104 protein-coding genes (1 of these 104 running past the window's edge) are annotated in these 115,343 nt (G+C 44.7%); 46 read left to right on the top strand and 58 right to left on the bottom strand.

Annotated elements, in window-relative coordinates; all coding sequences use genetic code 11:
- Window positions 1-971, bottom strand: partial view of a hybrid-cluster NAD(P)-dependent oxidoreductase gene (locus RH88_RS09615; RefSeq protein WP_005595371.1) — the 5' portion only. 841 nt of this gene lie to the left of the window's left edge; only the first 971 of its 1,812 coding nucleotides appear in the window; the start codon lies at window positions 969-971; the stop codon falls past the left edge of the window.
- 295 nt (window positions 972-1,266) lie between these two features.
- Between RH88_RS09615 and pyrC the strand changes: the two genes are divergently transcribed.
- Window positions 1,267-2,295, top strand: coding sequence for a dihydroorotase (gene pyrC, locus RH88_RS09610; RefSeq protein WP_005595370.1), 1,029 nt, complete (start codon window positions 1,267-1,269; stop codon window positions 2,293-2,295).
- A 133-nt stretch (window positions 2,296-2,428) separates the two neighbouring features.
- On the opposite strand, the gene azu is transcribed toward pyrC, so the two are convergent.
- Window positions 2,429-2,881, bottom strand: coding sequence for an azurin (azu, locus tag RH88_RS09605; protein ID WP_005595368.1), 453 nt, complete (start codon window positions 2,879-2,881; stop codon window positions 2,429-2,431).
- 665 nt (window positions 2,882-3,546) lie between these two features.
- On the opposite strand from azu, the gene codB reads away from it, so the two are divergent.
- From codB to RH88_RS09590, 3 genes are all read left to right on the top strand, one after another.
- Entirely contained in the window at window positions 3,547-4,785 is a 1,239-nt protein-coding gene (gene codB / locus RH88_RS09600; protein WP_005595367.1) for a cytosine permease, read from the top strand.
- Between the two features lie 9 nt (window positions 4,786-4,794).
- A complete protein-coding gene (locus RH88_RS09595) occupies window positions 4,795-6,072 on the top strand; it encodes a cytosine deaminase (RefSeq protein WP_005595365.1) in 1,278 nt (425 codons plus the stop codon).
- Between the two features lie 668 nt (window positions 6,073-6,740).
- On the top strand, window positions 6,741-7,196 hold the full coding sequence (locus RH88_RS09590; RefSeq protein WP_005595363.1) for a dCMP deaminase family protein: 456 nt from the start codon (window positions 6,741-6,743) through the stop codon (window positions 7,194-7,196).
- Here RH88_RS09590 and RH88_RS09585 read toward each other — a convergent pair.
- Window positions 7,177-9,870 (bottom strand): ATP-binding protein, encoded by a 2,694-nt coding sequence (locus tag RH88_RS09585; protein WP_005595362.1) that lies wholly within the window; start codon window positions 9,868-9,870, stop codon window positions 7,177-7,179. The genes RH88_RS09590 and RH88_RS09585 overlap by 20 nt on opposite strands.
- A gap of 664 nt (window positions 9,871-10,534) precedes the next feature.
- Here RH88_RS09585 and RH88_RS09580 point away from each other — a divergent pair.
- From RH88_RS09580 to RH88_RS09565, 4 genes are all read left to right on the top strand, one after another.
- Window positions 10,535-11,965, top strand: coding sequence for a glyceraldehyde-3-phosphate dehydrogenase (locus RH88_RS09580; protein ID WP_005595361.1), 1,431 nt, complete (start codon window positions 10,535-10,537; stop codon window positions 11,963-11,965).
- A 306-nt stretch (window positions 11,966-12,271) separates the two neighbouring features.
- Window positions 12,272-12,496 carry a hypothetical protein gene (locus RH88_RS09575; RefSeq protein WP_223296322.1) on the top strand — a complete coding sequence of 75 codons (225 nt, stop codon included), beginning with the start codon at window positions 12,272-12,274 and terminating at the stop codon, window positions 12,494-12,496.
- A gap of 130 nt (window positions 12,497-12,626) precedes the next feature.
- The gene (locus RH88_RS09570) at window positions 12,627-13,112 is read left to right on the top strand and encodes an acyl-CoA thioesterase (protein WP_005595358.1); all 486 of its coding nucleotides are present in this window, start codon (window positions 12,627-12,629) and stop codon (window positions 13,110-13,112) included.
- Window positions 13,113-13,304: 192 nt separating this feature from the next.
- Window positions 13,305-13,577: a hypothetical protein gene (locus RH88_RS09565; RefSeq protein ID WP_050798500.1), complete on the top strand. Its 273-nt coding sequence runs from the start codon at window positions 13,305-13,307 to the stop codon at window positions 13,575-13,577.
- Between the two features lie 910 nt (window positions 13,578-14,487).
- On the opposite strand, the gene rnb is transcribed toward RH88_RS09565, so the two are convergent.
- Window positions 14,488-16,506, bottom strand: a complete 2,019-nt coding sequence (rnb, locus tag RH88_RS09560; RefSeq protein WP_005595354.1) for an exoribonuclease II — start codon at window positions 16,504-16,506, stop codon at window positions 14,488-14,490.
- A gap of 367 nt (window positions 16,507-16,873) precedes the next feature.
- On the opposite strand from rnb, the gene RH88_RS09550 reads away from it, so the two are divergent.
- Window positions 16,874-18,913 (top strand): DEAD/DEAH box helicase, encoded by a 2,040-nt coding sequence (locus RH88_RS09550; RefSeq protein WP_005595352.1) that lies wholly within the window; start codon window positions 16,874-16,876, stop codon window positions 18,911-18,913.
- A gap of 119 nt (window positions 18,914-19,032) precedes the next feature.
- Here RH88_RS09550 and RH88_RS09545 read toward each other — a convergent pair whose 3' ends face one another.
- The 9 genes from RH88_RS09545 to rbsD all read right to left on the bottom strand — a co-directional run bounded on the left by RH88_RS09545 (window position 19,033) and on the right by rbsD (window position 30,270).
- Window positions 19,033-21,147: a TRAP transporter permease gene (locus RH88_RS09545; protein WP_005595351.1), complete on the bottom strand. Its 2,115-nt coding sequence runs from the start codon at window positions 21,145-21,147 to the stop codon at window positions 19,033-19,035.
- A 112-nt stretch (window positions 21,148-21,259) separates the two neighbouring features.
- Entirely contained in the window at window positions 21,260-22,264 is a 1,005-nt protein-coding gene (locus tag RH88_RS09540; protein ID WP_005595350.1) for a TAXI family TRAP transporter solute-binding subunit, read from the bottom strand.
- A 398-nt stretch (window positions 22,265-22,662) separates the two neighbouring features.
- Complete coding sequence (locus RH88_RS09535; RefSeq protein ID WP_005595349.1) at window positions 22,663-23,811, bottom strand: conjugal transfer protein TraF; 1,149 nt, start codon at window positions 23,809-23,811, stop codon at window positions 22,663-22,665.
- Window positions 23,812-24,318: 507 nt separating this feature from the next.
- Window positions 24,319-25,323 carry a substrate-binding domain-containing protein gene (locus RH88_RS09525; RefSeq protein WP_005595347.1) on the bottom strand — a complete coding sequence of 335 codons (1,005 nt, stop codon included), beginning with the start codon at window positions 25,321-25,323 and terminating at the stop codon, window positions 24,319-24,321.
- A 17-nt stretch (window positions 25,324-25,340) separates the two neighbouring features.
- Window positions 25,341-26,258, bottom strand: a complete 918-nt coding sequence (rbsK, locus tag RH88_RS09520) for a ribokinase (RefSeq protein WP_005595345.1) — start codon at window positions 26,256-26,258, stop codon at window positions 25,341-25,343.
- Between the two features lie 191 nt (window positions 26,259-26,449).
- On the bottom strand, window positions 26,450-27,454 hold the full coding sequence (locus RH88_RS09515; protein ID WP_005595344.1) for an aldose 1-epimerase family protein: 1,005 nt from the start codon (window positions 27,452-27,454) through the stop codon (window positions 26,450-26,452).
- Window positions 27,455-27,504: 50 nt separating this feature from the next.
- On the bottom strand, window positions 27,505-28,827 hold the full coding sequence (fucP, locus tag RH88_RS09510) for an L-fucose:H+ symporter permease (RefSeq protein WP_005595342.1): 1,323 nt from the start codon (window positions 28,825-28,827) through the stop codon (window positions 27,505-27,507).
- A gap of 64 nt (window positions 28,828-28,891) precedes the next feature.
- Window positions 28,892-29,818: a ribokinase gene (rbsK, locus tag RH88_RS09505; RefSeq protein WP_005595340.1), complete on the bottom strand. Its 927-nt coding sequence runs from the start codon at window positions 29,816-29,818 to the stop codon at window positions 28,892-28,894.
- Window positions 29,819-29,850: 32 nt separating this feature from the next.
- Window positions 29,851-30,270, bottom strand: a complete 420-nt coding sequence (rbsD, locus tag RH88_RS09500) for a D-ribose pyranase (RefSeq protein WP_005595339.1) — start codon at window positions 30,268-30,270, stop codon at window positions 29,851-29,853.
- A 434-nt stretch (window positions 30,271-30,704) separates the two neighbouring features.
- Here rbsD and RH88_RS22930 point away from each other — a divergent pair, with 434 nt between their 5' ends.
- Both RH88_RS22930 and RH88_RS09495 read left to right on the top strand, forming a co-directional pair.
- Window positions 30,705-30,860 carry a DUF3012 domain-containing protein gene (locus RH88_RS22930; RefSeq protein WP_005595337.1) on the top strand — a complete coding sequence of 52 codons (156 nt, stop codon included), beginning with the start codon at window positions 30,705-30,707 and terminating at the stop codon, window positions 30,858-30,860.
- Window positions 30,861-31,125: 265 nt separating this feature from the next.
- Entirely contained in the window at window positions 31,126-31,674 is a 549-nt protein-coding gene (locus tag RH88_RS09495; RefSeq protein ID WP_005595335.1) for an MSHA operon transcriptional regulator, read from the top strand.
- Window positions 31,675-31,779: 105 nt separating this feature from the next.
- On the opposite strand, the gene RH88_RS09490 is transcribed toward RH88_RS09495, so the two are convergent.
- Window positions 31,780-32,070, bottom strand: a complete 291-nt coding sequence (locus RH88_RS09490) for a hypothetical protein (RefSeq protein ID WP_038219239.1) — start codon at window positions 32,068-32,070, stop codon at window positions 31,780-31,782.
- 224 nt (window positions 32,071-32,294) lie between these two features.
- On the opposite strand from RH88_RS09490, the gene RH88_RS09485 reads away from it, so the two are divergent.
- The 4 genes from RH88_RS09485 (at window position 32,295) to RH88_RS09470 (ending at window position 34,163) form a co-directional block, all read left to right on the top strand.
- Window positions 32,295-32,831 carry a DUF924 family protein gene (locus RH88_RS09485; RefSeq protein WP_005595332.1) on the top strand — a complete coding sequence of 179 codons (537 nt, stop codon included), beginning with the start codon at window positions 32,295-32,297 and terminating at the stop codon, window positions 32,829-32,831.
- Window positions 32,832-33,428, top strand: coding sequence for a LysE/ArgO family amino acid transporter (locus tag RH88_RS09480; RefSeq protein WP_005595330.1), 597 nt, complete (start codon window positions 32,832-32,834; stop codon window positions 33,426-33,428).
- A gap of 79 nt (window positions 33,429-33,507) precedes the next feature.
- Window positions 33,508-33,918: a VOC family protein gene (locus RH88_RS09475; protein WP_005595328.1), complete on the top strand. Its 411-nt coding sequence runs from the start codon at window positions 33,508-33,510 to the stop codon at window positions 33,916-33,918.
- Window positions 33,915-34,163, top strand: coding sequence for a Rho-binding antiterminator (locus RH88_RS09470; RefSeq protein WP_005595326.1), 249 nt, complete (start codon window positions 33,915-33,917; stop codon window positions 34,161-34,163). Before RH88_RS09475 ends, RH88_RS09470 begins: the two co-directional genes overlap by 4 nt.
- A 72-nt stretch (window positions 34,164-34,235) precedes the next feature.
- Here RH88_RS09470 and RH88_RS09465 read toward each other — a convergent pair whose 3' ends face one another.
- Entirely contained in the window at window positions 34,236-34,802 is a 567-nt protein-coding gene (locus RH88_RS09465; protein WP_005595324.1) for an aldolase/citrate lyase/malate synthase family protein, read from the bottom strand.
- A 160-nt stretch (window positions 34,803-34,962) separates the two neighbouring features.
- On the opposite strand from RH88_RS09465, the gene RH88_RS09460 reads away from it, so the two are divergent.
- Window positions 34,963-36,483 (top strand): DUF3612 domain-containing protein, encoded by a 1,521-nt coding sequence (locus RH88_RS09460; RefSeq protein WP_005595322.1) that lies wholly within the window; start codon window positions 34,963-34,965, stop codon window positions 36,481-36,483.
- Window positions 36,484-36,790: 307 nt separating this feature from the next.
- Here RH88_RS09460 and RH88_RS09455 read toward each other — a convergent pair whose 3' ends face one another.
- Window positions 36,791-38,158 (bottom strand): diguanylate cyclase, encoded by a 1,368-nt coding sequence (locus RH88_RS09455; protein ID WP_005595320.1) that lies wholly within the window; start codon window positions 38,156-38,158, stop codon window positions 36,791-36,793.
- A gap of 221 nt (window positions 38,159-38,379) precedes the next feature.
- Between RH88_RS09455 and RH88_RS09450 the strand changes: the two genes are divergently transcribed.
- The 3 genes from RH88_RS09450 to RH88_RS09440 all read left to right on the top strand — a co-directional run bounded on the left by RH88_RS09450 (window position 38,380) and on the right by RH88_RS09440 (window position 41,559).
- Window positions 38,380-38,961, top strand: a complete 582-nt coding sequence (locus tag RH88_RS09450) for an alpha-ketoglutarate-dependent dioxygenase AlkB family protein (RefSeq protein ID WP_005595319.1) — start codon at window positions 38,380-38,382, stop codon at window positions 38,959-38,961.
- A 119-nt stretch (window positions 38,962-39,080) separates the two neighbouring features.
- Window positions 39,081-40,151, top strand: coding sequence for a DUF3541 domain-containing protein (locus RH88_RS09445; RefSeq protein WP_005595318.1), 1,071 nt, complete (start codon window positions 39,081-39,083; stop codon window positions 40,149-40,151).
- Between the two features lie 250 nt (window positions 40,152-40,401).
- Entirely contained in the window at window positions 40,402-41,559 is a 1,158-nt protein-coding gene (locus RH88_RS09440) for a GGDEF domain-containing protein (RefSeq protein ID WP_005595316.1), read from the top strand.
- Here the strand turns inward: RH88_RS09440 and RH88_RS09435 are convergent.
- From RH88_RS09435 to RH88_RS09420, 4 genes are all read right to left on the bottom strand, one after another.
- On the bottom strand, window positions 41,556-41,858 hold the full coding sequence (locus RH88_RS09435) for a hypothetical protein (protein ID WP_005595315.1): 303 nt from the start codon (window positions 41,856-41,858) through the stop codon (window positions 41,556-41,558). The genes RH88_RS09440 and RH88_RS09435 overlap by 4 nt on opposite strands.
- 291 nt (window positions 41,859-42,149) lie before the next feature.
- Window positions 42,150-42,428 (bottom strand): pyrimidine/purine nucleoside phosphorylase, encoded by a 279-nt coding sequence (ppnP, locus tag RH88_RS09430; RefSeq protein WP_005595314.1) that lies wholly within the window; start codon window positions 42,426-42,428, stop codon window positions 42,150-42,152.
- A gap of 120 nt (window positions 42,429-42,548) precedes the next feature.
- Window positions 42,549-43,667, bottom strand: a complete 1,119-nt coding sequence (gene gcvT / locus RH88_RS09425; RefSeq protein ID WP_005595313.1) for a glycine cleavage system aminomethyltransferase GcvT — start codon at window positions 43,665-43,667, stop codon at window positions 42,549-42,551.
- Window positions 43,668-43,944: 277 nt separating this feature from the next.
- Window positions 43,945-44,568: a helix-turn-helix domain-containing protein gene (locus RH88_RS09420; protein WP_005595312.1), complete on the bottom strand. Its 624-nt coding sequence runs from the start codon at window positions 44,566-44,568 to the stop codon at window positions 43,945-43,947.
- A gap of 623 nt (window positions 44,569-45,191) precedes the next feature.
- Between RH88_RS09420 and gcvH the strand changes: the two genes are divergently transcribed.
- Together gcvH and gcvP are read left to right on the top strand one after the other, a co-directional pair.
- A complete protein-coding gene (gene gcvH, locus RH88_RS09415; RefSeq protein WP_005595311.1) occupies window positions 45,192-45,572 on the top strand; it encodes a glycine cleavage system protein GcvH in 381 nt (126 codons plus the stop codon).
- A gap of 124 nt (window positions 45,573-45,696) precedes the next feature.
- Window positions 45,697-48,564 carry an aminomethyl-transferring glycine dehydrogenase gene (gene gcvP, locus RH88_RS09410; RefSeq protein ID WP_005595310.1) on the top strand — a complete coding sequence of 956 codons (2,868 nt, stop codon included), beginning with the start codon at window positions 45,697-45,699 and terminating at the stop codon, window positions 48,562-48,564.
- Between the two features lie 356 nt (window positions 48,565-48,920).
- Here gcvP and RH88_RS09405 read toward each other — a convergent pair whose 3' ends face one another.
- On the bottom strand, window positions 48,921-49,811 hold the full coding sequence (locus RH88_RS09405; protein WP_005595309.1) for a LysR family transcriptional regulator: 891 nt from the start codon (window positions 49,809-49,811) through the stop codon (window positions 48,921-48,923).
- Window positions 49,812-49,927: 116 nt separating this feature from the next.
- Here RH88_RS09405 and RH88_RS09400 point away from each other — a divergent pair, with 116 nt between their 5' ends.
- Window positions 49,928-51,949 (top strand): alkyl/aryl-sulfatase, encoded by a 2,022-nt coding sequence (locus RH88_RS09400; protein WP_005595308.1) that lies wholly within the window; start codon window positions 49,928-49,930, stop codon window positions 51,947-51,949.
- Window positions 51,950-52,118: 169 nt separating this feature from the next.
- Here the strand turns inward: RH88_RS09400 and RH88_RS09395 are convergent, their stop codons facing one another.
- From RH88_RS09395 to RH88_RS09360, 8 genes are all read right to left on the bottom strand, one after another.
- Window positions 52,119-53,135, bottom strand: a complete 1,017-nt coding sequence (locus RH88_RS09395) for a CNNM domain-containing protein (protein ID WP_005595306.1) — start codon at window positions 53,133-53,135, stop codon at window positions 52,119-52,121.
- Window positions 53,132-54,508, bottom strand: coding sequence for a hemolysin family protein (locus RH88_RS09390; RefSeq protein WP_005595304.1), 1,377 nt, complete (start codon window positions 54,506-54,508; stop codon window positions 53,132-53,134). The genes RH88_RS09395 and RH88_RS09390 overlap by 4 nt, the downstream gene beginning before the upstream one ends.
- A gap of 337 nt (window positions 54,509-54,845) precedes the next feature.
- Window positions 54,846-55,115, bottom strand: coding sequence for a DksA/TraR family C4-type zinc finger protein (locus RH88_RS09385; RefSeq protein ID WP_005595302.1), 270 nt, complete (start codon window positions 55,113-55,115; stop codon window positions 54,846-54,848).
- A gap of 366 nt (window positions 55,116-55,481) precedes the next feature.
- Window positions 55,482-56,624: a mandelate racemase/muconate lactonizing enzyme family protein gene (locus tag RH88_RS09380; protein WP_005595300.1), complete on the bottom strand. Its 1,143-nt coding sequence runs from the start codon at window positions 56,622-56,624 to the stop codon at window positions 55,482-55,484.
- A gap of 114 nt (window positions 56,625-56,738) precedes the next feature.
- Window positions 56,739-57,710 (bottom strand): DMT family transporter, encoded by a 972-nt coding sequence (locus tag RH88_RS09375; protein WP_005595299.1) that lies wholly within the window; start codon window positions 57,708-57,710, stop codon window positions 56,739-56,741.
- 53 nt (window positions 57,711-57,763) lie between these two features.
- Window positions 57,764-58,939, bottom strand: a complete 1,176-nt coding sequence (locus tag RH88_RS09370; protein ID WP_005595297.1) for a UxaA family hydrolase — start codon at window positions 58,937-58,939, stop codon at window positions 57,764-57,766.
- The gene (locus tag RH88_RS09365) at window positions 58,939-59,268 is read right to left on the bottom strand and encodes a UxaA family hydrolase (protein ID WP_005595295.1); all 330 of its coding nucleotides are present in this window, start codon (window positions 59,266-59,268) and stop codon (window positions 58,939-58,941) included. Before RH88_RS09365 ends, RH88_RS09370 begins: the two co-directional genes overlap by 1 nt.
- A 669-nt stretch (window positions 59,269-59,937) precedes the next feature.
- Window positions 59,938-60,585: a glutathione S-transferase family protein gene (locus RH88_RS09360; protein WP_005595293.1), complete on the bottom strand. Its 648-nt coding sequence runs from the start codon at window positions 60,583-60,585 to the stop codon at window positions 59,938-59,940.
- Between the two features lie 114 nt (window positions 60,586-60,699).
- Between RH88_RS09360 and RH88_RS09355 the strand changes: the two genes are divergently transcribed.
- Window positions 60,700-61,521, top strand: a complete 822-nt coding sequence (locus tag RH88_RS09355) for a LysR family transcriptional regulator (protein ID WP_040757912.1) — start codon at window positions 60,700-60,702, stop codon at window positions 61,519-61,521.
- Window positions 61,522-61,646: 125 nt separating this feature from the next.
- On the opposite strand, the gene guaD is transcribed toward RH88_RS09355, so the two are convergent.
- Window positions 61,647-63,026 (bottom strand): guanine deaminase, encoded by a 1,380-nt coding sequence (gene guaD / locus RH88_RS09350; protein ID WP_005595289.1) that lies wholly within the window; start codon window positions 63,024-63,026, stop codon window positions 61,647-61,649.
- A 2-nt stretch (window positions 63,027-63,028) separates the two neighbouring features.
- Window positions 63,029-64,360 (bottom strand): solute carrier family 23 protein, encoded by a 1,332-nt coding sequence (locus RH88_RS09345; protein WP_005595288.1) that lies wholly within the window; start codon window positions 64,358-64,360, stop codon window positions 63,029-63,031.
- Window positions 64,361-64,893: 533 nt separating this feature from the next.
- Between RH88_RS09345 and RH88_RS09340 the strand changes: the two genes are divergently transcribed.
- From RH88_RS09340 to RH88_RS09330, 3 genes are read left to right on the top strand one after another with little or no spacing between them, the layout of a single operon-like run.
- Entirely contained in the window at window positions 64,894-66,150 is a 1,257-nt protein-coding gene (locus RH88_RS09340; protein WP_005595286.1) for a tetratricopeptide repeat protein, read from the top strand.
- Window positions 66,147-67,496 (top strand): toxin-antitoxin system YwqK family antitoxin, encoded by a 1,350-nt coding sequence (locus RH88_RS09335; RefSeq protein WP_005595285.1) that lies wholly within the window; start codon window positions 66,147-66,149, stop codon window positions 67,494-67,496. The genes RH88_RS09340 and RH88_RS09335 overlap by 4 nt, the downstream gene beginning before the upstream one ends.
- Before the next feature lie 2 nt (window positions 67,497-67,498).
- Window positions 67,499-68,494 (top strand): toxin-antitoxin system YwqK family antitoxin, encoded by a 996-nt coding sequence (locus tag RH88_RS09330; protein WP_005595283.1) that lies wholly within the window; start codon window positions 67,499-67,501, stop codon window positions 68,492-68,494.
- A 91-nt stretch (window positions 68,495-68,585) separates the two neighbouring features.
- Here RH88_RS09330 and RH88_RS09325 read toward each other — a convergent pair whose 3' ends face one another.
- The gene (locus tag RH88_RS09325; RefSeq protein WP_005595282.1) at window positions 68,586-69,086 is read right to left on the bottom strand and encodes an HPP family protein; all 501 of its coding nucleotides are present in this window, start codon (window positions 69,084-69,086) and stop codon (window positions 68,586-68,588) included.
- 224 nt (window positions 69,087-69,310) lie between these two features.
- On the opposite strand from RH88_RS09325, the gene RH88_RS09320 reads away from it, so the two are divergent.
- On the top strand, window positions 69,311-69,568 hold the full coding sequence (locus RH88_RS09320) for an HP1242/YdcH family protein (RefSeq protein WP_005595280.1): 258 nt from the start codon (window positions 69,311-69,313) through the stop codon (window positions 69,566-69,568).
- Between the two features lie 160 nt (window positions 69,569-69,728).
- The gene (locus RH88_RS09315) at window positions 69,729-69,980 is read left to right on the top strand and encodes a DUF2999 family protein (RefSeq protein ID WP_005595278.1); all 252 of its coding nucleotides are present in this window, start codon (window positions 69,729-69,731) and stop codon (window positions 69,978-69,980) included.
- Between the two features lie 144 nt (window positions 69,981-70,124).
- Here the strand turns inward: RH88_RS09315 and RH88_RS09310 are convergent, their stop codons facing one another.
- Together RH88_RS09310 and RH88_RS09305 are read right to left on the bottom strand one after the other, a co-directional pair.
- Window positions 70,125-70,655: a hypothetical protein gene (locus RH88_RS09310; RefSeq protein ID WP_005595277.1), complete on the bottom strand. Its 531-nt coding sequence runs from the start codon at window positions 70,653-70,655 to the stop codon at window positions 70,125-70,127.
- Between the two features lie 190 nt (window positions 70,656-70,845).
- On the bottom strand, window positions 70,846-71,283 hold the full coding sequence (locus tag RH88_RS09305) for a hypothetical protein (RefSeq protein ID WP_241212175.1): 438 nt from the start codon (window positions 71,281-71,283) through the stop codon (window positions 70,846-70,848).
- A gap of 226 nt (window positions 71,284-71,509) precedes the next feature.
- Between RH88_RS09305 and RH88_RS09300 the strand changes: the two genes are divergently transcribed.
- Entirely contained in the window at window positions 71,510-72,481 is a 972-nt protein-coding gene (locus RH88_RS09300) for a questin oxidase family protein (RefSeq protein WP_005595275.1), read from the top strand.
- Window positions 72,482-72,532: 51 nt separating this feature from the next.
- Here the strand turns inward: RH88_RS09300 and norR are convergent, their stop codons facing one another.
- Window positions 72,533-74,101, bottom strand: a complete 1,569-nt coding sequence (gene norR, locus RH88_RS09295; protein WP_005595273.1) for a nitric oxide reductase transcriptional regulator NorR — start codon at window positions 74,099-74,101, stop codon at window positions 72,533-72,535.
- 233 nt (window positions 74,102-74,334) lie between these two features.
- Between norR and norV the strand changes: the two genes are divergently transcribed.
- Entirely contained in the window at window positions 74,335-75,873 is a 1,539-nt protein-coding gene (norV, locus tag RH88_RS09290) for an anaerobic nitric oxide reductase flavorubredoxin (protein ID WP_005595272.1), read from the top strand.
- Window positions 75,874-75,887: 14 nt separating this feature from the next.
- A complete protein-coding gene (gene norW / locus RH88_RS09285; RefSeq protein WP_005595271.1) occupies window positions 75,888-77,066 on the top strand; it encodes an NADH:flavorubredoxin reductase NorW in 1,179 nt (392 codons plus the stop codon).
- A 191-nt stretch (window positions 77,067-77,257) separates the two neighbouring features.
- On the opposite strand, the gene RH88_RS09280 is transcribed toward norW, so the two are convergent.
- From RH88_RS09280 to RH88_RS09255, 7 genes are all read right to left on the bottom strand, one after another.
- Window positions 77,258-77,707, bottom strand: coding sequence for a ribosomal maturation YjgA family protein (locus RH88_RS09280; RefSeq protein ID WP_005595267.1), 450 nt, complete (start codon window positions 77,705-77,707; stop codon window positions 77,258-77,260).
- Window positions 77,697-79,106 (bottom strand): cell envelope integrity protein CreD, encoded by a 1,410-nt coding sequence (gene creD / locus RH88_RS09275; protein ID WP_005595266.1) that lies wholly within the window; start codon window positions 79,104-79,106, stop codon window positions 77,697-77,699. Before creD ends, RH88_RS09280 begins: the two co-directional genes overlap by 11 nt.
- A gap of 119 nt (window positions 79,107-79,225) precedes the next feature.
- Window positions 79,226-80,668, bottom strand: coding sequence for a two-component system sensor histidine kinase CreC (creC, locus tag RH88_RS09270; protein ID WP_005595265.1), 1,443 nt, complete (start codon window positions 80,666-80,668; stop codon window positions 79,226-79,228).
- Complete coding sequence (locus RH88_RS09265) at window positions 80,665-81,402, bottom strand: response regulator (protein WP_005595264.1); 738 nt, start codon at window positions 81,400-81,402, stop codon at window positions 80,665-80,667. The genes creC and RH88_RS09265 overlap by 4 nt, the downstream gene beginning before the upstream one ends.
- Before the next feature lie 259 nt (window positions 81,403-81,661).
- A complete protein-coding gene (locus RH88_RS23865; RefSeq protein ID WP_241212174.1) occupies window positions 81,662-82,216 on the bottom strand; it encodes a GGDEF domain-containing protein in 555 nt (184 codons plus the stop codon).
- On the bottom strand, window positions 82,194-82,988 hold the full coding sequence (locus RH88_RS23860) for a CHASE domain-containing protein (protein WP_241212173.1): 795 nt from the start codon (window positions 82,986-82,988) through the stop codon (window positions 82,194-82,196). The genes RH88_RS23865 and RH88_RS23860 overlap by 23 nt, the downstream gene beginning before the upstream one ends.
- A gap of 337 nt (window positions 82,989-83,325) precedes the next feature.
- Complete coding sequence (locus RH88_RS09255) at window positions 83,326-84,231, bottom strand: LysR family transcriptional regulator (RefSeq protein ID WP_005595260.1); 906 nt, start codon at window positions 84,229-84,231, stop codon at window positions 83,326-83,328.
- Window positions 84,232-84,368: 137 nt separating this feature from the next.
- On the opposite strand from RH88_RS09255, the gene RH88_RS09250 reads away from it, so the two are divergent.
- On the top strand, window positions 84,369-86,066 hold the full coding sequence (locus tag RH88_RS09250) for an amidohydrolase (RefSeq protein ID WP_005595259.1): 1,698 nt from the start codon (window positions 84,369-84,371) through the stop codon (window positions 86,064-86,066).
- 92 nt (window positions 86,067-86,158) lie between these two features.
- On the opposite strand, the gene RH88_RS09245 is transcribed toward RH88_RS09250, so the two are convergent.
- From RH88_RS09245 to RH88_RS09230, 4 genes are all read right to left on the bottom strand, one after another.
- The gene (locus tag RH88_RS09245; RefSeq protein WP_005595257.1) at window positions 86,159-86,656 is read right to left on the bottom strand and encodes a hypothetical protein; all 498 of its coding nucleotides are present in this window, start codon (window positions 86,654-86,656) and stop codon (window positions 86,159-86,161) included.
- The gene (locus tag RH88_RS09240; RefSeq protein ID WP_040757909.1) at window positions 86,653-87,156 is read right to left on the bottom strand and encodes a DUF3592 domain-containing protein; all 504 of its coding nucleotides are present in this window, start codon (window positions 87,154-87,156) and stop codon (window positions 86,653-86,655) included. Before RH88_RS09240 ends, RH88_RS09245 begins: the two co-directional genes overlap by 4 nt.
- A 57-nt stretch (window positions 87,157-87,213) precedes the next feature.
- Entirely contained in the window at window positions 87,214-87,693 is a 480-nt protein-coding gene (locus RH88_RS09235; RefSeq protein WP_005595254.1) for a hypothetical protein, read from the bottom strand.
- A gap of 144 nt (window positions 87,694-87,837) precedes the next feature.
- Window positions 87,838-88,842 carry a CorA family divalent cation transporter gene (locus RH88_RS09230; protein ID WP_005595252.1) on the bottom strand — a complete coding sequence of 335 codons (1,005 nt, stop codon included), beginning with the start codon at window positions 88,840-88,842 and terminating at the stop codon, window positions 87,838-87,840.
- Window positions 88,843-89,014: 172 nt separating this feature from the next.
- Between RH88_RS09230 and kch the strand changes: the two genes are divergently transcribed.
- Window positions 89,015-90,223, top strand: coding sequence for a voltage-gated potassium channel protein (gene kch, locus RH88_RS09225; protein ID WP_005595250.1), 1,209 nt, complete (start codon window positions 89,015-89,017; stop codon window positions 90,221-90,223).
- Between the two features lie 165 nt (window positions 90,224-90,388).
- Here kch and RH88_RS09220 read toward each other — a convergent pair whose 3' ends face one another.
- Window positions 90,389-91,120 (bottom strand): nucleoside phosphorylase, encoded by a 732-nt coding sequence (locus RH88_RS09220; RefSeq protein WP_005595249.1) that lies wholly within the window; start codon window positions 91,118-91,120, stop codon window positions 90,389-90,391.
- Window positions 91,121-91,426: 306 nt separating this feature from the next.
- On the opposite strand from RH88_RS09220, the gene RH88_RS09215 reads away from it, so the two are divergent.
- The gene (locus RH88_RS09215) at window positions 91,427-92,107 is read left to right on the top strand and encodes a Crp/Fnr family transcriptional regulator (protein ID WP_005595246.1); all 681 of its coding nucleotides are present in this window, start codon (window positions 91,427-91,429) and stop codon (window positions 92,105-92,107) included.
- An 84-nt stretch (window positions 92,108-92,191) separates the two neighbouring features.
- On the opposite strand, the gene RH88_RS09210 is transcribed toward RH88_RS09215, so the two are convergent.
- The gene (locus RH88_RS09210) at window positions 92,192-93,397 is read right to left on the bottom strand and encodes a NupC/NupG family nucleoside CNT transporter (RefSeq protein ID WP_005595245.1); all 1,206 of its coding nucleotides are present in this window, start codon (window positions 93,395-93,397) and stop codon (window positions 92,192-92,194) included.
- A gap of 6 nt (window positions 93,398-93,403) precedes the next feature.
- A complete protein-coding gene (locus RH88_RS09205) occupies window positions 93,404-93,970 on the bottom strand; it encodes an NAD(P)H-dependent oxidoreductase (RefSeq protein WP_005595244.1) in 567 nt (188 codons plus the stop codon).
- A 422-nt stretch (window positions 93,971-94,392) separates the two neighbouring features.
- Here RH88_RS09205 and RH88_RS09200 point away from each other — a divergent pair, with 422 nt between their 5' ends.
- The gene (locus tag RH88_RS09200) at window positions 94,393-94,935 is read left to right on the top strand and encodes a nuclear transport factor 2 family protein (RefSeq protein ID WP_005595243.1); all 543 of its coding nucleotides are present in this window, start codon (window positions 94,393-94,395) and stop codon (window positions 94,933-94,935) included.
- Window positions 94,936-94,948: 13 nt separating this feature from the next.
- Window positions 94,949-95,482, top strand: coding sequence for a peroxiredoxin-like family protein (locus RH88_RS09195; RefSeq protein ID WP_005595242.1), 534 nt, complete (start codon window positions 94,949-94,951; stop codon window positions 95,480-95,482).
- A gap of 93 nt (window positions 95,483-95,575) precedes the next feature.
- Here the strand turns inward: RH88_RS09195 and RH88_RS09190 are convergent, their stop codons facing one another.
- Window positions 95,576-96,475: a LysR family transcriptional regulator gene (locus tag RH88_RS09190; RefSeq protein WP_005595241.1), complete on the bottom strand. Its 900-nt coding sequence runs from the start codon at window positions 96,473-96,475 to the stop codon at window positions 95,576-95,578.
- A gap of 443 nt (window positions 96,476-96,918) precedes the next feature.
- Window positions 96,919-97,131, bottom strand: coding sequence for a transcription antiterminator/RNA stability regulator CspE (cspE, locus tag RH88_RS09185; protein WP_005595240.1), 213 nt, complete (start codon window positions 97,129-97,131; stop codon window positions 96,919-96,921).
- Window positions 97,132-97,881: 750 nt separating this feature from the next.
- Between cspE and rodA the strand changes: the two genes are divergently transcribed.
- From rodA to RH88_RS09170, 3 genes are all read left to right on the top strand, one after another.
- Window positions 97,882-98,991, top strand: a complete 1,110-nt coding sequence (rodA, locus tag RH88_RS09180; protein WP_005595239.1) for a rod shape-determining protein RodA — start codon at window positions 97,882-97,884, stop codon at window positions 98,989-98,991.
- Window positions 98,992-99,207: 216 nt separating this feature from the next.
- Window positions 99,208-99,738 (top strand): YbhB/YbcL family Raf kinase inhibitor-like protein, encoded by a 531-nt coding sequence (locus RH88_RS09175; protein WP_005595238.1) that lies wholly within the window; start codon window positions 99,208-99,210, stop codon window positions 99,736-99,738.
- 32 nt (window positions 99,739-99,770) lie between these two features.
- The gene (locus RH88_RS09170) at window positions 99,771-100,538 is read left to right on the top strand and encodes a helix-turn-helix transcriptional regulator (protein WP_005595237.1); all 768 of its coding nucleotides are present in this window, start codon (window positions 99,771-99,773) and stop codon (window positions 100,536-100,538) included.
- A 93-nt stretch (window positions 100,539-100,631) separates the two neighbouring features.
- On the opposite strand, the gene RH88_RS09165 is transcribed toward RH88_RS09170, so the two are convergent.
- The 3 genes from RH88_RS09165 to RH88_RS09155 all read right to left on the bottom strand — a co-directional run bounded on the left by RH88_RS09165 (window position 100,632) and on the right by RH88_RS09155 (window position 103,153).
- The gene (locus RH88_RS09165; RefSeq protein ID WP_005595236.1) at window positions 100,632-101,885 is read right to left on the bottom strand and encodes a peptidoglycan DD-metalloendopeptidase family protein; all 1,254 of its coding nucleotides are present in this window, start codon (window positions 101,883-101,885) and stop codon (window positions 100,632-100,634) included.
- Between the two features lie 264 nt (window positions 101,886-102,149).
- Window positions 102,150-102,449 (bottom strand): isoamylase early set domain-containing protein, encoded by a 300-nt coding sequence (locus RH88_RS09160; RefSeq protein WP_005595234.1) that lies wholly within the window; start codon window positions 102,447-102,449, stop codon window positions 102,150-102,152.
- A 74-nt stretch (window positions 102,450-102,523) separates the two neighbouring features.
- Window positions 102,524-103,153 carry a hypothetical protein gene (locus tag RH88_RS09155; RefSeq protein WP_005595232.1) on the bottom strand — a complete coding sequence of 210 codons (630 nt, stop codon included), beginning with the start codon at window positions 103,151-103,153 and terminating at the stop codon, window positions 102,524-102,526.
- 106 nt (window positions 103,154-103,259) lie between these two features.
- Between RH88_RS09155 and RH88_RS09150 the strand changes: the two genes are divergently transcribed.
- From RH88_RS09150 to RH88_RS09140, 3 genes are all read left to right on the top strand, one after another.
- On the top strand, window positions 103,260-103,691 hold the full coding sequence (locus RH88_RS09150; protein WP_005595230.1) for a GFA family protein: 432 nt from the start codon (window positions 103,260-103,262) through the stop codon (window positions 103,689-103,691).
- Between the two features lie 80 nt (window positions 103,692-103,771).
- Complete coding sequence (locus RH88_RS09145) at window positions 103,772-104,434, top strand: YoaK family protein (protein WP_005595228.1); 663 nt, start codon at window positions 103,772-103,774, stop codon at window positions 104,432-104,434.
- Between the two features lie 517 nt (window positions 104,435-104,951).
- The gene (locus RH88_RS09140; RefSeq protein WP_005595227.1) at window positions 104,952-106,322 is read left to right on the top strand and encodes a YjiH family protein; all 1,371 of its coding nucleotides are present in this window, start codon (window positions 104,952-104,954) and stop codon (window positions 106,320-106,322) included.
- Window positions 106,323-106,478: 156 nt separating this feature from the next.
- Here RH88_RS09140 and RH88_RS09135 read toward each other — a convergent pair whose 3' ends face one another.
- Complete coding sequence (locus RH88_RS09135) at window positions 106,479-107,132, bottom strand: GntR family transcriptional regulator (protein ID WP_005595225.1); 654 nt, start codon at window positions 107,130-107,132, stop codon at window positions 106,479-106,481.
- Between the two features lie 145 nt (window positions 107,133-107,277).
- Between RH88_RS09135 and RH88_RS09130 the strand changes: the two genes are divergently transcribed.
- Genes RH88_RS09130 through RH88_RS09120 form a run of 3 tightly spaced genes read left to right on the top strand, consistent with a single transcriptional unit; the run spans window position 107,278 to window position 111,384 of the window.
- Window positions 107,278-108,633 carry an FAD-dependent oxidoreductase gene (locus RH88_RS09130; protein ID WP_005595224.1) on the top strand — a complete coding sequence of 452 codons (1,356 nt, stop codon included), beginning with the start codon at window positions 107,278-107,280 and terminating at the stop codon, window positions 108,631-108,633.
- Window positions 108,634-108,649: 16 nt separating this feature from the next.
- On the top strand, window positions 108,650-110,233 hold the full coding sequence (locus tag RH88_RS09125; protein WP_005595222.1) for a BCCT family transporter: 1,584 nt from the start codon (window positions 108,650-108,652) through the stop codon (window positions 110,231-110,233).
- Window positions 110,234-110,235: 2 nt separating this feature from the next.
- Entirely contained in the window at window positions 110,236-111,384 is a 1,149-nt protein-coding gene (locus RH88_RS09120) for a mandelate racemase/muconate lactonizing enzyme family protein (RefSeq protein ID WP_005595220.1), read from the top strand.
- Window positions 111,385-111,475: 91 nt separating this feature from the next.
- Here RH88_RS09120 and RH88_RS09115 read toward each other — a convergent pair whose 3' ends face one another.
- The 3 genes from RH88_RS09115 to RH88_RS09105 form a co-directional block, all read right to left on the bottom strand.
- Window positions 111,476-112,045 (bottom strand): LemA family protein, encoded by a 570-nt coding sequence (locus RH88_RS09115; RefSeq protein WP_005595219.1) that lies wholly within the window; start codon window positions 112,043-112,045, stop codon window positions 111,476-111,478.
- Window positions 112,045-113,142, bottom strand: coding sequence for a DUF3137 domain-containing protein (locus tag RH88_RS09110; protein WP_005595217.1), 1,098 nt, complete (start codon window positions 113,140-113,142; stop codon window positions 112,045-112,047). Before RH88_RS09110 ends, RH88_RS09115 begins: the two co-directional genes overlap by 1 nt.
- A gap of 295 nt (window positions 113,143-113,437) precedes the next feature.
- Entirely contained in the window at window positions 113,438-114,784 is a 1,347-nt protein-coding gene (locus RH88_RS09105) for a DEAD/DEAH box helicase (RefSeq protein WP_086027402.1), read from the bottom strand.
- Window positions 114,785-115,094: 310 nt separating this feature from the next.
- Between RH88_RS09105 and RH88_RS09100 the strand changes: the two genes are divergently transcribed.
- Window positions 115,095-115,343 (top strand): Lpp/OprI family alanine-zipper lipoprotein, encoded by a 249-nt coding sequence (locus tag RH88_RS09100; protein WP_005595213.1) that lies wholly within the window; start codon window positions 115,095-115,097, stop codon window positions 115,341-115,343.

Raw genomic sequence — 115,343 nt, 5'->3', positions numbered from 1 at the left:
ACCTGTTCACCATCAAGCGTAATTTGAATCGGCAGATGCTGACCTGCTTTGTACTCGATAAGCTGCTCAGATTCAAACCAGAACGTGGTAAAGTTACGCGCGATGTCTTCGCGTTCAACACAAGTTAATTGGTGCAATTGCGGGGAGTTATCGACATAGAACTCTTTCTCTTTGTACTCAAGCACCTCAATAGGGTCCCCAGCACGGATCATGCCTTCATTTTTTGCCACCAAATTTTGTCCAAAAAAGACGCCACCAAACTCATTAGCACGGAAATCGCTCAAGGTTTTTAATGGCTCTTTATTGTCTCTAAGTTGGCCAGTTTGCGTATCAACAGTGGTCAGAATACAGCGTTCGCAAGGTTTGACCGCTTCAAATTCAACCTCGCCAATACGAATCCGTTTCCAGCTATCTTCAACAAAAGGCTCAAGATCAGAGGCAACCAAATTGGTACGAAATTGATCCATAGTGTGCGTATCACTACTGCGTTTATTCAGCTCTGCTAACGACCCTTCACTGATGATCAGCAATGGATAACCATCCGCAAAGCTGACATTGTGGCCCAACTTTTCTCGCACCCGCTGAGATTGCTCGCCAGTAAAAACCAACTCGACACGACAACCGACCACGTCACTAAACCAATCATCCGCTTCATCTGACGTCGTAAATGCGCTAAAGGTATCGCTCCACACTGTCACAGGCGTTGGCTGCATTTTAAATTCACTGTAACGAATGCGAAGTGCCGCACGATTGGGAGCGGTGAACAATAAACCATCTGAACACAATACCGATTTCACTTGCACCATGTGAGGATATTTTCTAGCCGTGACCATCGCACCATCAGCTTTGGCAAGCATGAAACGTCGATCAAACATCAGCCCTTGCTTTTCAACCCATGCCGTTGACATCGAAACACCGGCGACTGACTTAACCGGGTAAACATTAATTTTTGCGAGTGTTGACGCTGACATTGCCCTTCCTTAGTTATCTATTTTCTAGGGATATTTGTTTGCGAGTATAACCAATTTTTAACCTGCCGACTGCTCACCCCGCGAGTGAAACAATAGAACCCGCGGCCGCTATGACTCATTCAATCAATTGCGCAAACGTTTAGCTTATTATTATGCCACGAGCGCAATCGATAAAAAAAGAAGGTGAAATCGTTATCGCTTTCCTCTATCATCCTGTCGCCTAAGCATTCGCGTTTATTCATATAAACAATTGCTTAGGCTCCAATCAGACAACTATTTCATGGTGGGAGCTAACATGACAACTATTACGATTACTCGTCCGGACGACTGGCACGTACACCTTCGCGATGGCGAAGTTCTTAAAGACACGGTACGCGACATCAGCCGTTACAACGGCCGCGCGCTCATCATGCCAAACACCATTCCACCAATTACTGATACCGAAATGGCCGCAGCCTATCGTGAACGTATCATGGCAGAAAAACCAAGTGCTCAATTTTCTCCTCTCATGGCGCTTTATCTAACCGACAATACGACTCCTGATGAAATTCGTAAAGCCAAAGCCTCAGGTCTTGTTGTCGCCGCTAAACTGTACCCTGCCGGCGCAACCACTAACTCAGATTCAGGTGTAACCTCAGCAAAAAACATTTACCCAGTGCTAGAAGCAATGGAAGAGGTTGGCATGTTGTTGTTGGTACATGGTGAAGTGACTGCACACGAAATCGATATTTTTGACCGTGAAAAGCAATTCCTAGAGACAGTTCTCGCACCGATTGTGAACGATTTCCCTAACCTAAAAATCGTTTTAGAGCATATCACCACCGCAGACGCGGCAAATTTTGTTAACACTGCTAACGACAATGTGGCTGCGACAATCACTGCACATCACCTGATGTATAATCGTAATCACATGCTCGTGGGTGGCATTAAACCGCACTTCTACTGCTTGCCAATTCTAAAGCGTAATACGCACCAACAAGCACTGATTGCAGCAGCAACCAGCGGCAGCAAAAAGTTCTTCTTGGGGACAGATTCAGCACCACATGCCAAAGACAAGAAAGAAGCCGCTTGTGGTTGTGCGGGTTCATACACGGCGCACGCAGCGTTAGAGTTATATGCAGAAGTATTTGAACAAGAGGGTAAACTTGAGAACCTTGAAGGGTTTGCAAGTCACAACGGCCCAGACTTTTACGGCCAGCCACGCAATGCTGATACGGTTACGCTAACCAAGCAAGCTTGGACCGTGCCAACAACCATGCCATTTGGTAGTGATATTGTGGTGCCAATCAAAGCGGGTGAAGAGATCACTTGGTCTGTTAAATAATACCCGCAACGTTCGTCTTGCTGGTCACGTCGTTATTCTGATTGGTACAACAGTCTAATGGCGAATTCCAACCAATAAAAACGCCCCGAGATTCGGGGCGTTTTCGTATGAAATAGAACTCTAACACTGAGCGTTATTTGAACTCAAATTTGCCTTTCATGATGGCCCAGTGACCTGGGAACGAGCAGAAGAAAGTGTAATCACCACCCGCCTTAAGCTTCGCAGTATCAAACGTTAGCGTTGTCGAATCTCCACCACCAATCACTTCTGAAAATGCATAGACACGTTCATCACCCGGCTTGACATAGCTGTTGTCGATACCCGCGCTCATGCCTTCTGTACCTACTGCTTGAACGTTAGCAGTATCAGCGATCACAATGTTGTGGCCCATCGACGTCGCAGGTAGGCTACCTGTGTGCTTTAGTGTGATTGAGACCTCTTCACAAGTCGCTGGTACGCTAATCACATCCGTTGAGAATTTCATCATATCGTTTGCTTCGATAGTTACCTCACAGCTTGCGCTTGCTTGAGCTGAGAAAGCCGCTGCGAATAATGTTGTTATAGAAAGCAAGTAACGAAGTTTCATTGTTTATCTCCTTATTGAAAGCTATGCGCATTATACTGAAATAGCTTCATTTTTCTTGTGCAAACCTCTCAATTAACACACTGTTATCAAATATTTCACTCAAACAAGCACAACAGTTCACCTTTTCTGCTGCTTAGCCAGATTGTACGCAAAACCCCACTTTTTCGATCAAAACAATTTTCATATCAAACCGAACGTCGAAAAATTAAATCCGTAAAAAACCATAATAAAACCAATGTTAACCATTAATTTATTAAACCCAAGCAATAAAATTAACTGAAAATACCAAAACAATAAGTAAAACAAAGAAAAATAGAGCAAAATTCAAACAAACACTACAACGCATAAATAGTAAACGTTTGCAATCAAGAGAAATAAATACAATTGGAGTCTTTTTTACACCTGAGCACACCAGCCCACACAAACACTCCAAAATAGATTAACAGCGCAAAATCCATGACTATAAAAACGTTTTCATAAGCAATGAGTTCAATCAAAAAACAAATTCTAATATATTGAATTAACAGAAAATAAAACACAAAACCCACAACAATGAAGCACAAGTGACAATTTAGTCATTGACAGTTTGTTTTCAATCATCATAATACGCGCCGTTTAACCAAAACATGGCATTTAGTTTTCTTGTCTTACTTGTAGAGGTAAAAATGGCTGCAGATAATAATTATAGTCTTGGACCTGTTCCAATTTCGGCCCGTAAAGGCGTAGCGTCGTTAACCATGGTGATGCTAGGGCTCACTTTTTTCTCCGCAAGTATGTGGACTGGCGGTTCACTTGGTATTGGGCTTTCCTTTGATGATTTCTTACTCGCAGTTCTAATTGGCAACCTCATTCTCGGCATCTACACTTCTTTTCTTGGTTACATCGGCGCTTCTACCGGCCTCTCTACTCATCTTCTTGCTCGTTTTTCTTTTGGCTCTAAAGGCTCATGGCTTCCTTCAGCACTGCTTGGCGGTACCCAAGTCGGTTGGTTTGGTGTCGGTGTCGCTATGTTTGCAATTCCAGTACACAAAGCGACAGGTATTGATACCAATGTGCTGATTATCACATCTGGCTTGCTGATGACGGCCACGGTGTACTTTGGCATTGCCGCTTTAATGATTTTGTCTGCCATTGCAGTTCCTGCGATTGCGCTACTCGGTGGCTACTCTGTAATTGAGGCCGTTAACAGTATTGGCGGCGTAGAGCAGCTACAAAAAGTACAGCCAGCTGAACCTCTCGATTTTTCAGTAGCCTTGGCGATGGTGGTTGGCTCATTTGTTAGCGCAGGAACACTGACGGCTGACTTCGTTCGTTTTGGTAAAAAGCCAATGGGCGCGGTGATGGTGACGATGATTGCTTTCTTTGTCGGCAACTCACTGATGTTTGTCTTCGGGGCGGCTGGCGCGGCTGTTACTGGCCAATCCGATATTTCAGAAGTCATGATTGCGCAAGGGTTACTTATTCCCGCAATTATTGTTCTTGGCCTTAATATTTGGACCACCAACGACAACGCGCTGTACGCTTCCGGCTTAGGCTTTTCAAATATCACGGGGCTACCTAGCAAATATATCTCTATGCTCAATGGTGTAATCGGTACACTTTGCGCATTATGGCTGTACAATAACTTCGTTGGTTGGTTGACCTTCTTATCTCTGGCTATTCCACCAATTGGTGGCGTGATCATTGCGGATTTCTTAGCCAACCGTAAGCGTTACCTCAATTTTGACCAAGCTCAGTTCCAAACCATTAACTGGGCAGGTATCGCAGCCGTTGCGATTGGCGTGATTGCTGGCCACTTCTTACCAGGTGTCGTACCCGTAAATGCGGTACTTGGCGGCGCAATCAGCTACTTAGTATTAAATCCTATCGTAAATAAAAAGACTCTGGTTCAACAACCAGCGTAAGGAACCATCATGACAACACTACTGATCAAGAACGCAACACTGCAAGGACAAGAAGGTCTCAAGCAGATTCTGATTAAGGATGGTCAATTCGAGCGTATTGAAGACAATACCGTTGAACTTAATTTCACCGGTAATGTGCTCGATGCGGAAGGTGGCCTAGCGGTCGCACCTTTCTGCGAGCCTCACATTCACTTAGATACGACTCAAACCGCCGGCGAGCCAAGCTGGAACATTTCAGGTACCTTGTTTGAAGGTATCGAACGCTGGGCTGAGCGTAAAGAGCTGCTGTCGATTGAAGATGTAAAGTCACGCGCTAAACAGACACTAAAATGGCAAATTGCGAATGGTGTGCAGCATGTACGAACTCACGTAGACGTCTCAGATCCAACATTAATCGCGCTCAAAGCGATGATTGAAGTGCGTGAAGAGATGAAAGAATGGGTAGATATCCAAATCGTTGCGTTCCCGCAAGAAGGCATTCTATCTTACCCGAACGGTAAAGAACTGCTAGAAGAAGCGGTTCAACTGGGTGCTGACGTCATTGGTGCGATTCCACACTTCGAATTCACGCGTGAATATGGTGTTGAATCACTGCACTACGTATTTGAATTAGCACAAAAATACGATCGTCTTATTGATGTTCACTGTGACGAAATTGACGACGAGCAATCTCGCTTTATCGAAACCTTGGCTGCGCTGGCGCATAAATTCAACATGGGCCACAAGGTCACCGCAAGCCACACAACAGCAATGGGCTCTTACAACGGCGCATACGCGTCACGTTTATTCCGCTTGCTACGCATGTCTGGCATTAACTTTGTTGCGAACCCACTGGTCAACATTCACCTGCAAGGCCGTTTTGATGACTACCCAAAACGTCGTGGTGTGACGCGAGTGAAAGAGATGCTTGCTGCCAATATTAACGTTTGTTTTGGCCATGATGATGTCTTCGACCCATGGTACCCATTAGGCACCGCGAATATGATGCAAGTGCTGCATATGGGTCTGCATGTGTGTCAGGTGATGGGTTACGACCAGATCAATAACGGCTTAGAACTTATCAGTACTAACTCAGCACGTACTTTGAATATCCATGATCAACATGGCATTGAACAAGGTAAGCCGGGCAGCCTACTGATCCTTCCTGCTGAAAACGGTTTTGATGCGGTACGTCGCCAAGTCCCTGTGCGTTACTCGGTTCGCCACGGTAAAGTGATTGCAGAAACACAACCAGCAACGACCCAAATTCACCTAGCTGAAACAGAAGCGGTAACTTTTAAGCGCTAAGCTCTTAATTTAGTTTATATAAAAGAAAACCCCGCTAGGCAAAGCCTAACGGGGTCTATTCTTACTCGCAGCAATCCGGCTACTAATAAGTGCTCCCTGCATCATATCCTTGATAGTACGCTGCATCCTTCAGCACTTCCATAACATCGCTGTCCTAGCGGTGTCCTTCGCAATCCTAGCTAACCATCGTTCCTCGATGGCTAAATCTTCGTCCTGAAGATGACCAAATCCTTGGGTCTTTCCTGTTCCGTGTCCGCATCCTGCTGACACCTTTAATTTAACCATCTAAGCCGAATCTCTCAATAGCATTACCGTATACAAATGTTGATTATTTTCCATAAAAATCAATTAAACTACTATTTATCAACAAGTTAACAAAAACCCTTCGCTATTTACTCAACGACGGAACGATAGTTTCTTACGTCGTTGTGAGAGATCTCTTACGTACTAATGGGCAGTTTTTACCTCATCATTCTTAAACACACGACTCAGCAGGCTATAAACGAAGAAAAATTGAGCAGCGTCAGTGTGGATTGTGGCTACTAACTCATTAAAAAGTGAGATATTATGATCCAACCTAGATCACATTATTGTGTTTTTATGGTCAACGACTTAGCGAATCACATCGCTTATTCGTGGTCACATTCACTCTTTGTAAGGAAGATTTAATGATTTCAAAATGGGCGCAACGCTTTTACCAAATGGCTGAGCTTGTTGGCTCTTGGAGTAAAGATCCATCCACTCAAGTTGGTGCGGTCATTACTAAACAAAATCGCATTGTCTCGGTCGGCTTTAATGGTTACCCACATGGTATTTCCGACAGCGCGGAAACCGATGAACGCGAAATGAAATACTTAAAAACGCTTCATGCCGAAGAGAACGCGATTTTGTTCGCGAAACGAGATTTAGACGGGTGTGAAATCTGGGTGACACACTTTCCGTGCCCAAATTGCGCGGCAAAGATCATTCAAACCGGTATTTCAGCTGTGCACTGCCCAGAGCAAACCGAAGATTTTCTCTCACGCTGGGGCGATAAAATCAAAGTCAGCCAAGAGATGTTTTTACAAGCTGGCGTGAAAGTCAATTGGCTACCACTGGCTGATATCAGCAAACCGGTAGAGTAACCAACTTTAATTGCTCAAAGATTTCAAATAGCTGTTTTGATTTGTAGGGTTTCGCTAAGTAAGCATCCATCCCTGCCTCAAAACAGCTATCAATATCTTCTGGTAACACGCTGGCCGTCAGCGCGATAATTGGAATCGCTTGATGACCATTACGCTGCTCCCATTGACGTATTTCCCGTGTTGCGGTTAAGCCATCCATCACTGGCATCATGCAATCCATCAATATGGCATCAAATGCCCCACCTGATTGAATCACATCAACCGCATCGGCCCCGTTACTCACCACTTGATAATCCAAACCTGCTTTATTGAGAAACAAACTCGCAATTTTCTGATTCATCAAATTATCTTCAACAATCAAAATATTACGGCTTCGTGTCTGCCTCGGTTCATGATGAACGACCGTTTGAGAAGCGTTTGTCATAGCCACTCGTGCGTAGGATCTTTTTTGCAATGCGGTCACCAATCGATTTCCTAACATCGGCAAGGTTAAGCTGGATGAGACGATACCTTCTACTGCCACAGTTCGCCCTTGTGGGCCTGACAATACAACAATCTCAGCATTAGTTTGTAGCTGTCTAAGCTGAGTTAGTTCCGCTAAATATGATGGTTGGGTTCCATTATAACCCGTCGTAGAAGCATGGTGTTTATTAGTAATGCAATACAATATCACATCATACGATTGCACCAGATTACTGGCATGGGCGATATCTTCTACGCTGTAAAAAGTCACCCCGAACTGGTGGAGTTCTTGCTTAATATAATGCTCATACTGGCAATGATTGGTCAGCAGCAAGACCTGCTCATTAATTTGAACGGGAGTGGGTTGCACGGCTGGAACATCAATCGGTATCGAAACAATAAAGCGACTGCCCTTGCCTACAACCGAATCGACATAAATGTCACCCTTCATTAATTCGACTAACTGACGACAAATGGTCAATCCAAGCCCTGTTCCACCGTAAGATCGGGTAATACCACCATCTTCTTGAGTAAACGGCTTAAAAATCTCACTCAACTTATCTTGAGCGATACCGACTCCAGTGTCGACGACAGTACAGATAAGTGTTGTTTGTTCGAGTTTTTCCACCAGTGATATCTGTACTTTTACACTACCTTGGTGGGTGAATTTCACCGCATTGCTCAAAAGATTCAGTATCACTTGCTTCAAACGGAACTCATCAATGCGAATTGTCTTAGGAATGGGCGTTAACCATTCAACAAACAAATCAACGTGCTGTTTTCTCGCCTTACTGAGTAAGATGGCTAAGGTCTCGTAAATCACCTCTTTGATATCAGACTCTACGATTGATAGTGATAACCGCCCTGACTCTATTTTTGACAGATCTAAGATATCGTTGATCAGTACCAGCAATGATTGCGATGAGCCTTCAATATCCGTTAAAATTTCTTCTTGGCTTGGTCTTAGTTGACTATCCGACAGTACTTCGGTCATACCGATGATACCGTTAAGTGGAGTGCGTATTTCATGAGAGATATTGGCTAAGAAAATACTCTTTGCTTTATTAGCGGCTTCCGCACTTTCCTTTGCTTCAACTAATTGCTGTTCATAATCTCTTTGCTCTTGAATAATATGATTGAGACTGTCGGCAAAATCGGTGAATTCATCCTTACCATCAACCGGGATCAAGGCAACGGTACCGTTTCTTTTCATCATCCCCATTGTATCTAGAATTCGAGTTAGCTTTGAGTTGATCCGAAGTAACGTACTCGCCCCCCATGTAAACATCACGATCAACACTAAGCCACTGATAATCGCCAGCAAGATTAATTTTTGTTGACTCGCCTTCCCTTTGAGAACCACCGCTTGTTCAAGCTCAGTGGCTAAAATAGTTAACTGATCGACCACGGCATGATTTCGACTTTCAATTACTTTAACCAGTTCATGCATCTCCAAGGGCGTAGCGCGATTGTGCAACATTTGGCTTCTAAAATAGGCGCTTTGACGAAACTCTCGGCTAGTAAAAAGCACGAATAGTTTCTCTGCTTTAGGATTACGTACATCATTATTGAGGAAGTGTTCAAGATAATATTGCTGGCGTTCGCCTACACGAAAATACTCTTCCGCATAATCGGCGTAATCCCACTCTAGTGTACTAATTTCCCTTGCTAGCCATGCTTCTCTCTCCATCCAAAAATGCAGCCAACTAAGATCACTCAGCACGACTTCCGCTTTTTGAATTGACCTATCTGCATGGTAATTTTCAATCTGTTGCACGGTCAAAAACAAGGTTTCTAAGCTGCTGAACATCAAACGGCCTAATTCTATCGTGCTGGTGTAACTGGCAAATTCCAACTCAGGTAAGACACCTTTTAGCTCCATAATCTGCTCTGTCATTACGCGACGCCGTTCAGGTCGTAACTGGTGCTGAGCAGAAACCAACGCCAACGTTTGATCTAATTGTAATAAGCTTTGATGGATCTCTTGTTTGACCGAGTCATTTTTCAACCGCTTAGATAGAGCAAAGTAGAGCTGATTAGATAAGGCAGAAAGATGGCGTAGATGCTCTGCTTTTACATTGGTCACAGTATAGCTCTCGAGCCTTTCCTGAATGCGGATGACAGAATTTGCACAAAACAGCAAGATAACCAGAGTCGGTAAAAGACACAGCACTAGCAGTCGCGATTTAATCGACACGCGAGCAAAGATCATTGGGGGATTCATTCCTTGAATCAAAAGTGGCTCAAATATAAGCAATCAGTAGCATTCAAACCAACTTATTTACCGTTGCGCATTCCTTTTCTCATTATTGCTACATTGATAGAAATATTGACAATGGGTGTGCGAAGGACATCAGATCATATTGACCATCAGGTTGCACAAATAAACGTTGGCTTGCGCACAATTTTTCAATTTCCCCCATGCCATCTTGTCGCGATATGCATGAAGTCCGCAATTGAAGTCGCTAAAAAGCTCAACTCATCACCATTGTTTACTAAATAGTTGGTTTATCCATACAAGCTCACATCATGACGCAATCACCTCTTCCCGTTACATCACCAAATGCGCAATGAGTATTTTTTGTAGCAAAATAAGCGCCTCACTATCGAATTTGTCAATGATGCATTGTGCTAATGCCTTCAGCGGAAAACGCCTAAGTTAGGCGACATTTCAGCATCAGACAGGGTAATTATTTTTCCTAGCAGAATAACCCATCGTCAGTTACGCTTTTTCCACAAAATAATTACAAAACATTCACTCTACACTTTCTCTTAATCCTCTGCGTGTCTGTTGGGCAAAGGTAAAGTTCTGACGAGTGAATACCCTCGCTTCCACAAGGAAAAGCACTTCCAAAACGAAAAGGTCCTGTACGCTCATGAGCCCAGAGAAACATCTTCTCGAATGGCAAACTAGCCAGTCGATTGCTGAAACCATTTATCCATTACTTGGGCAGCTTTATCGCCAAAAAGGTGTTGAAGTCTTACTGTTTGGCAAAACACTGGTGAACGCCGCAACAATCGACATCATAAAAGCCCATCGCCTCGCTCGTCACTATAGTGGACAGGCGTTATCTCCGAGCCAAACACTGCCTCTGATTCAAGCACTATGTGACATGCCGCTATCACCATGTCGCATCGACGTAGGTCAGCTGGCTGATAAGTTTTGGCAAGATCGTGAAGATGCCCATGGCGTAAAAGATTTTCTGCACTCAGCCTTGGTCACAGCAATGAATGGCGAGGGCGTATCAAAACCTAAAGATGTCGTGTTGTACGGTTTTGGCCGTATTGGTCGCTTGTTAACCAGACTTCTGGTCGAAAAAAGCGGCTCAGGCTACCCACTGCGTTTACGTGCTATTGTGGTCCGTGGCGGTAAACATGGTGACCTACAAAAACGCGCTAGCCTGTTACGACGAGATTCTGTGCATGGTCAATTCAATGGCAGTATTGTTGTGGATGAAGAACGAAAAGCCATCATCGCCAACGGTAACTACATTCAAGTCATTTACGCTAACAGCCCTGAAGATATCGACTACGCCCAATATGATATTCATAACGCGCTAGTGGTTGATAACACGGGAGCTTGGCGCGATAGCGAAGGACTGAGTAAACACCTCGCTTCAAAGGGTGCACAAAAAGTATTACTGACTGCGCCGGGTAAAGGCGACATCAAAAACGTCGTCTTTGGTGTCAATGAACAGGTGATTCAGCCAGAAGATACCATTATTTCTGCCGCAAGCTGCACCACCAACGCGATAACTCCAGTACTTAAAGCACTCAACGACCGCTATGGCATTGAATCGGGTCACATTGAAACCGTACACTCTTTTACCAATGATCAGAACTTGATTGATAACTTCCATAGCGGTGAGCGTCGTGGTCGTAGTGCTTCACTGAACATGGTACTCACCTCAACGGGCGCAGCTAAAGCGGTTGCTAAAGCCTTACCTGAGCTTGCGGGTAAGTTGTCTGGCAACTCTATTCGCGTACCAACACCCAATGTATCAATGGCTGTGGCTAACTTAAACTTAGCGAGCCAAGTTGAGCGTGACGAGCTCAATCAGTATTTACGCGATATGGCACTAAAATCGAACCTCTCAGCACAAATTGATTACACCGATTCCACCGAGGTAGTCTCATCCGATTTGGTCGGTTCCCGCTTTGCTGGTGTGGTCGATGGGGCTGCGACAATCGCGCAAGACAATCGTTGCGTTCTCTATATTTGGTACGACAATGAATTTGGCTACAGCTGCCAAGTCGTCCATTGTATGGAGCAAATGATGGGCGTGCGCTATCAAACGTTTACCTAGAGGTAATCTAACCTCAGCCGCAGGCTTATCACATCACCTATCACCTAAGATAAAAGGCGGCTAAAAAAATTCCCTGTTGGTCGGTAGCGAACTACCTAGCTAACCTGTTGACTGCCGCTTCTGGATGAGGCGGTTTTTTTTACATTCATGTTTGGTTCATCTAAGCCGCATTAATCTGTACACTGTTAACCTAGTGCAAGACACATTTTTAGATTTACTTTCTACACTCAGGTCACTTTAAGCTGCAAGTCACCCACTTGCCCTTGGTTTTTTGAGTCAATGCTGCACTACACAATAGAGGTATTAATGATGTATAGAATGCTCACCACAGCGCTAACACTAGTCATCGGTTTTTTTACTGTTATGTTCGGTTTACTATTGGCGATCCCATTAGCCATTCTGGGCGCAATCACCGGCAAGCGCCTGCGCGATAATTTCAAGGCACAAATGCAAGCACAGCAAGATTCTGCGATGAATCAAAGCATGGACAAAGGCGCGATTGAAGGCGAATTTGAAGAAGTGCGTAAGTAAACCATTGCCACCATCAAGCCACCTATAAAAAACGTGATGATCCAATGCGCTTTGGCCGCACATAGTAATAGATCATTCAGTCGTGAACACGTTATAGTGGTCGTAGTTGCAACCGTCATGGAGTAAGACGATGAGTAAAAGACAACGCAATATAACCCTGCGTTTCTTGGCTGAGCCCAGCGATGTCAATTTTGGCGGTAAAGTGCATGGTGGCGCGGCGATGAAGTGGATCGATTTAGCTGCATATGCGTGTGCTGCAGGCTGGAGTGGTAAATATTGTATTACTGCCTACGCCGGTGGGATACGTTTTGTATCACCAATTCACGTCGGAAATCTGGTCGAAGTGAGTGCTAAGGTAATCTATACCGGCAGCTCATCAATGCATATTGCTATCGATGTTCAAGCCAGCGACCCTAAAGAACTAACCAATCGCTTAACCACCCATTGTATCGTCATCATGGTTGCGGTTGATGAAAATGGCAAACCCTCGCCGGTACCGGAATGGGTTCCGAGCAACGATGAAGACATTGAATTACGAGAATCTGCTATCCGACTGATGAATATGCGCAAACAGATTGGTCAGGAAATGGAAGCGCACGTTAAATATCTCAAATAGTTCATCCGCTCTGGTCGCCTCCTATCTAACGAGTCACGCTCGAGTAATACCAGCGGCCAGGTCCACCACTTGATGATAATGACAGTATGTCAGGCTTGAGTAAAAAGCTGATACTGTCATTTTTCCTTCACTAAAGTCTGCTTAACTCTGTGCTGCATCCAATGAAAGGCAAGGATCTTAGCCATTAAGCACATCTCATTCAACGGTGATAGATTAACATCTGCATTCAACGCACCCACATTAAGTGAAACAACCTTGAGCGATCTTAAATCGGTTGAATACCAATGGGTCCGAACCATGTATGCCGAAGGTTACAACGATCAGCAGATTCACCACTACATCCAAACCTGCTTTGGTGGCGATGAAACATTTGCCACACTGTTTCGTCGCGTCGCACTATCGCAAGAAAGCATTTACGTCTTGCTAAGATACCTAGGATGCGCACCTTCCAATCGCGAGTTATAACACATCACCCCAAGTGATATTTAGAGTAAAAAGATAACTTAAACAAATGATTAATAAGGGATATTAGCTTTTATCGCCAAAGGAAGAATAGAAATAAAGCCCATCATTCGAGCATAATAAATGTATAAAACTTGCTCATTAAGGACTTAAAACCACATCAATCTGCAACAAATCATGCCGCTACAATGTAATTATTAGCACTGCGTCGCATTGAGTATCGAATTCGCTACCGCACATTAGCCGATTACTTAATATGGACGCTGCAAAAAGAAATGCCTGAGCAATGCTCAGGCAGGTTACAAAAACCGTTAGTTTTCATTTAGTAAGGAATCTAAGCTAACAGCCAGCTATGCGTAACACCAATTTTGCACTCGACTTAACTGATCGGCGGCCAAACCAAGAATGTTAAGTGGAGCAACAATGAGGCGACGTGCAGGTCGCCTTTGTCGTTTTTATTTACCTTCCACAGCACCGATTGATGGTGAATCCTCTGACCAACCCATGCTATGTAAGTAGAAAAACATCTACATTTTAAATGTAGTGAATACGACGTGATTCATCAGCCTAAGCTATAGAAAAGTCTAATAATTTAGACTGTGTCGCATTCTTATAAACAGTGTGTACGAATCCTAGTTAGAAATCAACCATGATGTGACTAGAATCTCATATCCGAGAGTAATTCCTGTTCAGTTTGGGTGAATCAATGCGAGACAACACTTTGCTACTTAGGCCAATAATGCCTAACACAGCGATGATTGCCGCTATCAATATTGATGAACGGCATGATAATCAAACGTCCCCCTTCATGTTCATAGCAGATTGCGTCGAACATCGTTTCATACCAAATAAAAAATCCCCTACTTTTTAGCAAAAGTAGGGGATTCAATTTAGAGTCAAACTAGACTAACAATTACTCAGCAGGAGCATCTGTTGCCGTCGTGTCATCTTGCTTCTCAACAACCAACTCCGCAAACACTTGTGTTGGCTTCGCAACGATGTTGCGGTTTTCTTGACTCACGTCTGTCAATACCACTTCAAGTGTGTCGCCAAGACGGAATTCAAGTTGCTTATCGATTGAAATCGTACCTTGCTCGCCGTTGCACTCGATACGTTCTTTATTAGACATAATCAATGAACTTGGAATAAAGGCAGCGGCGCCATTTTCAAGTAAACGAATACGCATACCCGCACGGTTAATATCAAAGATTTCACCAACGAACTTGGTCTCTTTGCTTGGCTCTTCAGCCAACGTGCGTGCATACAGCCAATCACCCACTTTACGTTCAGCCATATTGTGATGCTTACGATGTAGAGCTAGCTCTTCGCCCACTGTTTCATCTGCGGTTTGCACTGGTTCTTTGCCTAGCACATGCGCTTTTAGCATACGGTGGTTAATCATATCGCCGTATTTACGGATTGGTGACGTCCACGTCGCGTAGATATCTAAACCCATCGCATAGTGCGGTAGTGGCTGATTGCCCATCTCACTGTATGCTTGCGCTTTGCGGATACGGTTATCGAGATAACTCGTATCTTGCTGACCTAGCCAACGACGTAGCGCGGCAAAACCTTCTAGAGTTGCAATGGATTCAGCAGTAAACGGTAATTCACCTTCAGGGTTCACTAGCGCAACCACATCGGCAATTTTTTCAGGCTTGAAACCAGCATGTGTATTGAAAACACCGCATTCAAAGTTAGCACGCAATGTTTTACCCGCACAGATGTTGGCGGTGATCATTGACTCTTCAACTAAGCGATTTGCAGTACGACGCATATCCGCATGAATCGCGACGACATCATTATCTTCGCTCAATTCAAAACGGTAATCAGGACGGTCAGGGAAAACCACTGCATTATTTTGACGCCAGTTAGCGCGCGCTTGAGAGAATTCATACAAATCTCGTACGATTTGTGCGATCTCATCATTTGGTTGCCATTCCGGCGACTCGCCGTTTTCCAACCAATCTGAAACATGATCGTAAACTAAACGTGCGTGCGATTTAATGTGTGCAGCAAAGAAGTGGATATCTTCACCAATCACACCATCTTTATCGACTGTCACAGTACAGCAAAGTGCTGGACGAACTTCTCCCTCAATCAAAGAGCAAAGATCATCAGCAAGATCACGAGGTAGCATTGGGATGTTACGACCTGGCAAATAGATAGTGAAACCACGTTCACGAGCCACCTTGTCCATATCACTATCCGGCGTGATGTAGGCAGTAGGATCGGCAATCGCAATCGTTAATTCAAAATCACCATTCGCATTTTTCTTTGCGTATAACGCATCATCCATATCTTTGGTTGATTGGCCATCGATAGTCACGAATGGAACATGGGTCATATCGACGCGCTCTAAATCTGCATCGTCTTTCAATTCCCAATGATCAATACCCGCGGGCTCGCTGTTCGGCAGATCGTTTTCCGCCAGCGTTACCCACCAAGGCGCAATCTTATCGTCAGCATCAGTGATTTTTTTCGAAATCTCAACCAAGAAACCAGCATCGCCTTTAAGCGGGTGTTGCACAAGATGAGCAACTACCCAATCACCTTCAGCAAAATCGGTCGGGTTTAAACCCTTCTTCACTTTTGCTTTTAGTGACTGTTTTTTCAGTTGAGGGTGATCCGGTGTTACGTTCAATTTGCCCTTGAACATCTTAACGCGACCAATAAAGCGAGCGAGGTTGTGTTCCAACAGCTCTTCTGGCTCTGCCGATTCGCGATCGTTATCAGTACGAATGATCGCTTTCACTCGATCGCCATGCAGACACTTCTTCATATAAGGAGGCGGGATAAAGAAGCTGGTTTTGCTATCTACTTCTAAGAAGCCAAAGCCTTTTTCAGTCGCTTTAATAGTGCCTTCTTTTTTCGGTAGCTTTTCTTGGATTTGCTGTTTAAGCTGAGCCAGTAGCGGATTATCTTGGAACATTTTTACTCTTAATCACTTGTAAAATTGCGCACACTATAACATTGCGATTTTACCCAAGCTACTTAAAGCGAGACTTTGTTCACGCCCTCTCCTTGCTAAACTGAGCGAAATAACAGCAAAATAGCCTGCGCGTGGCGACAAATTCTGCAAAATTGTCTTTTTGAAGAAATTTTTGTGATGAATTTCAATTTTTTCTGGCTTTTTTTGTGCTTTTAGGGAATAATCCGCCTCCCTTATGTCCCTAGCGGCTTGATGCGATTTACGACTTATCCGCATCTGAACGGAACTCAGCTCTTTATCTGGATTGGTAATTGAAATTGGTAGAGCTCGTGGGACCTTTTGTTTTTATTTGTTATATGGGATCCCAATGACAGACTCAGTAATTCAATTTAGTGAATTAGCACTAAACGACGCCATCCTTTCAGCTCTTGACAGCATGGGTTTCGTTTCTCCAACACCTATCCAAGCAGAAGCGATTCCTCACCTTCTTGCTGGCAAAGACGCACTAGGTAAAGCTCAAACTGGTACTGGTAAGACAGCGGCATTCTCGCTACCACTACTAAACAAAATCGATCTTGCTCAACGTAAACCACAAGCAGTTGTTCTAGCTCCTACTCGCGAACTAGCGATCCAAGTAGCGGCTGAAATGAAGAACCTTGGTCGTAACATCTCTGGTCTTAAAGTTCTTGAGATCTACGGTGGTACTTCTATCGTTGACCAAATGCGTGCTCTTAAAAACGGCGCACACGTGATCGTTGGTACTCCTGGTCGTGTTCAAGACCTTATTAACCGTGACCGTCTACACCTTGACGAAGTAAACACTTTCATCCTTGATGAAGCTGATGAAATGTTGAACATGGGTTTTGTGGATGACGTAACTGCAATCATGGAGCACGCTCCTGAAACTGCACAACGCGTTCTTTTCTCTGCAACTATGCCTCCAATGCTGAAAAACATTGTTGAGCGCTTCCTACGTGAACCAGTAATGGTTGACGTTGCAGGTAAAAACCACACTGTAGACAAAGTAGAACAACAGTTCTGGGTTGTTAAAGGCGTTGAGAAAGACGAAGCAATGTCTCGTCTTCTAGAAACAGAAGAAACTGACGCGTCAATCGTATTCGTACGTACTCGTCAAGATACCGAGCGTCTAGCTGATTGGCTATCTGCACGTGGCTTCAAAGCTGCTGCACTGCACGGTGACATTCCTCAGTCTCTACGTGAGCGTACTGTTGATCACATCAAAACTGGTGTAATCGACATCCTAGTAGCAACTGACGTTGTTGCACGTGGTCTTGACGTTCCACGTATTACTCACGTATTTAACTACGACATCCCGTTCGATGTTGAATCATACATCCACCGTATCGGTCGTACTGGCCGTGCTGGTCGTAAAGGTAAAGCGATCCTATTGGTTCGTGGCAACCAAATCCGTATGCTTCGCACTATCGAGCGCGTAACTCGCTCACAAATGGAAGAAATCCAACTTCCAATGCGTGATCAAGTCGCTGAAGCTCGCCTAATCAAACTAGGTGCTGAGCTAGAAGCTGAGAAAGAACACAAAGCACTAGAGAAATTCGTTGAGCTAGTTGAGAAACTACAAGAATCTCTAGAGATCGATGCAAATACTCTTGCTGCGATGCTACTTAAGCGTCAACAAGGTAAGCGTCCTCTATTCTACGTTGGCGAAGACCCAATGGTAGAAGCTATTGCTCGTGACAAGCAACGTCGCACTGAACGCCGTGAAGGCGGTCGTGATGGTCGTCGTGAAGGTGGTCGTAGCTTCAACACTCAAGATTGGGATACTTACCAACTTCAAGTGGGTCGTGAGCAAGGCGTACAAGTTAAAGATATCGTTGGCGCTCTAGCAAACGAACTAGGTCTAGTTAAAGGCTCTATCGGTGCTATCAAACTAGATCAAGGCCAAACTTACGTTCAGCTTCCTAAAGCAATGGATTCTGAAACAGCTGGCAAACTAAACAAACTGCGTATCCGTCAGAAAGAAGTTGGCGCAGTAGTTTGTGACTTCAACGATTTCCGTGAGCCTCGTGGTCGTCGTGACGGCAACCGTGATGGCGGCGGTCACCGTGGTAACCGTGAAGGCGGCTTCCGTGGCAACCGTGAAGGTGGTAACGGCGGCGGTCATCGTGGCAACCGTGATGGCGGTGGCTACCGTGGTAACCGTGAAGGCGGTAATCGCGAAGCTGGTAACCGTGAAGGCGGTAATGGCGGCGGCTACCGTGGCAACCGTGAAGGTGGCAACGGCGGCGGTTACCGTGGCAACCGTGAAGGTGGTAATGGTAATGGCGGTAATGGTGAGCGTCGTTTCGATCGTAACCGTGGTGGCGACAACCGTGGCAACCACCGTGGCGAACGTGGCCATGGTCGCCCAGCTCGCAACGAAGACTAATTAGTCATTAGAAAACCGGCGTTTATCGCCGGTTTTTTTTATTTCTATCCCGACAATTCCAATATTGAATGTCTACTTTATTGGGGTCATTCCAAAGGGGTCATTCTATTCTCTATTCTCTAAGCTTCTTTCATCACTGCCGTTTGAATCCGCGCGCTGTAAACAAAAGCCAGAATAAATAACACCGAAGCACTTAACCTAACCGCCATCGCGATATCAGGCCAAATCAAGACTCCCCCTATCACCGTCATACCGATCCGAAGCCACCATATTAAAGGCCCTTCTAAATACCCTTCTATTGCCGCGATCAGTGCATAGGTTCCAAAAATCGCAAACACACCAACTTGCAAAACCTCCATTAGAGACCAACTCACTAAGCCGTTATAGGCAATCAAAAGTGGAACTAAATAAAGACCTTTTGCAATTTTCCATGCCGTTAACCCGGTGCGCATCGGCGGAGTTTTCGCTATCGTTGCCGCAGCGAAAGCGGTTAAACACACTGGTGGCGTGACATTACTGTCTTGTGATAACCAAAAAATGATCAAGTGAGCAGACAATAACGCAAGCGCCACCGTTTCAATACCTAAGCTCTGTTCAAGTAACGTTGCCATAAAATCCGCAGGCACTAAGGTTAATAATTGCTTCGCTTGCTCCGCCGACATTGGCGCATCAAGTAAAGAGAGTTTATCAGGCGCTGCTAACATAAAGATCGCTTTGGCTTGTTCTGGTAGCTCACCCAATATTAGCAGTTCAATCAACTGACGCTCCGCCAGCAATTTATACAATGCCGGAGCAGATAAAGTGCCCAGCACAATATAAGCCGCCGTAACGGGCAGTCCCATGCCCAACACTAACGAGGCCAACGCAATCAAGCCGATCATGAGCAACAAATCCCCTTGCGCCCAACTATCGATCATCAATGAAAATGTGTTGCCGATCCCCGTCGTACTAATCACATTCACCACTAAACCAATACCCACCAGCAATACTGCCGTTGTCGCCATGTTGCGAGCGCCTAATGCAAGCGCCTCAACAATCTCACTCACTCCCATCTTGTAATCTTTCGAAAACCAACTCGCCACAACCACTGATATGATCGACAAACCCGCCGCATAGGTTGGTGTAAACCCATGAATAAGCAGGGAAACCAATACAGCGAGCGGGATAAGGTTATGCCAACCGGAGAGCAAAACTTGTGTCAATGAGTGTTCTGAGGCAGTGATCTTCTGCACCCCGGTTCGTTTGGCTTCAATACGTACAAAAAAAGCAACGGACAAGAAATAGATCAGCGCAGGCATAAATGAAACGGCAATGATATCGACATATGGAATTTGAGTATAAGAGGCCATGATAAACGCGCCCGCGCCCATCACAGGTGGCATTAGCTGCCCTCCCGTGGAAGCAGCGGCCTCGACCCCGGCAGCAAAACGCGCCGGGAAACCCGCTTTACGCATCAAAGGAATACTGATCACACCGGTAGAAACAGTATTCGCGACACTAGAGCCAGAAACTGACCCCATCAAACCACTGCCAATCACAGCGATAAACCCTGGGCCGCCAATTACTTTTCCTGCCGCGGCACGGGCAACATTGATAATGTAATCTCCCATTCCAGAGCGAACGAGAAACGCACCAAAGAGGATAAACATAAACACAAAGCTCCAACTGATGCGTGCAATGGGGCCAAACATCCCTTCGGATGAATAGAAGCTTCGATAGAGTAACGTTTCCAAGCTCAAACCAGGGAAATGGAAGATACCCGTTGCCCATTTCCCCCACCACACCACGTAGCTTAAGCAAACGATAATCAGAATAGGTATAAACCACCCCATGGTGCGGCGAATTAACTCGGTGACGATCACTATCGCGAGTATGGCAAATACCCAATCGGCGGTCACAAACTTGACGCCACGTTGATACAATGCATCTTCCGCCAAAGGTAAATAGATAAGGCACGCAATAGCACCCAGCGCTAAACAAATATCGAGGCCTAAAGCCCAACGACTATTCGTAAGAGAGCGATGAGGTGGATAGAGCAAAGCACAGATAACCGCAAAGCCCGCAAAGTGCGTAACGGAAATCCACAGCTCTGAAAGCGTTGCAAACGTATTGAACCAGATGTGCAAAAGAGAAAGTAATACACACCAGACGGTGATGGTGACACTTAACCATTTGAGGTTGCTACGTGTTGCCAGTTCAAACTGACTCAATGATGCTTGTTGGGTGTCACTCATAACTACTCCATGTCCAATGAGAGACAAACCGCCGCAACTCGTTTAACTGAGTTGAGGCGGGATTGCTAACTTATATTCAAGCTTTCTGATAATGCTGACTTGTCGGTAAAGACTATTTAAGGATCAATGAATCGGGCACTTCAATGCCCATCTCTTGATAGTATCTTGCCGCGCCAGGATGAAGCGGGACAGGTAGCCCAGCAATCGCCTTTTCTAACGCCATGGCTTTAGTCGCTTTATGAATACCTTGTAAAAACGCCAAGTTTTCATAAATCGCTTTAGTTAACTCGTAAACATCCTGCTCAGAGACATCATCTATCACCGCAAGAAAGTTCGGTTGAGCAATTGTGGTAATGGTTTCTTCAACACTTGGATACGTGCCCGCAGGAATTTCATACTTGGTCCACAAATTATAATCGCCGTTGGCTTGCTTAATTTGTTCATCGGTAAACGATAAGATTTGAATATCTTCGCCTAAGGCAGCAAAAGCCTGTGTGACGGCGCCAACTGGAACACCAGCTGGGGTATTCATGCCCTTAATCGTGCCGTTTTGTAACGCACTAGCACTGCCACCATAACCCATATGGGCGAGGTTGAACCCATCGGCATCAATCCCGAGCCCCTTCATGATCTGACGACCTGAATTTTCTGTACCTGAGTTTTTTTTACCGATGGAGAACTTCTCATCTTGCAGATTATTCAGATCGGCAACGGTCCCCGTCTTAGCTAAATCACTGCGTACGATAAAATGCTCCACGTTCTGCCACAGCATCGAGACTGAACGTAACTCTTCTTGTCGGCTTTTATAAGGTCCTTCACCATTCCAAGCCCAAGCACCATACAGACCTTGTAAAATGGCGAATTGCGCTTCATTTTCATTGAGAAGCTTGACGTTTTCACCCGAGCCAGCGGAGCTGATCGCCGATAGAGAGAAATGATATTTCGGTGCTAATTTCACCTTACTCAGTGTGGCCAGCGCAACACCAACGGGATAGTAAGTTCCCCCTGTCGATGCCGTTGCAAGAATGTAACTACGATCTTGCGCAGATGCTTGAGTGGTAAAACCTATACACGCGGCGGCAATTGTAAGGGCTTGAACTAATCGATTCGACTTCATAGAACTCTCCGTGTAAACCATAAAGTGCTATACGCAAAACACATAGCAACCATGGATATCCATCACTATGAAGAGCGGTCAAAATGAATCTAGCCACTCTACATGTTGCAATATTTGGGTATCCGAGGGGACAAACTGCTCAGTGTCAATAACGGGCAAGTAATTCCACAACACTAAGGGCTTCTATTTAAGGTAAGACAATTTATCTGCTGGAGGAAGGATCAAGATCGCACTTATTGATAACAATAATTTAACACCCGTATTTACACTCGCGCTTATATAAAAAAGAGCGACCCGCAGGCCGCTCTTTAGTTGTTTCTTGGCTATTTATAACGCGATCATCATAAACATCGCCGTTAGTACGCTATAGATGACCACTTCTCAACCGTTACCACCGATTAAAAAGTGAAGGCCAGATTCGCAGATGCACCAAACTGATTTTCGCCCGCGTAAGAACCTGCAATATCGAAGCTCACAGCATCGAATGGGCTAATACCAATACCAGCAGTAATCGAATCATCAAGCGTGTCTTCGAGATCCATTTCGTAACCTGCGCGAAGCTGTGCCCAACCCCATGCATTTCCCTCGACACCAAAGCGAAGGAATTGAGTGTCATCATTCAACTCTTTAAAACGCTTTTGTTTGGTGAGGTCAAAATCAACACTTGCAGCAAGGTATTCACCCGCATAACCCAAACCAATTGTCGCTTGTGGATTTAACTCGTAGGTATAACCGCCTATTTCGGTATCAATCTCTTGTGAAAATAAGTTTTTCATTGCGAGACCAGCACGCAATGGACCAGAGTGCCAAGCCATACCAAGATCGACGTTAAACGCTGTTTTGCTGCGCTCACTTTTATCATAATCATCTAGATCAAAGTTATCGATAAAATCGACTTGTGAATAGGTCAGTAGATTTTGGTATTTTGGTGAAATACCAAACGCAATATTTTGGCCGCCAAGCTCAAAGCTTTTCGCAAAAGATAGGCCGACTTCGGTAACACCAAAAGCAACCATGGCGAATTGTGACTCATCATAACGTTGTTTCACTTGGTCAGCGCTATCACCTTTATCCGCGGTAATCTTAGTTGCTGCAATCACTTCAGTGTAACCACCGCCGAATAAGTTCACCGATACCGCGCGAGTTGGGATAGCCACGGCGAAATTAAGACCAGCCGTGACAGCCACAGGAGCATTGCCTTCAAGCTCATCCATAAATTTATTTAGCTCTGCAGCGTCAGACGGTGTTGCACCAGTAAAATCGCCGTAACGGTCATACAAATCTTGCGCGTCATCGATGGTCTGAATCGTTTCATCTTGGTCGTGAGCGGTTAAGCCAAAAGCTGGGAACAAAATGCCAACATCGTCGTTATCACGATGCAGTGCTCCCAATGCAGGGTTATGGAAAGGGGCAAGCAAATAGTCGGCAGAGACCACACCGGTGTTACCCATACCGTTACTGCGCGCATCCGCCATTTGAGTTGCTGCGATTGAAGAAGTTGAGATGGTTCCCAACGCACATACCACTGCGAGAGTTGTCTTTTTCATAATCGATCCATGTTGATTCTGATTGTTATTCATACCTATACCGCCCAGTTATGACACAAACAAGGCCGTAAGCTGGTTCAGTTAGGTTTATTTCATTCTGACGGTAAACTTTTTAACTAGTATTAAATCACCCGTCCAGCATCAATAGTGATCGAGATTCCATAATGTGTGCTTGCTCAACTCTTTGCATGATAAGGCGAGAAAAAAATCAACAAATCCACCTGAGACAAATAATCATCCGATTAGATAAAAGAAGAGCGAGAAGCGAGAAGCGAGAAGCGAGAAGCGAGAAGCGAGAAGCGAGAAGCGAGAAGCGAGAAGCGAGAAGCGAGAAGCGAGAAGCGAGAAGCGAGAAGCGAGAAGCGAGAAGCGAAAGAATATCTGACTGGTGATAGCGGTAAACCAATTGAAGGATATAAACGAGTTTTATTGTTCGCCAGCGAGATGAGCGCATGTAATCACAATATAACTCGTTATATTAGAGTGTTAAGAGTGTTCCATCATCGATTAAGACTGAATAGCAACGCTACTGCGCTCCACCAGCGTCGGTTCTAATTGGATCACTTGCGTTTCATCGCAACTGTTATCCAATTTACGTAATAAGGTTTCTACTGCAGCTTGGCCCAAACGATATTTAGGCTGGTGAATCGTGGTTAATGATGGAGACATGAATTTGGCAATTTGAATATCATCGTAACCAATGAGCGAAAGCTCTTCAGGAATCGCGATACCTTTTTCATTGGCAGCATTGATCACCCCCATCGCCATCATGTCGTTACAAACAAAAATCGCGCTCGGCAGTGGCCCTTTTTGGTACATGCGATTAAAGGCCTCATACCCACCATCACACTCGAAGTTAGACTCGATAATCCAGCTCGGATGAAACTCCAAGCCTTCCTCATTTAACGCACGCTTATAGCCTTCATAACGCATTTGCGCTTGATAGCGGTTTAATGGCCCGGTAATACAGCCGATTTCATGATGACCGCATTCAATTAGATATTTGGCGGCGATGTAGCCACCTCGTAGAGAGTTGTCTTGAATTTTATCACTGGCAAACAGCATCGGGCCCCAATCCATTACCACCACTGGCACATCAGGATATTTGTCGAAAATCTCAATGTGCTCCCCTTCTAGAGACGAACACATGAGAATTAAGCCATCGACGCGTTTTTGCAGCAAGGTGCTGATCGACGTCGTCATACGCTCTTGATCCCCTTCGGTATTACACAGGATCAAGTTGTAGCCTTTTTGGTAGCAGCTGCGTTCCACGCCTTTCACCACTTCACCAAAAAAGGGGTTACTTGAGGTGGTGACCAGCATGCCCAAAGTTTTAGTGCGATTAGTCTTTAAACTGCGCGCCAACACTGAAGGAGAATAATTAAGCTCTTGAGCGGCACGATTCACCCGCTCAGCAATTTCTTCGCTTACATAGCGAGATTGGTTGATAACATGACTTACTGTTGAGGTGGATACACAAGCCAATTTGGCAATATCTTTCATGGTTGCCATGCTATCTTACTCCTAAATTACTGCTGGGCGAGGAACACCTCGACTTCTTCACGATGCGGAATAGACGTTTGCGCACCAAAACGAGTGACGCTGATTGCGGCTGCCGCATGAGCAAACTTAATCGCTGATTCTATAGACATTTCTTCAAGCAAACCAGTGACAAATGCACCATTAAATGTGTCCCCTGCAGCAGTTGTGTCCGTTGCTTGCACTTTAAAGCCCTCAATCAACTGACCAACGCCATGTTGACTCAACCAAACGCCTTTAGCGCCTAAGGTAATCATCACCGTAGCGATGCCTTTTTGATGCAAAGCATCCGCCGCTTGTTGCGCTGAAGTATCGCATTGCACCGTAATGCCAGTTAACACTTCTGCTTCAGTTTCATTCGGAGTGATTACGTCAACGTTTTGTAGCAACGCATCTGGCAGCTCGCGCGCTGGAGCTGGGTTTAGGATCACTTGAGTATGGTTCTGTTTCGCAACCTGAGCCGCTCGCTCAATACCTGCTAGCGGTGTTTCCAACTGCATCAATAGATACTGTGCGTTTGCAATCGTCACCAAGTCATCCTCAATCGCGTCAGCCGTGAGATAATCATTGGCCTCAGCAGACAAACAAATACTGTTTTCACCGCTGTCAGACACTTGGATCATCGCAATACCCGTCGGGCAGTTTGGCTGCATCTTAATGCCTTTGATGTTGATCCCATCCAAACGGAAACTTTCACGAATATTGATACCAAACGAATCATCACCGACACAAGCAATAAAACCAATATCGGCATTTAAGCGCGCTGCAGCGACCGCTTGGTTCGCGCCCTTACCGCCGGGAATGACTTGATAGTTGCGACCATGCAACGTCTCGCCAGGGCGAGGAAAAGAAGGCACTTGAAGAACATGGTCTGCATTAACACTACCGAGCACAACTAACTTATTCATTGGGTAATCCTTGGTTCGTAAAGAACGCTTTTTAAACATAATTTTTTAAACAAATGACTTTGGCTTTTCAGCGCTAGTGGGATTTCCACTCAATACGGATCACTAAAAAACCAAAGGCATCAGCCTTCACTCTCTTTCACATGAGTACCCCATACTGGTATGAAAGAGAGTAAAGAATGGTAGCGTTTACTCTAACGAATACCAGTGCGCACCGTGAAACGGCGCTCTTCATGCGGCTGAAGATAGATTAACGTGCCTTTTTCTTTAGCGGTTAAAAACCCTTCCGGACGACAGGTCGCTGGCAAAGCGTAGGCAGCGACTTGCTGATCACCGCTGCGCAAAATCCAACGCGTAGCACTGTTAAATTCATCAGTGCTAAATTCTGTCACCATCTGTTTATCGCCAATCGTCATATTAAACACAGCGCGCTTAGCGTATTGCGAGATGTTATCCATACAGTAAACGATCTCAGGATCGTACATCTCTGGTGTATTTAAGGTTTGGATCGGAGCAGAGGTTTTCAAGCTCTCATTATACGCTAACCACTGTTCATTAGGCTGAACATGAGCAGGAACCGTTTCGCGCAGTTGTAACGCGTGATCCGGAATATTTTGCGTCATAACCGCATTATCAAAGTACGCAGCATTGATATGACACATATATTGCAATGGCATCGGCACTGTGGCGAGGTTTTTCACGCTCATTTGAATATCAAACAAGCTGGCATCTTTAGCTAAGCTGACAGAAGGCTGCGCTAAATAGTGATCACCAAAACCCATCACATATTCATAGCTGCCTTTTATCGTTACAGCATTCTCGCTGATTTCTAACCAAGCGCTATCCATCGCAGCACACGGCATTTCACCATGTAATACATGGTCATCTTGAGGCGTGGGACACCCCATACGGATCATGCCAGCATGGAAGGCAAAGCAACCGTACGTTTCCACAATTGATTTAGCAGGTTTGGGTTCCGAGAACATGTTCTTCATGCATAAATCGGTACCAAGAAACTCAGCGTCCCAAATCATCTGTCCCATAAACGGTAAGACAACCAAATGACCTTTTGAGTTTTTAATCTCAACCGCTTGAATACCTGAGTTGTAGGTAAAGGTATTGATCTCGAAAGATGCCGACTGCGCGATAAGCGTTTTTTCTTTACCAAACTGCTCTTTGTATAACGGAATAGTAAACATAGTAACCTCTCAAAATAGTCACCCTTTGCAGAGTGACCACTGTTATTCAATTATGCTTTCGCCGTTGTGTAAGTGAATACTTGTTTGTACTTCTTCTCACTGAGGAAATAGCAGAACACAACCGCAAAACACGCTGCATTGACAATGAATGAGGTTTGCATACCCATGTTATCAGCCAGCAGACCTTGCACCACAGGAATAGCCGCACCACCAATAATCGACATCACCACAAAACCACCCGCGGTTTCTGTGTAACGAGTATCAACCGATTGCAATGTTGAAGCGAAAATAGTGGCCCAACATGGTGCGAATAACGCAGAGGTGCCCACGGCAACCCATACCGCGCTGAAGTTTGGCACGAAGGTGACATACAGTAAGCACATAAAGCCCACCGCAGAGTAACCCATCAAAACGTTTTCTTGTGATGTTTTGGTAAATAGGTAGTTCGCAAGTAGTTTACCTAAGAAGTACATGATAAAGGCGTACAGTAGGTAGTTTGCCGCATCGTGCTCGACCATGGTTGAGTCCATTTCAAGCGCAAGACGAATCGTGAATGACCATACCGCTACTTGCATACCAACATACGCAAACTGAGTCGCAATCCCTTTGAAGAAGCGAGAATTACCCGCAAGGTATTTCAAAGTTTCACCGAATGACGGTTGGTCTTCTTTGTTATCCGCAACCGCTTTACAATTTGGGTACTCCGTAATGGCAATGAGGATAGCAACCGTGGCAATCACACCCACTAACCATTTGTATGGTTCTAATGTTTGTTGCAAAACCTGCTCTTTAAACACTTCAAGCTCTGGACCTGTTAGTGTGGACATCATATGCCCCACATCCACACCTTCTTGGAAAATGAGGTGCTTACCAAGTAGTAGACCGACGATGTAACCCATCGCATTGATAGTATGTGAAATGTTCAAACGCAGTGTTGCGCGTTCAGGCTCACCAATCATTGCCGAATAGGTATTGCATGAGGTTTCAAGGAAAGATAAACCAATCGCAATACAGAAAATCGCCGCTAAGAACATGGTGTATGTCCCCGCATGAGACGCAGGGAAAAACATCATACAACCAAAGATATACAGAGCTAAGCCAAGCAAAATCGCGAGTTTATAAGATGTCTTCTTCACCACCAGCGATGCCGGAATCGCCACAAGGAAGTACGCACCGTAAAAAGCAGATTGCACCAACGCCGAGGCAAAGTTAGACAGATCAAAAATTGATTTAAACTGAGTAATTAACACGTCATTAAGTGCCGCAGCAGCAGACCACAGTGCAAACACGGACGAAAGCAGCAAAAACTGGAATATTGGAGTTTTGTTTAGGTAACCATCGACATGTTGCACGGTATTGTTTCTAATAAACATAATGTACCTTCCATTCTCCCCATCACCCACGGGAAAACAATTACCCTGAGTGACAGGTTATTATTTAAATATTATTTTTTTGGAATTCGTTGAATGCTTCAACGGTAGGGTATGAAGACTGCGTACCTTTACCGGTAACCGAAAGCGCTGCAAATGCTGAGGCTTTCTCTATCGCCAGTTGTACGTCGCCCGTTTGAGTAAAGAAATGAGAGAAACAGCCAATAAAGGCATCCCCCGCTCCTGAGGTATCAATCGCATTCACTTTGACAGGTTCAGTAAGCAATTCACATTGCTTTGAAATCCACAATGAACCTTGTGAGCCCATCGTCACGATCAGATTTTTTAAACCATGGTCAAACAGTACACTCGCTGCTTGCTTGATCTCTGCGATGGTCGACACCGGTTTACCGGTCAATATCTCCAACTCTGTCTCGTTCGGCACAAAGAAGTCACATTTACAGGCATATTCAAGAGACAACTCGGCAACCGCTGGTGCAGGATTTAATAGCACTTTGATGCCATGTTTCTGACCAAAATCGATCGCGTGGTAAACCGTCTCAAGTGGTACTTCAAGTTGCAGCACAATCAGGTCTACGGTTTTCAATGTCTCTTGAGCATTGTCAATATCGGCAGGAAGCAAGCTGTTGTTGGCGCCCTTTACAATCAGAATCGAATTCTGCGAGGTTTCCGTGTTAACAAAAATCGGCGCTACGCCAGTACTAACGCCGGCCACTTTCCCTACGAATTGCGTATTCACGCCCTGCGCTTGATAGTTACTTAATGACATTTCACCAAACTGATCATCACCCACTTTCGACAACATCAGAACGTGCGAGCCTAATCGAGCTGCCGCGACAGCTTGGTTTGCACCCTTACCGCCATTACCAATACAAAAAGATTCCGCTTCTAATGTTTCGCCGCCTTTTGCAAAACGATTACCGTAAGTAATCAAATCAACGTTGGTAGAGCCAATCACCGCAATTTTCTTCATCTTCATTTTCCTATTACGTTTTTGGTCGACGATTAAAAAACCACACCAGCTTGAAAGATAACGTTGGCATAAGGCGTGCACTCGCCAGTGCGAATCACCGCTTTGCTCTCATGAGTACGTAGCTTAAATTGCTCATGAGACACATATTGAATACGGAAAGTTTTATTGCATCGGGCTTGCTCTGCCTCAAGCTCAGCCATTAAGGCTTGGTGAAGTTCAGGACTCACATCAGCGAATTCTTGCGCCATCACGACACCTTCGATTTGAGACTCGGTTAAGATGACACGCACGGTGTCAATAAAGCTTGGCACGCCATGAGTAAGCGCTAGATCAATACGAGAAACAGCATCAGGGATAGGTAACCCCGCATCACAAATAGTGATTTCATCAGTGTGGCCTAGCGTCGCTAGTAGATAAGAAATGTCTGAATTTAGTAGGGTTGTTTTTTTCATTTCATCGACCTTTCGATTACACGTCTTGCAACATTACGTTCTTACAAAATTAGGTCACGATGAGGCTTAATATTTTCTCTTTTCTTGTTCATCAAACGCTCATCGAAACGTTTCGATGAGATGATAATCAAGCGAGTTTACTTTGCATTAGGATTACAACCGTTGTGTGATTTTGATCTTTTCATCGCCGAGTTCGACTTAAATAATAGTGAAGTTGTTCACAAAACGGCTTGTTCCGTTATTATTACTAGAGGTAAAGCTTCTCTATGCCGAAAATGAGAACGGTAAATTGCAGTGCGATCTGCGCTGTAACTTTAGTAGAAACAAGATTAGCTTGAGCAACAACAGCGATTACACTGATATTTCAGCGTAGCAATTGGTGTTAACCAACTAAAATATCAAGAAAAATAGTATTAAACGATTAAGGAAAATCCATGAAAAAAATATTAACCGCCATCGGCCTCAGCTTGTTTTTGATGGGTTGTATAGAAGTAGGAAGCGAAGCTTGGTGTAGTGATATGGAACAGAAAGCAAAAGGTGATTGGACTGCGAACGAAGCAAAAGACTACGCCAAACACTGTATTTTCTAGATTAAGTGTATTGGTTGTTTTATCGGCAAGCTTGTATTCACCATAGGCAAGGTTTATTCTACAGCAATCATGATTCAACGCCCTATTAAGCCGTCGAACAAATCCAGGCTGAGAACACGCCACATCGGTGTTTTGTCATATCTGAATACAACTTGATACTCGCAGGGCAGGATATTTTTCACTAAAATATTCTCCCCTAGTTACTAAAAGCTAATCAGCCACAAAATCACACTGACATCGGCTGTTTTGAGTAGTATTTTCGCTTATGGACCAAGATAAATTTACCAATATTTATCGCTTGCCAACCGCCTTGCAAATTCGTATTGGCCGCTGGCAGCAAACCTTTAATGGTACGTCAGACATTGTATTGCATGACGCGATTGAAGCGCGCAACAAGTACTTTAAACAAGCGGATTTTTTCCCTGCTGGCTGGCACATTAAGCCCTTTAAGTTAGACGACATATCCATCACTCAACACGGTAAGTACATCCAAACCGCGTTACGTACCATGTTGGATAGAAAAGTCTCATACAAACGTGTTTATCTATCACGCGTTCCGTTTGAGCAGGCAGAACCCGCACTACATGATTACAAGTTAGAGTGGATCAAAAAGCACAATCGCGTGGCGAATAAATACAACCAAATTAAGAAAAAGCAGTTTATGCGCTTTGCGTATGAAGAGGTTGAAACGCTCTACCCTTCGATTCCGAAAAGCGAGTTTGATCGCCAGCTTTGGAACAAGTTGGTACGGTCTGAATTGGGCTCAGAGAAGAAATTTGATAACCCTTACTTTGTCAAAAAGGCGTGCTTCTAACCAGTGTTATCCATGAGACAAACGAAGTCGAATTGCGATAAATCACCAAAAAACGCAAAGGGGAGCATACCGCTCCCCTTTCTTATTTGATTGCCACGCGCCAAACTAGCGACTCGGTTTTAGTAGTAAGTTATTGCGCGCTAGCCCTTTACGCACACTACTGCACATTTTACCAAAACGTCGAATCTCATCAAATTGGGGGATGATGCCGCGTGACAAAGCACTCTGCCAATAGGTGAGTTCACCATCAACCATCTCCAGCAACTTTTTAGGACAGCCGACACAATTTCCTTTGCTACCACAAACATAGGTTTCAGGCTCATACAAAGGCAGCTCTTCCAACACTTGCGTGATGATGTCTTGCATCGCAGTGATGCGATCTGGCTTTTTCAACATCGACATAATTAATTCGGCACGTAGATTACGGGCGACAAATTATATGCCTGACCAGACAAATATCAACTCCCTGCCGTTTATTTATTCCGCACCTCGTTGCGAGTAAGCTTGCCATTTTGTCATTATTGAATCTGCGCTATATTGTTAAATCAATCGCTTGGAAGGCAACCTATCGCCAACAGGCGTACTCTAGGCAAAACGCACGTGTAAAGAAAGGAGTTCACATGCAACAACAAGTTCTCGATTTTTGGTTTAACCAACTCGAAGCAAAAGATTGGTTCGTTGCCAATCAAGAGGTTGATAACACCATCCGTGATCAATTTGGTGATTTACTCAAGCAAGCATCACAAGCGGAACTGTTCACATGGCGCGTCACACCGGAAGGTCGTTTAGCCGAGATCATTGTGCTTGACCAGTTTTCACGCAATATTTACCGCAATACCCCACAGGCTTTCAGCCAAGATCCATTAGCGCTCGGGCTTGCGCAGGAAGCGATTCGGTTAGAGGCTGACAAGTCACTCACCACCATTGAACGATCCTTCTTATACATGCCTTTTATGCACAGTGAGTCTGCTGCTATTCATAAACAAGCCGTCGTTCTATTTTCTCAACCGGGCATGGAAAATAACTACGATTTTGAACTCAAGCACAAGCTAATCATTGACCGCTTTGGCCGTTACCCACATCGAAACGTAATCTTAAGCCGTGAAAGCACAACCGAAGAAATCGAGTTTCTCAGCCAACCGGGATCTAGCTTCTAAATGAGTACCTATCTTGCTGGATTGGCGCTAGGACTATCACTGATCATTGCGATTGGCGCACAAAATGCGTTTGTTCTAAAGCAGGGTATTCAACGCCAGCATGTCTTTTTAGTTTGCTTACTGTGCGCGGCCTCGGATGCCATTTTGATTGCGGCCGGAGTTGCCGGGTTTGGCGTGTTGATAAAGCAATTTCCGAATTTGGAACTGTTTGCACGTTACGGCGGAGCACTGTTTCTATTTTGGTATGGCTTGCGCAGTCTCTATTCCGCATGGAACACCAACCATGCATTAACCCCACAAGGCGATTCGCAAGCCAGTGCTGGACGTACTGCATTACTCTGCTTGGCTTTTACTTGGCTCAATCCCCATGTCTATCTTGATACCGTCGTATTATTAGGTTCGATTTCCACCCAGTACGAACCCAATAAACTACACTTTGCCTTAGGTGCTATCTCAGGATCATTCTTATTTTTCTTTGCCCTAGGATACGGTGCAAGATTACTTGCTCCAATATTTCGCCATCCACGCTCATGGAAGGTGTTAGAAGCAATCATTGGCATCGTAATGCTGCTACTGGCTGCAAAATTGCTCGTGTAGGATTGTAGGTTGAATATAGTATGTTTAATAGAGGATCACTCACTGAGCTAGATAAACGTTATTGCGTAGGTAATTTGATATGATTGAGATCATCGGGTTAGACCACATCGTGTTACGTACTAGTCGAATCACAGCAATGCTTGAGTTTTATCACCACATCCTCGGTTGCCGTATCGAGCGTACCCTACCCGACCTAGGCTTAACGCAACTCAGAGCCGGTCACGCTTTGATAGACATCGTGACTGTTGATAGCGAACTGGGACAATTAGGCGGTAAAGCACCACAGCAAAATGGTCGTAACCTTGACCATTTTTGTTTACAAATCGCCGCTCGCGACGAAGACACTCTATTACGTTATCTCCATCAGCATGATATTCAAACCGAATCGTTTGTTGAACGTTATGGTGCACAAGGCTTTGGCCGCTCGCTCTATATCAGAGATCCTGAAGGTAATATCGTCGAACTCAAACCGTTTAAGGAACCATCATGATTTCATGCCAGCAATACGATTACCTTGAAATCGCCTGTCTTTATCATTTTTTGGTACGTATCACCCTAAAAGATCAATCCGTGTACGAAGGTGTCGCGCAAGACACACGCTATAACGAGCATCATCAAGAGTGTTTATTAATAGAAATCAAACAAGAAGAAATATTGCTACCAACAGAGTTAATGGTTTCACTCCAAGCACTCACCGACAACCCTCACTTCTCTTTGATTGAGTTCAACACATAATAATTCCAGCCATTTGGCTGGAATTTACTTACCTGTTTTCACCGAATTTGCACTCAGTGACCACAACACACCTTACAGTTTGAAGCAGCAATCAAGTCGGTAGTCATCACCGTTCTTAGCGGTGTATTCCTTATCTTCACTGCAGGCACATGGACGGCCCTTTTGATCCCCTTTCACCAAGCTAATCCAATGGCGCATCGCCGCACTTGAATCCGCTTGTGGGAATGTGGTGCACGTTTCCATCTGGATATCATCAATATCGATATGTTCAACTGCCCCAGTGCCTTTGTGGTGACCAAACAGCACTTCCATGTGGCTACCATTGCCATCGCGTAGCACAATGGAATGTGGGTCTTCTTTTTCACCAGTAAAAGCCACAAAGTGCTTAGGGTGCTTCAAACCACTATGACGGCCATCTTTGAAGTAAGCCATTACGTGGCGGTAATCAATCACATAAGCAGTTACATCACTGTGTGAACCATTCTCAAGCGGAAACAGTCTATCAAGTAGCTGCTTAGCTTTGAGTTGTTTCTCTGTTGCTTGTTCAGCATTGATTGCTTCCACGGCAAAGACTGCATTTGCAATAAATGGCGCTGTATTCGTTTGAATCTCATTATTATCGAAAGTTTGCATATTCATAGTCTTTCCCTCGCGGATAACACATCATCTAAGTCCCTACGCAGTTCATGAAACTTGTTTAGCAATTTAATGACAAATTTGTGAACTTGCATACTTTGTAGATTAGCGAATTTTTGACTACAATTTCACAACAAAAATTTTACAATGTGAATTTTACAAAATGTCCTTGTCAAAAAGCTTGATACGTCAGTCCCATTTCCTAGGAACAAAAATTAGGAATCTTAGGAAGCGTAACCATTTAACGATGGAAGATCTCTCTGCGCGTTGCATTCGAATCAATCCTGAATATGCACCCTCCGTTTCTTATCTCTCGATGATAGAGCGAGGAAAGCGCGTACCAAGCATCGATATGCTTGAAGTGATCGCCGAAGTATTCCAAAAAGATCCGGCTTGGTTTTTAGATGATGAGCCTGCTCACGAAGCCATTACCCCCGATAAAGGCAACCGCGGTGGGATCAGCGGCATGGCGCTCGAGCCAAGCTTTCTGTTCTCAAAAGACATTTTACAAATCGCCATCCCAGAAATGCTCTCGCAAACCGGCATTACTGGTCGTCAATTTGCGCACCTTTTGATCCGTGCTCATCAAGAGAGTCATCAAAACCACTTTCCCGATCTCGAAAGAGCTGCGGAAGAGGTTGGCCTCAAGCGCTTGAATTTGTCGGCGCAAGATCTTATGGATATCGCTCGTAGTATGGGGCTGACGATTCGTTGGATTTCCCGCTCGCCACAAGATGTGATCGATGAACTGGGGGTCAGCGCAAAACAAGTGGTCACTTCGTTTTTTGAACCGCCGGGCTTTATCTATATTAATGAAATTCTGCGTGATTACCCCACTCGTCTCAAGTATGACCTAGCGGTTTATATCGGCCATTGCGTCTTGCACTCAAAAGAAGGCTTAAAAAGTGTTCTTTCGGTCGGTCATGCAAATAGCTGGGAAGAGCATCCGGATCAAAACAGCAGCTCAGAGTTAAACTCGAAAGATATTTTGCAAGCATGGCGCGATTTTGAATCCAGTTTCTTCGCTGGCGCCTTGCTCTGCCCTAAAGTGCCCTTTCGTCAGTTGCTCGATCGCAATGGTTACGAAATAGACGTACATAAAAAGGCGGGAGTTTCGCCATCCGTTGCAATGCGACGAATGACCGTTGTATCGCCTTATCCTCACTGGCACTATTTCGACGCTTATGGCCAAAACAAGCTCAAAGCGGTGTATCGCGGTAATGGCATCCCGCTACCGTGGGGGAATATGCGTAAAGTAAACGACCCCTGCCAACACTGGGCAGTATTTAGACGTTTATCTGAACCACAGAGTGCCACTTCTGCACAAATCTCTATTTTGCACGTTGGGGATGAACCGCGAATCTATTGCTGCGAATCGATCAACATGACCGACCCTGCGGGTAACAATCGCGTATTGTGTGCCGGGATAGATCTCAACCCCGCCATCGATGCGCAAGGCGGCCAATCGCGTGCCATTGCTGAAGAGTTAAAAGCCTTGTGTGTAGAAAGTGGTGGCAGCGCACCAATACCAAGGCATATCCAGCAAGAATTTACTACGATTGCGAAAATACTGAATATCAATTGGGTCGAAAGAGGGCTCTATTCTGACGCACGAGTTATCTGCTCACGCGGAGCCGTTTGCCCACGACAACCAAGTTGTTATCAGCGTTGTGGTGATAATTAACGGAGTAAAGTGATAAACCGACTGCGTTACTGAAATGTAGGCAGAAAAAAAGCCAATCACAATAAAGGTGATTGGCTATGTATGATTGTGAACAAATATTCGGTTCACTAACAACGTCAGTTGGCTAGGTGACCCTCGGCTTAATAAGGGTCATTTCTAATAAAGCACAATGCGTGCCAAGTTTTCAATTTATCTAAATGATTGTTTTTGGTTAATTATTCAGCTGTTTCATGAAAACATCATGCATAGCGCTTTTGCAAAATGCAAATCTGATATATTTTGCAAATGTGTTTATTGCAAATTGCAATTACCCTTGTTGGCGATGTTGATTTTTAACTTGATACATTCGGCTATCAGCTAACTTAAACATCTCCTCCACGCTCATAAATCTTCGGTCGTAGAGTGCATAGCCAATGCTCACTTCAATGTTGATAGCGTGATGCTCATACATAATTGGGGTCGTACTCACTGCTCGATTAATTGTATCCATGATGGCTTCTACATCTCGCTCAGCCATCACTCGAGGCAACAGAACCAAAAACTCATCGCCTCCAACCCTTGCGACTATGTCTGAAGCCCTTAGCGCGCCCTGAATTCGTTGTGCTGTCGCTTTCAATACTTTGTCCCCCGCATCATGGCCTAACTGGTCATTAACCGCTTTAAACTTATCGAGATCGATATTGACCAAGGCGAAACCCTCATTCACGGCAGAGCTTACCGCCAGTGAGAATTGGTGCTGAATAGTAAACATAAAGTAACGTCGATTAGGTAAGCTCGTCAGCTCATCGTGTAGCGAGCGTTCGTTTGCAGTGTGGTACATACGTGATATCGCAAGAAACGACAGCGAGATGGCAAGTAAGGCGCTATAGCCAATAATGCGCGCGCTGTGTACTTGATACCAATCCAGTTGATTTAAGAAATCATTTCTTGCTGAGGCCGCAATCACCCAATGTCCATAGGGAAAATATACATTTTCAATTGCAAAAGCATTGGTGAAGGTTTCTTTTTCACCGAAGAACATCTCCCCCGCATGGCCAGAGCTATCGACCCCACGTAGAGCGATATTATATTGCTGATCTAACCGATATACGCCTGCGTCTTCAAAAAGAGCGGTCAAATCAATCACAACGCTGCACACTCCCCAATAGTTTTGGTTAAAAGGAGCATCGGTAAAAATAGGCAAGCGAGCAATCAAGTGCCGGCCTCCTTGATACAATTCCACAGGCCCTGCAATAAACGTTTCTTTTATCGATTTGGCTTTCTGAATCGAAGACCATTGTTCGGGAACCATCCGATAATCTAGCCCTAATACGGACTCATTACCCTCAAGCGGATAGATATACTTAACCACATCATCGGGCGCTAGCCCAATCACACGAATATGGCGACTACGTTGATAAACATTTTCAGCCAATTTGTTCCAATCCAGTTTCTTCATATCAGGATTTAGTGCGACCAAAACTGGCAAGCTATTCAAAACATAGATATCAGAGACAATCAACGACTCCAAACGAGAACGCACTAAGGAAAGATCTTCTTTGGCATCTTCTTGTTCTAACGAATTGAGGTATTGCTGTTGATAGCGATTTAAATACTCCACCCCCATCACAGCAATGAGCATAAACATTACCCAACATAAAAATAACGGCCAATACCAGCCTTGGCGGCGCTTCATTCTACCGCTCCCCCTTAAACAAGCTAAATGCGACTCGCTAAAGCGCTATTAGCCAAAAAAAACAACTTGGCGCTACTATTGCTTTGCATGCTACTGTCATGATCAACAGAGCGAGGCTGCAATTTATATTTTTATCATTAGTAAACTATAATACGCGGCGTAGAATTCACCGTCAAAAAAGGCAATTTATTGATAAATTGAGCCGATAGTGGAGAAAATAGATGGAAAAAAGCAGGAAATGGCAAACTGTGCAGGATGGCAAGCTCTTATACCTGCCCGACTTTATCGCTAAAGAAGAAGCCGATGCTCTCCATTCACTTTTGTTGCATCGAACCGCTTGGCAGCAAAAATCCATCTCTCTATTTGGTAAAACAATTCCGCAGCCTCGGCTCATCGCTTGGTATGGTGAGCGCAACTATCAATATTCAGGACTGACACTCGAAGCTCAACCAATGCCACAAGGAATCATCGCTATAAAACAGCGATGCGAACAGGTATGCCAAAGTCAGTTCAACTCCGTCTTATTAAATCTCTACCGCGATGGTCAAGACTCAATGGGATGGCATCAAGACAATGAGCCCGAGCTTGGTGTTAACCCCGTGATAGCTTCTCTCAGCTTGGGGGCAAGTAGAATGTTTGCTCTTAAACATACCCAAAGTGGTGAAACTATTCGCCTAGAGCTTTCCCACGGCGCTTTGCTCGTAATGGGCGGGACCTTACAGCATTACTGGAAACACGCTTTACCTAAAACAAAACGGCCTAAAGAGCCGCGAATTAATCTCACCTTCCGCACCATCAAATAGGGCCATTTATTGAATTATTTCGACTTTAAATAACTTTACGTGAATCTGACTGATTACTCACATTGACAACAGTAATGTTTGTTATTGTTGTATACTCATCATTTTACTAGGGATATTCGATGCGCCGCTATTTTCTCACCCTCATACTTGGCCTAACCCTATCACATTCTGCTTTCGCTGATACACAGAGTGAACAATACCAACAATCAGCTGATTTGATCCGCCAAACTTATGAGCAAAAGCTCTTCACACTGCCTGCTTTCAAAGAAGGCCACTATGGTTTGCGAATGTATCGCCAAACATTAGATAAAAAATACTCCGCGGCAATCTGGAGTGATCTTGCCCGCGTCGCGAGCCGATTAAATTACTTCGCAGCAGACGTAAACACTCCGGAACAAATCTATCTTTATTCAGAAAAACGCCTAGAAGGTTACGTTGGTGACGAAGATGAACGCAGCATGCGCCGCTATACCGTCACAAAACACACACCAGAATATCTCTACCTGGGCGTCGACTTACTTGGCTCGATGGCAAGAGCAAATGAATATGGCCTCAAGCACCAACAAGATGCAAAATTGCGTCAAGTGATCCGCCGTTACGATTTTAACCACTACGCCAGTGATCCTGAGATGATTCGCGCTTGGGCAGCGCAGCTAGCCAATCAAGTTTACTGGTTACGCCAACTTGGCGAACAAGATGTCGTACCGGCTTTTATCGAAGCATTTCGCAAAACCTACCCTGACGATAAAGACAGCAAACTCTCTCCGCAACAATACGGCAACAAACTGTATGGCATGACGCACATCATTTTTGCTGAATCAGAGTATTACCAAAAACAGGTCAACGAAAAAGATCATCAATGGATCTATGACTACTATCGAGACAATATCGATGAGATTCTGATCCGCGCAAAAGAAGATGTCATCGCAGAAGTAGGGATTAACTTCTTACTTGCCGGCCTTGAAAATGACCCAGTGGTGGCCAAAACACGCGCGGCCATTGCCGCAGCCGTTAATAAGCAGCATGGTATGGTACCTTCAAATACTGGCGACTTTGACTTTTCCAAAGGTGAGCACCGCAATGTACTCGCGATCATGTTGCTCGATTGGCAACAAGTAAACCAAGCGCCAACCTACACCAATCAACCTGAGATCTTCACGCGACTTCCTTATGGGCTTGAAGCCAAATAACCCATCATACGCCCTCCTCCGAGGGCATCTTTTTATCAAAAAAAGCACCACTACTCGCTCATCAACGTCAATCTGCATGATCTTAGCGGATCAAATAACCCGAGCAACTTTCCGCTTTGTAACGAAATCACACTATAGATTCATATAATTTCAAGACCTTGGTCACAGTAAAACACCGCTATCCAGACTTCAGAGTGAATTTAATCTCCTAGACTTAGGGCAGAATATGAGTCAGGAGGCATAGCTACAAATGAGTAATTTTGTCGGCAGACACTTAGAAGAAATGGCAGATATCCGTGCAACTCGAAAATGTAAATTGGTGCGCCTATGCTCGCTACTCTCTATCTGCGTGTTGACTGGTTATGGTTTTGCTTACTTCGCGAACCATGAAAATGTATTCGCGACCATCAACTTTGTCTGTTGCGTGGTGTTAGCCCTTAATCTTTGGCACCTTCACTACCATCGCAGCCTCAATTACTCAGACCTAATCCTCACTGGCGTACTCATGCTGCAAGGCGTGATATTGCTTCTCTACAGTGAACGCTTTCCTGATCGCTTAATGTGGATTTTCCCTATTATCGCCGCAACGATTTTGATCAATGAATTTAGAACCGGTCTTTTGTTCAGTGTGTCCTTTTGCGCCTTAGCGATCGCCGCAAGCCTTTTTACCGATGCGGTTTTTACTCAGTTGGATACCTCACATGAGCGTTTCATTCTAAGCCTTGTCGTCATCTGCTTGATCTGCAATACCGCCTCTTTCTACTACTCTAAAATGCTCAACTATATCCAATCGCTCTACCGTGAAGGCATAGAAGATCTTGCCTACCTCGATCAATTAACCGGGCTGGCTAATCGGTGGAGTTTTGAACATTGGGCAACCAAAAAATTGGCAGAAATAGTCCACTTACCTTCAACAACCGCTCTGGTCTTTTTAGATATTGATGACTTTAAAGAAATCAATGACACCTATGGGCATGAAGTGGGCGATCGAGTGTTACAACAGTTCTCCAAACGGTTAAAGAACAACATTAGAACCCGAGATCGTGACAGTAATAAACACGACTACTCAATCGCAAGATTTGCCGGAGATGAGTTTGTCATTTTACTTTACGATGTGCGCAGCAAACAGGATCTAGAAGGTATTTTGCATCGAATTTGTCATTTATTTCAGGACAGTTATTCAGGTTCGAAACAGGTCAGCAGCTTAACCGTTAGCGTCGGGGTAGCGTTATATCCTCAAGATGCAGATAACTTACACGAGTTAACACGTTGCGCGGATAAAGCGATGTATGCGGCGAAACATAAGGGGAAGAATCAATTTCAGTATTACCATGGTGACACACTTTGTTCACTGCAAGAGATTCCCACATTAACAGAGGGCAATGTCAGACAGATCAACAACGCTTAACCGGTCATGTACATCACCCAAAGTAACCCAACTAACGCAACAATGAGCCAAATAGCGTAACGAACAGAACGCTTATTTTCCGATAACGAGGGAACAATCGGCTTGAGTACTCGCTTTTTCGCACGTTTCACGATTGCATCGTCTTCACTAAGATCTAAATCCTCCGCACGTTGACGCTGCTCTCGCGCAATCTGAGCACGATTAGCGACTCGACCGAAGCGATGAAGTTGATCAGGAGTAAAACCTTCATCAGGATCATAACGTGAATTTGAGTCAGTACGTCGGGAACCAACTGCCATACTTACCTCCTCATAAACGATTATGGATAGTATAAGTATAGTCAACTGATTGAATTGTAGACACGGATATTACGAACTCACCCATCGAATTTATCGAACATAATGGTCAGTTTTACCAAGGGGAGTTGATAGAAAAAGTAACGCAGAATAACGCTAAGATTTTTACTTATACTCAATAGCTGCAATATAAGTGGGGATTGGGGAAAGAATTATAACCGACGAAGACATCATCCACTGTCGTCTGCAATTTGAAGCAGTTTGGTTAATGCCGCGCCTAAGCGCGGCACTTTTTTATAGATATTCGCAGAAATATGCGGTCGCCATTTCAACACGAAGTTCAAATGAAGAATCACCTGAAACGTTAAATGACTCACCGTCTTTGAACGTAGTCCAATCAAGCTCACCTTCACGTTTGATCGTTAGTGCACCTTTAATCACAGTCATTTTCTCTGGAGATGCAGTACCAAAGGTATATTCACCAGGAGCCATAACGCCCACACTTGACTCATCGCTTAGTTGAGTAAACGCTAGTGACTGTACATTACCTTCAAAATAAACATTGTGTTTCATTTTTCTTCCTTGAGCTTGCTGAATAATAGTCATCGACTCAACACTATCGCTCAGCCGATTTTAAAGTGATCTTTTATCCTAAATTTATCCGTCCAACAAGCACTAAGTGAATAAAATCAATTAGCCTCGGAAATACCTTTGTGGAACAAATGGCATCTTTTCGATCGTCATCGGTAGCATCTTTCCGCGAACTTCAGCGAAAACTTGTGTGCCGACGGTGGCAAGATCGGCGCTCACATACCCCATCGAAACTGGCTTACCTGCTGAAGGTCCTGCCGTTCCGCTGGTTACATTGCCAATTCGCTGACCATCAGCATCAAACAACTGACAACCTTCGCGCACTGGCGCTTTGGTTTCTCCAACTAACCCCACGCGTTTGCGCGCAACTTGCTTTGTTTCAATCTGAGTAAGAATAATGTCTGCCCCCGGAAAACCACCAGCACGCGCTTCACCAGAGCGGCGTACCTTTTGAATGCCCCATAATAAACTCGCTTCGACAGGGGTAGTGGTTTCATCCAAATCATGGCCATACAGACACAAACCGCACTCAAGACGTAAAGAGTCACGAGCACCAAGCCCAATCCACTCCACTTCCTCTTCGGCAAGCAATGCTTGTGCTAATGCTTTCGCATGTTCAGCTGGCACTGATATTTCATAGCCATCTTCACCGGTGTAACCACTGCGAGAAATGAGGCAATCCACACCGAGCAAAGAATACTGACCGACATCCATAAAGATCATCTCTGCCACCGCAGGTTGTAAACGCTGTAAAACATTCACCGCTTTAGGCCCTTGCAATGCAAGTAGGGCACGATCTTCAATCACCTCAAGCTCAACCCCTTGCGGAAGATGATGTTGTAGATGAGCAATATCTTGCGTTTTACATGCCGCATTAACGACAACAAACAAATGGTCACCTAAGTTGGCCACCATCAAGTCATCCATAATGCCACCTTGAGCGTTGGTAAAAAACGCATAACGCTGATTGCCTACCGGTAAATCGATAATGTCGACTGGCACTAAAGTTTCAAGAAATGCTGCCGCATCCACGCCTTTTAAACGCAATTGCCCCATGTGTGACACATCAAATAAACCTGCCTGTTCACGAGTGTGTAAATGTTCTTTTTTTACGCCTAACTTGTATTGAACTGGCATATCGTAACCGGCGAAAGGGACCATTTTCGCCCCCGCTTCAAGATGCAAATCATGCAATGGTGTGGTCAGTAGCACTTCAGTCATGGGGATCTCCAAATGTCCGTTTGGTTCTACTTCTGATTCCTGCGATCGAGTTAAGCAGGAACCTATAAGAAATCTTGTTTCCGATAATAAACATGATAGTGGTGAGTTTGCACGGTTAAAATTTACCCATAGATGTAAAGTGTGACATTTAACATTTTACGAACATTCGTTGCCATGTTCATTGCCATGCAAAGAGGCATAAAATAATAAGAGCTGGCTTAGGCCAGCTCAAGATATCCATGATTACAATGTGTATTTCCAATTGGAAACAACCTGCTTATTTTGCGGTTACCCAAAGAATATGAGCATCTTCATCACTGATTGAAACCAGCATATGCCCCATATTGGCATCATAATAAACACTGTCACCCTCACCCAAAACAACCGGTTCATAGAATTCGGAATAGAAGGTAACAGAGCCTGTAAGAATCAATAAAAACTCTTCACCTTCATGCCTAACCCAATCGCTATATTCATCAAAGGAACGGGCACGAACACGACTTTTAAATGGCATCATCTTCTTATTGAGCAATTGCGTGGCCAGTAATTCATGCTCGTAAGTTTGTGTCGGGTGCGGTTTTCCTTGCCCTTGCAATGTAATATCCCTACGACCAGTTGCCACATTTTTCTCCGGTTTTTCAAATAGTTGAGGCATATCTATTTGCAAGCCGTTGGCCAACTTTTGCATCGCCTGGAAGGTTGGCGATATTTGCTCGTTTTCAATTTTGCTTAACGTTGAACGTGCCAACCCGGTGCGCTGACTAGCCTCTTCCAAGGTAATACCTAAGCGGGCGCGGATCTCTTTGATGCGTACTCCCAGCTTCAATGGCGCAATAGTCTGCTCTTCGCTCTCTTTAGCTAGTGTTAATGATGGATACTCATCATAAATCTCTTCCGCCATGCATCCCCCAGCGAATTAAACATCCTGTATGACGTTGCATTGTGCAATAAGCCCTCAGAATAAAAAAGGATAAAAGTTCACCAATCGTGGGGTCGCTAACAAATTCTGAAACTATGTTTCCTATAGGAAATTTTGGGGTTGATTGTTTTTACATCAACCGCTATGTTACCGAGATGTTAGCTGAAAATCGTTTAATCAAGGCGCTTGTAACCGTTCAATAAGGCAGAATCAGAGGCTCGATGCTCACCAAGAGGTCACTCACCTTATTCGAAATAAACATAGCGTAGAAGCCATGACTAAACAGAGCGTAATTCAGTGACCGGTCACTCAAAAATCCGCATTAAAGTAATGCAAACTGATCAATGCGGACTTGTGATCGATAATGAGGTCAGGCGATGTTTTGCTGATTAGCGTCTTGAAAGAGACTTGCTCAGCAAAACAGACAAGCCGCGGCTTTGGCGTAGCACAATTTAGACTCAGTAATTTAGACGTAATAATTTAGACGCAATGGTAGCAAGCAAGTGCAGAGTGTTTAGGGCCTTCCTAACACGTAAAGAAGAAAGATGAGATAACATCTGCCAGCACTCTCTTTTTACCTAAAAATGAAATGTGGAGATCAAGCAATGGACAAAACCCTCAAGTTTACAGACAGCCACGAATGGGTGCGTGATAACGGTGATGGTACTGTAACCATCGGCATCTCTGAGCATGCACAAGAAATGCTTGGTGATGTTGTTTTCGTAGACTTACCTGAAGTCGAAGCAGAAATCGATGCAGGTGAAAACTTCTCATTAGTTGAATCAGTGAAAGCCGCATCAGACATCTACGCGCCTGTCACCGGTGAAATCATCGAAGTGAACGAGGAGCTTGAGGACAGTCCTGAGCTTATCAACGAAGAACCATACGAAGGCGGTTGGATCGTCAAAGTGAAATTGTCTGATCCGGAAGAGTTAAACGATCTCAAAGACGCAGACGAATATTTAAGCTCTATCGAAGAAGAATAATAAATCAGCAAAAGCTGCCCATGAAAGTGGGCGGCTTTTTTTAAAGGCTCGTATTAATGGATATCGGTATCTTTTTCTCAACAGAGTCAAAAGCCCCGACATCCGAGCCAGAAGGTAAAGGATAATGACAACACTACTTCAAAGCCTCAGCACTCGACATGAGTTCGTTGCTCGCCACAACGGACCAAACAAAGCCGACCAACAAGCAATGCTCGATGCTATCGATGCAAAAAGCTTGGATGAGTTGATCATTCAAACCGTGCCAGCACAAATCCGCTTGGAAAAACCACTCATGCTCACCGAAGCCAAGAGTGAAGCCGATATGCTTGCCGCCATGAAACAGTTTGCCAAGCTTAATCAAATTAAGCGCACTTACATTGGCCAAGGGTACTACAACACCTTCACGCCAAATGTTATTTTGCGTAATGTATTCGAAAATCCAGGTTGGTATACCGCTTATACGCCTTACCAACCGGAAATCTCACAAGGCCGCCTTGAAGCACTACTCAACTTCCAACAAATGGTGATGGACTTAACTGGCATGGAAATCGCCAATGCATCCTTGTTGGATGAAGCCACTGCGGCTGCGGAAGCGATGACCCTATGCAAACGAGCAGGCAAGAGCAAAAGTAACCAGTTCTTCGTCGCTACGGATGTGCACCCACAAACTATTGAAGTGGTTAAAACCCGTGCAAAATACATCGGTTTTGACGTAATCGTTGACGACGTTGACTCACTGCCGAACCACGATGTGTTCGGAGCTTTAGTTCAATACCCATCGACCACGGGTGAAGTACGCGATATCACTGATATCATTAGCGCCGCGCAAGCCAACAAAACTCTAGTGACCGTCGCCACCGATCTGCTTGCCAGCACACTTTTAAAACCTGCGGGTGAAATGGGCGCCGATGTAGTGATAGGCTCTGCTCAGCGTTTTGGTGTGCCAATGGGTTATGGTGGCCCACACGCCGCCTTCATGGCGACCAAAGACAAACACAAACGTACCATGCCTGGTCGCGTTATCGGTGTTTCCATTGATGCTAAAGGTAACCAAGCACTGCGCATGGCAATGCAAACTCGTGAGCAACATATCCGCCGCGAGAAAGCGACCTCAAACATCTGTACTGCGCAGGCACTACTGGCCAATATGGCCTCGTTCTACGCGGTATATCATGGTGCAGAAGGCTTGCGTACTATCGCTCGTCGCACACACCATATGACGGCAATCCTTGCCGCTGGGCTAACTAAGTCAGGTTACGAACTGGCACATAATAGCTTCTTTGACACCATTACCATCAACAGTGGTGATCAAACCGAAGCGCTCTATCAAAAAGCTCAGTCAAACGACATCAACCTTCGCTTACTAAAATCTTCACACCAACTCGGCGTGAGCTTAGATGAAACCACCACTGTCGCGGATATCGACGCACTCTTTAACATTTTTGATATCAAAGAAAATGTGTCTGCACTCGCTTCGGATATAGAGAAAAATGAGTTTGCTGCGATTCCTGAATCTTGTCGTCGCACCAGCTCATATTTAACGCACCCAGTGTTTAACACTCATCACAGTGAAACGCAGATGATGCGTTACCTTAAACAGCTAGAAAATAAAGACTTCTCGCTCACTCATGGCATGATCCCGCTGGGCAGTTGTACCATGAAACTCAATGCCGCTGCCGAAATGATTCCTGTCACTTGGCCAGAATTTGGCGCACTACATCCATTTGTTCCGCTTGAGCAAGCCGCTGGTTACACTGCGCTGGCAAAAGATCTGAAAGAGAAACTGTGTGAGATAACCGGTTACGACGACTTCTCGCTACAACCAAACTCTGGAGCGTCAGGCGAATACGCTGGGCTTATCGCCATTCAGCGTTACCATGAAAGCCGTGGCGACGCACATCGTAATGTCTGTTTGATCCCAAGCTCCGCGCATGGCACTAACCCTGCTACAGCCTCTATGGTGTCAATGAAGGTCGTGGTCGTGAAATGCGACCAAGAAGGTAACATCGATATTAGCGATCTGGCAGATAAAATCGAAAAACACCGCGATAACCTTTCCAGCATCATGATCACCTACCCTTCAACCCACGGCGTGTATGAAGAACAAGTGAAGCTTGTGTGCGAGATGGTGCACCAAGCGGGCGGCCAAGTGTACCTTGATGGTGCCAATATGAACGCGCAGGTGGGCTTAACCACACCAGGCTTTATTGGCTCAGACGTTTCGCACCTTAACCTACACAAAACCTTCTGTATTCCGCATGGTGGTGGTGGCCCAGGCATGGGACCTATTGGGGTGAAATCGCACCTTGCACCTTTCCTACCCGGTCATATTGAAAATGGGGTCGAAGGCGAAGCGTTTGCCGTATCCGCTGCAGATCTCGGCAGTGCGTCAATTCTACCTATCTCATGGGCTTATATTGCCATGATGGGCGAAGTAGGCTTAACCGAAGCAACCAAGGTGGCAATTTTGAATGCCAACTATGTTATGGAAATGCTGCGCCCATACTACCCAGTGCTTTACCGAGGCACCAATGGCCGTGTGGCGCACGAATGCATTATCGATATCCGTCCGCTCAAAGAGGCCACAGGAATTAGCGAGGAAGACATTGCCAAACGCTTGATGGATTACGGCTTCCACGCGCCAACGATGTCGTTCCCGGTGGCGGGCACGTTGATGGTTGAGCCAACCGAATCGGAAGACTTGGAAGAGTTAGACCGCTTCTGCGAAGCCATGGTTGCGATTCGTTTAGAGATGGACAAAGTGAAAAATGGTGAATGGCCGTTAGACAACAACCCACTGGTGAATGCACCACATACGCAAGTGGATCTGTCTGATGACCAATGGGCTCATCCTTACTCGCGTGAGGTTGCGTGTTTCCCATCTTACGCCACCAAGCAATCGAAATACTGGCCGACCGTAAACCGCGTCGATAATGTTTATGGCGATCGTAATTTGATCTGCTCATGCCCAAGTGTGGATCATTATCAGTAGGAGTGTGAGGATAACCAATTAAGTTGGTTAATTCTTAATAATTCAAAAGCGAACCGAATGGTTCGCTTTTTGGTTATTGGGCTAAGCTATCTGGCGTCAATCAACTTAGCGACTCTGCTAGCGATGATATCGCCGTCGCGTATCTGAACAACTCCGTGTTACGACGAAATGGAGCCTCTTCTCATTCAGATAACTGTTCTATTCCAAATCGCGTGAGCCTCTAAAAGTGACAAGCCAAATTCACTAACCCACTACACCTGAAACGTTTTGAGGCATTTTTGATTCTGACTGTTATGTCTGTCCCTAATAAAAAGTACCTACTCCGGCAACTTTATCGCGAGTGTCCTTAGTAAAGGTTAAAAATAGGACTTAATTTTTTCTCGCAACCACATGTTGGCGGGGCTTCTTCTCTCGCGATTATGGGCTAATAAGCGGTATTTGACGGGCTTGAGAGTAAACGGGCAATCCAACACTTGGATGCCTAACTTATCGGCAAATGCAGTTGCGATACTTTCCGTCACAATCGCAATGCAATCACTCGTCGAAACCATCGTCATCAGCGACACCAGAGAGGTACATTCCGCAGCGACTTGTCGCTCGCTTAAGCTCTCCTCAGTGAAATAATCCGCCATATAAGTATCTTCGCGGCGTAATTTCAACGTGATGTGCTTCTCAGCATAGAACTGTTCGCGAGTTATTGCACTTTCGACTCTAGGGTGCCCTTTTCTCGCAATAACAAGTACTCGATCTTCAAACAGCTCTTCAATAAAAAAAGAACCTGTCGAGTAGTTAGATAATTCAATCGCAAGGTCAGCTTGATATTGATTAAGAGCCTGAATCAGCGCTTCTTCATTAGAATGTGTTGGCAGCAATTCAATGGTGACATTACCTAAGCTGTCATCAGCTTCTAGCTTAGGCAGCAGCATTAGCATCACCGGTTCCGATGTATAAAGCACAAACTTACGTGGATTCTGGGTTGAAAAGCCCTCTAACCCTTCCAGCGCATTACTAATTTGAACCAATGCAGGCTCAACATGGCGCATTAACTCTTGTGCATGCTGTGTCGGTGCGATCCCTCTACCGGAGCGAACAAATAACTGACTGCCCACCTGCTGCTGCAAACGTTTGAGTAAACCGCTCACTCCCGGCTGAGTTAATCCCATCTCTTCCGCCGCCAAGGTAATCGATTGATGGCGATAGACCACCACAAAGACTTTGAGCAAATTTAGATCGATGTTCGTCAGCATCCTTCCTCCAAACATAACATTTCATGATGTGTTAAATACAGTTTCATGGATGTATTGCGATGTGTCAATCCGCTAAATTACATCCATACCCGATACGCATCCCAAAGAGGTTCCCTATGAAAACTCGTTTTACTCCATCCGTTCTTTCTCTGGCAGTCATTGTCTCATTTGGTGCAACCGCTAACGACTATGCCTCTATTGATACTTACGAGGGAAAACCCGCTTCTAAGTTCACGGAAAATGCCAATACCGCCACCGCGAAAATACTTCCTTGGGATGACACCTCTGCGTTTGAACGCACGACCCGTGGACTGATTGCTGAATTTGGTACACATGAAGCCGGCGAGCTAAAAAACCGTTTTGAATACATGGCTGATATGTCTGTTAACGATTTACCAGCAACCGTTAACCCATCAATTTGGCGTCAAGGCATGTTGAATTACGCCGCTGGAGGCTTATACCAAGTGACTGATGGCGTCTATCAAATTCGTGGGGCAGACTTATCCAACATGACCATCTACCGCACCGATAACGGTTATGTGATTCACGATCCTCTGCTGTCTCGTGAAGCGGCGGCGGCCTCTTGGGAATTTGCTAAACAGCACCTACCTGCAATCAATGGCGAGCATAAAATTACTGGCATGATCTACTCGCACATGCATGCTGACCATTTTGGTGGCTCTCGTGGCGTATATGAATCTGGTGATTTCGCAAAAGATGCAGAAATCTATGCGCCAAAAGACTTTATTAAAGAGCTCGCAGACGAAAATGTGATTGCAGGCTCCGCAATGGGACGCCGTGCAAACTACCAGTACGGGACAACATTGGATAACAACACGAAAGGCATAGTGGACAACGCGCTTGGCCTTGGCACATCGCGAGGTGAAGTAACGCTAGTGGCACCAACAAAAGAGATTCAAGAACGTGAAAAAGTGATCACCATTGATGGACTCGATTTCCACGCGATCAACATGCCAGGAGCAGAAGCACCTGCCGAAATCGTACTCTACGTACCACAATACCGCTCACTCAATACCGCTGAACTGACTTACGACGGCATGCACAATATCTATACTTTCCGTGGTGCTAAAGTTCGTGATGCGCTGGTTTGGACAAAATACCTCACTGAGCTAAAAATGCGCTTTGTCGATTCAGGTTTAGTCGACAATATTCACGCCGCGCACTCAGCGCCGGTATGGGATAAGGCTGATACTGACGTCAACGAAATTTCTGAGTACATGGCACTACAGCGTGATAACTATGGCTTTATTCACAACCAATCCATGCGCCTTGCAAATCACGGTGTCACCATCCACGATGTGGGCCGCCAAATCGAAGAGATCGTTCCGCAATCTCAAATCGACACATGGCATACGAATGGTTATCACGGCTCATACAGCCACAACGCTCGTGCGGTCGTAAACCTCTACCTCGGTTACCATGATATGAATCCGGTAAACACAAACCCGTTGCAAACCAAAGATCAGTCATGTGTCTATGTCAATGCGGCAGGCGCGGACGTAATGTACAAAGCCGGTATGACGCATTTCAATGCAGGGGAATATCAGCAAGCATCGCAGTTGTTTAACGACCTAGTGCAATGTCTGCCGAATAACATCGATTACCGTTTTGCACTCGCAGACAGTTTTGAACAACAAGGTTATCAATCTGAAACTATGGCATGGCGCAATAGTTACTTACAAGGTGCAGTTGAATTGCGTACTGGTGAAATCCAAGAGTCTATCAAGATCGCCTCACCAGATGTCATTGCCAACACGCCAACGGGAATGTTCTTAGACTTTATTGCCGTTAGCCTGAACGCACCAAAAGCAGAAGCGGCGGATCTCAATTTCAACTTTGGTGTTTACCACCCAGATCTTGATGAGCGTTACTACGGTGAAGTGTCTAATGCCAATATGGCAAATATTGAGGTCGATAAGCTGCCAAACGTTGACTTTGAACTGATCATCAACAAAGCCGACTTCACTAAAGTCGTACTCGGTGAAACAACACTAGAAGCACTCTTTAAATCAGGCCAAGCAGGTGTGAAAGGCGATACAGCACTACTAGAACAGCTTGCTGGCACCTTAGATAAGTTTGATGGCATGTTCGAAATACTGCCAATGCCAAACAAGTAAACAACACTCGATGACAAACTACCCATAATAAATAGAGATAAAAAAGGACCGAACATTTTCATGCTCGGTCCTTTTTTGTGCCAGCCAAATAGCATTATGCTGATTGATGGCATCGTTATGTGTTACGTGTTTATATTAAGCGCCGATACTAACGCTTGTCAGCAATGCATTAGTTAGCAGCGGTCGTTGGTAGAACACGTTTTAAAATGTCAGCTAGTGTCACTACGCCAACCATTTTTCCGTCTTTACTGACGACAGCTAACTGCACACTCGCTTTACGCATACGCGCTAGAGCTTCATAAATTGGCGTTTTTGAATCAAGCACATACGCATTACGCGCCACTTCTCGTGCTGGCTTTTCCGCCGGCTCTAAAAGCGTATCACGCACGTGAACCACTAACGGTTTTAAACCTGACTTGCCACAAACAAGAATACGTAAGTGACCCGATGCCATCGCTGCCGCGCGCACTTCAGCAACCGTTGCATTCTTATCAACATGCGCCATCACCTGCCCTTCTGTTACTAGGGTTTCGACAGGGATTGAGCTTAGATCAATCAAGCCAGACAGTTGCTTTTGAATGTTTGGTTTCAGCGTACCAACTTTGCCTGAGTGCTCTACCAGTTGGCGAATAGTATCGACATCTTGCCCACCAACTGCCGCACTTTCTACTGGCTCTACACCAGACGCTTTCACCAAACGGTTGGCAATGCTATTGATCCAATTTAACAATGGACGTAGCGGCCAAACGTAGGCTCTTGCCACAATACCGATGGCTAATGCTGACTTTTCTGGGTGTGCGATAGACCATGATTTTGGCGCCATCTCACCGACAACTAGGTGTAAGAACGTCACCACAAATAGTGCGAAACCAAACGCGGCGGCATCTGCTGCCCAATATGGCAAACCCATTGCTAGAAATACCGGACCAACCCATTGATCGACTGCGGGTTTGGTCACTGCACCCAATGCAAATGTACAGAAGGTGATACCCAATTGAGCACCCGCCAACATCAGCGTTAGATCATTCATACCGCGTAATGCTGCACGCGCTGAAGCGCTTTCAACGGCGATTTCTTCTAAACGGTGACGACGAGCGCCCATCAAAGCAAATTCGATGATAACGAAAAAGCCACTCAATATAATCAGAGCGGTCGTCACTAGAGTGACAATCAAAGGATCGGTCATGCTTCATCCTCCACGATTGGTTGCTCTACCAGTTTTACACGAACCTCAGTAGGTACATGTCGCTCAATACGTAGCACATCCACCTCTAGATGGCGTGCAATTGGCTCACCAGAAGCCAGCTCTGAAGGATCAATTGGCAGCTCAATAGTGACTGTGTCACCTTCCGCAGGCAATGCACCGCGTGCCGCAATCAACATACCCGCAATAGTCTCTACATCGCCGCGTGGTAAGTCATAACCAATCGCACGTTCAACTTCATCAATATGGACATCGCCTTCCATCAACCATACGTTGCCACTTTCAGACACAACTGCATCACCATTATCTTCATCATGCTCATCGGTGATTTCACCCACGATCTCCATCGCCAGATCTTCGATCGTCAACACGCCTGCAAAGCCGCCGTATTCATCGATGACACACGCCAACTGATTTGTTGAAGTCACAAGATGCTCTAGTGCATCAGGCAATCGCATCAAGGTTGGGAGTACCGTTGCAGGTCGCATCACCTCAGCAACCGTGTCGTCCGCATTACCCGCGTCGATTCTCGCCAGTACATCCGATAGATGAACCACACCTACCGGCGCATCATCGTCATTGATCACTGGGTAACGAGTGTGTGCTTGTGCCATTAGTGACAGCAGTTCGGTCAATGTGGTTTCAGGTTCAACCCAATCCACTTGCGAACGAGGCACCATTGCATGTTCCACATCGCGCTCAGGAAAGTCGAGGATACGATCCATCATCAGTGACAATTCCACTGGCAAATCTCCGCTTTCGCGTGAGTTGGCGATGATATGGTGTAAATCTTCTTCCGATGCACTGACATCAAGGTCATGCACAGGTTCGATGCGAACCGCTCGCAGCAGTAAGTTAGCCGATTTGTCGAAGAAGCTAATGATCCAGCCAAACGCAGACATGTAAATCAAAGTCGAACGAGACATCATGCGTGACATTGGCTCTGCGTTAGCAATCGCAAGATTCTTAGGGTAAAGCTCACCCATGATCATCTGCACAACCATCGCAACACCAAGGGTAACGACAGTACCAATCGCAATCCCTGACTCAAGAGATAATCCAAAACCTTGCAATAACATGCCCATCGATTGACCGACGAGTGGCTCGGCAACAAAACCTAATACTAGGCCTGTGACTGTGATACCAAGCTGCGCGCCAGACAACATAAAGCTGGTTCGTTTGGTTACCGCGAGAGCGCGTTTTGCGGCTTCATCACCGGTAGCGGCTAAGGTGGCAAGTTTGGCTCTATCCACCGCCATATAAGCGAATTCTTGCGCAACAAAATAACCGTTTAGCGCAATAATGACCAAGATGAAGAAAATACCGAATAGAAGGGAAAGAAGGGGCTCAATCATTGCTGCGTCCTCCCTTGATAGTTAATACCAGTAAGGGGTGACACAATCGACTAGAGTTGGGGTCCACAAATTAATCCTAAGTAATAATAAGAAGCACAGTATATTCCCGCTGGCGTTAATTCGTCTAGTTAATAGTTACATAATACCCTGATAACAAAATTCGACAGAGTGAACCACTGAAAAAACCATCAACTCAGGAAATACAACGCACTAAGAGCAACTTGAGCGCTCCGACGAGCGCTCACCATTTACTGCGTTACCGCCTGTTACAATATAGAATGAGTGGAGACCGCATTTTTAATCTCGCCATCTCAATGAACGAGCACGTTGCTTTTGATCAACGTAGCTGGCTATCTTTACTCGCGCGGCGGTTAAATAAGCTGCTTGCTTTGAATAGCGCATCTTGCTTTTGCTGACACTCAACACACAACTCAACACCCGGCATGATTTTGCGGCGAGCAGCCGGAATCAACTCACCACACTCCAAACAATAGTCGGTCTCGTTGTACTCTTTATGCAGATTTGCTCGTGCACGGTTAATTGCATCGCTCACCGTCGCATCGATTTGATCTTGAACGCCACCATCTCTGGTGAATCCATTAGCCATAATGATCTCCAAATTTAATGAATGACTAGGAGAGCATTATCAAACAACTGACTCACGTTGATAATCCATCGCGAAAGGGAATCACTATTACACAACTGTAATAATCGTATATAGCTCAATCCGTGATGGTCATTGCGGCATTTTGCTTATTCATATTCACAGAGACAGCTTAACCTTGCGTTAAACTCCATTTTTCCTGGCTTCAAATAAAAAAAGAGACAAACCTAAGTTTGTCTCTTTGCCTGTTCCACTCTATGTCGTCAGCCTAACCCATGACTTAACGACTTACCTTGCTCCCAAACGCTTGGTACGAGTGAACTTTAATTAGAGGCGCAGATTGCCCCCCTACTTAAACGGACGACTTGATTAGTTAACGCGGTACTTTGCGATGATTTCTTCATCAAGCTCAACACCCAATCCAGGGGTATTTGGTACAGCGACGTAACCATCTTCAAATGCAATTTGGTTTTTCACTAGTGACGTAAACAGTGGACTGGTGCTTTGAGAGTACTCAATCAGATCGCCGTGTTCACGAGACGCAAGGAAATGCACCGTTGCTGCAATCAGAATACCGGTTGAGAAGCCGTGTGGTACTAGCTTCATGCCAGCCATGTGCGCCATATCGTAGATCTTAACCATCTCAGTAATACCACCACAACGTGTTACGTCTGGTTGTACAAAGTCAGCGCCTGATTTTTCGATAAAGTTCGCGAACTCGTAGCGAGTCGTTAGTGTTTCACCACCAGCCAGCTTTTGCGAAGTCGATTGAGAAACCTTACGGTAACCCGCTAGCACATCATCGGTGATTGGTTCTTCGATCCATAATAGATTGAACTCTTCTAGCTTCTTCGCCATTTCGATCGTGTGACCCGCAGTGCGCCATGCGCTTGCTAGATCGATAGCGATTTCAACGTCTTTATTGATGCCACGTGCTGTCTCACACACGGTTTTAATGATTTCGTAGTCAGTTTCCGCATTTTTACCTAGCGGACCACCACCAAATTTTAGCGAAGTAAAACCTTGAGCAAGTAGTTCAGTCGTACGAGCAACGTTTTCTTCTTTGATAGCAGAAGGGATAAACGTACCGTAAGCACGGATCTTCTCGCGGAACTTACCACCAAGTAGTTGCCATACTGGTACTTTGTAGAACTGACCAGCAATATCCCACAACGCCATATCGATCGCAGAGATTGCGTGGATCATGGTTGAACGACGGCCAGCATAGTGAGTGCCGTTGTACATTTTTGTGTAAAGACGCTCGATCTCTAGTGGGTTTTCACCAACAAGAAGACGCTCTAGACCTTGTGAAGAACCGTGGCTTTGAGATGCTTTAATGCACGCTTCGATCATCATCGGTGAGCTGTCAGACTCGCCCACGCCTGTGATACCTGCGTTGGTATGAACGCGAATTAATACGCCATCTTCACCCCATTCACAGGCTTCATCAAAAGCAGGAACGCGCAGGTGGATAACTTCTACTTCAGTGATTTTCAATTCGTTAAATAACATTTTATTTCTCTGATATTAATAAGGCTCTTTCCTGCAGGGTAAATCGTGGAGCTATCTAGCGAGCAGGAAAGAGACTGTCAGTGCCAAGACTGACAGTCAATTCGCAGGAATTAATTACGCAGCGGCTTTTTCATCAACAACAGGCTCAATAACCGCTTTCTTAGTGAAGCGATCACCTACTGTGTAGATACATAGCGCGATAACTACGGTTACAACACCAGCCAATTTTTGTAGAGTCATCAACTCACCAAGTAGGAAGTAAGCGACGATCATTGCAAATAGCGGTAGAACGTTCAGTGCCATCGTGGTGATAACGGCATCTTGAGTTTTCAGTGTTGCTACTTCCCATAGTGCATAAGCGATACCAGAACACAGTAAACCTAGCGATAGGATCGTCGCGATGTGTTTGCCGTTCTCAACCAGTACAGAGGCTGAAGCGAAATCTGCGCCAGTCACTAGACCAACAAACAATAGTGCGACTGTTGCTGCACCGAATTGGTAGAAACAGCTTGAGAAAGTGTCGTAACGAGAGTTTAGGTCTGAACCAAATTTACCCAAGATGTAGTTGTAAGTCACAAAGCCAAGCACGCCGAATAGTGCGAATAGGTGACCTAGGTTTAGACCTTGGATTTTATTTGATGGGTCGTAAGCGATAACGCCCGCACCAATTAGAGATAACACTACAGCGAATACTTTTGGTGCAGATGGTTTGATCTTATCAATCACAAATACCGCAAGCATGGTTAGGAACGGAGCCATACCGTTGATAACACCGATTTCACCCGATGAAGTGTATTCGTACGCTAGGATAGTAAAGTAAAAGAACACCGCTTGAGCAGACACACCTGCTGCAGCCAACAGAAAACCGTCTTTTTTGTTTTGAATTTTCTTTAGCGTATGTTTTTTAGAAAACATAAATAGAACAACGAAACCTAGTGTTGCGATCGCGTAACGGGCAATAGCTAGCACAACCGGATCTAGCTTACCAGCGAGAACACCACCGAGAGGGAACGATGCGCCCCATAGAGCAGCACAAACAAGGGCGATAGTTAGACCAACTGATTTATTTGGAGCAGGTTTACTCATTTTCTTATTCTCAAGTGAAGGGGCCGAAACGCCCCTTTTAAAGGCAACAGTGATTATTGAGGGCAAATACCGATTACATGTTCTAAACGCTGGTCTTTTTGGTATAGAGACGCATAAGCAAAACCAACACCTTCAAGGTTGGTCGGCGCGCCACTTGCTACCGCAAACACTTTATCAATGATCTGATTTGATACATTGTCGATAGTGTCTGTCGCATCCATGATCCCGCAGGCATTAATGTCCATATCAGCAGTGATAAGAGACGTATTGCCAGAAACGCGAATAACAGGAACAATTGAGTTGTTGAAACCCGCAGCGCCCGCAGTCCATAGGATCAACTGACAGCCAAGTGATGCGAAGTGCATTGCCGCACCACCACACAACATGGTTGTTTCAGTTAGGTAGAAACCAGGAACCGTTGGTTTTTCACGGTGAATATGGTTAATGCGCAGGCAGTCTTGAATTGGACGAGTACCTGTTTTATGCATTGCACCTTGTGATTTTTCATCAATCGTCGTTAGGCCACCAACACTGTTGCCGATAGACATGGTTTCAGTGCCTTCGATAACATGCCAGCGCTTCAGATCTTCAGCGATCAAGCGTTCAATTTTCTCACCCACTTCAGGAGTAACAGAGCGCTCTTTTAGAATATCTTCACAACCCAATAGCTCAAGCAGTTCGCCAGCCATGGTGATCGCGCCCATATCAACCAGTTTGTCTGATGCCGCGCCCACTGATGGGTTAGAAGCCAAACCACTTGACGTATCTGAACCGCCACACTTAATACCGATACGCAGTGCTGAAATTGGAGCATCAACGCGCTCTACGCTGTCTGCGTATGCTTTTAGCTCTTTTGCTAGCTCAACACCATCTTTAATTGTTTCAATCGTACCTTTGTTCTTGATAACGGTAAGCGCATGAACAGGAAGGCCTTCTTTACGTACAGGCTCTGCAACCATTTCAGGGTCGATTGAACCACAACCCATTGCGATAACAAGCACACCCGCAATGTTTGGGTTAGTCGCGGTATGGATGATAGTGTCGATCATCTCTTCGTTACCACCGTACATACAGGTGTAGTGGTTAGTCACTACCACTGAATCATCAATTTCTTTACTGATGTTGCGCGCAATGCCTTCACAACACTCATCAATCGCAACAATCATGACGCTGTTACGAATACCAAATGTACCGTTTGGACGTGGGTAGCCTTTAAATGTGGTAGTCATTATTGCTCAATCCCCATTTGTTTGATGATTTCTTCGATGATCGCTTCAGGAATGTCTAAACGCTCGCTACGAACGTTTTGTACATGGACAAGTTGACCCAATGGAATTTCAACAATCGACTTACCGATCGAGTGACCGCATTTTAAAATATGTTCACCGTTCGCCACGTCGCAAAGCGCGATCTTATTGCCGAAGGTAATTTTCTGCAGAGCATTCACTTCTGCGATCACTTCATTGTCTGCGGAAATAATTTCTACTAATTCGTTTTTTTCCACATCACCCAGTAGCGTCGCTACGTTGTCTGTAGGAGAAAGTTTTATTGCTTTCATAGTTATATTCTCTGTTTTGCGATTAACAGTTAACTGTCTATTGTTCGACAATCGGCAGTATACAGATCAACAAAAGACAAAATATGATAAATGTCACAATTTGATGTAATAACTTTCAACATGTAAAAACATGGCAATTTCAGGCAATAGAGAGAAATTAAAACCGAGGGAGAAAAAGGCAGGCAAGCTATTGAATTAAAATAAGATAAAACTAATATTCACAACGAATAGAGAACCGGATTCTCGATGCATTAATTGCAAAATAATCTGTTTTTAGTCGATTTCCGAACGGTATCCATCAACAAAAATTCAGCAAAACAATCGATTTTATCCAGCTGATTAACTTTAAAAGCCGAATAAGCCAACAATTCACAAGATTTCGCTACGCATAAAAAACAGATTGTTAGTTGCCAATCAATGATGTGAGGCTATCGCCAGCATTCATTTACGGTGTAATTTTTTAATTTCGATAACGTTGAAAATTTGCGCATGGAAGGCACGAAACAGCATGACTTAGAGGGGAATTCAAACCAATTTAACTTAGACGTTATTAAAATATATGAACAGAACTTGTTGTCTGAAGAATTATTATCTGAAGAAAAGTGACCTTACTCCGAACGCAACGGTAGTACGACCACTCAAAACATCACACGGCAAGACAGCCTAAATTTAAACAGGCTCACCTACTTCATCTTCTTCAACAATATCGTTTTCTAAACTCGCCTGCGCTAACCACGATTGCATCGCTTGGCTGTTAAGTTGCTTTTGTTGATACCTCATCGCCTGCTCTGATAACTGAATACCATACGTTTCGATACGCAGTGCTAGTGGCGCATACATCGCATCCGCGATGGACCACTCACCGAATAACCATCCATCTGGATTTAGTGCCATTTGCTCCGACCAAATAGCATCTACTCGCGCAAGATCATTTAACGCTCCTTCGGTTAACTGCAATGTTCGCCGTGCTCGACAGTTCATCGGTAACTCATTTCTCAGACTAAAAAAACCAGAATGCATTTCAGCAGAGAGCGCTCTTGCTTTTGCACGCTGTTCAAATGCTCCCGGCCACGCTTTCCCAGCCAAATAACGCTCATTAATGTATTCAAGAATGGCCAGTGAATCCCAAACCGTTACCTCATCATCAACCAGTAATGGAACTTTTGCTGTCGGTGTAACACGCGCTAATGTAGTGTAAAACTCCGCTGTAAACAGTTTTAGTTTAATCACATCGACAGCCAGTTTGTGCTGCTCGAAAATCAACCAAGCGCGTAGTGACCAGCTCGAATAGTTTTGGTTTCCAATATAAAGTTGCATCAATGCCTCCTGCATTTGTCTCCGCAGTTTTTAGCTTATGGGATTGTCTTATTTCACACTAACGGATAGTTTTGATAGGAGACATAAATAAAAACGATGGATAACATACTCAATATGGATATTGATGCACTGAAAAGCTTTCTCGCATTCGTTGAAACGGGCAGCTTTACCCGCGCCGCCAAACAAATCAATCGCACCCAATCAGCTTTTAGTGCTCAAATGAAAAAACTCGAAGAGGAATTAAGTGTCGATTTATTTGAAAAAGAAGGCCGCAATCTTGTATTGAGTGAAGCAGGTTTGTCTTTACGAACTCATGCAGAACAATTAGTCACACTGCACAATAAAGCGATAAAGCAAGTAAAACGCTATGAAGATAAGCGCCCTTTTAGGCTCGGTTGCCCTGAAGATTATAATGACAAGATCCTACCCAAAGTAATCAAAGCACTGCAAAAGGCCGAACCCACTTGCTCTATCCATGTATTTAGCCAGCCAAGCGTTACGCTTCGAACTTGGTTAGATGAAGGGAAACTGGATGCGGCGATCGTCACGCGTTCAGCCAACAGCGAAGAAGGCTATTGGCTTGCTCATGACCAAGGCGTATGGGTCGCCAATCATCATTTCGAGCTCGATAAGTCCCAAACTATTCCATTAGCGCTATTTCAAACAGATTGTAAATATCATTCCGCCGCGATAGATGGCTTAAGTAAAAATGCCCTCTCTTACCAATTGATCGCATGCTGTAATACCGCTTCAGCTTTACGCGCCATCATTCACGACGGCATCGCCATCGGAGCAATGGGCAAAATAAGCGTCACCGATAATTTGCAAATTATCGACAATATGCCGCCCCTTCCCTCCGTCGATATTGTCCTCATTACCGGCGCTTTAGCACATCCATTGATGGTGCAGGAATATCTTGATATCCATGAGTCGTAAGCAACCACTCGTGAGTGACTCACAAACGTATTAAACAAATAATTACTGCCACAAAGTACGTTCAGCGAAAAAAGAGACAAGCCATCGCTTGTCTCTTTTTTGCTTTCAATCGTTAGCACTCGTGGCTAAATGACTTGCTTACCTTGTACCCAAACTTGTTGGATATTTTCTTTTTGCGCTAAGCAGACCATTTTTTCTAAGATGTCCCGTGGCGTATCAAACTCAGGCCAAATGCGTAAGTTGCCAATCAAAGGGCTTGCTTCAAGCACAAGGGCATCAAAATGATGCTTGGCACATAACACGCCCGTTCTAGCATCGAGCACTTGAGCACCACCTGCAGTTGCCATCCAAAACGCTTCAACAAAGCTGATGCGGGCGTTAGCCGTACCGCGCTCACCAGAGGCCACCGTCACGTCCACACCTTCTTCACGCACTCGCGAGTGAGCAACCGCATCAAAAGCGGCGCGGAATATAGAAGGCGATGGCGCACCTGCAATATCACTACCCAAACCAATTTGAACTCCGCTATCCAGCAGCTCTCGGGTTTGCATTGCCGCATTAGCAAAGAACATATTGGAGAGTGGGCAGTGGGCAATCCCCGCGTTGAACTGCTTAATCAGCTCAACATCGTGCTCAGTTAAAAAGATAGAGTGTGCCAACACTGATTTGTTATTTAACAAGCCAGCATCCGCGTAGATCTGCACATCGCTCTTACCATAATGCTGCAAAGCATAATCGCGTGCCCAATCGCTTTCAGAGCAATGAGTTTGCATGTGCAGATCGTATTTCTGTACTAAGGAGCCGAGCTTATTGAGCATTTCAGGTGTGCAGCTTGGCACAAAACGCGGCGTGATCACTGGGCTAACCAACCCACTATCGTTGCCTTGTAACGCAAAAACATTGCTAACGAACGCTTCAGTTTCGGCAAACGCTTGAGCTATATCATTTTCTCGATAGAAATCTGGGCATTGTTCAACGTTATCCATGTTGATCTTACCCACATAAGCACGTTGACCAAGATCTAAACAGGTTTTCGCCAACAGCTCGGTAGATTCGCGATGAATCGACGCAAAATAAACGGCACTGGTTGTGCCGTTTGCCAGCAGCGTTTTCGTCACATCTTGATAGATCGCTTGCGCGAACTCGACATCTTGATAGCGATTTTCCAATGGGAAGGTGTAGTTTTGCAGCCAGTCATAGAGAGGCAAGTCCAAACCTTTACCGGCTTGCGGCCATTGCGGGGCGTGACAATGCAAATCCACCAAACCCGGCATCAAGTACTGACCTTGGCGTAAGGTTTGCAGTTTTCCTTGCTCTGCTAATACCGTCAGCAATGCTTGATACGAAGGATGCTCCGGAGTAAAGGTGGCATCAATATCACCATCAAGGTTAACCAGAATTAAGTAATCACGGATGAATTCAAATTCACCTTTAATCGGCGCATGAAAGGTGTCGCCGACGATCGCAAACTGGACATGATGAGTATTATAGATTGGGCTAGTCATTGTTATGCCTCACTCTCAACAGGTGTTTCATCTGAAACGCGATCTTGAGGAAGAATAAAGTTAAGAATAACCGCCGCTAAGGCGCCAATTGCGATACCAGAATTAACGAGGTAGCCCACTAACTCTGGCAAGGCATAAACCAGTTCACGTGGCATTAAAACCGCCCCCAGTGACAGCATAATCGGTAAGCCTACCACCAGCATATTACGCTCAGATAATTGAATATGTTGGATAACACGGAAGCCATTCATCGCAATCACCACACAGATCACAGAGAAAATGCCTGAGATAACCGCATGAGGAATCGATGCGATTAAGCTGGTTAGTTTTGGCATTAAGCCAAGTAGAAGCAGGATAAAACCACCGGCGATAATCGCGCGACGTGAAGCAACGCCGGTTACGGCAATAATACCCGCATTAGTTGAGTACCCCGTCACTGGGCTGCCACCAAGCAGCGAGCAAAGGAAATGACCAGCAGCTTCGCCTGTTGCACCGCGGTTAAGGCGCTCATCTTCAAGCTCGACACCGGTTACAGCACTGACCGCGCACCACGTACCGGTTGTCTCAACCAGAACAATCATTGAGATGAATAGCATGGTCATGATCGCAACAGGATCAAAGGTCAATTCACCAAATGGCAGCAGGCTTGGCAGTTGTACCCACGCGGCGGTTGATACTGATGAGAAATCACTCATTCCATAGAAGGTCGCGGCAATCGTGCCCAAAATGATCGCGCCAAGTACCGATGTTAAACGCAGCCAATGCAAACGCTTATGCATACAACCGAGTAAAATAAAACTGCACAGTGAAACGATGCTGACTAAAGCAATGACGATGTTTTGGCTGGCCGTTTCACCGGTGTAAATACCATTAAAAGCAACCGGTAGAAGTGAAATCCCCACCACGATAATCACCGTACCGCCAACAATCGGCGGGACAAACTTGCGTACAAGTTTGCTAAATATATTCAGTGGCTTACCCAATAGAGCAACGAAAATCGCCACCGGAATCAATGCGCCATACACCGCACCCATTCCCATCGTTTTACCAATTGCGGCAACCGCTCCGATTGGAATATATGACGGCCCTTGCATCACTGGTAACTTCAATAAACAGCGTGATTGAATAATGGTCGCAAGGCCTGCCACGACAAACGTCATCTGAATCAAAGAGGACGTATCTGCAACGGTTAACGATAGCAAACTCGCGAGAATAATCGGCACAATATACAAATCCATCGCCAATACGTGCTGGGCACCTAAAGAAAGCGAACGTGGGATCGAGATTTTTTCATCAATGTTAGTGGTTGAGTGATTAGCTTGGTGAGTATTCATAGCAACTTGAGTACTTAGCGATTGGCAACTTTTCAATTAACGAAGTTATCAACGGCAAATTTAGGTTGTACAAAGCCTGCATACGCTAATGAGCGACGCAAACCGTGAGTTCGTATTTCTGGTTTTTATATTTCTGAGTTTAGCGTTTCAAAAAACTGAATCGATGGGATGCAAATGAAGAGAAGAGTGTTATCGGCATCACCATTTTTGATGTGCGGCTGATTCTAACTCAATAATTGAGTTGCGCAAACGTTTGCGCGATTAAATGTTTTTATCGTGATGACCGGGATTTGTGATAAAGATCGATAGGTGCGATCACTCTTCAGCTGTTTTGAGAATTTATCATCGATTCAATAAGATAGCCTTGCTACTATAGCGCGGTCATAAATTGAACTAAGCAATACGCCTGACGTAACAGCTCGTATTCTCAATGTTCAGCGGAGAGACAACTCTCTTAGTCTGAGTTTGAACTTAGGCAAGTAATCTTTATCAATTGCCATTAAGCATAGTCTCCCTTTTTATTGGAGCTTCATTTGAAAACCAAACCTCTCTTTTTATTATCTTTAATGGCTATTTTTAGCTCTTACACCACGACAGCCAAACCACTGGAGAGATCTTTCAATACGGTTGATGAAAAACGTACTGCTGTCGAATTGAATGGCGTGGTGACTCATGGTTATATACCTGATAGCCCTGTCTATTTCGCCTCAAACGTGACAGAAGTTGATGATGGTAAACAACAAATCCAAGGTGCGACTTATCGTGGTGAACCCGAGTTTGATTGGTGGGTTGCTGACGGTTTTTACGCCTTTTGTGATAACAATAAAATCAAGATGGGCGTCACTGATTCTGCGATGGATTTTTATGACTTCTTTGATATCGACGCAAAGTTTTTATTCACGCTCGATAACGGGTCTCGTTATTTCTACCAGCCAGAGATTGCCGAAAACAAACACCTTTACTCGCCTGACATCGGCTACCGCCAGCTATTTTTCCAGCCAACCGCCTCGTTTATCACCGCGCTAAAACAGGCAAAAACCGTTCGAGTAAACATCGAGGCTGAGTATCAACTAAGGCCTGATACCCTTGATTTTGAAAGCCGCCTCCCAATGTATGGCTTTGCTGAAATGATTACGCGAGTCATGAATCATTGCCCCGAGACAGCACCAGAACAAGATCTTACCTCACTGAGTCAATCTCAGCGCTTAGTGGCTAAGGCCCAAAATCTACTGAATACCAAAAATTATGATGACGCCGCTAAGTTGCTCAAACAGGCATCCAAAATGGGCGATGGTGAGGCGAGCTACTTATTAGGTGAGTATTACGTTCAACACACCGAGGGCGACGAGCGCTGGGCGAAAGCAGACAAAGCCATGGCGCTCGGGGTTAAGCAAGGTAGCGCAGAAGCTATGTGTTATGTCGGCATTAACTTGATACGAGCGCGTAAAGAGAATGCAGAAAATGGTGCGAAAGGTTTGGCGCTATTAGAAAAAGCGCACGCAAAACAAGCAACGTGCGCCGCGCAAAATTTGGGCTACATGTACAGTGCAGGCCTACTGGTCGAAAAAGATCAACAAAAAGCACGTGAGTACTTTAAACCGATAGCGAAACTTGAACCAAAAGCGCTGCATTTACTCGTGGCAACTTACGTTCGTGCCCCACAAGAACTCGATGCAGAAGCCTACCCTTGGGTTCAATTGATGATAGAAAATCACGACTCCGATCTAGGGCTGAAGGCGACTATTTGTCAACGTAGCCCTAATGTATGTAATCAAGGAAGCATGTTATGAGACCCTTATCTCAGCTTATTCTTTTAACGAGTTTAATCTCTTCTGTAACGGCCTATGCCGTTCCTTTTTCTGACCTGAAATTTAAACGACAAGGAAGAGAATCCATTGCTCTCGTTAAGGCGACCAATCAACCTTATAGCGGGATAGCGACCGCCCATTTTGACAATGGCAACAAAGATGCTGAAGCTCACTATGTAAATGGGCATTTACACGGCGCGCGTTATTTCTGGTTTGAAAACGGGCAACTAGAACGCGAAGAATACTTCCTAAACGGTAAAAAACATGGCCCGAGTTACCTCTGGTTTGAAGATGGGCGCCTAAAAGAACAACACCACTGGCTTAATGGTGAAGAGCACGGCACAACGCAAACTTGGACACTGAATTCCAGAAATAAAGATGCCGATGGCAACCCGAGCTACCAACCAAGTTATCGTACTGACTATCAATTTGGGCGACAGAGTGGCGAGAGCCTTCGATGGGAAAATGGCGCAACCGCGATGAAAACACGTTACGTTAATGGTAACCGAAGTGGTGAGTTCATTAGCTATCGAGTAGAAAACAAAAAACCTTACTTGGAAACCGAGGAAAAATACCTCAATCGTGAAGAGCAAGGATTAACACGTAAGTACTTTCCCAATGGCACGCTCAAACAAGAATATTTTGAGACGACGGGCGACCTTGAAGGTCTAAGTCTTGTTTATCTGTTAAATGACAACAATGAATCAATACTCGATCTACGCGGTTTCTATCACAATGACGAACGTCGAGGGATGGCCCAAGAGTTTAAGGACGGCACGCTGATCGCTGAACGCAGTTATCGAGATGGAATCACCTATGGTTTATTCCACCTCTTTAGTCCGCAGGGGAACTTGAATCGTTTCTACGCCACCGAAACCGGCAAACAAATTGATATACAGCCTAATACCAATCAACGTACTGCTGAAAGCTATCAAGTTGAACGCCGCTTTGATGGCTGGCAATTACAATGGTTTAGCAACGGCAAGATCGCGAGCCGAACCGACTTCGAGCTGGGTAGCCAAACGCCATTTCAAAATGAATGGTATGACAATGGGCAACAAAAATATCAAGTGATTCAGGGCGATAAAGACGACCTTTTCATTGAAAATCAGTGGTACAAGAATGGCCAAATCAAAAGTAACGTCACGTTTCGTATGAGCAGTGATGATTACGGTTTTGTTCAACATGGAGAGGAAAAACAGTGGTATAGCAATGGCCAGTTAAAGCTTGCTACTTCTTATAAAAATGGCGAGCAAGTGGGGAATCGCCGCACCTGGCTTGACGATGGCACGCTATATTCAGAATCAGAACAAGAGATGGGTAATTAATAATGACAACACAACCGATCTTTCAATCCGCCAAATTGCCTCAATGGGCGACTCGAATTCTATTAGCCGGATGCCTTCTTCCTTTAAGTGCCTACAGTGCTCAACTGGAATTTAAAGGCACTCCCCTATTAGCACACGAAGTTGGGTCATCTACGCCTTATTCTGGCACCGACATTCAATATTATTACGATAAAGACAGTAGCGAGTTGAGTAAGCAAAAACTCAGTGAAGTCTCCTACCTTAATGGCCAAAAAAATGGGCAAGCGAAATATTGGGCCTACGATGGAAGCCTGCAAATATTGCGCACGTTTAGCAACGATATACTCGATGGTCGCGCCGTTTCTTTTTATCCGAACGTAAAAAATAGCAAAGCTTGGGAACGTTTTTACGTTAATGGCAAAGAGGAAGGTTTATCAACTTTTTGGGATACCTTCGGTAATAAACAAGCAGAGATGAACATGAAGCAAGGTATGCGTCATGGCTTAATGCAGAGCTGGAGCGATAGCCAAGAGCTCACTTACCGCGGCGATTTTAACCACGATAAACAACAAGGTGAACATTGGTGGTATTACGATAACGGCCACAAACAGCAGCGTGCTGGATTTAACAATGGTCAATACGATGGCGCCTACCAAGTTTGGTACGAAAATGGCACGATGGCTGTCGATGCTTTCTATGTAAAAGGAAAGCTACAAGGCGAAGAACGGTATTGGTACGACAATGGTCAGCCACAAAGTGTCATCACCTATCAAGATGGCGTAAAACAAGGTAAAGAGCAGTATTGGTATAAGAACGGCAACCTAATGCACAGTACTGAATATCAAGCAGGTTTAAAACAAGGCAAACAAGAAACATGGTATGAAGATGGTCAGCCGCAATCAGTCAGCCATTTTAATCACGGCATATTAGATGGCGAAGAACTGCTCTGGACTAAAAACGGCGTGAAAACAACGTTTGAATATCAGCAGGGACGAGTGGTTCAGTTCGACATTCCATAATTTTTCACCCCCTCCACTTAGTGAAACTCAATACCAGCCACTAACAGCAATGTGTTTTAGTGGCTGAAAAAGCCAGTAACGTCAATCAAGCTCAATCCTTTTCTGAAAACGGATAGATATGCCCTGGGATAAACCGATGGTAAAGCATTGCTAGTGCGACAATCGCTACCGTCCCAATAAGAATTGGGTGCAATAGAAATGTCCAGCTTGTATGGCCTGTGAGCATAATGAGAAGTGGGTTTCCGCCTGCAGGGGGATGAGTAACATTGCAAAGCAACATTAAGAACAAACCAACGCCAACCGCGAGCCCCAGCGTCAGGGAATTAACTGGCAAAAAGTTGATAAACATCAGGCCCACAAATGCCGTTATAAGGTGACCGAAGATGACATTTTTCGGTTGAGCGAGGGGGCTTCGATGTACCCCAAATATCAGCACCATCGTTGCACCAAAAGGAGCAATTAAAACGTAGGGCGTATCAATGCGGCTATCAACTGCAGCGAGTGTCCAAATACAGAGTGTGGCACCAATAGCGGAGACCAAAGCCGTTAAGAATCGATTTTCACGCAATAGCGTTACGTAATGTTCTTTCATGATAAGCACGCCCCCTCTAATGACAAATAGATAACTAAGCGTGGCTAGTATCAAGTCATAGATCAAGCGGGAGGCATAAAAGAGCCGCGTGTGTGGGAGAGATAATCACCTTATCAGCTCCAAGTAACTTCATTAAACAGTTCAACACTTTGGGTTTTATGCCACAGTTCTCTGCTGTGATTACTTCTATACTCAAGGGAAATCAGACAGAAAAGAGAATGCCGATGCTAAATGAAAACCATGCTTTTATCTTAGATTTTCCTGAGCTTAAAATGGACATCGTCCAACTCAACCACGACAACCCCACATTCAAAGCCGACCTGCAGCAATATCACGTATTAGACTACGATATTCGTCAATTAGAAATCTCAGGCAGCCCGATCGATGACCAAAATATGCAAACATTGAAACTACAGCGCGTCGAGCTCAAAGATATGCTATTCAAACAGCTCACTCAGCATCACCAACAAGCAGGCCGTTAATCTACCTTATTGCCGATGAGTCGGGCGCTTTTGACTGACTCATCAACTCATCACCTTTCCACGCGACTTTCGCCCCTCTAGAAACGCATTCACAGTACACTCGCTTCTCGGCAAGTGTTAAACTGCAGTTTGAATTTATTTGGTGTAAATAGGAAAGGTAATGAACCCAATTATTGCATTGTTGAAAGAGAACAATATTAGCGATCAACAAATCGGTGAGATTTTTCAAACACTGACTCAAAACCCGCTCGCGGCAATGGCAACCATCAGCCAACTGGGTTTGCCACAAGACAAACTGCAATTATTAATGGGCCAAGTGATGCAGAACCCAGCCTTGATTAAAGAAGCAGTACTTGAACTAGGCTTAGACTTTGCAAAAGTAGAAGCGGCAAAAGAGCAGTTGAACAAGTAAGTCATCTACATAGGGTTTCTGAGGTTAGAAAGGAATCAAATGGAAAGTAACGCTAACTGAGCGTTAAAAAATAGCTTAACAACCACTAACGCTACTTTTACGATAACTTTAGTGGTTGTACTTTACCTTAGTGAAATAGCAGTCTTACTCGAGCCCAAGATTGATCTTATTCGTCACCCCTTTTTGAATATCGACAAACCCAGTTGCAATCAATTTATGCTGATTTGATTCTGATTTAAGGTAATATTTACCACTATTAAGGACAGTTATACCACGAAACAAATAGACTGGATCGCTGACAATAAAACCTTCACTAGAAACTGGGTACAAGTAGATTTTCGCTGCTAACTTACCGTTACTGTCTTTATGTACAATATTGCCAAACGCAGCTTCCGTTAGACCACTGGGATTTTTTGCCGTGGTAATAGAAACATCACCAAAATCGGGCTCATGAACCGTCGCTTTAGTAATATAAAAGTTTTCTTTGCCACTCTTCGTACTGCGCGTGTCCGTAACTTGGCTATTTGTCGTACTACTACTTGTTCCGCTGCCCATAACCGAGTCAATCGCGCTATCGGTAATATCTTTTAAAATTCGCGATTGATCGCCTGATGTACATGCACTAAGTGACAAAACACAAAGACTAATGACGGTAATTTTTCCTAAAGCAGCCATTCTCACTGTTACCTTTTATGGGTGAATTTTGCACAATATAGCGAGATGATAAAATATATCATCTGCAAAAAAGTCTCACTCACCGAGATTGTGACCAATACCCGTCAATCACCAAGCTAACGAAATAGATGCAACGTACCTCCCAATAGTGAGACAACAAAAGGACCAAGATAATTAGCTGCGTAACAGACTATTTCATTTCAGTTAAGTACATAAATCGATCTTGCTCTGCAATAAGCTCTTCAAAGGCTTGAGAATGGTATACCTGTAAACAACCATAACTTTTTGAACGCTGACCATTTTTCATTACACCAATCAAGCGTTCAGATTGCTGAATCATAAAGTTCGCGGCTTCTGCATAGGGGTCACTGAGCGTTTCAAATGTATGCTGATCTTGAACAATCCGGTATTTACCTTTACCCATGAAAGAGTGCGCACGTTTCATACCTGCGAGATCTCGCGCTAACGGATTCTGCGGATCAATCGCAATAAGGCAAGACGCCAAAGCGTAGTCTTTCAATGTACTCCTCGCCTCTCGTATTGATTGATCAACGCCTCCTGTCGCAGCCGCACAGCCCGTCAATAACCCTAACATCGTCAACGAAACAACGATCGCTCTCTTCTTCATACTCTATTCAAATCCTGTTTCGTTCTTAGCCCAAGCCATGAGGTGTTGCTGTTAGGCGACAAGCTAAATTAAGTAAACAGTGCTAGCAACCAAATAACCTAGTAAGTCGGGCGCATTTCAAATACGAGCCAATTCAAAGTTAACAATTTAATGGTTGACCCAAACTTAACTTGAGGTTTTAACATGTATTTAATCAGGACAGATAACAAAAAATTAAGGACAATAAATGCTAGCAAAACGCCTCGAACAAGCGCAGAAATTCGGCATCGAAACTGGCGCATCAGGTAACACTAATCACTTGCCAATGGCCTTGATTGCTTTAAGCAAACTTGGCGCCAGCAACGCTCAATTAGACTCTTTTTATACCGATTATCATGACGGCTTATTACCACTCAAAGAGCACGAAATAATTGGAGCATTTGAATGGCGTGAGCATCTTGGCAATCAAGAGAGATTTGATGACTACTTGGCCTACTTTAAAATGCAAATTTCTACACAAGGCATTTCAGCAGTCACCAGCGAGCATATCGATACCTTAATCCAAGGATGTGGATCGTCAGCCTTTCATGCCATAATTCGGTTAAGCTATGGGTTACAAGAAGAGAACTACACTGAAGTTGCCTTTGGTTTAGCGCACATGGCTGCACATTTTCTAGCCATTACACCTCCGAGTCGCAGTGATCTCAGCGCTTCTGATATCATCGATAATGCCTTGGATGAGTTTGCCGACTTTTCGGTTGCTGCCACTTCCATTACTCAGCGTATGCGGGCTGTGATTCAAGATGAGCGTTTTATCGCCATCAATCAATTTCCACAACAAGCAACGCTGTCACAATTAAGCCAACAGTTTGCAGAACTCTACCTTAGCACCCGAGACTTTACCGTGTTGCACGCAGTGACAAGTTGCCATGCAATGCAGCTTATCTTGCCCTACTGCAAAAAGCCGCAGCAAGCATTGCAGTTTTATTGGTCGGCCGCCTTATGCGCTGTGCTTTCCGTTGAAAGACTGACCTTCCGCACTGATACGGCTGAAACGGCTAATAGTGACACGCCACTAGAGCAATTAGACTTGGAAACAATCCGCCAAAGTTCAGATACTCATGTCATCAAGCTCGCTTGGAGCAGCATCGCGCAATATCAGCAATATGGCCATTGCGCGCATTTACGCATATTGAATCAGTTGACGCAGGCGGGTTAATTAAGCCTGAAGTGTCTCTTTAACAGCAAAGCCGCTTTCCGTTGCGACGACTTACTTAATCCCCAAGCGTTTGGCTAAGCGGTGCAAGTTGCCGTTATCAAGCTCAAGCTGCCTAGCGGTAGCAGCCCAATTACCTTGGTGTTGTTCCAATGCTTGTAAGATGACTCGTTTTTGGAACACATCGGTGGCTTGTTTTAAGCCTCCCTGTTCAGCAAGTGTTTGCATCATTCTTTGGCTGTCGTCCGCTTGTTGACTCTCGCGTTGTGGTGCATAACCACTCAGATTATCTGCGGATGATGCTAATGTTTGAATATCGAAGTCTTGCAAAACCAGTTCAATATCCGCGGATTGCGTTCTTGCTTTCGCCAGTACACCAGCACGTTTGATCACATGCTCCAACTCACGCACATTCCCCGGCCATGCATACTCTTTCAGTGCTTGTACTAACGTTGACGCAAGGCGAATACTGTTCAACCCCAGCTTTCCGCGCATCTGCTCAGCAAAGAAACCCGCTAGCAGCAAGACATCGTCTTCACGTTCACGCAGTGGTGGCACGTGCAGTGGAAAGACACTCAAACGATGATACAAATCCGCGCGGAAACGCCCTGCTTTCACCTCGTCATGCAAAATGCGGTTGGTCGCGGCGACGATACGAGTGTTTACGCGAATATGGCGGTCATCACCGACCCGTTGAATGTCGCCATACTGAAGAGCACGCAATAACTTAGCTTGCAGCTCAAGCGACAGCTCACCGACCTCATCCAAAAACAGCGTACCGCCATCGGCAAGCTCGAACTTACCTTTTCGGTTACTAATCGCACCAGTAAACGCGCCTTTGATGTGACCAAACAGTTCGCTCTCAGCCACTGATTCAGGCAGCGCGGCACAGTTCAAATACACTAAGGTTTGGCTCGAACGATCTGAACGGTGATGAATCGCATTGGCGACCAGCTCCTTACCTACCCCTGTCTCGCCCAGGATTAATACTGATAATTCAGTATCCGCCACCGCATCGATCTGTTCTTGCAACGCTTTCATACCAGCCGAGTGACCGATGATTTCATTACCTAGCGTGCGAGCTTCTCGAATCGATTCTCGCGGTAGGCTCGCTTGTGTTTCAAGCTGCTCAAGGAGCAGTGCAGTATGTAGGCCACCTGCAGCCAGCGCACTAATAAATCGCAACTCTTGATTCTTCAAACGATCAAATTGATTGGGATCAAAAGCATCAATGGTGATCGCGCCAATCAAGCGATCATCAATCAATAACGGTAAGCCAATACAGGAATGAACATGTAGTTTGTCTTCAAAGTTAGGGATCAACCCATCATACGGATCGGGCAATCCACTATCGGCAGGAAAACGTACCACATCCCCAGCACGCGCGATCGCCTCTAAACGCGGGTGCTGTTCAATTGAGAATCGACGTCCTAACACTTCCTTTGCCAAACCATTAATTGCCAGTGGTTTAAAGTGCTGATCTTCAAACAATAACAATGCTGACGAATCGCAATTTAATACCTCACGAATAGTGGTCAGCAGCGTGTCAAAGCGCGCTTGCTGAGTCAGTGCTGAATTAAGATCTTGGGTAATGTGCAGCCATTGGGCGCTGGTTGAAGTCATAACAAATCTGCCTTTTGCGAACGAACAAGAAGAACACGCCGACTCGTTCATAGCGGTGTCATTTAGACAATCATAGTGTCTAAATGACAAAATGCAAGACTGTCAAAATGACACTCAAAAATCACCACCAACACATAAGCAATTGATAAATAACACATATAAAAACGGGCACACTCAATGCAATGACTTAATCAGTGAGTTTATTTATTTCGTTATTTTGTAAGGTAGTCATCATGACAATTCATGTTAAAAACAACATTCATTGGGTAGGTCAACGCGATTGGGAAGTTCAAGACTTCCATGGTACGGAATATAAAATGACTAAAGGTACCAGTTATAACAGCTACCTGATCCGCGAAGAAAAAACCGTTTTGATTGATACTGTCGACCATCGTTTTAGCCAGCAGTTCATCCAAAATTTAGAAATGGAGATCGACCTTAAACAGATCGATTTTATCGTCATCAACCATGCCGAAGAAGATCACTCAGGCGCACTTTCTGCGTTGATGGAGAAAATTCCCAACACGCCGATCTACTGTACCGAAGCGGCGATTGATTCAATTATCGGTCATCACCACCACCCAGAGTGGCATTTTAAGACCATTAAAACCGGCGACAGTATCGATATTGGTAATGGTAAGCAACTGATCTTCATCGAAGCGCCAATGCTGCATTGGCCAGACAGCATGATGACCTACATCACTGGCGATGCGGTGCTATTTAGTAATGACGCCTTTGGGCAGCACTACTGTGACGAGCGCTTGTTTAACGACGAAGTGGATCAAAATGAGTTAATGGAACAGTGTCTACGTTACTACTCAAACATCCTTACCCCGTTTAGCAGTTTGGTAACGGCAAAAATCAAAGAAGTATTAAGCTTCAATGTACCCGTCGACATGATTGCAACCTCGCACGGCATTGTATGGCGTGATAACCCAATTCAAATCATCGAGCAATACTTAGAATGGGCTGACGAATACCAAGAAGATCGCATCACCATTTTCTACGATTCGATGTCAAATAATACTCGCATGATGGCTGATGCCATTGCGCAAGGTATCCACGATGTCGATCCAGCGGTGGCGGTGAAAGTATTCAATGTCTCCAAACACGATAAGAACGACATTCTGGCTAACGTGTTCCGCTCTAAAGGCATCTTGGTCGGATCTTCCACCATGAACAACGTCATGATGCCAAAAGTAGCCGGTATGTTGGAAGAGATCACCGGCCTGCGCTTTAAAGGCAAAAAGGCCGCGGCCTTTGGTAGCTATGGCTGGAACGGCGGCGCGGTCGATCGCATTCACGCACGTTTAACCGATGCCGGATTTGAAACAGCGATTAGCTTGAAAACCAAATGGCGACCAGATGGTAAGGCAATGCGTGAATGTCGCGAACATGGGCAGAACATCGCCAAACTATGGGTGAAAAGTAGCAGTTTTAATGTTGCTGGTACATTCAACTCTATCGCGCCAACGCCTGCCGCTTCACCAATGGTGATTGAGCAAGCAGTGAATAGCGAACAACCCGCTCTAGCAGAGGAGCACGCTTCGCACCCAGCCGATTGCCAATGCATGATCTGCACCGTGTGTAATTGGGTTTATGATCCTGCCCAAGGTGAACCAAATCAAGGCGTAGAGCCTAACACCGCATGGCAAGACGTACCAGACTACTTCTTATGCCCTGAATGTCATCTCGGCAAGGATGTATTTGTTGAACACCGCCATGTCAAATATAAGAGTGACGAATATAAAAGCACTGAATGCACAGCGTAAGAGTGGTAAGAAAAATGACAGCACCGATTACAATTATTGGTAGCGGCTTTGCCGCTTACCAATTGGTAAAAGCAATTCGTCGCCTTGAGCTACAAACAGGCGAGCCACCGGTTGCGATTAGCCTGTTTACCGCTGACGATGGCGCTGAGTACAACAAGCCCGATCTCAGCCATGTATTTAGTAAGCAACAAACCGCCAGCGACTTAGTCATAAAAAGTGGTGAGCAATTTGCACAGGAGCATAATGTTGTTCTGCACGCCAATAGCGCAATTGAACGCATCAATAACCAAACTCAACAACTGTTTGTCGATGGTATCGGCTACTCGTACAGCAAGCTTGTCTTTGCCACTGGCGCATCAGCGTTTATACCACCGATGCTCGGTGATGCCGTTAATCAGCTGCTCACTCTCAATTCGCTGCAAGAGTACCAAGCGGCTGAAACCCAACTGCATCTTGCTAAACGTATATTGGTGATTGGTGGCGGTTTGATTGGCGTTGAGATCGCCATGGATCTCGCCAGCAGCTGTAAAGCAGTTAACGTGGTGGAGCCAAATGATCGCCTACTCGCCAGTCTGGTTCCCGAATTTGTGGCTTTGCCATTAGAGCAGCAACTGCGTAAGCAAGGGATTGAGCTCACCCTTGGCACTGCAGTTGAAGCCATACATTCCAATATCAACGGTGATGATGGCCTGTACGTCACCTTAGGTAATAGACAACAACTTAATGTTGATGCCGTGATCTGTGCGGCGGGGTTACGAGCTAATACGCAACTGGCGAAAGAAGCAGGCATTGAGGTTAATAAAGGCATTTGTGTTGATGCGCAGTTGCAAAGCTCGCAGCAAGGTGTCTATGCACTGGGCGATTGTGCTGAGATCCAAGGCCGCATGATGCCCTATCTGCAACCGATCGTATTAAGCGCTAACGTGTTAGCCAAGCACTTGTTAGGTCAAGAAGCGCAACTCACCTTACCAGCAATGATGGTGAAGGTGAAAACGCCAAGCTACCCGCTCCAATTAGCGGGTAACTTCGAACAGGTTGCGAGTTGGGATGTGCAATTTACCTCTAGTGGCATCACTGCCAGAGCAAAGGATGAAAACGCTAATCTAGTTGGCTTTGTGGTTACCTCAGAGCAGGTATCGCAAGCCTTTCCATTGCTTCGAGAATTATCGATAGCGCCAAGAAGCCAGGGGTAACCCAATAGAAGATTTCAAGGTACAAGGTAAACGGTGTTGATGATACAACACCGTTTTTTCTTTCTGATCAAAGCAATATTGGCTATGCGCTGTTTTTCTTTTCCGCCCAACGAATGACTTTCTCAAGCAAACTCTCTCGTACTCTTTTCCTATAGAAAATTTGGCTTTGAGCACTGGTACGAAGCGTAGGATTATCCATGTCTGACCTCCATTTTCACCATCCACCAGCACACCATTCCCCCGACTAAATAGGCGGCGAGGTCCCACCAATCAAACGTCGCACCCAAGATAATGCTCAGCGGTGAGCCAGGCTCTAAACCCAATAACGCGGGGATTTTCAAGTACTGAGCTAATTCCACCATATAGGCAATAACAACCGTCATCACTACTATCAAACGCGCAGGAAAACCAACCACACAACGAATCGTGTAGTAAAGCCACACCACCACCAATACGTCCCCCAGCGTTGGCCGGATAAACTTATCATCAACAAACAAAGCAATGTTAACCAGTACCACCAGCCAACAAAGGCTAATCACCGCATAGCGCGCAGAAAAACGCAGGTAGGTAAACAGCCCTGCCCTATCATTACCAATCGGTTTCGTTGCCAATTGAGCTCGACTCTCGGGGTTAACTAGCATCGGATTCATTCTCATCTTGGTTTTGATATAGACCCTTTGGCTCACTCCTAACTGGCGTGTCATCATTCTTAATATCATCATGGCCTGAAGGGCGCATTCTCTGGCTACGCTCATACCAATCGACATTGCGCGTCAGCACCATCACTAAGCTAAGGATCGCAAAGCACAACAGCGTACCCATCAATAGAGCGTAACTTTCCGCTAGTAACAGGCCAAACAACAAGCCATAGAGCAGTAGTAAACTGACACCAAACACCACGCCATGCTGACTGTTTTTCAACATCCCGCCAACATAAATACTCAACAATCCGGTGGAAGCGAGTGCTGAAATCACATACGCCCAATTAAATCCGGTGTGCTCACTTAACGATATCAGCAACAAGTAAAACAGTGCTAACGCAAGGCCGACAAAACCATACTGGATCGGGTGCATCATACGCGCTTGGAACAGTTCCAGTAGGAAGAAGCTGGCGAAGACAAGTGTAATCACCAGCAGCGAGTAGTTTACTGCGCGATGAGACTTTAAATAGTGATCAACCGGATCAATCAAATCCACACCCATTTGGCGGCGTTCAAGCTCGTAGCACGCCGAAGAATCCGCCATGCAGCGCTGGAACAATTGAGTAATATTGGAAGAGAAATTGTTACTCGCCCATTGCGCCGTAAAGCCAGCATCAGAAATATCCGATGAAATTGGCAAGTAATCACCGGTAAAACTCGGATGTGGCCACTCCGATGAAAGCTCAACTGTGGTGGTCTTACCAATTGGCGTGACTTGCAGTTGTCCCATACCTTGCAGTAAAAAGTTGAGATCAAACGCTAACGGCTGAGCAATATCTAACTGATCAAAATTGAGCGGAGTATGGAATCCTTGGGTGAATTGAGCGACATCCGTGCCCGGAATAACCGAAATAGATTGGCCACCGATGGTCATTTCATCAAGTTTCAGCAGTCCACGGCTATCACGAATACCCACCACTAAGCTGATCGATTTAACATTACTGCTATGCAGATTTCGCAGTGGACGCAAATCAAACTGACCTTTAAGTTGAGTGTTAGCCTTGTACAAACGCGCTTGATAGATCCCACGATACTTAGCGAAACTGTCAAGATTGGCATTCATATCAAACGTTTCTGGCAACAGAAAGGCTTCACGTTCACTCAAATAAGCTTTGCCTTCGTGGGTATCCATCTCGGTATAATTAACGTGAATAAACGGGCCGATGATACGCTGTTCGCCACTGCTACTACGCGCAATTTCCTGCCTAACATCTTGTTGGCGATCGGCGCGTTCCGAGATCAGATTACTGACCATAGAGACAGGTATTTGTAACAGAATGAACAAAAAAAGCACAAATGCAAATTTCGTAACTATATGATTTTTGGTTATTTTTCCCACGAAGCACTCTCCTAAATTGATGTTTAGATGGTAAAACACCAATTTGGAGACTGAATGGAGCTAATGTGGAGATTTGATGGAGTTGGCGGTCAATAAATCACCAACTTATGTGTAGGTGATTACACCGTCGGGAGTTTCAGCGTCACTTTGACCCCTTGCGAGACATTTTCAATGCTCAAACTCGCGTGGTGTAACTTCATCACTTGTTCGACGAAATTAAGCCCTAATCCGGTACTTTTTACCCCATTTGAACGCGGTAACGAATAGAAGCGTTCTGTGAGACGCGCCTGTGCATAATCGGGAATATGTGGCCCACAGTTGTAGATCGACAGCACGACAAATCCATTTTTCTCCATCGCCTGCCATTGAATGTCTCCGCCTTGCTCGACAAAATCCAGCGCGTTATCCATCAGGTTAAACAACGCTTGTTTAAACAAGAAGGCATCACCCGAGATCTGAATCGGTTGGGCGATATCAATAGTACTCTGCACTGACTTAGCGACTAACCGAGCATCAGACGCTTGTACGATGTCATTGATCACCGAGCCAAGATCAATTGGCTCATGCACTTCCAACTGTGGTCGCTTTTCCAATCGAGCAAGCTCTAGCAACTTATCAATCAGCGATTGCATGCGGTCACTTTCACGCTCTATGTTGTGAGCAAAACGGGTGATTTTTTCTGGTGGAAGTGGCATCTGTAAGATCTCACTCGCGCCTTTGATTGCCGAGAGCGGGCTCTTTAGTTCGTGCGTCAGCGTTTGCACGTACTCCTCCACATATTGTTTACCATCCAACTGGCCACGCATATTTTCCAACGCATCACTTAAGGTGCCGTATTCATAGAAAACGCGGAAGGTGGGTTTCACGACCTTTTCGCCTTGGCCCATTTTTTTTGCATAGTTTTCTAACTGATTCAGTGCAGAATGAATACGCCATGAGAATAAGGCGCCTGCCGCGAGAACCAAACCGCTCATCAACACCATCCAATACAGTACATTGCGTTTGGAAAGATCGATAAATGGCTGAACGGAACGATTCGCTTTGGCCACCGTGACACTGCCGATGATTTTATCATCATGGTAAATAGGCGCAGCCACATGCATGACCGTTGAAGAAGGATCACTGGGGTTTTCAGTGGTACTGCGCGCGCCATATTGGCCACGCAAGGTTAAGTAAACATCATTCCATTGCGAATAGTCTTTACCGACATCTTGTTGCCAAGAATCGGCAATCACAATGCCTTGCTTATCGGTGATGTAAATACGGTGATTGATGGCTTTTTTACCTAATTCCCAATAACGCGCTTGTGGTTCTCTTTGACCATACGCTGCGAGTAATTTGGCAAAGCGGCTTTCTGAAAACTGCCCATTGGCGACGTCCTCTTCTGCCAACACAGCAAGCAAATTTGCCATATCAACCAAGGTTTCTTCGGTTGTTTGGCGCACCGTCGGCTTCAGTTCTCGGATCACCGTGGTGCTGACCATATAAGCCGTCATACCCACCAAGATGAAGTAGAGGGAGAAAAGTCTCAGTCCTAGCGGGATTTTCGGCCAGCGGATCATAGCTCGCCCTGCGCTAAATAGAAGTAACCAAAACCACGTTTCGTGCCGATACGTTCAGCAAAACCAAAGGGTTTAAGTTTGTTGCGAATTGCCTTGATGTGGGTATCTATATTACGCTCATATACCGCTTCGACTGCCATATCTGCAGCGACCATCAACTGTTCACGACTGAGCACATTGCCACTGACCGTGATTAACTTATCAAGGATTTTAAATTCGACCGCTGTCAGGCCAAGGGGTTGACCATTGATACAGTAATCAAAGCTTTGCGCCTGCAAAGTATCAATCATAGAAATCTGTGATTCTTGCTTGGCGATTTGATCACTCGTTATTGGCGCGGGTGCCGATTGAATTTGGCTTGTTGCTTGACGCGCTTTAATGCGTAATTTCACCCGTGCGACCATTTCACGTGGGCTGAACGGCTTAGTAACATAATCATCCGCGCCAATTTCCAGCCCTACCACCCGATCAATTTCATCGTTTCGAGCGGTTAAGAAGATGATCGGAATAGCGGAGAAATCACGAATCGTTTTGCACAGTTCAAAACCATTACCATCGGGTAAGCCGACATCCAACACCAACAAATCAGCAATGTTCGCTTGCAGAAAAGCCAAACCTTCACCCGCAGTCGCAAACCACTGGGTTTGGTAACCATCCATTTCTAAAACATGAATAAGGTTGTCAGCAATCGCTGGCTCATCTTCGATAATGACAACGGTGAGTTTATCGCTCAATGTCTTGGCTCCGCTCTATTCGTTTTGGGGAAATTTGGCATTCTCATGGCAATATATCGAACTTTTCCTATTGAATAGCCGAGACAAAAACCAACGTTAAACAGTATAACGTCTAAGGAGAGCGATGCCGACCAGCAATCGATCTACTATCTGCAATAAATGACGCTCAGTCGATTGTATTCTCGGTATAAACGACACATCAGATAGTGTGATGCTACTCATTGCCTCGTGATAAATGCTATAGCCTTAGCTGATAGGTTTAACCTTTCAGGCAAACGCGATTTCGGCCAGTTCGTTTTGTGTCATAAAGGGCATCATCAGCATCACTCAATGCCGTTTCCATGCTATCAACCGCACTAAAGCAGGCAATGCCGATACTCACAGTGACATTGATATGTAAATGTTTGATAAAAAATGGCGCTTTAGCGACCGCTTCGCGAAGCTGTTCACAGTATTGCTTGGCTTGGTTTGGATTGAAGTCGGGCATCAACATGACGAACTCCTCCCCCCCAGTTCGAGAAAGCGTAAACTGAGCATTCATATTTGCCGCGCAAAGCTTGGAGAACTGGACTAACACAATATCACCGACTTCGTGGCCATAAGAGTCATTAATGTTCTTAAAAAAATCGATGTCAAAAATCGCAACAGCCCCTGAAACATTCTCTTTTTTTAAGGACTCAAAGCGGGTTTCTAAGCCTCGTCGATTGAGTAAGTTAGTAAGAAAGTCCGTATGAGCCTCTTTTTGGAAGTTGTAACGAGCCTCTTCCGAGCGGCGATACTGATTAAAGTATTTAATCGGTGATGTAATTAACAAAACCACCAACAATAATATCAAAAAAAACAACAAACCTAGGCAACAAACCTGCATCATCTGGTGATATCGATATTTGCCAAGTAGTATTAAATAGAGTGATAACCCCCTTGTGAACTTGAGAATTTACAACACCCTTTTCAATAACCGTTTTATCATAGTAATTTGCATTATCAGGATCATAACCAATAACTTTGTAGTTACATACATGATTGCTCTTCAATATATTATCGAGAGAATTTAAAATTGATTCCAAATAGATAACCGATGAAGAAAAACCAATAAATTTACCTTCATCAGAAATTCCTTTACGTAAAATGAATGCTCGATTGTCATTTTGAACTAACGTTACTGGCCCAATAATTGTGTTAGTGCTTCCTGAAATTGATTCCATCGCACCTAACTTTCTACTCTTATCTTTCAACACATTATGGCCAATCGCTCGTTTGTTTTCCTCATAAGGATACACCAACTCCACGACACCATTTGGCAGGTACAGTAAAGAATCGACATGACTGTAAGTCGATAGTAACGTTTGACTCAATTTATTGAACTCGGCAAAAGAAAGGTAATTATCATCTGAAAGTACAACCATTTCTTTTAATACTTCAGAGGTAATTAATGCGTCACTAAAGAACGACTTCATCGTTTTATTTAGTTCACTAATGATCCGGTTTGATTCTTTTTCATTGTTGATTTTACTGAATTCCACCACCAAAAATTCAGTTAATATAAAAATCAATATTATGAATATGGCTTTCATCGTTCTATTCATTACTACCATTCCAAGTAAAACTGCTTTCTACATCATTAATCCATACTTAGAATCCATCTAATGATTGTCGCACTATCTTCCAATTGATAGAACTATGCTTAATGCCAGCAAAGAATAGGAGATTATACGTACAATTGAATATCAAGCGATAATTATAACCAATCACAATGACAAAAGTTTTTTATCGTTCTAATGGGATTATTTATCGATCGAATTGATTGATCGAGACGATCGAGTTTGTTAATTAAAATTTTTACTCGATACGATGAGTTTTTTGACTGATAACTGCGTTACAAACGGCATAAACGTCGCCCTATTTCCTCAACCCGTTCGATCGCTACTTAAGCGAACTACGAGCTATTTCCACTATCCAAGCGATGGTGTCGGAATATACCGCTTGCTCATCTTTACCTATCGGGAAAAACACATTCAATGAAATTAATCGGCTATCACGCATCTCTTTCAACTTCACTTCCACCAGCTGGCCCGACTCGACATAACCATGCATGTATTCCTCAGGCATTGCTGCCCAACCGTCGTGCTTAATCAACTCGCACAACAGATCGTTATTACTAACCACCTGCAACTTAGGCGATACCTTAGCAAAGGCGACATCCATACTGAGGAAGTTCTCGGTAATATATTGGGTTTGGTTTTGTAAGTGATGAATAGTGGCAAAACCACCATCGAGTGCTTTAGCATCATGCAGTGGTGAGTCTTTTCCAGCATAGCACTTCATATGCAGTGAGCCTAACGTCACCCATGTCACTTCTGCTTCTGGGAATAGCATGCCTCTGTCTGGCATTAAAGCGAGATCGGCTCGGCCATCTTGCAGCATTGCAAGCGCTTCAGGGCGCGTTCGATGCAGCCAATTCACCGCTAATTGCGAATAGCTCGCTTTGATTTTGTGTTCGATCTCGATCATTAAGGTAAGCGGCACAATCACATCATGAACGATATTAATCGTGTGCACCTCACACTCAAACAGAGCCTGACTATAACAGTGTAACTCTCTATTTTGCTTCTCGACGACCTTAGCATGAAAATAGAGCTGGCGAGCTTTATCATTGGGTAACGCTTTACGCCCATCAATGGTAAACAGCGCGTAACCAAGCGTATCTTCATAGGCAATAACATGTTCTCTCACCGTGGTGCGGGATTTTCCTAATAATTTTGCAGCGGCGCTGTACGACCCTTGCTCGTAAACGGCAATAAAAGCATTTAGCTGTTCTAAGGTATGCATCTTCACTCCACGATGTAACTGGTCACCTAATTTGAACGGATTACCCTATCAAACTCGGCTTTCTTGTAAAGAAACCTTCAGTAAAAATAGAGCTAACTTCAAACAATATCAGTACTGGCTCCATGGGAGATAAGATGATGACGAACAATAATTACAAACTCCATTTCACGCCGATCGCACTTGTAATTGCTTCGAGTTTTGCCGTTGCAAGTCCCGATCTTATTCTCACCAATGGCGATATTATCACCGTCAGCGAAGAGCAACATCGAGTAGAAGCCATCGCGATAAAAGATGGCAAAATACACGCGATTGGCAGTAATGCCGATGTTCTCAAATACCAGACAGATACCACTCAAATACGCGATCTCCATGGTAAAACAGTCACACCCGGGTTTATTGATGCTCATGGCCACTTTGCACAATACATCCCTCTGATTGAGAGCGAGTTTTTGTACCCTACACCGATGGGGAGCGTAAATTCCATTGATGATATTAAGCAGACCATGCAGCGCTACTTCGCTCAACCTGAACTGGATGACAGCATCATGCATGTCGCGTTTGGCTATGACGATGCCGAACTGGCTGAAAAGCGCCACCCGACCAAACAAGAGCTGGATGCCTTCACCCAAGGCTACAATTTCTGCGCGGTACATATTTCAGGTCATTTAGCCAGTTGCAACAGCAATGGTTTAGCGTTTATCGGCTTTAACGATGACACGCCAAATCCAAATGGAGGGGTGATTCGTCGTGATGCGAATGGTGAGATGACAGGAGTACTAGAAGAATCCGCTATTTACCCTATTCTTGGCCATCTACCTGCTATCACCGAAGAGGACGCAATTCGTAAATTTAGCAAAGTTCAAGATATGTTTGCCAGCTATGGCGTCACCACCGCGCAAGAAGGCCTAGCGACTCTATCTACCATTAAGATCATGAAAAACATGGCTGAAAATGAGTTACTTAAAATAGATATGCTGGCATACGCAAAGTGGGTTGATCTTGCAGCGGCGATCGAAATACTGCCTATGAAAGCGACCATCAACGGTTTTACTCTGGCAGGCGTTAAATTAGTCGGCGATGGTTCACCACAAGGTAAAACGGCCTACCTTTCTTCACCGTATTATGAGCCACCACACAGCCATGCATACGACTATCATGGTTATCCGGTATTAACTCAAAAAGAAATGAACCAATGGGTTGATATCGCTTATCAGACGAACGCACAGATCCTCAGCCACAGTAACGGTGACGCGTCTGCCGACATTTTGCTCAATGCGATCGAAAAAGCCGACAGTAAATATGGTAAAGAGGACCGCCGTACTGTGGTCATTCACGCGCAAACCACACGCTTAGATCAAGTAAAGCGCATGAAGCAGAATGATATGATCCCATCTTTCTTCCCTGCTCATACTTATTTTTGGGGCGATTACCATCGTGATTCGGTATTAGGCCCATGGCGTGCCTCAAACATCTCACCAATGGGTTGGGCGAATTCGGTAGAACTGCCCTTCACTATCCACATGGACGCGCCAGTGTTGTTTCCAGATATGATGACCAACATGTGGTCTGCTGTAAATCGTGTAACTCGCAGCGGTGACACGCTTGGCGAACATCATCGAATTTCCGCTTATCAGGCACTGGAGTCAATCACCAAGATCGCCGCTTATCAAAATTTTGAAGAGCAGGAGAAAGGCACTATTGAAGTGGGTAAACGAGCGGATTTAGTGATCCTTGATCGCAACCCACTTGAGGTTGTACCACGAGAAATCAAAGACGTTCGAGTGTTGGAAACCATTAAAGATGGCAAAACGATTTATCAGAACGAGAGTATTTAACGCTTAACTTGATAGTAACTTCTGAGCAAAGCACAAACGACTACGGCTGCCATCGCAGCCGTATCGTTGTATAACTCAAATTAGAATAGCTCTTAACCCTTTTTCAGCCACTCATCTTGACGCTTTAAAAGCTGATACAACTCAGAAGAATCTTTAAACCACTTAAACTGATAAAATTGATTATCCGAGAAACGTACCTTGATACGCGGAACACCGAACCATTGACTAAGAGTCGCACTCTCTATGTCATCCAAGCTTTTCTCGAATGTATAACCCGATGAAGCTTGATGAAATTTAAGCCTATTCTTATTAATTGAAATGACTTCACCACGATGACAATCTAAATCGCCACGTGACTGTTTTTCAATCGTGCTTAATGCCAAAAATAGCGAGCCAAATATCAGCGGGCCAAACCACGGATGAATAGCCGCTAACCATGCCGGTTCAAAATAGTAAATAAGTCCGCAGGAAAGCAGCATCAAATATGCCGCTTTGGTACTGTGCTTAATTCTGCTTTCTAACCGCGCTTGATCGCATTCAAATCTAACCGTCATTACAAGCTTGTCCAAATCGAACTTCGCATTGTTCACTCGTCCCAAAACTCTTGGGGTTTGACACGCATCAGTCGGTACATCACATACAAGACGACGAGCAAGACAGAACCGAATACCGCAGGGAAAATCAACATAATCAAATTTTTTGTCGGTTTTAAGACTGCAGAGCTATGGCGTTCTGGGTTGTAATAGACATCAACCATCTCCCCTTGAGGGAACTCAGCGGCGAGGGCTTCTGCTTCTTCGAGCGAATAGTCGGGAATAATCCCTGTGACATCGTTCTTGTCTTTCTTGTGATAGATCTCATCGTCAACGGTATACACATATTCAACACCGACGTTGTAATACACGTGATCGCTACTGGTACTGTAGTAGCGTTCTAACCAAGTATCCACCACCATCCCTTTGGTTGTCGGCCACTCAAAAGAAGCATTAAACTGATTAAGTAAATAAAGAGGCCCAGCGACGCCGATAATACACATCACCAATACCATCCAGAGTACACCTGGGACTTGTGAAAGCCTTGCACCTATCACTGCGGTTTTCCTATTTTCTCATTGGTATTTTTACGATAAGTGCCATTAAAGGAGACACTACTCACCTTTAAGGTGCAGATAAATTCGATGCGTATTATCGGCGTTATCGACGGTCGCCTTGATCACTTGACTTGCCGCAACAGAGAATAGACCCGAAAGGAAGATACCAAAGCCCGGCAACATGGCACTAAACATGATTCCATAGCTCCAGATATACTGATCCATCGATTGAACCGAACCTGCCAGCATATTTTCCAAGCCGACAATCACCATCAGCCAACCAATCACGCCGATAATTTTTCCGACCACTAGGCCTGTTTTGTATTTTGACTGGTAATCCATCTTCGCCGTGGCTGTCGTTTGCTGTAGCTGCTTAGCCTTTAGCAAAGCATCACTGGAATCCTCAGCATCCACTTGTTCCACAATTACCTTGTATCCCTCCAGCCGAAGAGCCTCTAGCTCACTTTCAGCATCTACTTTATTGAGTTTTACGGCAATTTGAATATCTGATTTTTCTAATATGGCAAAACAACTCATAATCAGCCTGAATATCCTTTAACGAACGAAACCATCACGTCTATAAATCAACGCAATGATGTAATGTGAAACAGAATAATGCTGACGTTTGAATCAATATGCAACAAAAATCAATGACTTAATCTAAAATGGTAAGGGAAACTGTTAGCGCCTAAACCGGATCGTTTTCAAACGGCGATACAGCGTGATCCATAAGGTAATTGCCAATAACAGCATACCCGCAGTGATTGCCCAAAATCCCCATGGGTTATGGGTATCCGGGATCCCACCCACATTCATTCCCAATAAACCAGACACAAAAGTGAGTGGCAGAAATACCGTCGCAACAATCGTCAAGCTAAAGCTCGACTGAGACATCGCTTCAGAGAGTTTGGTGTTATCGAGGTTTTGCAGCATATCGATACGCGATAGTAAGTCGTCCAGATTATTCAAATGCAACGTGACATGGCTGGAAGCTCTCACCAATGCACTTTTATCTTCACTGTCGATGAGTAAACTAGGATCTTCAATTCGAATGAATAAGGTGTTGCGTAATACCGTGAGTATCCGCCTCGTTTTGCAGATATCTCCCCGTAGTTTGAGTAATAAACTCGAATCAAACGCTTCACCGGTATCAAAATATTGATCTTCAAGTACGGCAATTTGGTCCGAGATGGTAAAGGTGACCTTTTCAATATGATCTATCAAGTTATTGATGATATGACAAAATACATCCATCACTTTGGCATCATATTGCTTCTCTCTTTCTACCGATGAAGAAGCGTCATGATGGGGGGCAGCCTTCTCACCTGAGCATGCACTTTCCAAGTATGCGTAGGTTTTATCTATCGCTATAACAGGATGATAGCGAATCGTAATAATCCGATGAGCATCAATGAATATTTTTAAATCCACCAAACCGATAGGATTGATGGTTGGCTTTTCACCACTGACTTTCAGTGCGATTAACACACTGCCATCATGGAGATTGCGATGATTGACGAAGTTCTCTCGCTGCAAAAATGCCACCAACTCTTCCGAGAGCTGACTCTGTGAAATAAGCCACTCTTGATCTTCTGGTTTTGATAGATCGACATCTATCCAACACGTTTCTACTTGATCGTCGATACTGTTTGATACTCGGTTTTTCAGTCGTGTGATTATCGGCATTTTGATCCTTAGCTAATATCTAAACAGAGCTTAATCGAGATTGCCTGTTCGTAACTTGTTATTGTGTATTACAATTAAGACAACGTCGCTCTCTCTTATATACTAGCAGCTATGCTATCGCCGTCATGGCGCTATAGTCTGGTTTCGTAATCATTTATTGGTGGTCATTGCCTTGAACATTCCTTCTCTACTCTGGAAAAAATGGGGCGAATTTTGGCGAAAATTACGTCATGTTTTGGTCGCATTTGCGGTCTTCATTAACGGGTTATTAATTCTTGCCAGCGTATGGGGCTCATCACTTAACCTTATCGGGCTATTTCAAGTTAAGAGCTTTGCCTCGATAAATTGGGCTAACATTGCTAATGGTCCTTGGTTCTTGCTTGGCATTTTCTTAATGATCAATGCGTTTGGCTTGTTATTTCGAGCCCGCATTGCTTGGGCCGTCAGTATCGTACTGCTATCAATCTCACTCGTATTTACGTGGCACTTCTTCCCGGAACTAACCCATAGCCTCACCCTTGGCATCGTCACCTTAATCAGCTTATTGCTACTGGGAAAAGACTTCCATCATTCCAGTGCCACCGCTGGTGGGATCTTCGCGTTTATCAGTTTTACCGTCCTGCTGTTTTATTCCACCTACGGCGCACTCTACTTTGGTCAGGATTTTCACCCAGCTATCACGGATTTAACCACCTCGTTTTACTTCTCGATTGTGACGATGACAACCGTCGGTTATGGCGACATTGTCCCGATCAGTGAACCTGCTCGTTTATTCACGGTATCGGTGATTATTGCGGGCATTACTGTCTTTGCCACTTCCGTCACCACCGTCTTCGGCCCTTTAATCAGAGGGGGCTTGAATCGATTAGTTAAAGGTAATCAAGAGAAAATGAATAGAAAAGATCACTATATTGTTTGCGGAACATCTGTACTGGCTATCGCCACGGCAAACCAGCTTCTCGACCGTGGGCTTAACGTAATGATTCTGACCAGTGAAGCAGAGGAAAATTTCCCTAAAATTCAACAACGCGCCAGCCGTAAGTTGGATATCATGTCCGGTGATTGTACTGATAACACCGTCTTACAGTCAGCAGGAATAGAACATTGTCGCGCCTTACTCGCCCTGACTGATGACGATGCCGATAACGCGTTTATTGTGTTATCAGCACGCGATCTCTACCCAGAAGCGAAAACGGTATTAGCGGTCAATGATGCGAAAAATATGAACAAGGTGAAGCAAGTCAAAGCAGATGTGGTCTTGTCGCCGTTACTATTTGGCAGTGAAATATTAGCCAGCGTCATGTCTGGAGAACCGCTAGATAATGACCGATTGGTTTCGATGCTGCTCAATTCAGGCCACGGGTTGTTTGATAATAAATAATCGTCTTTCTCTTCACGTAAACGTTGTACAGAACGCGGGGCCATCACATGCACGACAAAGGCTGCCACTTTGTCGTGCATGTGATAGTGAGGTGTCACATAAGGAGACTAATTGCCAGCTCTATTATCCGTTGTCATATACTCTGGTGGTATGTGACATCAGCCTTTACGACTGTGCAATCAATGCTTCTAACGCGGCGAGTGAGGCAAGTTTCTCACCTTGCATCATACTTTCAGCCTCATTCACGTATTGATCGACCCCTTCTTTAACATCTTGCTGATACAACACCACATTGTTGAGCACTGAGGCCACCTTGATTCCACGTAAGCGCCCAACCGCAAATAGAGCTGAGGTTTCCATATCTGCGCCGAGAATGCCTTTCTTGTTCCAATACTGGCAAATGGATTCTTCTTCATCGGTATAAAAACTGTCATGAGAACGCACTACGCCAAAATGACACTGGGTTGATTGAACGGCTAGATAGTCATCTAACGCTTTTAATAGTGAAAAACTTGCGTAAGCCGGGTATGCGGCCTCAACATAGGCTTTTGATCCCCCTTCATCACGGACAGCCCCTTCGGCAATAATCAATTCGCCGAGTTGAATTCCTTCTTGCATTGCCCCTGCCGAACCCACACGTACGATATGGGTCACTCCGCACTGTTTCAGTTCTTCTACCGCAATAATCATTGAAGGCGCACCAATACCGGTACTGCATACCGACACTGGAACACCCTGGTATTGCCCACTAAATAAACGGTACTCACGATTCTCCGATACCATTTGTGCCTCGTCAAAGAGTGAGGCAATACGATTGGCGCGGTCAGGTTCACCACAGACAATAACCAAAGGAGCAACTTGCGTTGCATCGACGCCAATATGGGGCTGTTTAAGCATGGGGTTCCTCTTATTCTGTTTTCAGTGACTCGTCATGTGACCGCAAACGATTGGCGGACACTCTCTTACCAAATTTCCCGTCGCGGCATATCGAAGTCTAGTGATAATGCGTTTAAACTAGCGCAATATTAGGCGAATTACTCCGTGATAAAGGAGGACTTTTGTCCTACCAAAACACTTTAAAGCTATTGTAATTGTTAGATTTCACGAGAATGTGAGATTGATATCAGTGACAAAAAGTAAAGGTCGTTCGTCAGATGAAAGTTGGCTTAGCGATCCTCGTAAAAGACCAGGCATGAGACCGCAATGAGAATCAAACCAGCCCCAACCGGGCGCTTTAAATCCCTACTTGAGCAAAAAAGCTCTGCGTTTCGCGCTTTTATCTATCAATGTCAGGTTGGAACTCGCTATTTCAACACCGGCGAAGCAATTTTGACCCAAGGCGAACCATTGGATCATATCTATGTGGTGCCTGCGGGAAGGGTTTCGATGAGTATTCTCGCCGCCAATGGACGTCGCTTTCAACTCGGAAAAGCACATTGTGATGATCATATTTTTGGCGAGATGGAGTTTTTCACCCAAACAGCTTGTCAGTGGAATGTCGTGGCCGATGAACATATGCAGATTGACATCATCTGTATAAAAAAACTCACCGAACTGCTGCATCAACAACCCGAGATGTTATTTTTCTTTGCTTCTGCATTGGCTGATGACTATCAGGATTCTCTAGATATATACACTAACCGCTTGCTGCATCCCATTTGCTATAACATTGCTTATGATTTGTTAATGCAACAACGTACTACTCCGGCACTGAATGGTTTTGATAAGGTAAATCAAGAAGCAGAACGGTTCGGCACGTCAGGACGAGTTTATCGCCGCGCCGTAAAAACTCTGATGGATAAGAATCTGGTTCGTAAAGGGGAACAAGGGTTAGAAATTGTCGACGAACAAGCACTTAAAGCATTTATCGATACTCACGAATAAGTACCAATCACACTCAATAAAAAGCGCCACCTGCGTAATGCAAGGTGGCGCTTTAGTTTGACGATTAACGATTTAATTCAACGTCTAGACAAATAAACCAACAATCGCAGCGTTCATTAGGTTCGCTAGTGTTGCAGCGAGCAGTACCTTCATTCCTAGTTGGCCGATAACTCCTGCACGTTCTGGGATCATACTGCTTAGCGCACCGCATACCATGGCAACGGAACCAATATTGGCAAAGCCACACAGAGCAATAGTCATAATCGCGGTGGTGCGCTCACTCAGCTCAACCGCGCCCATGCTAGCAAACGCTACGAATTCGTTTAGCGCTATTTTTTGACCAAGGAATGCACCTGCATCCATCGCTTCATTCCAAGGTACGCCAATCAACCATGCAACCGGAGAGAATAACAAACCAAGGATCACATCAACGGTTAGGCCTTCAAAACCAAAGAAGTCACCGATGGCACCCAGTCCGCCGTTCAGCATCGCCATCAAACCAATACATGAGATGATGACCGCGCCCACAATCGCTGCGATTGAGATACCCGCCATTGCGCCTTTAGCAATCGCATCAATGAAACTGGTTGGCCTTTCGTTATCTGGTAATTCTGGCACTTCATCAATGGTTTGTTCCGTTTCCGGAATGATCAATTTGGCAAACATCAAACCAGCAGGGGCCGACATAAAACAGGCCATAATAAGGAAGTTAAGATCAACGCCCATACCCGCTAAGCCAGCCAAAATCGAACCCGCAATAGAGGAAAGGCCGCCAACCATAATGGCAAAAATTTGCGCGCGAGTAAGAACGCGATGGTATGGTTTTACCAATAATGGCGCTTCTGTTTGACCTAATACAATGTTACCGGCAGCATTCATCGATTCTGCACGAGAAGTACCCAACACACGTTGCAATCCGCCACCAATAATGCGCACAAACCACTGCATGATGCCCAAATAGTAAAGCAGAGAAGTCAGTGAAGCAGTAAAGATGATCTGTGGTAGTACTTGCAGTGCCCAAACAAAGCCAATGCCATCGACACTGAAGTTCACCAAGCTACCGAAGGCGAACTTGATCCCTTCCGCGCCATAGCTAAATACATTACCTACCGTATTTGAAACCGCCAGTAGTACATCGGCACCAACCTCAGTCGCAAGCACAAAACCGGCGACGACTAAAATGATGGCGAATGCACCCACGACTGCGCGCCAACTAATCTGGCTTCTGTTTTCAGAGCACAAGAAGCCGACACCGAGAAGTACGGCGATACCAATGAGTGATTGAAACATGATGATTTATCCTATGTGAGTGCTTACTGCATTTTGTGCTGAATGGCTGACTACATTGATGATTTGAACTGCATGTTGCTGTGCAAGCTCAATGGTTTTTTCAACATCACCGCCCTCTTCAGGAATTGCATTCATCTCAAATGTCACGATGGTATCGATAACATCCATTTCCGCGGCTTTAAAGGCATGTTCAAACGCGCGTTGGTAGTTCTCAAGCGGCATAAAGTTAAAGCCACTTTCTGAATACGATTCAGCCGTAGCCCCTGCCGTAATTGAGAACAGTAATTTCTTGCTTTTAAGCTGGCTACCATCAGGGCCAAACGCAAAACCATAAGTGAACACTTGATCGATCCACTCTTTCATCACAGAAGGAAAAGTACTCCAGTAAAGTGGGAACTGGACCACCACGAGATCCGCCTCTAACAAGCGCTGTTGTTCAGCTTTCACATCCCCGGCAAAGTCTGATGCATGAGTCATCTGCCAATCGGTTTTCTGCGCAAGCAGTTTAAGGATCTCTTTATTCGCAAAGGAGTTATTTAAATTAGGATGACCGTTAATAACCAGTACGTTCATTGGGTTTGCCTATGTTGTTCGAGCTTTTGTTAACTTGGCTTATTGTCGTTGTTTCACAGAAATAAGCGAGACGGAGCTAACCAAGAGCTGCCGGATGTATTGTTGTATTAATGAATCTGCGGGTAAGCATAACGCTGACGTGATAAGAACAAGAGGACAAAAGTCCCTCTTGTTTGGCGTCAGGTCAAAAATTACTACATTGGCTAGTCAAGAAATGAATTGAGGTTATAGCATCGGGCGCCTGCCAAAAAACGAACTGAGCAACAGATGTAGATGATGACGCATTTACTAGCCCACGCTTTCTTTTATACATTCCAAAATGGAATAGTTGTTATACCACCAGCACCACTTATCAATCACGATTGGAATCCTTATTATCTCTCCATCGCTTCAAAGCATACATACAACCGATAGAGAGCACTATGATGAACATGCAACAGAAACTACAACAACTACTCGACAAACAAGAGATAACCGAAATCATGTACAAGTTCGCCCGAGCATTAGACCGTGTCGATGGCGAACTGATGAAATCGACTTACTGGCCAGATGCTATCGAAGAGCACCAAGATCCCATCTTCCCTGATTTGTTCTTCTATAATGATAATGCTCACGCGTTTGTCCAACCTGCGATGGAAGGTTTTCGCGCACTGAAAGCGACTCAACACCGTATCAGTAATCCACTAATTGAAATCGAGGGTGATAGCGCAACCGCAGAGTGTTATGTATGGGCATACCACGTACATGAAGAGGATGGCGTTGATAAAGAGGGTATTCTTGGTGGGCGTCACCACTTTCATTTTGAACGTCGTGAAGGCGAGTGGAAGATCAAGCATCGTTCAACCGTATTTGATTGGAACCAAAACCAAATAGCGTCTGCAATTTGGGCGAAAGAGTTCGACGATAAGTACCGTGGTAAACGCGATATCGCCGACGACAGTTACAATTACTTAAAACAACAATAGACCGAGGTTTTTTATGCCAGCATTAAAATTTCAGGCCGGAGCAAGCTTCCCTCAATTATTAGTTAGCACACTGGAAGGTGAAAAAGTGGCCCTTGGCAACCCGAACGCCCCCTACGATTGGAAACTCGTGCTTGTGTACCGCGGTCAACACTGCCCACTATGCACGCGTTATCTAAATGACTTAGAACCCTTAGTCACCGAGTATCGTGAGTTGGGTATTGATGTCATTGCCGTATCGGCCGATAGTGAAGAACAGCTACGCGAGCATAAGGAAAAACTCTGTATCAGCTTCCCGCTTGCCTATGGCTTAACGGTGGAGCAGATGCAAACACTAGGGGTCTATATTTCGACGCCAAGATCAGAACAAGAAACCGATCATTTGTTTGCCGAGCCAGCACTGTTTGTCATCAATGAAAAAGGTCTGGTGCAAATTGTCGATGTATCAAACGCGCCATTCTCACGACCCGATCTTAATGTGTTGCTACAAGGATTGAAATTCATTCGTGACCCACATAACAACTACCCGATCCGCGGGACGTTTATCTGAGCAAAATTTGTCATCATGCATAGAATATCTTGGTCGCTTCTATGCATTTTGTTTTCCTCACACAGTGCTATTAATGTCGCTATAGCCATTGCATTAATGGTACTGAGGATCCTCAGACAGTTTCTGTTTTATATAATCAATAAAACAACGCACCTTAAGTGGCACATAACGACTTTGTAAATAGATAGCATTGAAAGGCAAAGGCTTAGATTCGTAATCTTGTAAGATAAGCTCAAGCCGCCCAGACCTAACATGCTCATCCAGCATCCAGATCGGAAGATGAACAATCCCCTCCCCATCAAGAGCTAACTGCAATATCACGTCGCCATTATCACAGCGACTTCGACCAGTTACCGGGACCGAGATACGATGCCCCTCCCGCTCAAAATGCCAAATGTTAATCGATTTCAACATCGAATAAACTATACAGTTGTGATCTTTTAAATCCTCCGCTGTCTTGATAACAGCAGATTGCTTTAAATATTGAGGTGCTGCTGCAACAGCAAAAGGGTTATCAAATAGATGCCGCGCGACAAAGTTAGAATCTTCAAGTTGTTTGGCCCGAATAGCCACATCGACACCATCCGCAATCAGATCGACATGCTTATCACTCACCAATAAATCGACTTGGATGTCAGGATAAAGAGTAAGAAATTCACTCAGAATGGGAGCAATAAATTGACGGGCGAATACGACAGGGGCAGCAACACGCAACAACCCCGATGGCGTTGCCATTTGTGAACGAGCATTAGCATCAGCTTCTTCAAGCTCACTTAAAATCGCCATGCAACGCTCATAATAGTCAGCTCCTACTTCAGTCAAAGACAGTTCTCGACTCGTACGTGACAAAAGCTTTGCGCTCAGCTTCGCCTCCAGTGCCGCGACTTTTTTACTAATCGTCGCTTGTGTGGTGTTTTGCTCTCTAGCCGCAGCAGAGAAACTGCCCATCTGTACCACACGAACAAAAACCCGCATCGCGCCTAACTGATCCATACCATCTCCTCACTAATGTCGGATGAGTATTCAACGAAATAACTGAGAATGAAAGGGGAAATTATGTCGATCATATAGGTAAGGCGAAACAGGCATGCGCATTCAATCGAGCCAATAAGCATCCGTATTGGGTCATTCTTGCCGATTAAAACACAGATAATGGCATCTCATAACATCGGAAAGATACATTATAAAAACAATGATTTAACTAGCAGCCAGACCTAACTGGAAGCAATATTTATTGCGTAAATACCTAAGCATAGTCTTATCTTAAATGGTATTTGGCACGGATGGAAAAAGCTTACAAGAGAAGAAGGATAATGCGACGATAACTGATGCAGAAAAAAATCGATATCACGAGGGACGAGCAAGCGTTAGGCAAATTTTAGATACAAAAAAGGCCGCCTAGGCGACCTTCTATTTATTCTTACGTGAAGCGCTAATTATAGTGCAACAACGTTAGTAGCTTGAAGGCCTTTTTGACCTTGTTCTACTTCGAAAGACACTTTTTGGCCTTCGTTAAGAGTTTTGAAACCTTCAGAAGCGATAGCACGGAAGTGTACGAATACGTCTGCGCCGCCGTTATCTTGAGTTAGGAAACCGAAACCTTTAGTTTCGTTAAACCATTTTACAGTACCAGTAATTGAGTTAGACATTTTATGCCCCTTATTTATTTAATTTAAGAAGAGTTCAATGTTAACGATATGTTAACTTCTTGAATTATATCATGTTACGCTAAAATAAAAGGGAAACGCCTAGCGACAAAAACTGTGTTTTGATACTTGAGGTTTTACTTGTACTTGATGCTGCATTTAATAACTCTTTGAACAACTGAGCGGTATAATAACCACTGCTTGTTTTTTGTATAGTCTTTTTTTTACTTTTCTTATGGTTTTCTGTTCAATAATGTTATGAATGTCTAACTTTCAAGCGCCTAGATGGATCTTTGCCCAAATAGATCGAAAAAGCACCGCGTTATTTTTTGAACTCTCAATGCTCAGTCGCATTAATCGGGGAAATTGTTCAATTCTGTTAGTCAGCCATGCCGTCATTCCCTGCTTTATTTTCTCTGTTGGTTTTACTCACCAGACTTCCAACACATATCACTTGTTCAATAACGCTCTCATCCCCTCTACATTACCGACGACGAGATGAGCCTTTGCAAACAACGGTGTCATCGATAGCGGCCAAAAATCGACACCCGCGATCGACTTATGATTGATTAGCAGTGTAAATCTTTAAAATACAAACATTTAAACCCCCAACGCGAGGGCTTAATTTGGCGATGTTGCTCATAACCTCTCAATTTATGTGGAAAACTTACCTTTCCCTCTGCAATTGTTTATTGTCTTTCCTATCAATCAGGATTAAATTTCGCATCACTATTCATTTTAGATGTTTCGCCCGTGCTGCGTATTCGCCCCCAATTAGATTATCCACTGCTTGCTGCGATCTGTTTTTTGATCGCCGCGGGGAGTATTAGCGTCTGGAGCGCTAGTGGTTTTAGTGAGCCCATTTTAGAACGTCATTTAGCGCGAGCTGTGATTGCCATTGGTGCATTAATCGTACTTTCTGCTGTGCCCGCAAAAAAACTGTGCGACATTGCACCGCCTTTGTTTACCCTAACGGTACTATTGCTGCTGGCAGTTGTGATTGCCGGTGATGCAACTAATGGTTCAAAACGTTGGCTCGCCCTTGGCCCAATTCGCTTCCAGCCTTCCGAACTGGTTAAGGTTGCAGTACCAATGATGGCGGCGTGGCTAATTGCTAAAGACCCTGGGGCTCCAACGTTTAAAAAAATCGGCCTTTGTTTAGCGCTCACGGCAATGCCAGCCGGACTTATAGTGATTCAGCCCGATCTTGATGGTGCAATCTTTACCGTTATTTACTCACTGTTCGTGCTCTTTCTTGGCGGCATGAGTTGGAAAATTATTGCGTCAGTGATTGCGATTGTTGCCACGGCAATTCCGGTACTGTGGATCTTCTTCATGGAGAGCTATCAGAAGATGCGCGTTACTCAATTTCTTAACCCTGAGTCCGACCCACTTGGCGCTGGGTATCAAATCATTCAATCTTTAGTCGCTATCGGTTCTGGTGGCATTCGCGGCAAAGGCTATATGAACGCGACACAAGGACAACTAGGGTTCATTCCAGAAAGCCATACTGACTTTATCTTTTCGACCTTTGCGGAAGAATGGGGCTACTTTGGTAGTGTTGCCTTAATCTCAACCTATCTATTTATCGCTGGTCGCACATTATGGCTTGCCAGCCAAAGCGACTCGGCTTATGGCCGTTTGGTGATTGGCGCGCTGGCGATGAGCTTCATGCTATATGCCTTTATCAATATGGGAATGGTGAGTGGTCTTTTACCAGTAATGGGTAGCCCGTTACCCTTTATCAGCTACGGTGGTACTGCAATGATCACTCAAGGGGCTTGCTTTGGCATTATCATGGCGCTCGCACCAAGAAAACGCAAAGCTGGCACCCCATTCTCTGCGATGGGCCATGCCAATTAATTAGCACCATTCATTTGCAAAAAAACAAAAGCCAGAGTTCATCTCTGGCTTTTTGCTTTCTCTTCTTCAAGATTACCCTCATACTTTGAATAGTCAAAACTCACTAAAAAACTCAAATATAAAAAAACAGAATCATCAATGAGTTTTACTGTGCTATATTTTGCTAAGTTTATTTCTATTATTAGTCCTGTAGCCGAAACCTAAAAAGGAACTAAGATGAAATTTATCAAACTTGCACCAGTACTACTTCTTGCTTCATTTGCCAGTTCAGCCATGACCTTAACCAGCCAAGACATTCAAGAAGGCTCACGAATTGCTGATACATTTGCTTTTAATAGTTTTGGTTGTAGTGGGGATAATTTATCGCCACAGCTTAGCTGGGACGATGTGCCTGCTGGAACAAAAAGCTTTGCTATCACTGCTTATGATCCTGATGCACCAACAGGCAGCGGTTGGTGGCATTGGGTTGCGGTCGATATCCCAGCAAACGTCACTACGCTTGAACGAGGTGTTTCAGGTAAATCTATCAAAGCTAACGAAATGAAAAATGACTATGGCTTGAAAGGCTTTGGTGGCGTTTGTCCTCCAAAGGGAGACGGAATGCACCGCTACGAATTTACCGTATTCGCCTTACCAACTGAGAAACTAGAGCTACCACAAGGTGCATCGAATGCTCTGATCGGCTTTATGCTGAACTCGAGTGCACTCGATAAAGCGAAAATTACCGCGACTTACGTCAACGAGTAATGCAAACCACGTAGAGAAAAAAGGATAAGGGCATGAACAAATCATTACTACACGTGACACATTTTCGAGGCAAAAGAGAGCAGCCTTTACACAATGTGTTCATTCATGCCCCAACACTTTATTGGGTTGAGCAAGGCCACAAGCAGCTTTGGTGGCAAGAGCAATCCTATGAGTTCAATCGTGCAAACTGGCTTGTGGTACCCGCAGGCCAGTATCTCACTTTCGTTAATACTCCGATGCAGAATGCTTTCAATGCGCGTGCGGTGACTTTTTTCCAACCACCTCCAGCAGAGTGGTTAAATCAAGAGGCATCCTCTAGCGGCAGCGCGCCAATGGTAAAAGTGAATGACGCTCTGCGCTATTGCTTTGAGATCATTTGTGACATGTCCAACAAAGATCTTTCTGCACACACTCAACAACAGTTGCTACTGGCATTCTATGCTGAACTTCGTCACGTCGGAGCTCTACATCTGCTTTTTCCTAATGATAATCAGCAAGTCCGCGATAAACTCGCCACTTATTTGAGTGCGGCTCCCGGTGATGATCATAAGATCGAAGTCGCTGCGCAGCACTTGGCGATGAGTCGGGCAACGCTAACCCGAAAGCTCGCTGCAGAAGAGACGAGCTTTCGACATATATTGACCGAAATTCGCATGTCTCATGCACTCGGTTTATTGCAAAGAAAGTTTAGCCAGATGGATACAGCGCTTGCCTGTGGCTATCAATCTGAAGTGCGTTTTACTCAGCGATTCAAAGAGCAATTTGGCTTAACTCCGCGCCAGTATCAAATGACGCTCTAGCCAGATTGTCCCCCATAGCGCAGATACGATGTTATTTTTTGCACAAAAAAGCGAACCATTCGGTTCGCTTTCTCTATCTCAACTCATTCAATATCAACTCGCATTAGTTGATGAACCTTGCTGAGCAAGTTTCATCTCTTGCTGTTTTAGCATCTCATCATACTTATCACGACGAGCGACAAACGCTGGCATCTCTTTTTTCGATACTGAACTTGCCATCGGGATATTAGCCTTCATCGCATTGACTGCGCGACCACGAACAATCAATTCATAGTGAATGTGCGGCCCAGTCACACGTCCGGTATTACCTGATAAACCGATACGTTGTCCACGAGTCACTTTCTGGCCTTTACGGACCAAAATCTTACTCAAGTGCAAATAACGTGTTTTATAGGTACTGCCATGTTGTATCACCACATAATTACCTGCATATGGGTGTTTACGCGTCATGATCACGACACCGTCACCTGTGGAAACAATCGGTGTACCAATTGGCGTTGCCCAGTCTGTACCATTGTGTGGAGAAACGCGTCCTGTCACTGGGTGTTTACGGTGAGCGTTGAAATTAGAACTTAAGCGGTAGTTTCCATTAACAGGCTTACGCTGGAAAGCACGTTGTAAGCTGTCACCATTTTTATCGTAATATTGGCCATCTTCATGCAGGTAAGCGGTATATTCACCACCACGGTTCAAGATCTTAATCGCCTGAATTTCTCGATTGCCGGTGAGTTGGTCATCAACATACTGACGCGATTGCACCACTTCAAATTTATCACCAGAGCGCAAATCACGAGAGAAGTTAATTTTATCTTTAAGCAAACTAACAATCTGCTCAATCTCGGCATTTCCAAGGCCTAGCTTGTTGACTGACTGAGAAAAGCTACCGTTGATCTCTCCAACCAACGCGAACTCTTTCCACACGCCGGGAATCTTAACGTCAGTAAACTCGTAGCTGCCATCGTCGGTTCGAGTATAAACCGCACGCTCAACCAAGCTAAACTCAAGTTCCATCTTCGCAAGACTATTAGTCTGTTCGTCGCGCCAAAAACGCAACGTGTTACCCGGCTTTAGGGTATCAAGTGCTAAAAAGTTAAGATCCGTCTCCATGATTTTCATCATGTCGCTGTAAGCAAAACCAAGGCGGTCAAAAATAGAGCTTAAATTATCACCGGCTTGAATATGGTATTCATAATCCGGCATATCAACATTCTCAATTGCTTCGTTAAGAATGGTATCGACTAATTGGGTGTCGTTTAGAGAAAGATCAATCGTGCGGATTTTATTGGTTGTGCCATCCAGAGTCGTTAATGCAACAATCGCGACTACTGGTAAGCTCAAAAGCATCATTCTCTTGCGTTTCGTAAGTTCAGAAACGCGCGCTTTTATCGTTCTTGCTTGCACAGTTTGACCTTATAACAATTTAATTATTCATTAATTCATGTAATACGTAGCAAAAGTCCACACCCTACGATGTGGAAAAATCGTTATAAGATTACGGATTTCTACTTCTTTTGTCACCCTATCGTACTAGTTATGCGATCAAAAAAGGCGCAATCATGCGCCTTGTTTTATTCACTCTATAGGTAAGTAAACACCAACTTATTGAATTTATTATTGATAAGTGGTTAGCAATCCATTGTCTTCACCAAAACCATTTGGTGTGTATTTATCCGCGTTTGGATCATTAATCCAGCGGCTTTCATCGACTAAGTAGCGAAATTCAAACTGCTGATCTTTTGGCAAGCGTGTTTTGAATCGGTACGATTTAGTTTTGGCGACTTTTTTCATCACGATCGGTTGCCAATCAGAAAAATCCGCCACTAAACAAGCTGACTGCCCCACTTGATCTTCCGGTAACTCAAACGTTACTTCCACTTCGTCCTTGGTTTTAAAGAAACGTTTATTAATCATGTATTACTCCATTAACAACAAGAAAATTTGCTTAATCAATATAGGCAATTAATGGCACACTCACAAGCCAAGGCTCACGGTAACGCTTTGAACTGCAATTTGTCATTCAGTTTATAATTGGCAATGAGGACATCCGACGGCTGTTCTGCATACGATTGCGTTGCGCCATGCTGGCGATAGCTCACTTGCACAGCGGACGAGTCCACATTGAGCTCATCAACCTGAATGCGATCGCCTAATAATGTCTCGTCAACTAACACTAAGCGCTGACGCTGCTGGTCATATTTAAAACTGGCCAAGTAATAGAAAATGCCACTGCCTTGATTGGATACCGTCATAATCGATAAATACTGTTGTTTATCGAGCACAGTCAACCAATCAAGACTCACGCTAAGTTGGCCTCGTTCTGCCCCAGAATCATAACGACCGAGTGCCCATTGTTGTTTTTCATCGATTTGGTCAATCAGCGCAAATGCATGGCTTTCAGGGACGCTAATAGTCCAAGGGTTCGGCGTAGAAAGGTGAAAGACTTGCTGCATCACACCATCATGACTCTTGGCTTGGTCTTGCACCTGCGAAGGAAACTTAGCTAAAATTTCCTCATCATCGAGACTAAAACGGTAGACGCCAGCGACAATCACCACAACGAGTAATACAATAGGTATAAGAAGAATCAAAGGGATCGGTAGTAGACGCTTTTTCATTTGCACGCTCAAGTTGTCCGTAGTTGAGAGGGTAAATAACCGACATTGTAATCAATAATTGGTGATCAACCTTATCAGTAGCCGTTTGTTATCTCAAGGAGCGACCATGACTCAACACGCCTCACATCACACCGTTACTCCACCACTTACGCGTATTGCTCAATGCAGCTGTGGCCAAGTCAATCTCATTTGTCATGGTGAACCGATTCGTACCGCCATTTGCCATTGTTTTGCATGCCAGAAAAGAACAGGAAGTGTCTTTGGTGTTCAAGCTCGCTTTCATCGCGCACAGGTGAGCTACAGTGGTGAGTTGACGGAATACACTCGTATGAGCGACTCAGGCCAACAAGTCAGCTACTCTTTTTGTCCACGCTGTGGCACCACGATGTTATTAACGCTATCTATCGCCCCCGAACATTTAGTGATTCCGGTCGGTATCTTTGACCAACACGATCTCCCTCAACCCAGTTTTTCTGTGTATGAACAACACAAACAAGGTTGGGTTAAATTTGACTGCCAAATTGAGCAGGCTCAATAACGCTGTTATTACGCTAACTTTCACTATCGAACAGCTCTTACCAGCGCTATAATCCACGCCTAGATTTTGGGAGTAAATTTGTGATTTCTCGACTACCACGCTGGGTGGAATACGGAGCATTCCTACTTGCCCTTCTTGCAGGAATAGTCAACGCGATTGGCTTGCTTGGTTTTCAACACCAAGCGGTTTCTCACATCTCCGGTACTGTGACGCTACTTGGCACCAGTATTGAAGCTCTTGATGGCATGACCAGCCACCTCTTTATGATTCTGTTAAGCTTTTTGATGGGCGCGACGTTAAGCGGTGCTTTTATGGAAAGTACCGCGTTAAAGCTTGGCCGCCGCTATGGCTTTGCTCTGTGTATTGAAGCGGGCTTGCTGTTTGTTGCTTACCTTTTGTTAAAACAAAATGTCACTTCAGGGCAATACTTTGCTTCTGCAGCCTGTGGCCTACAAAACGCGATGATCACCACTTTTAGTGGCGCAGTGGTGCGTACAACGCATATGACGGGTATTATCACTGACCTCGGCATCATGATTGGGGCTCGTTTACGCGGTGAACGCTTCGACTATCGTAAAGCCAAACTGTTTTTATTTATTTTCGCCGGTTTTCTTTCTGGCGGCATCGCAGGCGCGAAACTCTTTAGTCTTTATGCGATTGGCTCACTGATGGCACCGATTGCGCTTGCGCTTACCTTAGCGATTGGTTATTGGTTTTACTTGTACCAAACACGAGCGCGTTAAGCGCGCTCTACTCCTTCTCCTTTTACTACCAATGTCGCCTCTAACGGGTCGCTATGTCAGCCGCTTTCTGGCGATCCTTGCCTCCCTCGCACCCGTATTGCCAACATTGAAACATCCCTACCTTCCAACTAACCTTGAGTAAGCCAATGACATGAGAGTCGGAAAGTGAAGATCAAACGGTTGAATTAGAGAATGATTGTTTCGGTTTTCCATTCACTCTATAGCTCGAGAAATGAAGCTTTAGCCTCTTATATTATTGATAGCCTATATTCATTACACATCAAACGGTGATTCTTTCATCACATGTGCCTGACAAATGAAAATCAACAACAGATAAGACCCTGATTAACTGCTTAAAAAACATTAAATCATGAATATTTAGCGAATATTATTGAATAGTCTTGCGATAACAACAGAAAACCAGTAGTCTTGCCTGCAATGACTGAATACGGATGTTTAGTGAATATATATGCCAAGGACTCGGTGTATATTGACTAGTTGTAACATGAGATTCCTAATGAAAAACAGTACTCAAACAACCGAAACACACAAAGCCAAAGGCAATTTTTGGGTTTTCTTTATCCCATCGTTATTCGGTGTGTTCCTTTTCATGGCTCCAGTGAGCTACAACGGTGATATCACTATCCCTGTTGCTATTTTAGCGAAATCCATCCAAGTACTCTTTGGCGATTTCCTGATTGAGATGATCACTGCTATCGTTGCATTTATGGCAACGGCTTCTCTACTATGTCGAATTAAAAACCCTTCATTCATTGCTAACAGCCATTTTTTAAATGGGTTGTTTAACCCAAGCCCTCTTTGGTTAGCAGTGCGTGTACTTGGTGGTATCGCCATCGTGCTGACTTATTTCCAAATCGGCCCAAAAGCGATTTGGGAGCCAAACACTGGTGGCCTTGTATTAGAAGGCTTGCTACCAACCCTGTTCTCCGTGTTCATTTTCGCGGGTTTGTTACTGCCACTGCTACTTAACTTCGGTCTACTTGAACTTTTTGGCACCTTACTAGCAAAAGTAATGCGCCCTGTATTTAACCTGCCGGGTCGCAGTGCGATTGACTGTATGGCATCTTGGTTAGGTGATGGTAGTGTCGGCATTCTATTAACCAGCAAACAGTACGAAAACAAATTCTATACTGAACGTGAGGCGGCCGTTGTTGGTACAACATTCTCAGCAGTATCGATTACTTTTAGTCTTGTGGTGATTGCGCAAGTCAATCTAGAACATATGTTCTTACCTTTTTACGGCGCCGTTTGTTTAGCGGGTTTTGTTGCAGCGATCATCATTCCTCGCCTACCACCGCTATGCTACAAAAAAGATACCTTTATCGATGGTACGAAACCAGCAGACGATGCTGACGCCATCCCAGAAGGTCACTCTAGCTTTACATGGGGCATGGAACTGGCACTGTTGAAAGCAGGCCGTGTTAAGTCATGGAAAACCATCTTAACCGAAGGCGTACATAACGCGGTTGATATGGTGTTTGGTGTACTACCGGTCGTGATGGGCCTCGGTACAGTGGCATTGATTATTGCTGAATACACCTCAGTGTTTACCTTCTTAGGCCAGCCATTTGTACCTTACCTAGAGCTATTGGGCGTACCGGAAGCGGCTGAAGCATCTAAAACCATCGTAATTGGTTTTGCGGATATGTTTATTCCATCGATTCTTGCCGCGTCTATTGATAGCGAAATGACTCGCTTTGTGATTGCAGCGATGTCAGTCACTCAGCTAATTTACATGTCGGAAGTGGGCGCACTACTACTTGGTAGCCGTATCCCAGTAAACATTTTTGAACTGTTTGCGATTTTTATTCTGCGTACACTGATCACCTTGCCTGTTATCGCGGGTGTTGCGCATCTGATTTTCTAAATAAGTCTTTGATGCCATAAATCACATGATGGCAGAACGATATAAACACAAAGGGCAGTCCATTGGACTGCCCTTTCTATTTTGCATTTAATTTCGCCTAAGGTGCGAGCTGAATAGGCACGCCTCTGCGCACTAAGTTATCACGACGAAAGTCGGTTACTTACGTGGTTTGATACTGCGATAGGCAACATCGGTGAGATAGTCATTAAGGCGATGGGACGCCGCAACGGCCTCTTCAGCATCAGTGTGGCTCACCGCTCTTAACACGGCGGCATGCAGCGATGACGCAGCAACGAGATCTTGCCCTTCGTCTTTGTAAGCAAACCAAAATCGACGAGACAAACCTTGCAATGGTGCCATCGCCAATTCCAGATATTCGTTATCAGCCGCTTTGACTAATAGCGTATGGATCTCTTTAAGCAATTCCGCGTATTCAAAATCGTCACGATTTTGCGCGCAAATTTCTAAGTCATCGGCGAGTTGTTGCATTTGCTGCTTTTCATCCACGCTGGCTCGCGACGCTGCATAACGCACACACAATGCTTCTATATCACGACGTACTTCCAGTATTTTCAGTTGGCTCTCTACTGAAATTGGCGGAATTTGAATTCCCCTTCTCGGATGGATCTCAGCCATTCGCTCATAAGACAAGCGCTGCAATGCTTCACGTACTGGCGTGCGGCCCAAGCCTAAGTTTTCGGCCAATTGCTTTTCACTCACCATACTTCCCGGCTCTAGTTCGCGGAAGATAATCATTCTTTCTAGCTGATGATAAGCAACTTCATTCTTATTTACGGGGTTAATTTTCATTCCCTTTTGTTCCCTCGATAAATTCTTTAGTGAGCGATCTCACATTAAGGACGAAATTAATTGTACCACAAAAAATACGGGCATATATTAAAAACACACAACTGATATATCAGATGAACATCAGTCATCTATTAGTGAGGCAACAATGAAATCTTGGAACATTATCCGTCGTTTTGAATCTCTACCTGATCTGCCAATTTTGGCAGAAACCGAGGTATTGGTTATTGGTGGTGGCCCTGCAGGCGTAGCCGCAGCGGAAACGGCTAGTCGCATGGGTAAAAACACATGGCTGATTGAAAAATATGGATTTTGCGGTGGTGCCGCGGTGGCTGGCCTATCGGGCACGATTTGCGGCATGTACATGGCTACAGAAGATGAGAATGCTCAGCCAGAACAGGTTGTTTTCGGTTTCACTGAACGTTTTCGTCAAGAGTTGGAAAAACGTGGTGGTGTGACGCCGCCACAAATTTACGGCAAGACCTTCACCGTAACACACGATCCGTTGGTATGGCGCGAAGTCGCCGATGACCTTCTTGAGCAAGCTGGCGTAACGACGTTATTTCATACTGCCGTTACTGGCGTGATCATGGATGGCGATGCGTTCAAAGGTGTAGTCATTGAGTCGAACGCAGGTCAAAGCATCATTCTAAGCAAACAAATCATTGATGCCTCTGGCGATGCGGCAGTGGTAGCGCGCGCAGGTATGGATTACTACTTCGGTGATAATGGTCGCATTCAAAACCCAACCATGTTCTTCCGCTATGCGGGTGTGGATATGGATAAGTACCTTGCGTACTACGGTGAAGATACCATCTGTCCCCCAAAAGTAACCGAGAACATTCTCGCGGCGAATGCAACCGGTGACTACGATCTTCCACGCCATAAGATTTGGATCTTCCCGACCACTCGCCCTAGTGAACTCATGGTCAACGCGACTCGCTTAGCCGGGCAAGATGGCCGCACATTGAACGTTATCGATCCGAAAGATTTCACTGAAGCAGAGATTTTTGGCCGTCGCCAAGTTCGCGATTACGCACGCTTCCTCAATAAATACGTTCCGGGTTGTGAAAATGCTTACGTGGTGGATACCGGTGTTGAAGTGGGTATTCGTCAAACTCGTTCGATTGTTGGTGTGGAAACGCTGACCAACGAAGACGTGGTTAACTGCCGCAAACGTGAAGACGGCATTTGTCGTACTCCTTGGCCGATCGAGTTGCACTCTGGTGACAAACCTAAACTGCATTGGCTACTGAACGATTACTACGATATCCCATTCCACACACTAGTCCCTATTATTGGTGAAAACATTATCGTCGCAGGCCGCTGCCTAAGTGCAGAGCACGAAGCTCTTGCATCAGCACGCGTGACCGCACAATGCTTTGAACTTGGCCACGCAGCTGGGGTTGCTGCGGTACAAGCAATAAATACAAATACCGCTATCCGTGACCTTGATGTGTCGACTATTCGCGCCATCATGATTGAGAACGGCAGCAAATTATAATTAGCAAGGAATTGCAATGAAATTCAATAACCTAGACCACAAACTGTTCTGGCCTGCCATAAGCTTTACGTTCTTGGCACTCGGGCTCGCTGTATTCTTCCCTGAGCAATCAGGCGCGGCTGCAAATGCTGGCATGAAATGGGTAACCAACGATATCGGTTGGTTTATCCAACTTGCTGGTTTTTCATCTTTGATGTTCCTCCTTTACCTTGCATTCAGCCGTTTCGGTAACATCAAACTGGGAACGGATTCAGACACTCCTGAATTTAGCTATTCAAGCTATGCGTTCATGATTTTCTCTGCTGGCGTAGGCGCTGCGTTAATTTTCTGGGCCGTTGGCGAACCGATGTACTACATGCAAAGTCCACCGATGTTTGCAGAGCAAGGTTCTCCTGAGGCAGCACAATGGCTTATCACCTACACGTTATTCCATTGGGGACCAACAGGTTGGGCTATTTTCTGTTTACCAGCAGTTCCATTTGCCTACTACTTGCACAAGATGAAACGCCGTAATCTTCGCCTTAGCCAACTACTTGTTGATATTATTGGTGAAAAACACGCTAAAGGCATCGTTGGTTACATCATCGATATCGTTGCTATTTTCGGTACACTCGGTGCGTTTTCTACCTCGATGGGACTTGCTGTAGACCTAATCGGTGCAGGTATTGAAAACCTAACTGGCATTCAAAATGGCATTGAAGTGCAAGTGGGCATCATTGTTCTCTTTATCGCTTTCTATGCGCTCGTTATGTTTGCTGGTATGAAGAAAGGTGTGTCAAAACTTGCTAATGCGTGTGTGTACGCTGCGTTTGCGCTAGGTTTGATCATTCTAATCTCTGGTCCAACAGCTTTTATTTTCTCTTACTTCTTCGACAGCTTAGGTGTGATGTTTAACAACTACATCCGAATGAGCTTCTGGACTGATCCAGTACAAAAGTCTGGCTTCCCACAAGCATGGACTATGTATTACTGGGCTTGGTACTTCGCTTACTTGGTGATGATGGGTGTTTTCCTTGCTCGCATCTCTAAAGGCCGCACGATCAAACAACTGGTACTAACAACCATTACTTTTGGCTCTGCTGGCTGTTCGTTCTTCATCGCTATTTTTGGTAGTTACTCAGTATTCAACGAAATCACTGGCGCACTGCCAATTCTACAATGGATGACGGAATCTGGTGTCTCAAGCGCAATTATTCAAACCATTAAGTCTCTACCTTTTGGCGGGATCATTCTGGTTACATTCCTAATCGTAGAGTTCTTCCTAATGTCGACAACAATGACATCAGCAGCGATGGCCGTATCAATGATGACGACCAAAGAACTCGACCACGACGCAGATCCTGATGTTTCAGTACGTATGATTTGGGCAATTGGCATCGGTGCAGTATCAATGGCGGCATTCTTCATGGGCGGAAGTATCGATACCATTAAGTCAATGTGCGTGGTTGTTGGTCTGCCAATGATTGTTCTTTATTTCATGCTAGTCGTGTGTTTAATGAAATGGATTCGCCGTGACCATCCTGAGCTTTTTGCACAAACGGTGGCTGCACCAGCACAATTAAACGATAACGCTGTTGAACTAAATAAAGTTGAGGCATAACAATGTCTATTGCAAAAATTACCTCTGTTGAATTTATTCCAGTCAATGTTGAAGCGACAAACTGGAGTGAAAATACCGTTATCGTTAAAGTGACTGATGAGAACGGTATGTACGGTATTGGCGAAGCCGATGGTTCCCCTGAAGTCATCAAAGCCTTTGCCGAATTAGAAACCGAACATAAATGGCTTAAAAATATTAAAGAAGCGGTGATTGGCCGTGAACCAATGGCATTCCGCTCTATTTGGGAAAACATGTACGATACCACTCGATGGGTTGGCATGCGTGGCCTAGGAATGTTTGTCATTTCGGGTATCGACATGGCACTGTACGATCTTGCTGGCAAACAGCTTGGCGTACCTGCATACCAACTGATGGGTGGTAAGAATCGCGACAAGATTACCCCCTATTTCACTCTATACCCGAGTGTATCGTCAGATGCTTCTCTACAAGAAATCATCGATGCATACGCTGTACTATTCGATAAAGCGAAAGTGGTAGGTGCTAAAGCTGTTAAGGTTTGCATCATGCCTAGCTGCCCTGCGACAGATAGAGAGATTGTTTGGTATCTTCGCGAACTGCGTAATCTACTTGGTCATGATATCGATATGATGGTGGATTGCTTATACCGCTGGCATGATTGGCAGGCTGCACGTTGGACATTCGAGCAACTGAAAGATATCGACCTTTATTTTGTCGAAGCAGCACTTCAACATGACGATTTAATTGGTCACCAGAAGCTCGCTGCGTGTCTATCGACACGTTTATGTGGCGCTGAAATGTCGACCACTCGTTTTGAAGCACAAGAATGGTTAAACACGACGGGTATTTCAGTAGTTCAATCCGATTACAATCGCTGCGGTGGTCTAACAGAGCTATTACGTATCGAAGAGCTATGTGAATATCACAATGCGATTCTGATGCCACACAACTGGAAAACCGGCATTACATCTGCAGCAGCGCGCCACTTTGGCGCAGCGATGAAAACAGATCACTACATTGAATATCTGCATCAGGAATTCTGGCAAGGTGAACTGACTCAAAATCTAACCCTAAATGAGCCGCCAATCATCGATGGTATGATTGCAGTAAGCGACGCTCCGGGTTTAGGTATTGAACTAAACATGGATTACCTGAATAAAATCAGCCAATAATTTCAAACTCGTTTGGAAACAAAAATAAGTTATAAGTCAAAGGCACCTTCGGGTGCCTTTTTTTGTTTACTGAGGAGGAGCAGATCTATATCTAGCTCAGAAACTCGTCCGCATTCACCGCTGCACGCGATTGTTCTTGCGCCTCAAATAGGGCCATGACTTGTACACCAATAAGGCTGGCAACAAATGACATAGGAAAAACTTGCACTACATTGTTCAAATCCGTGACCGAAGTGTTGTAAAAACGACGACTTGCGCTGATATGAGACTCAACATCATTGTAGGTATGTATCGCCTCTACAATTGCTTTATCCGATCGTAATTCGGGATAATTTTCTACATTGATCATTAGTTTGCCAAACTTATCACTCAGTGATTGCACCGCTTGAACATGATCATTTACTTCAGCTGGTTTGGATTTGTCATACCCAGCCATCACCTTGGTACGTAACTCGGTTACCTCAAGAAATAAGCCCTTTTCATGCTCCATAAAGTGACGCGCTACTTTCAAAACATTGGGTACTAAATCAAAACGCTTTTGCATCTGAATATCAATTCCCGACAGCGCCTCATGAGCTTGGTTACGCAGTTTTATTAACTTAACGTAAGTAATATAAACCAATGTTAAAAGCCCAATAAAAACAATAATGAACAATTCCACTACATCGCCTCCTCGGCTTGATCTTGACGTTCCAACTCTTCAGCATTTGATCTATTTTTCAGTTTGAGAGTGTCGATCATTTGATGAATGAGCGTTATGTCTTTAAACATGTCATAAACTGGCGTGTCAAATACGATCGGTCTCATTATATTTGCGCGAAATTGGAAAAAATGATGACTCGTGGGGATCAGTAACAGCAGCTTACCTTGATGAAAAGAGGCTTGAATATTCGCACCATATTTTTTGGTTAACTCCAAGAATAATTCCATCGTTGCGACGGACAAAAGATATCGCGCTTCAACTTGATCGGTTGCATATACCTCAAATGCCGCCTCAAAGGTAGGATCTTCAAGTCTCACGCGCTCAAGCCCTTTTTTACGCGAGGTAAAATTACCGAACATTCCTTTGTCGGTAGCAACAACGGTCACCCCTTGAAACGTTTTAGGGTGATCGATTTCAATGCCTAGCCCAGAGAAGATTGTTTTGTATCGCGGCTTATCGTTCTTATCAGTTCCATTCCGCACATATAATGCCAACTGTTGTACGGAAAAATCTAAAGACTGATGGTCGCCAGAGAGATGCGCCCCCATTCCTGCCTTATCAAAGGACGGAAGCAGGTGATAGTCATCATAATGCTCAATTGTCGTTTGCGTCACAGCAAGGTATTGATACTTTCGACCAAAATAGCACAATGCGGTTTTATAAAGTTGGTCACCAATTTTATTTTGAAAGGCGTTGGTTGGACTGGAACAATAAATAATACAGGCCACAATAGGGACTAGATACGCAAAGATAGTCAGCAATATTTCCCAGATGACTTCATTACCGATATTCACCGCGATCATGTAATGGATAAGCATTGACAGCGCAACTGAGGGGATAAGGAAATGACGATAACGACGCTTCGTTTCGAGTAATGCTGCAATGCGCTCTGATTCGCATTGTTCACAGATAGGCTGCATGTTTTGGGCATAATACTCAGAAAATGCCTGAGCATGCTCCCCCAACTGGTCGAATTGAGGTGTTATCTTCCTTTGATCAATGGGTTTACCACAAAATAGTTGCCAATCACTTTTAGCGTATTCCTTGTTCGCCATAATATCAGTCCTTGATTGTATAAATTATTGATTTTTTAAGATATTCTTTTAACACCAAAACCATGGGCATCATGATTGAGTGTTTTTTGTACCAAGGATTGTATAGTTAAAACGATGAGTATTGCCGCTAACCCGAAGAACATGCGATCGACTTCTATTTGTTTATTGCAGTGCGTCCCTATTTCTCGCAGCCATATAAAAAGGCCTGGTCGCAACGCGATCAGGCCTTTAAAAAACAAATCATTAGGACAATCTAAACTCAATCAATGAGTATTGGCTATCCGATATTGCCAGTTTACTCGTCGTCCACTTTTGGCGCGACTTTCTTCTTCGGAATGAAGACTGAATCACCCACCGCCACATGTTGGTAGAAGCTCTTATCGCGCTTAACCGGCTTCCTAGCCACTTTCTTCGCTTGAGTTTTACCTTTATTGCGGTAATCCGTCTTGCCTTTTTGTACCGCTGGTTTAGGTGGTTTAATGCCTTTAAACTTACCTTTAAGACCTTCAAACGTTGAGAACGCAAGATCTTGGTGCAAGTACGCTTCAACACGCTTAAAGCTATCCCAGTCTTTCGGACCAACCAAAGATACTGCGTCACCTTTGTTACCAGCACGACCAGTACGACCGACACGGTGAACGTATTCTTCAGTATGCTTTGGCATATCGAAGTTAACTACGTGAGTTACGTTGGCAATATCAAGGCCACGAGAAGCAATATCTGTCGTCACAAGGATCTTAAATACTGCTCGCTCAAACTGGCTCATAATCGTATTACGTTGAGTTTGAGTTAGGCCACCACTCAGTGCCACGGCTTTGAGTTTTTGCTCGTTCAACTTAAGCGTTAGACGCTCAGTATCAGCTCGCGTTGCCGTAAAGATGATCAGTTGACGATAGTTCGCTTCTTCTAGTACACGATCAAGAATCGCTTCTTTATGATCAAGGTGATCACAAAGGTAGAATTTCTGCGTGATATCTTGGTGTTCTTGGTTCGACACGCCAATAGCAATACGTTTTGGCGAGTCTTGCATCTCCGCTGCGATCTCATTCATTTCTGCGTGATCAAGCGTTGCTGAGAACATCAATGTTTGACGACGACGGTGCTTAGCTGCTTTATGAATACGACGCAGCTCTGGCGCAAAGCCCAAGTCAAGCATACGGTCAGCTTCATCCAAGATCAGCGTTTCTAAGCCATCAAGGAAAAGCGATTTGTGCTCAAGATGATCCGCAAGACGTCCTGGCGTTGCCACGATGAATTTAGGGTAACGGCGCAACGCTTTTTGTTGATCGTTGAAGTTTTCACCACCCACGACTAATGTCGCGTCGTAGCTCAAGCCACCTAGCATTGCGCGTAATTCGCCATAAACCTGTTTGGCCAACTCACGCGTCGGAGCCAAAATCAGACCGCGTGGGTCTTTCGCCGAGAAAGCTTTGCTCTTAAGTGATTTATGCAACATTGGCAGCACAAACGCTAAGGTCTTACCCGAACCTGTTTTTGATGACGCCAACAAATCTTTACCCGCGATCGCTACAGGGATCGCTTGTTTTTGAATGTCGGTCGGCTTCTTAAAGGCATAATGGTTCAAGGTCTTTAATAAGCGATTATCTAAGCCTAAATCTTTAAACTGCAAAGTCTTCTCCAGGGCAGGTATTATTTGGCAAACATGCTTTCGTTGCCATCAATCAAAAATTAACACGTAATGATACATCGAAGCTGACAATAGGGATAGAGATCACAGAAAATATTCCCTCAACACGGCTGGGTGTTTTTTACACAACAACTAGCAATCATAGCTCGAAATTCCAGCAAACGAACTAATTGAGCTAAATTCTTGGATTATTTTGACTTTTCCCTACTGTGTAAACTATATAAATCAGGCTACACTTAGGTGGTTGCTATACAACACATGGTATAGCGCATCAATGATACTAACAAATGCAAGGAGTTCATCCATGAACAAAATGATTATCGCAGCTGCGGCATCTTCAGTTCTTCTACTAGCTGGCTGTGCATCAGGTCCAGATGAAGCAACAACTGCTAAACTTGACGAGCTAAGCAACCAAGTTAGCCAACTAAGCCAAGACGTAAATGCTCTAGCTGGTGGCGTTCAAGCTTCTGGTGATGCAGCAATGGCAGCTCAAGAAGAAGCAGCTCGCGCTAACGAACGTATTGACAACATCGCTCAGTCTTACACTAAGTAA

The sequence above is a fragment of the Vibrio scophthalmi LMG 19158 genome (genome assembly GCF_000222585.1).
GTDB lineage: Bacteria > Pseudomonadota > Gammaproteobacteria > Enterobacterales > Vibrionaceae > Vibrio > Vibrio scophthalmi.
Note: the sequence above shows the minus strand (reverse complement) of the source record. Positions and strands in the feature narration are given on the sequence as shown.

Excerpts from the sequence above, each read along its gene's own strand:
- pyrC (WP_005595370.1), top strand. The coding sequence starts at position 1,267 with ATGACAACTATTACGATTACTCGTCCGGACGACTGGCACGTACACCTT.
- azu (WP_005595368.1), bottom strand. The coding sequence starts at position 2,881 with ATGAAACTTCGTTACTTGCTTTCTATAACAACATTATTCGCAGCGGCT.
- codB (WP_005595367.1), top strand. The coding sequence starts at position 3,547 with ATGGCTGCAGATAATAATTATAGTCTTGGACCTGTTCCAATTTCGGCC.
- RH88_RS09595 (WP_005595365.1), top strand. The coding sequence starts at position 4,795 with ATGACAACACTACTGATCAAGAACGCAACACTGCAAGGACAAGAAGGT.
- RH88_RS09590 (WP_005595363.1), top strand. The coding sequence starts at position 6,741 with ATGATTTCAAAATGGGCGCAACGCTTTTACCAAATGGCTGAGCTTGTT.
- RH88_RS09585 (WP_005595362.1), bottom strand. The coding sequence starts at position 9,870 with ATGATCTTTGCTCGCGTGTCGATTAAATCGCGACTGCTAGTGCTGTGT.
- RH88_RS09580 (WP_005595361.1), top strand. The coding sequence starts at position 10,535 with ATGAGCCCAGAGAAACATCTTCTCGAATGGCAAACTAGCCAGTCGATT.
- RH88_RS09575 (WP_223296322.1), top strand. The coding sequence starts at position 12,272 with ATGATGTATAGAATGCTCACCACAGCGCTAACACTAGTCATCGGTTTT.
- RH88_RS09570 (WP_005595358.1), top strand. The coding sequence starts at position 12,627 with ATGAGTAAAAGACAACGCAATATAACCCTGCGTTTCTTGGCTGAGCCC.
- rnb (WP_005595354.1), bottom strand. The coding sequence starts at position 16,506 with ATGTTCCAAGATAATCCGCTACTGGCTCAGCTTAAACAGCAAATCCAA.
- RH88_RS09550 (WP_005595352.1), top strand. The coding sequence starts at position 16,874 with ATGACAGACTCAGTAATTCAATTTAGTGAATTAGCACTAAACGACGCC.
- RH88_RS09545 (WP_005595351.1), bottom strand. The coding sequence starts at position 21,147 with ATGAGTGACACCCAACAAGCATCATTGAGTCAGTTTGAACTGGCAACA.
- RH88_RS09540 (WP_005595350.1), bottom strand. The coding sequence starts at position 22,264 with ATGAAGTCGAATCGATTAGTTCAAGCCCTTACAATTGCCGCCGCGTGT.
- RH88_RS09535 (WP_005595349.1), bottom strand. The coding sequence starts at position 23,811 with ATGAAAAAGACAACTCTCGCAGTGGTATGTGCGTTGGGAACCATCTCA.
- RH88_RS09525 (WP_005595347.1), bottom strand. The coding sequence starts at position 25,323 with ATGGCAACCATGAAAGATATTGCCAAATTGGCTTGTGTATCCACCTCA.
- rbsK (WP_005595345.1), bottom strand. The coding sequence starts at position 26,258 with ATGAATAAGTTAGTTGTGCTCGGTAGTGTTAATGCAGACCATGTTCTT.
- RH88_RS09515 (WP_005595344.1), bottom strand. The coding sequence starts at position 27,454 with ATGTTTACTATTCCGTTATACAAAGAGCAGTTTGGTAAAGAAAAAACG.
- fucP (WP_005595342.1), bottom strand. The coding sequence starts at position 28,827 with ATGTTTATTAGAAACAATACCGTGCAACATGTCGATGGTTACCTAAAC.
- rbsK (WP_005595340.1), bottom strand. The coding sequence starts at position 29,818 with ATGAAGAAAATTGCGGTGATTGGCTCTACCAACGTTGATTTGATTACT.
- rbsD (WP_005595339.1), bottom strand. The coding sequence starts at position 30,270 with ATGAAAAAAACAACCCTACTAAATTCAGACATTTCTTATCTACTAGCG.
- RH88_RS22930 (WP_005595337.1), top strand. The coding sequence starts at position 30,705 with ATGAAAAAAATATTAACCGCCATCGGCCTCAGCTTGTTTTTGATGGGT.
- RH88_RS09495 (WP_005595335.1), top strand. The coding sequence starts at position 31,126 with ATGGACCAAGATAAATTTACCAATATTTATCGCTTGCCAACCGCCTTG.
- RH88_RS09490 (WP_038219239.1), bottom strand. The coding sequence starts at position 32,070 with ATGTTGAAAAAGCCAGATCGCATCACTGCGATGCAAGACATCATCACG.
- RH88_RS09485 (WP_005595332.1), top strand. The coding sequence starts at position 32,295 with ATGCAACAACAAGTTCTCGATTTTTGGTTTAACCAACTCGAAGCAAAA.
- RH88_RS09480 (WP_005595330.1), top strand. The coding sequence starts at position 32,832 with ATGAGTACCTATCTTGCTGGATTGGCGCTAGGACTATCACTGATCATT.
- RH88_RS09475 (WP_005595328.1), top strand. The coding sequence starts at position 33,508 with ATGATTGAGATCATCGGGTTAGACCACATCGTGTTACGTACTAGTCGA.
- RH88_RS09470 (WP_005595326.1), top strand. The coding sequence starts at position 33,915 with ATGATTTCATGCCAGCAATACGATTACCTTGAAATCGCCTGTCTTTAT.
- RH88_RS09465 (WP_005595324.1), bottom strand. The coding sequence starts at position 34,802 with ATGAATATGCAAACTTTCGATAATAATGAGATTCAAACGAATACAGCG.
- RH88_RS09460 (WP_005595322.1), top strand. The coding sequence starts at position 34,963 with ATGTCCTTGTCAAAAAGCTTGATACGTCAGTCCCATTTCCTAGGAACA.
- RH88_RS09455 (WP_005595320.1), bottom strand. The coding sequence starts at position 38,158 with ATGAAGCGCCGCCAAGGCTGGTATTGGCCGTTATTTTTATGTTGGGTA.
- RH88_RS09450 (WP_005595319.1), top strand. The coding sequence starts at position 38,380 with ATGGAAAAAAGCAGGAAATGGCAAACTGTGCAGGATGGCAAGCTCTTA.
- RH88_RS09445 (WP_005595318.1), top strand. The coding sequence starts at position 39,081 with ATGCGCCGCTATTTTCTCACCCTCATACTTGGCCTAACCCTATCACAT.
- RH88_RS09440 (WP_005595316.1), top strand. The coding sequence starts at position 40,402 with ATGAGTAATTTTGTCGGCAGACACTTAGAAGAAATGGCAGATATCCGT.
- RH88_RS09435 (WP_005595315.1), bottom strand. The coding sequence starts at position 41,858 with ATGGCAGTTGGTTCCCGACGTACTGACTCAAATTCACGTTATGATCCT.
- ppnP (WP_005595314.1), bottom strand. The coding sequence starts at position 42,428 with ATGAAACACAATGTTTATTTTGAAGGTAATGTACAGTCACTAGCGTTT.
- gcvT (WP_005595313.1), bottom strand. The coding sequence starts at position 43,667 with ATGACTGAAGTGCTACTGACCACACCATTGCATGATTTGCATCTTGAA.
- RH88_RS09420 (WP_005595312.1), bottom strand. The coding sequence starts at position 44,568 with ATGGCGGAAGAGATTTATGATGAGTATCCATCATTAACACTAGCTAAA.
- gcvH (WP_005595311.1), top strand. The coding sequence starts at position 45,192 with ATGGACAAAACCCTCAAGTTTACAGACAGCCACGAATGGGTGCGTGAT.
- gcvP (WP_005595310.1), top strand. The coding sequence starts at position 45,697 with ATGACAACACTACTTCAAAGCCTCAGCACTCGACATGAGTTCGTTGCT.
- RH88_RS09405 (WP_005595309.1), bottom strand. The coding sequence starts at position 49,811 with ATGCTGACGAACATCGATCTAAATTTGCTCAAAGTCTTTGTGGTGGTC.
- RH88_RS09400 (WP_005595308.1), top strand. The coding sequence starts at position 49,928 with ATGAAAACTCGTTTTACTCCATCCGTTCTTTCTCTGGCAGTCATTGTC.
- RH88_RS09395 (WP_005595306.1), bottom strand. The coding sequence starts at position 53,135 with ATGACCGATCCTTTGATTGTCACTCTAGTGACGACCGCTCTGATTATA.
- RH88_RS09390 (WP_005595304.1), bottom strand. The coding sequence starts at position 54,508 with ATGATTGAGCCCCTTCTTTCCCTTCTATTCGGTATTTTCTTCATCTTG.
- RH88_RS09385 (WP_005595302.1), bottom strand. The coding sequence starts at position 55,115 with ATGGCTAATGGATTCACCAGAGATGGTGGCGTTCAAGATCAAATCGAT.
- RH88_RS09380 (WP_005595300.1), bottom strand. The coding sequence starts at position 56,624 with ATGTTATTTAACGAATTGAAAATCACTGAAGTAGAAGTTATCCACCTG.
- RH88_RS09375 (WP_005595299.1), bottom strand. The coding sequence starts at position 57,710 with ATGAGTAAACCTGCTCCAAATAAATCAGTTGGTCTAACTATCGCCCTT.
- RH88_RS09370 (WP_005595297.1), bottom strand. The coding sequence starts at position 58,939 with ATGACTACCACATTTAAAGGCTACCCACGTCCAAACGGTACATTTGGT.
- RH88_RS09365 (WP_005595295.1), bottom strand. The coding sequence starts at position 59,268 with ATGAAAGCAATAAAACTTTCTCCTACAGACAACGTAGCGACGCTACTG.
- RH88_RS09360 (WP_005595293.1), bottom strand. The coding sequence starts at position 60,585 with ATGCAACTTTATATTGGAAACCAAAACTATTCGAGCTGGTCACTACGC.
- RH88_RS09355 (WP_040757912.1), top strand. The coding sequence starts at position 60,700 with ATGGATATTGATGCACTGAAAAGCTTTCTCGCATTCGTTGAAACGGGC.
- guaD (WP_005595289.1), bottom strand. The coding sequence starts at position 63,026 with ATGACTAGCCCAATCTATAATACTCATCATGTCCAGTTTGCGATCGTC.
- RH88_RS09345 (WP_005595288.1), bottom strand. The coding sequence starts at position 64,360 with ATGAATACTCACCAAGCTAATCACTCAACCACTAACATTGATGAAAAA.
- RH88_RS09335 (WP_005595285.1), top strand. The coding sequence starts at position 66,147 with ATGAGACCCTTATCTCAGCTTATTCTTTTAACGAGTTTAATCTCTTCT.
- RH88_RS09330 (WP_005595283.1), top strand. The coding sequence starts at position 67,499 with ATGACAACACAACCGATCTTTCAATCCGCCAAATTGCCTCAATGGGCG.
- RH88_RS09325 (WP_005595282.1), bottom strand. The coding sequence starts at position 69,086 with ATGAAAGAACATTACGTAACGCTATTGCGTGAAAATCGATTCTTAACG.
- RH88_RS09320 (WP_005595280.1), top strand. The coding sequence starts at position 69,311 with ATGCTAAATGAAAACCATGCTTTTATCTTAGATTTTCCTGAGCTTAAA.
- RH88_RS09315 (WP_005595278.1), top strand. The coding sequence starts at position 69,729 with ATGAACCCAATTATTGCATTGTTGAAAGAGAACAATATTAGCGATCAA.
- RH88_RS09310 (WP_005595277.1), bottom strand. The coding sequence starts at position 70,655 with ATGGCTGCTTTAGGAAAAATTACCGTCATTAGTCTTTGTGTTTTGTCA.
- RH88_RS09305 (WP_241212175.1), bottom strand. The coding sequence starts at position 71,283 with ATGAAGAAGAGAGCGATCGTTGTTTCGTTGACGATGTTAGGGTTATTG.
- RH88_RS09300 (WP_005595275.1), top strand. The coding sequence starts at position 71,510 with ATGCTAGCAAAACGCCTCGAACAAGCGCAGAAATTCGGCATCGAAACT.
- norR (WP_005595273.1), bottom strand. The coding sequence starts at position 74,101 with ATGACTTCAACCAGCGCCCAATGGCTGCACATTACCCAAGATCTTAAT.
- norV (WP_005595272.1), top strand. The coding sequence starts at position 74,335 with ATGACAATTCATGTTAAAAACAACATTCATTGGGTAGGTCAACGCGAT.
- norW (WP_005595271.1), top strand. The coding sequence starts at position 75,888 with ATGACAGCACCGATTACAATTATTGGTAGCGGCTTTGCCGCTTACCAA.
- RH88_RS09280 (WP_005595267.1), bottom strand. The coding sequence starts at position 77,707 with ATGCTAGTTAACCCCGAGAGTCGAGCTCAATTGGCAACGAAACCGATT.
- creC (WP_005595265.1), bottom strand. The coding sequence starts at position 80,668 with ATGATCCGCTGGCCGAAAATCCCGCTAGGACTGAGACTTTTCTCCCTC.
- RH88_RS23860 (WP_241212173.1), bottom strand. The coding sequence starts at position 82,988 with ATGAATAGAACGATGAAAGCCATATTCATAATATTGATTTTTATATTA.
- RH88_RS09255 (WP_005595260.1), bottom strand. The coding sequence starts at position 84,231 with ATGCATACCTTAGAACAGCTAAATGCTTTTATTGCCGTTTACGAGCAA.
- RH88_RS09250 (WP_005595259.1), top strand. The coding sequence starts at position 84,369 with ATGACGAACAATAATTACAAACTCCATTTCACGCCGATCGCACTTGTA.
- RH88_RS09235 (WP_005595254.1), bottom strand. The coding sequence starts at position 87,693 with ATGAGTTGTTTTGCCATATTAGAAAAATCAGATATTCAAATTGCCGTA.
- RH88_RS09230 (WP_005595252.1), bottom strand. The coding sequence starts at position 88,842 with ATGCCGATAATCACACGACTGAAAAACCGAGTATCAAACAGTATCGAC.
- RH88_RS09220 (WP_005595249.1), bottom strand. The coding sequence starts at position 91,120 with ATGCTTAAACAGCCCCATATTGGCGTCGATGCAACGCAAGTTGCTCCT.
- RH88_RS09215 (WP_005595246.1), top strand. The coding sequence starts at position 91,427 with ATGAGAATCAAACCAGCCCCAACCGGGCGCTTTAAATCCCTACTTGAG.
- RH88_RS09210 (WP_005595245.1), bottom strand. The coding sequence starts at position 93,397 with ATGTTTCAATCACTCATTGGTATCGCCGTACTTCTCGGTGTCGGCTTC.
- RH88_RS09205 (WP_005595244.1), bottom strand. The coding sequence starts at position 93,970 with ATGAACGTACTGGTTATTAACGGTCATCCTAATTTAAATAACTCCTTT.
- RH88_RS09200 (WP_005595243.1), top strand. The coding sequence starts at position 94,393 with ATGATGAACATGCAACAGAAACTACAACAACTACTCGACAAACAAGAG.
- RH88_RS09195 (WP_005595242.1), top strand. The coding sequence starts at position 94,949 with ATGCCAGCATTAAAATTTCAGGCCGGAGCAAGCTTCCCTCAATTATTA.
- RH88_RS09190 (WP_005595241.1), bottom strand. The coding sequence starts at position 96,475 with ATGGATCAGTTAGGCGCGATGCGGGTTTTTGTTCGTGTGGTACAGATG.
- cspE (WP_005595240.1), bottom strand. The coding sequence starts at position 97,131 with ATGTCTAACTCAATTACTGGTACTGTAAAATGGTTTAACGAAACTAAA.
- RH88_RS09175 (WP_005595238.1), top strand. The coding sequence starts at position 99,208 with ATGAAATTTATCAAACTTGCACCAGTACTACTTCTTGCTTCATTTGCC.
- RH88_RS09170 (WP_005595237.1), top strand. The coding sequence starts at position 99,771 with ATGAACAAATCATTACTACACGTGACACATTTTCGAGGCAAAAGAGAG.
- RH88_RS09165 (WP_005595236.1), bottom strand. The coding sequence starts at position 101,885 with ATGATGCTTTTGAGCTTACCAGTAGTCGCGATTGTTGCATTAACGACT.
- RH88_RS09160 (WP_005595234.1), bottom strand. The coding sequence starts at position 102,449 with ATGATTAATAAACGTTTCTTTAAAACCAAGGACGAAGTGGAAGTAACG.
- RH88_RS09155 (WP_005595232.1), bottom strand. The coding sequence starts at position 103,153 with ATGAAAAAGCGTCTACTACCGATCCCTTTGATTCTTCTTATACCTATT.
- RH88_RS09150 (WP_005595230.1), top strand. The coding sequence starts at position 103,260 with ATGACTCAACACGCCTCACATCACACCGTTACTCCACCACTTACGCGT.
- RH88_RS09140 (WP_005595227.1), top strand. The coding sequence starts at position 104,952 with ATGAAAAACAGTACTCAAACAACCGAAACACACAAAGCCAAAGGCAAT.
- RH88_RS09135 (WP_005595225.1), bottom strand. The coding sequence starts at position 107,132 with ATGAAAATTAACCCCGTAAATAAGAATGAAGTTGCTTATCATCAGCTA.
- RH88_RS09130 (WP_005595224.1), top strand. The coding sequence starts at position 107,278 with ATGAAATCTTGGAACATTATCCGTCGTTTTGAATCTCTACCTGATCTG.
- RH88_RS09125 (WP_005595222.1), top strand. The coding sequence starts at position 108,650 with ATGAAATTCAATAACCTAGACCACAAACTGTTCTGGCCTGCCATAAGC.
- RH88_RS09120 (WP_005595220.1), top strand. The coding sequence starts at position 110,236 with ATGTCTATTGCAAAAATTACCTCTGTTGAATTTATTCCAGTCAATGTT.
- RH88_RS09110 (WP_005595217.1), bottom strand. The coding sequence starts at position 113,142 with ATGGCGAACAAGGAATACGCTAAAAGTGATTGGCAACTATTTTGTGGT.
- RH88_RS09100 (WP_005595213.1), top strand. The coding sequence starts at position 115,095 with ATGAACAAAATGATTATCGCAGCTGCGGCATCTTCAGTTCTTCTACTA.